The sequence below is a fragment of the Psychrobacter piscatorii genome, from assembly GCF_043641605.1.
Taxonomy (GTDB): Bacteria; Pseudomonadota; Gammaproteobacteria; order Pseudomonadales; family Moraxellaceae; genus Psychrobacter; species Psychrobacter piscatorii_C.
This window is the reverse complement of sequence record NZ_JBHZRK010000004.1, coordinates 172107-284868: the sequence shown is the minus strand read 5'-3', so window position 1 is coordinate 284868 and position 112762 is coordinate 172107. Positions and strand designations below refer to the sequence as shown.

At 43.1% G+C, this 112762-nt stretch carries 94 protein-coding genes, 1 other RNA gene and 1 pseudogene; 51 read left to right on the top strand and 45 right to left on the bottom strand.

Going from position 1 to position 112762, the window contains the following annotated elements:
• Positions 1-102 precede the first annotated feature (102 nt).
• Positions 103-687, top strand: coding sequence for a methylated-DNA--[protein]-cysteine S-methyltransferase (locus tag ACHUET_RS06065; RefSeq protein ID WP_394211475.1), 585 nt, complete (start codon positions 103-105; stop codon positions 685-687).
• 113 nt (positions 688-800) lie between these two features.
• On the opposite strand, the gene ACHUET_RS06060 is transcribed toward ACHUET_RS06065, so the two are convergent.
• From ACHUET_RS06060 to ACHUET_RS06045, 4 genes are all read right to left on the bottom strand, one after another.
• Positions 801-926: a FeoB-associated Cys-rich membrane protein gene (locus ACHUET_RS06060; RefSeq protein WP_394211474.1), complete on the bottom strand. Its 126-nt coding sequence runs from the start codon at positions 924-926 to the stop codon at positions 801-803.
• A 9-nt stretch (positions 927-935) separates the two neighbouring features.
• Positions 936-2855: a ferrous iron transport protein B gene (feoB, locus tag ACHUET_RS06055; protein ID WP_394211472.1), complete on the bottom strand. Its 1920-nt coding sequence runs from the start codon at positions 2853-2855 to the stop codon at positions 936-938.
• Between the two features lie 96 nt (positions 2856-2951).
• Entirely contained in the window at positions 2952-3284 is a 333-nt protein-coding gene (locus tag ACHUET_RS06050; RefSeq protein ID WP_201598674.1) for a FeoA family protein, read from the bottom strand.
• Positions 3285-3478: 194 nt separating this feature from the next.
• Positions 3479-4228: a YebC/PmpR family DNA-binding transcriptional regulator gene (locus tag ACHUET_RS06045; protein WP_201598675.1), complete on the bottom strand. Its 750-nt coding sequence runs from the start codon at positions 4226-4228 to the stop codon at positions 3479-3481.
• A 318-nt stretch (positions 4229-4546) separates the two neighbouring features.
• On the opposite strand from ACHUET_RS06045, the gene ACHUET_RS06040 reads away from it, so the two are divergent.
• On the top strand, positions 4547-5377 hold the full coding sequence (locus ACHUET_RS06040) for an ion transporter (RefSeq protein WP_075107416.1): 831 nt from the start codon (positions 4547-4549) through the stop codon (positions 5375-5377).
• A 46-nt stretch (positions 5378-5423) separates the two neighbouring features.
• Here the strand turns inward: ACHUET_RS06040 and ACHUET_RS06035 are convergent, their stop codons facing one another.
• Together ACHUET_RS06035 and aroQ are read right to left on the bottom strand one after the other, a co-directional pair.
• A complete protein-coding gene (locus tag ACHUET_RS06035) occupies positions 5424-6725 on the bottom strand; it encodes an ABC1 kinase family protein (protein WP_394211469.1) in 1302 nt (433 codons plus the stop codon).
• A 156-nt stretch (positions 6726-6881) separates the two neighbouring features.
• On the bottom strand, positions 6882-7418 hold the full coding sequence (gene aroQ, locus ACHUET_RS06030) for a type II 3-dehydroquinate dehydratase (protein WP_394211468.1): 537 nt from the start codon (positions 7416-7418) through the stop codon (positions 6882-6884).
• Between the two features lie 417 nt (positions 7419-7835).
• Between aroQ and ACHUET_RS06025 the strand changes: the two genes are divergently transcribed.
• On the top strand, positions 7836-8051 hold the full coding sequence (locus ACHUET_RS06025; protein ID WP_192992921.1) for a cold-shock protein: 216 nt from the start codon (positions 7836-7838) through the stop codon (positions 8049-8051).
• 278 nt (positions 8052-8329) lie between these two features.
• Entirely contained in the window at positions 8330-9484 is a 1155-nt protein-coding gene (locus tag ACHUET_RS06020) for a DEAD/DEAH box helicase (RefSeq protein ID WP_394211465.1), read from the top strand.
• Positions 9485-9597: 113 nt separating this feature from the next.
• On the opposite strand, the gene ACHUET_RS06015 is transcribed toward ACHUET_RS06020, so the two are convergent.
• The 8 genes from ACHUET_RS06015 to ilvA all read right to left on the bottom strand — a co-directional run bounded on the left by ACHUET_RS06015 (position 9598) and on the right by ilvA (position 16366).
• Complete coding sequence (locus tag ACHUET_RS06015) at positions 9598-10476, bottom strand: sulfite exporter TauE/SafE family protein (protein WP_394211463.1); 879 nt, start codon at positions 10474-10476, stop codon at positions 9598-9600.
• Positions 10477-10575: 99 nt separating this feature from the next.
• Entirely contained in the window at positions 10576-10851 is a 276-nt protein-coding gene (gene ccoS / locus ACHUET_RS06010) for a cbb3-type cytochrome oxidase assembly protein CcoS (protein WP_227675672.1), read from the bottom strand.
• A gap of 129 nt (positions 10852-10980) precedes the next feature.
• The gene (locus ACHUET_RS06005; RefSeq protein ID WP_075107411.1) at positions 10981-11754 is read right to left on the bottom strand and encodes a YdcF family protein; all 774 of its coding nucleotides are present in this window, start codon (positions 11752-11754) and stop codon (positions 10981-10983) included.
• Complete coding sequence (gene murB, locus ACHUET_RS06000) at positions 11744-12892, bottom strand: UDP-N-acetylmuramate dehydrogenase (protein WP_394211460.1); 1149 nt, start codon at positions 12890-12892, stop codon at positions 11744-11746. The genes ACHUET_RS06005 and murB overlap by 11 nt, the downstream gene beginning before the upstream one ends.
• Before the next feature lie 198 nt (positions 12893-13090).
• Positions 13091-13588, bottom strand: coding sequence for a low molecular weight protein-tyrosine-phosphatase (locus ACHUET_RS05995; protein WP_394211458.1), 498 nt, complete (start codon positions 13586-13588; stop codon positions 13091-13093).
• Positions 13589-13795: 207 nt separating this feature from the next.
• The gene (locus ACHUET_RS05990) at positions 13796-14218 is read right to left on the bottom strand and encodes an RNA-binding S4 domain-containing protein (protein ID WP_394211456.1); all 423 of its coding nucleotides are present in this window, start codon (positions 14216-14218) and stop codon (positions 13796-13798) included.
• Positions 14219-14317: 99 nt separating this feature from the next.
• Positions 14318-14668, bottom strand: a complete 351-nt coding sequence (locus ACHUET_RS05985; protein ID WP_394211485.1) for an excalibur calcium-binding domain-containing protein — start codon at positions 14666-14668, stop codon at positions 14318-14320.
• A 144-nt stretch (positions 14669-14812) separates the two neighbouring features.
• On the bottom strand, positions 14813-16366 hold the full coding sequence (gene ilvA, locus ACHUET_RS05980) for a threonine ammonia-lyase, biosynthetic (RefSeq protein ID WP_201549083.1): 1554 nt from the start codon (positions 16364-16366) through the stop codon (positions 14813-14815).
• A 300-nt stretch (positions 16367-16666) separates the two neighbouring features.
• On the opposite strand from ilvA, the gene rpiA reads away from it, so the two are divergent.
• Positions 16667-17326 (top strand): ribose-5-phosphate isomerase RpiA, encoded by a 660-nt coding sequence (gene rpiA / locus ACHUET_RS05975; protein WP_394211454.1) that lies wholly within the window; start codon positions 16667-16669, stop codon positions 17324-17326.
• A 123-nt stretch (positions 17327-17449) separates the two neighbouring features.
• On the opposite strand, the gene argF is transcribed toward rpiA, so the two are convergent.
• The 3 genes from argF to dnaB form a co-directional block, all read right to left on the bottom strand.
• Complete coding sequence (gene argF / locus ACHUET_RS05970; protein ID WP_165597694.1) at positions 17450-18370, bottom strand: ornithine carbamoyltransferase; 921 nt, start codon at positions 18368-18370, stop codon at positions 17450-17452.
• 201 nt (positions 18371-18571) lie between these two features.
• Complete coding sequence (alr, locus tag ACHUET_RS05965) at positions 18572-19678, bottom strand: alanine racemase (protein WP_394211451.1); 1107 nt, start codon at positions 19676-19678, stop codon at positions 18572-18574.
• Positions 19679-19856: 178 nt separating this feature from the next.
• Positions 19857-21260: a replicative DNA helicase gene (gene dnaB / locus ACHUET_RS05960; protein ID WP_201598694.1), complete on the bottom strand. Its 1404-nt coding sequence runs from the start codon at positions 21258-21260 to the stop codon at positions 19857-19859.
• A 297-nt stretch (positions 21261-21557) separates the two neighbouring features.
• On the opposite strand from dnaB, the gene pdxA reads away from it, so the two are divergent.
• Complete coding sequence (gene pdxA / locus ACHUET_RS05955) at positions 21558-22658, top strand: 4-hydroxythreonine-4-phosphate dehydrogenase PdxA (RefSeq protein WP_394211449.1); 1101 nt, start codon at positions 21558-21560, stop codon at positions 22656-22658.
• Between the two features lie 281 nt (positions 22659-22939).
• Entirely contained in the window at positions 22940-23704 is a 765-nt protein-coding gene (locus tag ACHUET_RS05950; protein WP_394211447.1) for a hypothetical protein, read from the top strand.
• A 375-nt stretch (positions 23705-24079) separates the two neighbouring features.
• Here ACHUET_RS05950 and ACHUET_RS05945 read toward each other — a convergent pair.
• Positions 24080-24394 (bottom strand): annotated as a pseudogene (locus tag ACHUET_RS05945) (DDE-type integrase/transposase/recombinase); the annotation flags it as partial.
• 348 nt (positions 24395-24742) lie between these two features.
• Here ACHUET_RS05945 and ACHUET_RS05940 point away from each other — a divergent pair.
• The 3 genes from ACHUET_RS05940 to ACHUET_RS05930 all read left to right on the top strand — a co-directional run bounded on the left by ACHUET_RS05940 (position 24743) and on the right by ACHUET_RS05930 (position 28314).
• Entirely contained in the window at positions 24743-25375 is a 633-nt protein-coding gene (locus ACHUET_RS05940; protein WP_394211445.1) for a hypothetical protein, read from the top strand.
• A gap of 129 nt (positions 25376-25504) precedes the next feature.
• Positions 25505-27118 carry a Dyp-type peroxidase gene (locus ACHUET_RS05935; RefSeq protein WP_394211443.1) on the top strand — a complete coding sequence of 538 codons (1614 nt, stop codon included), beginning with the start codon at positions 25505-25507 and terminating at the stop codon, positions 27116-27118.
• A 47-nt stretch (positions 27119-27165) separates the two neighbouring features.
• Positions 27166-28314: a catalase family protein gene (locus ACHUET_RS05930; RefSeq protein WP_394211442.1), complete on the top strand. Its 1149-nt coding sequence runs from the start codon at positions 27166-27168 to the stop codon at positions 28312-28314.
• Between the two features lie 205 nt (positions 28315-28519).
• Here ACHUET_RS05930 and ACHUET_RS05925 read toward each other — a convergent pair whose 3' ends face one another.
• Both ACHUET_RS05925 and ACHUET_RS05920 read right to left on the bottom strand, forming a co-directional pair.
• Positions 28520-28693: a transposase gene (locus ACHUET_RS05925; RefSeq protein ID WP_394211440.1), complete on the bottom strand. Its 174-nt coding sequence runs from the start codon at positions 28691-28693 to the stop codon at positions 28520-28522.
• Positions 28694-28863: 170 nt separating this feature from the next.
• Complete coding sequence (locus tag ACHUET_RS05920) at positions 28864-29643, bottom strand: transglutaminase-like domain-containing protein (protein ID WP_394211438.1); 780 nt, start codon at positions 29641-29643, stop codon at positions 28864-28866.
• Between the two features lie 517 nt (positions 29644-30160).
• On the opposite strand from ACHUET_RS05920, the gene rsmA reads away from it, so the two are divergent.
• Together rsmA and ACHUET_RS05910 are read left to right on the top strand one after the other, a co-directional pair.
• Complete coding sequence (gene rsmA / locus ACHUET_RS05915; RefSeq protein ID WP_394211437.1) at positions 30161-31024, top strand: 16S rRNA (adenine(1518)-N(6)/adenine(1519)-N(6))-dimethyltransferase RsmA; 864 nt, start codon at positions 30161-30163, stop codon at positions 31022-31024.
• A gap of 46 nt (positions 31025-31070) precedes the next feature.
• Positions 31071-31907, top strand: coding sequence for a symmetrical bis(5'-nucleosyl)-tetraphosphatase (locus ACHUET_RS05910; protein WP_394211435.1), 837 nt, complete (start codon positions 31071-31073; stop codon positions 31905-31907).
• A gap of 46 nt (positions 31908-31953) precedes the next feature.
• On the opposite strand, the gene ACHUET_RS05905 is transcribed toward ACHUET_RS05910, so the two are convergent.
• Positions 31954-32589, bottom strand: a complete 636-nt coding sequence (locus ACHUET_RS05905) for a BLUF domain-containing protein (RefSeq protein ID WP_394211433.1) — start codon at positions 32587-32589, stop codon at positions 31954-31956.
• A 234-nt stretch (positions 32590-32823) separates the two neighbouring features.
• Complete coding sequence (locus ACHUET_RS05900) at positions 32824-35271, bottom strand: site-specific recombinase (RefSeq protein ID WP_394211431.1); 2448 nt, start codon at positions 35269-35271, stop codon at positions 32824-32826.
• A 369-nt stretch (positions 35272-35640) separates the two neighbouring features.
• Here ACHUET_RS05900 and ACHUET_RS05895 point away from each other — a divergent pair, with 369 nt between their 5' ends.
• From ACHUET_RS05895 to ACHUET_RS05850, 10 genes are all read left to right on the top strand, one after another.
• A complete protein-coding gene (locus ACHUET_RS05895) occupies positions 35641-36969 on the top strand; it encodes a tyrosine-type recombinase/integrase (RefSeq protein WP_394211429.1) in 1329 nt (442 codons plus the stop codon).
• A gap of 117 nt (positions 36970-37086) precedes the next feature.
• The gene (locus ACHUET_RS05890; RefSeq protein ID WP_394211427.1) at positions 37087-38106 is read left to right on the top strand and encodes a coiled-coil domain-containing protein; all 1020 of its coding nucleotides are present in this window, start codon (positions 37087-37089) and stop codon (positions 38104-38106) included.
• A 134-nt stretch (positions 38107-38240) separates the two neighbouring features.
• Positions 38241-38654, top strand: coding sequence for an antiterminator Q family protein (locus tag ACHUET_RS05885; RefSeq protein ID WP_394211425.1), 414 nt, complete (start codon positions 38241-38243; stop codon positions 38652-38654).
• A 216-nt stretch (positions 38655-38870) separates the two neighbouring features.
• Positions 38871-40019 carry a hypothetical protein gene (locus ACHUET_RS05880; RefSeq protein ID WP_394211423.1) on the top strand — a complete coding sequence of 383 codons (1149 nt, stop codon included), beginning with the start codon at positions 38871-38873 and terminating at the stop codon, positions 40017-40019.
• Positions 40020-40063: 44 nt separating this feature from the next.
• Entirely contained in the window at positions 40064-40402 is a 339-nt protein-coding gene (locus ACHUET_RS05875) for an IS630 transposase-related protein (RefSeq protein ID WP_394211421.1), read from the top strand.
• Complete coding sequence (locus tag ACHUET_RS05870; protein ID WP_394211483.1) at positions 40344-40901, top strand: IS630 family transposase; 558 nt, start codon at positions 40344-40346, stop codon at positions 40899-40901. Before ACHUET_RS05875 ends, ACHUET_RS05870 begins: the two co-directional genes overlap by 59 nt.
• Before the next feature lie 41 nt (positions 40902-40942).
• Entirely contained in the window at positions 40943-41185 is a 243-nt protein-coding gene (locus tag ACHUET_RS05865; RefSeq protein ID WP_394211419.1) for a hypothetical protein, read from the top strand.
• Between the two features lie 106 nt (positions 41186-41291).
• Entirely contained in the window at positions 41292-43754 is a 2463-nt protein-coding gene (locus ACHUET_RS05860; protein ID WP_394211417.1) for a DUF927 domain-containing protein, read from the top strand.
• Between the two features lie 194 nt (positions 43755-43948).
• Complete coding sequence (locus tag ACHUET_RS05855) at positions 43949-44275, top strand: type II toxin-antitoxin system RelE/ParE family toxin (protein ID WP_201586097.1); 327 nt, start codon at positions 43949-43951, stop codon at positions 44273-44275.
• Positions 44268-44579 carry an addiction module antidote protein gene (locus ACHUET_RS05850; protein ID WP_394211416.1) on the top strand — a complete coding sequence of 104 codons (312 nt, stop codon included), beginning with the start codon at positions 44268-44270 and terminating at the stop codon, positions 44577-44579. Before ACHUET_RS05855 ends, ACHUET_RS05850 begins: the two co-directional genes overlap by 8 nt.
• Before the next feature lie 1946 nt (positions 44580-46525).
• On the opposite strand, the gene ACHUET_RS05845 is transcribed toward ACHUET_RS05850, so the two are convergent.
• The 7 genes from ACHUET_RS05845 to ACHUET_RS05815 all read right to left on the bottom strand — a co-directional run bounded on the left by ACHUET_RS05845 (position 46526) and on the right by ACHUET_RS05815 (position 58575).
• Complete coding sequence (locus ACHUET_RS05845; RefSeq protein WP_394211414.1) at positions 46526-48310, bottom strand: acyl-CoA dehydrogenase C-terminal domain-containing protein; 1785 nt, start codon at positions 48308-48310, stop codon at positions 46526-46528.
• A gap of 314 nt (positions 48311-48624) precedes the next feature.
• Positions 48625-50418: an acyl-CoA dehydrogenase C-terminal domain-containing protein gene (locus tag ACHUET_RS05840; RefSeq protein WP_394211412.1), complete on the bottom strand. Its 1794-nt coding sequence runs from the start codon at positions 50416-50418 to the stop codon at positions 48625-48627.
• 558 nt (positions 50419-50976) lie between these two features.
• The gene (locus tag ACHUET_RS05835; protein ID WP_394211411.1) at positions 50977-52692 is read right to left on the bottom strand and encodes a sensor domain-containing protein; all 1716 of its coding nucleotides are present in this window, start codon (positions 52690-52692) and stop codon (positions 50977-50979) included.
• 161 nt (positions 52693-52853) lie between these two features.
• A complete protein-coding gene (locus tag ACHUET_RS05830) occupies positions 52854-53714 on the bottom strand; it encodes a 16S rRNA (uracil(1498)-N(3))-methyltransferase (protein WP_394211409.1) in 861 nt (286 codons plus the stop codon).
• A gap of 288 nt (positions 53715-54002) precedes the next feature.
• The gene (gene metF, locus ACHUET_RS05825; RefSeq protein WP_394211407.1) at positions 54003-54851 is read right to left on the bottom strand and encodes a methylenetetrahydrofolate reductase [NAD(P)H]; all 849 of its coding nucleotides are present in this window, start codon (positions 54849-54851) and stop codon (positions 54003-54005) included.
• Positions 54852-54864: 13 nt separating this feature from the next.
• Positions 54865-56289, bottom strand: a complete 1425-nt coding sequence (gene ahcY, locus ACHUET_RS05820) for an adenosylhomocysteinase (RefSeq protein ID WP_371532068.1) — start codon at positions 56287-56289, stop codon at positions 54865-54867.
• Between the two features lie 348 nt (positions 56290-56637).
• Complete coding sequence (locus ACHUET_RS05815; RefSeq protein WP_394211405.1) at positions 56638-58575, bottom strand: TonB-dependent receptor domain-containing protein; 1938 nt, start codon at positions 58573-58575, stop codon at positions 56638-56640.
• 400 nt (positions 58576-58975) lie between these two features.
• Between ACHUET_RS05815 and ACHUET_RS05810 the strand changes: the two genes are divergently transcribed.
• Positions 58976-60943: a mechanosensitive ion channel family protein gene (locus ACHUET_RS05810; protein WP_394211403.1), complete on the top strand. Its 1968-nt coding sequence runs from the start codon at positions 58976-58978 to the stop codon at positions 60941-60943.
• 40 nt (positions 60944-60983) lie between these two features.
• On the opposite strand, the gene ACHUET_RS05805 is transcribed toward ACHUET_RS05810, so the two are convergent.
• From ACHUET_RS05805 to ACHUET_RS05785, 5 genes are all read right to left on the bottom strand, one after another.
• Positions 60984-61616: a DNA-3-methyladenine glycosylase family protein gene (locus ACHUET_RS05805; protein ID WP_394211401.1), complete on the bottom strand. Its 633-nt coding sequence runs from the start codon at positions 61614-61616 to the stop codon at positions 60984-60986.
• A gap of 172 nt (positions 61617-61788) precedes the next feature.
• A complete protein-coding gene (locus ACHUET_RS05800; protein ID WP_201598726.1) occupies positions 61789-62520 on the bottom strand; it encodes a Smr/MutS family protein in 732 nt (243 codons plus the stop codon).
• 107 nt (positions 62521-62627) lie between these two features.
• Positions 62628-63503, bottom strand: a complete 876-nt coding sequence (gene trpC / locus ACHUET_RS05795) for an indole-3-glycerol phosphate synthase TrpC (protein ID WP_394211399.1) — start codon at positions 63501-63503, stop codon at positions 62628-62630.
• Positions 63504-63575: 72 nt separating this feature from the next.
• Positions 63576-64697, bottom strand: coding sequence for an anthranilate phosphoribosyltransferase (gene trpD / locus ACHUET_RS05790; protein ID WP_394211397.1), 1122 nt, complete (start codon positions 64695-64697; stop codon positions 63576-63578).
• 83 nt (positions 64698-64780) lie between these two features.
• A complete protein-coding gene (locus tag ACHUET_RS05785) occupies positions 64781-65404 on the bottom strand; it encodes an anthranilate synthase component II (protein WP_394211395.1) in 624 nt (207 codons plus the stop codon).
• A gap of 809 nt (positions 65405-66213) precedes the next feature.
• On the opposite strand from ACHUET_RS05785, the gene glnA reads away from it, so the two are divergent.
• The gene (gene glnA, locus ACHUET_RS05780; protein ID WP_201598736.1) at positions 66214-67623 is read left to right on the top strand and encodes a type I glutamate--ammonia ligase; all 1410 of its coding nucleotides are present in this window, start codon (positions 66214-66216) and stop codon (positions 67621-67623) included.
• A gap of 222 nt (positions 67624-67845) precedes the next feature.
• Positions 67846-68538: a DUF4124 domain-containing protein gene (locus ACHUET_RS05775; RefSeq protein ID WP_394211392.1), complete on the top strand. Its 693-nt coding sequence runs from the start codon at positions 67846-67848 to the stop codon at positions 68536-68538.
• Positions 68539-68644: 106 nt separating this feature from the next.
• Here ACHUET_RS05775 and ACHUET_RS05770 read toward each other — a convergent pair whose 3' ends face one another.
• The gene (locus ACHUET_RS05770) at positions 68645-69361 is read right to left on the bottom strand and encodes an SIMPL domain-containing protein (RefSeq protein ID WP_394211390.1); all 717 of its coding nucleotides are present in this window, start codon (positions 69359-69361) and stop codon (positions 68645-68647) included.
• Positions 69362-69616: 255 nt separating this feature from the next.
• Here ACHUET_RS05770 and ffs point away from each other — a divergent pair.
• The 5 genes from ffs (at position 69617) to serC (ending at position 75653) form a co-directional block, all read left to right on the top strand.
• Positions 69617-69713, top strand: an RNA gene (ffs, locus tag ACHUET_RS05765) — signal recognition particle sRNA small type.
• A gap of 209 nt (positions 69714-69922) precedes the next feature.
• Positions 69923-70519, top strand: a complete 597-nt coding sequence (locus ACHUET_RS05760) for a LemA family protein (protein ID WP_201598748.1) — start codon at positions 69923-69925, stop codon at positions 70517-70519.
• Between the two features lie 39 nt (positions 70520-70558).
• Entirely contained in the window at positions 70559-73447 is a 2889-nt protein-coding gene (locus ACHUET_RS05755; RefSeq protein ID WP_394211482.1) for a M48 family metalloprotease, read from the top strand.
• 62 nt (positions 73448-73509) lie between these two features.
• Positions 73510-74424, top strand: a complete 915-nt coding sequence (locus ACHUET_RS05750) for a DNA polymerase III subunit psi (RefSeq protein WP_394211388.1) — start codon at positions 73510-73512, stop codon at positions 74422-74424.
• Positions 74425-74516: 92 nt separating this feature from the next.
• Entirely contained in the window at positions 74517-75653 is a 1137-nt protein-coding gene (serC, locus tag ACHUET_RS05745) for a 3-phosphoserine/phosphohydroxythreonine transaminase (RefSeq protein WP_394211386.1), read from the top strand.
• Between the two features lie 258 nt (positions 75654-75911).
• Here the strand turns inward: serC and tnpB are convergent, their stop codons facing one another.
• Positions 75912-77066, bottom strand: coding sequence for an IS200/IS605 family element RNA-guided endonuclease TnpB (gene tnpB, locus ACHUET_RS05740; RefSeq protein WP_394211384.1), 1155 nt, complete (start codon positions 77064-77066; stop codon positions 75912-75914).
• Between the two features lie 231 nt (positions 77067-77297).
• Here tnpB and ACHUET_RS05735 point away from each other — a divergent pair, with 231 nt between their 5' ends.
• The 7 genes from ACHUET_RS05735 to msrB all read left to right on the top strand — a co-directional run bounded on the left by ACHUET_RS05735 (position 77298) and on the right by msrB (position 86970).
• Positions 77298-79130 carry an extracellular solute-binding protein gene (locus tag ACHUET_RS05735; protein WP_394211481.1) on the top strand — a complete coding sequence of 611 codons (1833 nt, stop codon included), beginning with the start codon at positions 77298-77300 and terminating at the stop codon, positions 79128-79130.
• 132 nt (positions 79131-79262) lie between these two features.
• Positions 79263-80042 (top strand): hydroxyacylglutathione hydrolase, encoded by a 780-nt coding sequence (gene gloB, locus ACHUET_RS05730; protein WP_394211382.1) that lies wholly within the window; start codon positions 79263-79265, stop codon positions 80040-80042.
• Positions 80043-80143: 101 nt separating this feature from the next.
• Positions 80144-81214 (top strand): microcin C ABC transporter permease YejB, encoded by a 1071-nt coding sequence (gene yejB / locus ACHUET_RS05725; protein ID WP_075107471.1) that lies wholly within the window; start codon positions 80144-80146, stop codon positions 81212-81214.
• Positions 81214-82287 carry an ABC transporter permease gene (locus tag ACHUET_RS05720; protein WP_371532084.1) on the top strand — a complete coding sequence of 358 codons (1074 nt, stop codon included), beginning with the start codon at positions 81214-81216 and terminating at the stop codon, positions 82285-82287. The genes yejB and ACHUET_RS05720 overlap by 1 nt, the downstream gene beginning before the upstream one ends.
• A gap of 16 nt (positions 82288-82303) precedes the next feature.
• Positions 82304-83971, top strand: coding sequence for an ABC transporter ATP-binding protein (locus tag ACHUET_RS05715; RefSeq protein ID WP_394211479.1), 1668 nt, complete (start codon positions 82304-82306; stop codon positions 83969-83971).
• 183 nt (positions 83972-84154) lie between these two features.
• Positions 84155-85459: an iron-containing alcohol dehydrogenase gene (locus ACHUET_RS05710; protein WP_394211379.1), complete on the top strand. Its 1305-nt coding sequence runs from the start codon at positions 84155-84157 to the stop codon at positions 85457-85459.
• Positions 85460-85755: 296 nt separating this feature from the next.
• Positions 85756-86970 (top strand): peptide-methionine (R)-S-oxide reductase MsrB, encoded by a 1215-nt coding sequence (gene msrB / locus ACHUET_RS05705; protein ID WP_394211377.1) that lies wholly within the window; start codon positions 85756-85758, stop codon positions 86968-86970.
• A gap of 114 nt (positions 86971-87084) precedes the next feature.
• Here msrB and folE read toward each other — a convergent pair whose 3' ends face one another.
• On the bottom strand, positions 87085-87681 hold the full coding sequence (gene folE, locus ACHUET_RS05700) for a GTP cyclohydrolase I FolE (RefSeq protein ID WP_238038243.1): 597 nt from the start codon (positions 87679-87681) through the stop codon (positions 87085-87087).
• A 384-nt stretch (positions 87682-88065) separates the two neighbouring features.
• Here folE and ACHUET_RS05695 point away from each other — a divergent pair, with 384 nt between their 5' ends.
• Both ACHUET_RS05695 and ACHUET_RS05690 read left to right on the top strand, forming a co-directional pair.
• On the top strand, positions 88066-88875 hold the full coding sequence (locus tag ACHUET_RS05695; RefSeq protein WP_165596971.1) for an enoyl-ACP reductase FabI: 810 nt from the start codon (positions 88066-88068) through the stop codon (positions 88873-88875).
• Positions 88876-89004: 129 nt separating this feature from the next.
• The gene (locus ACHUET_RS05690; protein ID WP_394211374.1) at positions 89005-89703 is read left to right on the top strand and encodes a YoaK family protein; all 699 of its coding nucleotides are present in this window, start codon (positions 89005-89007) and stop codon (positions 89701-89703) included.
• A gap of 63 nt (positions 89704-89766) precedes the next feature.
• Here ACHUET_RS05690 and ACHUET_RS05685 read toward each other — a convergent pair whose 3' ends face one another.
• Complete coding sequence (locus ACHUET_RS05685) at positions 89767-89931, bottom strand: hypothetical protein (RefSeq protein WP_394211372.1); 165 nt, start codon at positions 89929-89931, stop codon at positions 89767-89769.
• Between the two features lie 376 nt (positions 89932-90307).
• Here ACHUET_RS05685 and ACHUET_RS05680 point away from each other — a divergent pair, with 376 nt between their 5' ends.
• The 5 genes from ACHUET_RS05680 to hrpA all read left to right on the top strand — a co-directional run bounded on the left by ACHUET_RS05680 (position 90308) and on the right by hrpA (position 98211).
• Positions 90308-91729: an SLC13 family permease gene (locus ACHUET_RS05680; RefSeq protein ID WP_394211370.1), complete on the top strand. Its 1422-nt coding sequence runs from the start codon at positions 90308-90310 to the stop codon at positions 91727-91729.
• A gap of 128 nt (positions 91730-91857) precedes the next feature.
• Positions 91858-92646, top strand: coding sequence for a metallophosphoesterase family protein (locus ACHUET_RS05675; protein ID WP_394211368.1), 789 nt, complete (start codon positions 91858-91860; stop codon positions 92644-92646).
• Between the two features lie 200 nt (positions 92647-92846).
• Positions 92847-93440, top strand: coding sequence for a DUF1543 domain-containing protein (locus ACHUET_RS05670; protein WP_394211367.1), 594 nt, complete (start codon positions 92847-92849; stop codon positions 93438-93440).
• Position 93441: 1 nt separating this feature from the next.
• Positions 93442-93759 carry a hypothetical protein gene (locus ACHUET_RS05665; protein ID WP_394211365.1) on the top strand — a complete coding sequence of 106 codons (318 nt, stop codon included), beginning with the start codon at positions 93442-93444 and terminating at the stop codon, positions 93757-93759.
• A 234-nt stretch (positions 93760-93993) separates the two neighbouring features.
• Entirely contained in the window at positions 93994-98211 is a 4218-nt protein-coding gene (hrpA, locus tag ACHUET_RS05660) for an ATP-dependent RNA helicase HrpA (protein WP_394211363.1), read from the top strand.
• 76 nt (positions 98212-98287) lie between these two features.
• Here hrpA and ACHUET_RS05655 read toward each other — a convergent pair whose 3' ends face one another.
• Positions 98288-98617, bottom strand: coding sequence for a hypothetical protein (locus tag ACHUET_RS05655; protein WP_394211361.1), 330 nt, complete (start codon positions 98615-98617; stop codon positions 98288-98290).
• 560 nt (positions 98618-99177) lie between these two features.
• Positions 99178-100038 (bottom strand): AraC family transcriptional regulator, encoded by an 861-nt coding sequence (locus tag ACHUET_RS05650; RefSeq protein WP_394211360.1) that lies wholly within the window; start codon positions 100036-100038, stop codon positions 99178-99180.
• 165 nt (positions 100039-100203) lie between these two features.
• Between ACHUET_RS05650 and ACHUET_RS05645 the strand changes: the two genes are divergently transcribed.
• Positions 100204-100617, top strand: a complete 414-nt coding sequence (locus ACHUET_RS05645; protein ID WP_394211358.1) for an organic hydroperoxide resistance protein — start codon at positions 100204-100206, stop codon at positions 100615-100617.
• A gap of 170 nt (positions 100618-100787) precedes the next feature.
• On the opposite strand, the gene ACHUET_RS05640 is transcribed toward ACHUET_RS05645, so the two are convergent.
• The gene (locus ACHUET_RS05640; RefSeq protein ID WP_394211356.1) at positions 100788-101705 is read right to left on the bottom strand and encodes a DMT family transporter; all 918 of its coding nucleotides are present in this window, start codon (positions 101703-101705) and stop codon (positions 100788-100790) included.
• Between the two features lie 337 nt (positions 101706-102042).
• Here ACHUET_RS05640 and ACHUET_RS05635 point away from each other — a divergent pair, with 337 nt between their 5' ends.
• Positions 102043-102726: a DUF421 domain-containing protein gene (locus ACHUET_RS05635; RefSeq protein ID WP_394211355.1), complete on the top strand. Its 684-nt coding sequence runs from the start codon at positions 102043-102045 to the stop codon at positions 102724-102726.
• 109 nt (positions 102727-102835) lie between these two features.
• On the opposite strand, the gene creD is transcribed toward ACHUET_RS05635, so the two are convergent.
• The 4 genes from creD to pnuC all read right to left on the bottom strand — a co-directional run bounded on the left by creD (position 102836) and on the right by pnuC (position 106484).
• Positions 102836-104458, bottom strand: a complete 1623-nt coding sequence (gene creD / locus ACHUET_RS05630) for a cell envelope integrity protein CreD (protein WP_394211353.1) — start codon at positions 104456-104458, stop codon at positions 102836-102838.
• Between the two features lie 174 nt (positions 104459-104632).
• Positions 104633-105157 (bottom strand): TIGR00645 family protein, encoded by a 525-nt coding sequence (locus tag ACHUET_RS05625; protein ID WP_394211351.1) that lies wholly within the window; start codon positions 105155-105157, stop codon positions 104633-104635.
• Between the two features lie 63 nt (positions 105158-105220).
• The gene (locus ACHUET_RS05620) at positions 105221-105829 is read right to left on the bottom strand and encodes an AAA family ATPase (RefSeq protein WP_394211350.1); all 609 of its coding nucleotides are present in this window, start codon (positions 105827-105829) and stop codon (positions 105221-105223) included.
• A complete protein-coding gene (gene pnuC, locus ACHUET_RS05615; protein ID WP_394211349.1) occupies positions 105780-106484 on the bottom strand; it encodes a nicotinamide riboside transporter PnuC in 705 nt (234 codons plus the stop codon). The genes ACHUET_RS05620 and pnuC overlap by 50 nt, the downstream gene beginning before the upstream one ends.
• Before the next feature lie 277 nt (positions 106485-106761).
• Here pnuC and ACHUET_RS05610 point away from each other — a divergent pair, with 277 nt between their 5' ends.
• The 5 genes from ACHUET_RS05610 to dnaX all read left to right on the top strand — a co-directional run.
• Positions 106762-107907, top strand: coding sequence for a beta-ketoacyl-ACP synthase III (locus ACHUET_RS05610; RefSeq protein ID WP_238038258.1), 1146 nt, complete (start codon positions 106762-106764; stop codon positions 107905-107907).
• A gap of 241 nt (positions 107908-108148) precedes the next feature.
• Positions 108149-109237: a peptide chain release factor 1 gene (gene prfA, locus ACHUET_RS05605; RefSeq protein ID WP_371532102.1), complete on the top strand. Its 1089-nt coding sequence runs from the start codon at positions 108149-108151 to the stop codon at positions 109235-109237.
• A gap of 48 nt (positions 109238-109285) precedes the next feature.
• The gene (locus tag ACHUET_RS05600) at positions 109286-109675 is read left to right on the top strand and encodes a hypothetical protein (RefSeq protein WP_394211346.1); all 390 of its coding nucleotides are present in this window, start codon (positions 109286-109288) and stop codon (positions 109673-109675) included.
• Between the two features lie 51 nt (positions 109676-109726).
• Complete coding sequence (lysS, locus tag ACHUET_RS05595) at positions 109727-111259, top strand: lysine--tRNA ligase (protein WP_394211344.1); 1533 nt, start codon at positions 109727-109729, stop codon at positions 111257-111259.
• 151 nt (positions 111260-111410) lie between these two features.
• Positions 111411-112762 (top strand): DNA polymerase III subunit gamma/tau (gene dnaX / locus ACHUET_RS05590; protein WP_394211342.1); only part of this gene is annotated, 1352 nt, incomplete at its 3' end.

Here is a 112762-nt window from a genome sequence, read left to right as displayed (position 1 = left end):
TCATAACCTCAAATATATCATCTTGCTTTGGCTGTCACCCTCCTTTATTTCTTCAGCATACTTTCTGACACACCACCTTAAGATAATATGGAAGTAGACGCTATGATAGTTACCACAGCAGCTTTTGGGTCACATCAATTAACGCTGATAGCCCATGCTAATGAGCATGTCAGCAAGCATAGTCAGCCTATGCTTGTTGAAGCCAACTGGCTGCTGCCTGGTAATACTTGGCATAGCTCAAAATCTGTCCCCAAGCTTAAAAAATATTATGGCCTGACAGATGAAGACTTTACTTTTATAGACAGTAATAGCCTAAGCATGAAAGAGCCTACTCAAGCTTTATTGATAGAAACGATTTTCCAACTCAAAGATTACGCTGCTGGTAAACGTAAGACATTGAATTTACCCTTGGATTTTTCTATGGGTACTGAGTTTCAACAAAGCGTATGGCGGGCACTACAAGAGATTGAATATGGCGAAACCATCAGCTATGCTACCCTCGCGCAGCGTGTTAATAGCCCAAAAGGGTTCCGTGCGGTTGCGCAGGCTAATGGCAAAAATCCTTTTAGTATTATTGTGCCTTGTCATCGAGTGATTGCGAGCGACGGTAAGCTTGGTGGCTATACGGGCGGGCTGGACAAAAAGAAATATTTGCTAGCGCTTGAAGGGGTCAAATGTAGATCGTAGTAGCGAATATAGCACTGTATCCATTAAGTTCTTAAATATATAGAAAAGCACCAAGCCTGTAATCGGGTTTGGTGCTTTTTTCTATGTGGTGCTGCCTTTATGTAGTATTCTGGCTATTTGGCGCATTTATTACAGCCAGAGCAGCCTCGAGATTTCTTAAAGATAATCTTTGTCCATACATAATAGACAGAGATAGCAACGATGATAAAGACAATCAAGTATTCTAACCATGTATTCATATCAGCTCCTTAAAATCCAAAAATTTGTCCTGTGATGCGGTAGACTATCCAAGCCATCGTATAAGCCAGCACAAACAGATAGCCAGTAATGGCTAAAGTCTGCTTCAATGACTTAGTCTCACGGCGAATAACCGCGAGGGTTGCCAAACACATTGGGGCGTATACATAAAAGGCCAAAAAGGCAAAGGCAGTGGCCAGACCCCATTGAGCATGAATGATAGGAATAAGCGTTTGGTTGATGGCCCCATCACCCACGCCGCCTACTGCATATACCGTACCCAGCGCTGCCACCACGACCTCGCGCGCGGCCAGTCCTGGGATTAAAGAAATACACATCTGCCAGGTAAAGCCAATGGGCGCAAAAATTGGCTCGATCAAATGTCCAAGCATACCAGCAAAGCTATAATCAATAGCAGGGCCAACGGCATTTGCAGGTGCAGATGGAAAAGTGACTAACACCCATAACACCACAGATAGCGTGAAAATCACTGTACCGGCTTTTCTTAAAAACGCACTCACTTTGTCCCAAAGTTCACCAGCGATATGCTTCACATTGGGCATGCGATAAGTTGGTAGTTCCATTAATAAAGGAAAAGCAGAAGATTCTGATTTTGCACTATGAAAGCGTTTGAATAACCATGAAACTAGCGCTGCTGATAATGTGCCCGCAACATACAGTATAAATAAAGTAATGCCTTGCAAATTAAATATGCCAAGCACTGTTTGGCTGGGTATCACTGCTGCAATGATGAGTGCATAAATCGGTAGACGCGCCGAACAAGTCAACATGGGCAGTACTGCAATGGCCATCAAGCGTTCTTTATGGCTCGGTATCGTACGAGTAGACATGACAGCGGGCACAGCGCAAGCGAAACCGGATAACAATGGAATAAATGAGCGTCCAGATAGTCCTACTTTGGATAATAAATTATCTAACAAAAACGCGGCACGCGGTAAATATCCTGAGTCTTCTAGTATCAATAAGAATAAAAATAGTAATGTGATTTGAGGTACGAACACCACGACGCTACCCACACCAGCCACAATGCCATCGACGATAAGACTCTGTAAGATACCATCTGGTAGCCATTGCATCAGCAGTGTGCCCACACTACCAACCAACCATTCGATACTATCCATCAGCGGCGCGGCCCATGCATAGACGGCCTGAAAAATGACAAATAGGATCATCAGCAAAATAACTACCCCTATGACGGGATGCAATGTCAACTGGTCCAACCGCTCATGCCATTTTGGCAAACGTTGTGCACTTGTCACCGCTCGGCTCAGAATATCATCAGCCTGTTGATACATGGTGTGCGTGTCGCTATCACCATCAAAGAAATGGATGGGCTTGTCGCTGTCACTGATATACTCGATCAGCTCACCAGCTAATCTCATTAACGGCTCGCAACCTTTGCGCTTAATGGCAACGGTCTTGACAAAAGGTACGCCCAGCTCATCAGATAATATCGCTTCATCTACGACCAGACCACGGCTATGTGCCACGTCACTCAGATTGAGTGCGACAATAATCGGTAAGCCTAAGCTTTTTAGCTCAAGTAGCATCCGTAGTGACATACGTAGGTTGGTGGCATCCGCCACAAAAATAATCCCATCAGGGACAGATTCGCCAGGCATTTGACCGAAGAGCACTTTACGAGTGACTTCTTCATCTAGGCTGGCTGTTTTTAAGCTATAAGTGCCGGGCAGGTCCAAAATATTGACATTGCTATGACCAAGCAGAGCAGCACTGCGCTTATCAACGGTGACGCCAGAATAGTTGGCTACTTTGGCTTTGGAGCCTGTTAGCACGTTGAAGGTGGCGGTTTTACCGCAATTGGGTGCGCCTACCAAAGCTAGTGTGATAGGTGCAGTGCTGGCTTTTATTTGTTTGATTGGTACTGAGATGGATACTGAAGAGGACATAAGCTTATGCATCGCTTCTGGAGGAATGTATATGAGGAAGCTGTTTGGATAAAGCAGAGGATGACTGGTTTATCGGTGCAGATTGATCATGTGTTTTTACGCTGATGTGATGGCGCGGCATTTGATTTTCATCAGCTCGTCAGCACGTAAGCTAAACTGAGCGCCCGTACTTAGCTGCACGGCATAAGGCGGCTTACCAAACAGACCTTTGGCAACAATATGAACCAATGTATTGGGCAAAAATCCTAAGTCTTTGAGCCGTTGGCTAATGGCACCATCGATTTCACCGAAGCGATGATTGGCAACAATCTCGTCAATAATGGCAGGCTGGCGTTTGTTTAGCTCTAATAATGAACATACAGGCGATGCGTTTGTCAGAGTAGGAGCGTCAGTAGCGGTAGAATAAGAAGGTGAAAGCGTCACACTCATATAAAAGTCCTTAGTTATTTGCATCTTTGCAAATGATAACTATTACTATTTTTGTGTGATTATATGCCTCGTCTATGAGAAAAACAACCGTTATAAGAGAGTGCTGTGATAACAAAAAAACCAGACAGTATGACACCATCTGGTTTTATAATACTAAAGTTCAGTACTACTAAGAAAATCTGAAGCTGTCTTAGCTATCCCTCAAGCTGCGCCATGACGTCAGCAGAGAAGTTTACGTTAGTATAAACTTCTTGCACATCATCCGCATCTTCTAACATATCGATCATCTTTAGGATCTTTTCAGCATCTTCCACATTGTCGATTTCAGCCGTGGTAGATGGTGACATGGTGACTTCAGCATTGTCAGAGACAAGACCAGCAGCGTTAAGCGCGTCTTGAACTTGACCGAAAGTTTCCCACTCAGTAATGACAAGTAAGCTTTCACCATCGTTTTCGATATCAACGGCGCCCGCATCTAGTGCAGCTAGCATGACTTCATCTTCTAGGCTCACATCATTAAAGGTGATTTCGCCGCGTTTAGTAAACAGATACGCCACAGATCCTGATGTACCGAGGTTGCCATCGCATTTGGTAAAGGCGTGACGGACTTCACTGACAGTACGATTGAGGTTGTCAGTCATGGTTTCGACCAGTACCGCTACACCGCCAACACCGTAGCCTTCGTAACTGACTTCTTCCATGTTTTCATTATCACCGCCGCCTGTACCACGGTCGACAGCACGGTTAATCGTGTCGCGAGTCATATTGACTGATAGCGCTTTTTCGATAACAGCACGTAAGCGCGGGTTTTTGTCAGGATCGGGGTCGCCTTGTTTGGCAGCTGAGACGATTTCACGGATAATTTTGGTAAATATTTTACCTTTTACTGCATCCTGACGGGCTTTACGGTGTTTAATATTTGCCCATTTTGAATGGCCTGCCATATAACATCCTTAAGGTTTACGTATTATTTTTTATGTGCAAAAAGGCGATGAATCACAGCCTTCGATGTCTGATCACCTTGTTTTATACTATCATTACTTTGTCTATATAAGGTAGTAGCGCTACTTGCACGTTAACGATTTGTATGTTGTTGAGAGTGCTTTTTTGCTACACTGTGGCAAATTATAGATTGTATTCACTGTGATAAGTGAGCAATATTATAAACCAGTTTTAACTATTTTGACCAACTTGCCCTTATCCATCACATTTTAAGTCATGGAATGCTATCAAGCCATTGATTTTATAAAGTTACTGATTCTATGAAGCAACCAACCGCCGAAGCCCTAACACACTTGCGTAACCGTACGCATATCATTATCGAAGGTACAGATACCCGTTTGGGTAAGCTCTTTGATATTGTATTATTGATTGCGATTTTGGCCAGTGTTGCTGTCGTCATGCTTGATAGTGTGTTGTACATGCGCTTGCAATATGGCACATTGTTTTTTTATGCAGAGTGGTTTTTTACTATTCTGTTCACCATTGAGTATGCGCTAAGGTTGTTTTCAGCACCCAATCGTTTGCGCTATGCGTTTAGCTTCTTTGGGATAGTGGATTTGCTGTCTGTTTTGCCAAGCTATCTGAGCTTACTGTTTGTAGGGGTGCAGTATCTACTAGTCATACGAGTACTGCGTATCTTACGTGTATTCCGTGTCCTCAAACTAAAAGCCTATATGCAACAGGCAGGTTTTTTGGCTTCTGCACTTAAGACCAGTCAGCAGAAAATTACGGTATTTTTCTTATCGCTTGTGCTATTGGTAACCATCTTTGGTTCAATTATTTATGTAGTAGAGGGGCCTGAAAACGGGTTTACTAGTATTCCGTTGTCTATCTATTGGGCGGTCGTCACGATGACGACGGTTGGTTATGGTGATATGTCGCCCAAGACGCCGTTAGGCCAAGCGATTGCAACCATGGTTATGATCACAGGTTATTCGATTATTGCCGTACCGACCGGTATTTTTACCTCTGAGCTGGCTCGTAATATGCGCCCACAGCTTAATCCTGTCACTTGTCCAAACTGTGGTAAATTCGGTCATGCAGTGGGCGCAGACTTTTGCGATCGCTGCGGACACGCGCTCCACATCTAATGATAGGTAGTGATAGATTTTATATCACTACTGATGGCTCGCTTATCTATACCTCAATGTACTCATCAACCAGCGGTGAGAGGTCAGTCTCAACGCCTAGATTTACCAAGTTCCAGTACTGCCCTGATATAGTGCGATCTAGCATCATCGTTGTGGCAGAGGGCTGAAACTGGCCGAAGTATTTCAATGAGGTACGCATTTGCGCAATGGCATCATGATGTATCTGACTGCTGCCAAAATCAAACGCACCTTCTTGATATGGGCTGATAGATAATGGCTTGAGGCCAATGGATAGCCATTTTTCATAAAACTCGCCAGGGATGTTTTTATCATCGTCACGGCGAATGTCTAAGGCGACGAGATCTTGCTCAAGTGCGGTCACATCGCCTTTGATAGCGTGTTTGGCGAAACGACGGAACAATTGAACTTCGCTATCACTGTAACTACGGATACCACCAAAATCATAAGCCACGACGCTGCCGTCATGACGAAAGGCAAAGTTGCCTGGATGTGGGTCACAGTGCATACGGTAGAGGCCAAATAACTGTCCTGCGGTAAAATGAAACAGGCGCTCTGCTATTTTTTGTTTGATGTCATTGTCCCACGTCGCAGCGACAGTCAATGTCTCTCCCATCTCTTCGGTTAAGGTCAAAATCCGTCTGGAAGAATGGCTGCTGATAACTTTAGGAATGATAAGGCCCTCATCATCTGCATGAAAAGCACCAAACACACGTAAGTTATAAGCTTCTTTGGTATAGTCCAGCTCATCATGTAAGCTTTGGCGAATCTCGTTAAAGAGTTGCTCTTGCAACTGTTTACTCATATTGAGCACGCCTGCAATCTTTAGTGCCATGCGGACTTGCTTGAGATCACTATCACAGTTTTCATCCACATCAGGGTATTGGACTTTGACCACGACTCTTTGTCCAGATAATAAAGTAGCTTTGTGCACTTGTCCGATAGATGCGGCAGCAAACGGCATTTCTTCAAACTCACTGAACAACTCTGCTATAGGGGCTTTTAGCTCACGCTCAACTTGTGCACGTATTTGCGCATAAGGCATCGGCGGGGCATCTTTTTGGAGTTTTTCTAAAGCAGTGGCAACCTCAGGTGGAAAAACGTCTTTGTACTGTGAGGCGATCTGTCCTACCTTCATCACCGCACCTTTCATCTCACCCAATGTCTCGGCAATCTGGATACCCACGTCTTGCATCAAGTCTGAGCGAGCCTGCAGGCGTTTCTCTTCGTCACTCGAGAGATGCTTAAACGAGTTCTTAGCTGCTTTGCCGGCAATACTTGCTGTCATGCCAGCGAGTTTCATAAAGCGCTTTCCGGACGTTTTTGCCATTCATATCACCATATAGTGGATTGTTTGCTCAGCCATAATTCTATTATTTTCATCAGACAATTACTGTTTGACTAATGTGTGAAAAACAAAATGTGTGAAAAATAAGAAGTTTTACTTTATTAACAAAGCCAGTAATCAATACAATCAAACAACACCTTAAGTGATTGTATTGATTGTATAAATATTGCTTAGCCAGTAATTTAATGCCATCTCGTAACCCATATGACCCAAACCACAGATGACACCGACTGCGACATCGCTCAAATAGGAATGATGCCTGAAAGGCTCGCGCGCATGAACATTGGATAAATGTACTTCTATAAAGGGTTTTTGCGTGGCCAATAGGGCATCACGTAGTGCAACTGATGTATGGGTAAATGCAGCAGGATTGATAATAATAGCATCAGCTTGGGCAGATTTGTCTGCTAATAAGCCGTAATGTTGGATCTTATCTACTAGATCGCCTTCATGGTTTGACTGTATACAAATTAATTCAATGCCGTGCTGAGCGGCTCGCTCGACCAAGCGTTTTTCGATATCTACCAGCGTCATATGGCCATAAATTTCAGGCTCACGCTTACCCAATAAGTTTAGGTTGACGCCATTCACTAATAGCATTTTGTGATTGAGTGTCTGATCAATGTGTTGGTCAGCAGGATTTTCTGCTGCTGTAGATGGAGAAGAGGACGTCATAGTAATCTCTGTCGCTATTTAAATATGTGGATGATTTATTATAATGAATAAGGTGTGCATGACAAATAGGTTGCATAAGCTGAACCAGCGTATCCCATTATAATAACAGCTTGCAGGCTGGGTTATAAAAAAATTACAGGAAAAACTCACCCATGCATTAAAAAGCGTGTTAAAAGTCTTTATGTTGCTAAAAACCCGTGCTATGATATTTTTTATGCAATAAATATTGCAAGTTTGTTACTGTCATTGATATGAGAGATAGTTTGCAAAATTGGCTTTCTTTTATATAAGCGTTTTAAAGATGACTGTGGCTAGATTGGTACTTTTAAGTTTTTGATTTCATCATCTTAGATCCCGTTTATATGCAATGTTGCAAAGGAATTTGGGGCTAAGCGAACTTTTTTAGGAAGTAATATTATGTCAGCTCGTGAGCAAGGTATCGTTAAGTGGTTTAATGACTCAAAAGGCTTTGGTTTCATTCAACGTGATAGCGGAGAAGATATTTTTGTCCATTTCCGCGCGATTCAGGGTGATGGCTATCGTTCTTTGAAAGATGGCGAAAAAGTTGAGTTCAGTGTCGTAGAAGGTGAGAAAGGTCTACAAGCTGAAGAAGTCAGAAAGATAGAAGAGTAATCTATCCAGACATTAAAGCGGTTTAATGATAATGTCTGTACGAACTACTGATATACTACTGAGTCAAGCCCATATTGTCTTACCCATGTTGAGTTAACAGCAGCATATTTGGTAGGTCAGGTACTGGGCTTGGCTTTTTTTGTACCCGTATGTCTAGCGGCCATCTATAGATATAATGTTGCGACTGCCATTGGTCACGCTTATGTCAGTATAAAGTTTTATTGTGAGCTGATTTGTGATTGATAAAATGCAAGCAACTAATTTAAAAGGATATTTTTTTGAGTAATTTTACAACGTTTACTGATTTGCCACTTTCAGACGCGACATTACGCGCCGTGAGTGATTTGGGCTTCACTGAATTAACGCCTATTCAGGCAAAAATACTACCGCATACATTAGCAAATCAAGATGCCATCGGACAGGCACAAACGGGAACCGGTAAGACAGCAACGTTTTTGCTGACTATTATGGAGGCGTTACTCAAACGTCCTTTTACTCATGATGAAGAGCGCTATCTCGGTGAGCCACGTGCAGTCGTTATGGCACCAACGCGTGAGCTTGCTCAGCAGATATTTGACGACTGCATTGCATTGACCAAATATACGTCGCTGCATAGTGTCTGTATCATGGGGGGTACCAATTACGAAACCCAGCAGCATGAGCTTGAGCGCCAATACGTTGATATTTTGGTGGCAACGCCTGGCCGTCTGATTGATCTTGCCAATAAAGGCATGGTGTATTTAGATCGAGTAGAGGTGTTGGTATTGGATGAAGCAGACCGCATGCTGGACATGGGCTTTATCCCTGATATCAAGCGCTTAGTAGGTCGTATGCCTGCCAATACAGACCGTCAAAGCTTACTGTTTTCTGCTACTTTTAACCAAGATGTGATGAATTTGGCGTATCGCTGGTTGCATGAGCCGCAGTTTGTGGAAATCGAGCCAGAACACAAAACCAGCGAATTGGTTGATCAGCACTTTTACTTACTGACAGAAGATCAAAAACTCGAAGCCCTGCAGCGTATTATTAGTGATGAGGCTGTTGAAAAGGTCATTGTATTCGCCAATCGCAAAGATCAAGTCAAGCGTCTCTATCATAAACTGCGTCAAGCACATAAGATTGTCATGCTCTCAGGTGATGTGATTCAGCAAAAACGTGAGAAGTACTTGCAGCGTTTTAAAGATGGTCACGCGTCTATCTTAGTGGCGACAGATGTTGCAGGGCGCGGTATCCATGTCGATGATATCAGTCATGTCGTCAACTATACCTTGCCGGATCAACCAGATGATTATGTCCATCGTATTGGTCGTACGGGACGCGCTGGGCAAACAGGCATTAGCATTAGCTTTGTCAGTGAAGATGACGCATTTAATATACCAGCATTAGAGAAGCATTTAGAGACCAAGTTTACGCTTGAGCAGTGGCAGGAATAATTACTATAAATGGATATCATTTAACCAATAAAACCCTTAATACCATTTTGGATATTAAGGGTTTTTTCTATGCTTGGTAAAGTGAACGCAGTACTCAAATTATATGTTAGAAATTATTGAGCATGATTCATGGAGGTGGCGTCATCGCCCATATCATGCATGCTATGATCCATATGATTATCCATGTCTTGCATATCATGATCCATAGCTGGCATCATATTGTGATTCGTCTGATCCATGTCATGAGCATCTGTCTCAGACATCATAGCAGAGTGGCTACTATGATCCATCTGTGCGTGTCCACCACCATGCCCGCTATGCATATTTGTCATGACCATAGGAACGACAACAACTGCCAAACCTGAGAGTACCATCACCGCACCATTTAACTGCCTTAAGCGAAAACGACCAATCTTGTCACGTAACCAGCCAACTGTCTCGTGCGTTGCAACTAGCATCGGTATGGTCCCTAAGCCGAATACAAACATCAATGCAGCACCGCTTAATGGGTTGTGAGCGACGACAGCAATCAGTAGAGCGCCGTATACCAAACCACAAGGCAAAAAGCCCCAAAGCAAACCTGCTGTTAGTGCGCGCGGAAAAGTATTGAGTGGAAATACCTTTTGACGCAGCGGGCTAAGGTATTGCCAAAAGCGCATGCCAAAACGTTCAAGCTTGGTCAAAAACGGCGCGCCAAGCATGGTAACACCGACGAATACTAGTACCAGTCCTAACAAGATGCGCGGCATGCTATTGCCCTGCATCAATGGCGCTAATACCGTGACACCAATAAGGCCTGCGACCAAACCCAATAATGCATAACTGGTTAGACGGCCAAGATGGTAGGTGGCCACCAAAGCGCGGCGTTTAGTAGGACTGACATCTTTCATAGACAGACCAAATGCCGTCACAAGACCGCCACACATACCCAAACAATGCGGCGAGCCAAAAAAACCCATCAGTAATGCCGCAACAAGTAAAGCCATGGTCATGGATGCATCTCCTAAAAGTCATAAAGGCCGTATCTATAGACACGATTATTATCTAACAAAAGCTCATCATTACACGATGAACAGAGAAGAGGATAAAGGTTAGATTTTTGGGTTTTTCTCTACATCAGTGTGAACGACTGTATCTTTATTAACATTATCCTCTGACGGCTCGGTATTCGCAGAAGGCTGAGACTGCACCGCGCGCTCATGAGCTTGCATGGTTTGCCTGCGCTCTTGACGATCATCCAATATGATACGCTGTGATGCATTGTCCAAATCTTCAAACTGGTTTGATTTTACCGCATAACGCACCGCCCAGATGGCAACCACAAATAGCATGAGACTTAATGGGATTAATAAAAATATACTGAGCATGGTAACTCTCTTCGATAGCAGTGTCTTTTATTATTATACACCCATCGCAAATGCAGTGGATGATTTGTATCGATTAGAATGAGGCGTAGCATCATAAGACGATATTAGCTGCGCGTTTAGTATAAAAACCTATTCATCAGATGCTTTTTTGGCACTGCCTCGCGGTGTTAGGAGTTGCTGTGAAGTCACGTCATCGGCGTGACGACAATTCATTTGCGGACGTATCACATCCCGTAGATAGGCGGCGATTTCATAAACAGCCCGCCGTGAATGACTTAGGTTTTGCGCAGGTTTCATCCAGTCACGTCTAACTGGCAATGGCGCGCTAAGCGGTGTGCTATTAATACCATTCAAGGCAAACTGTCTACGCGCACGTGCCATATGATAGCTATCCGTAATAAGGTAAACGTGATGGAGCGGAATACGCTTGGCTGTAAAACGGGCATTTTCGCACGTATTCATACTGGCATTTTCGCTTATCAGCCCATCGATACCATGCTCAATGAGCCACTGACCGAGCCAAGGGGCTTCAGCGCCACTTAGTACAATGGGTAAGGGAAGATCGTGGTAAGCGCCTGCAGCAGTACGGGCACGATTCAGGCTATAGCGATTGAGGATGATTTGATTGTTATTATCATTAGTTAGACCACCGCCTAATACCACGTAAGCAGTCGGCGGAGAGCTCATAGCAGCAGAAGGCATTTTTGGTAAAGGAAGAAGCGCAAATATATAAACAACGGCTTGTGAAAATAGCGGTGTGAACAAACTGATTAGGACTAAAATAACAGACGTCGAGCCTAATACAAAGGTAATATTGATGATACGAAATAGCTTCACCATTCGTTCGGCTGAACGCAAATAGTTTCGCCATAAGCGTTTAGACCATGATTGTTTAGACCACATGCTCAGCATATCCAATTAAGCCATCAGCATTCACCCAAACTGGCTCACGTGATAGCTGAATTGCAAATTTCTCATAGACGATGTTGGCAATATAGCGCTGTGCAGTTGCCACATCTTCTTGAGTGGCTTGATGAGGGGTATGATTGGTCAGTACCAGCGCCTGATGTTTATGAGTCACGATGGGTGCGATGCCGCTCCCTTTTAATCCTGCTTGCTCAATGAGCCAACCTGCCGCAACTTTTACCATTGCGTCAGGCATCGGATAACCAACGATAGCTGGATAGATTGCTTGTAGCGCCGTAAACTGCTCCTGAGCGATAATAGGGTTTTGAAAAAAACTGCCACAGTTAGGTAGCTGTTTTGGGTCTGGCAGCTTTTGTTGTCTAATATCTATAATGGCTTGCATAACGTCATGAGGATTGGCTTGCTCGCGCCCTTGTTGCTCAGCATAGCGCTGTGCTACTGTTTGGACATCCCCATAGCTGGCTAAAATATTGGTAGGATCAGTATGTAACCTGAAACCGACGCGACTAATAAGCCATGTGTTTGGCGTGCGTTTAAAGATACTGTCACGATAGCCAAATTGGCAGTCGGCTACTGATAAATGGTGCCAAGTTTGTGTCGGTAAATGATAAGCGCGTACATATTGTAAGCAGTCTTCTAACTGTACACCGTAAGCACCAATGTTTTGTACTGGTGCTGCACCAGTTAAGCCAGGTATGAGCGCAAGATTTTCTAACCCATACCAGCCTTGATTGACTGTATGTACGACCAAATCATGCCAGTTTTCGCCCGCCATTACTTCGATATCGACATAGCTATCAGTTTGAGCAGTCAGGTGAATACCGCGCATTTTGGGTTGCAATACCACCGCATTTAACGCTGCTGGCAATAAAACATTGCTACCGCCAGATAAGACAAATAATGACAGCTGATGCTCTACGTCCTCTGCATAGGTTGCCATAAAGTCATCAAGCTGTGCCTCATTAGTCAACGTCACTACAGAATCAGCGACACAGGCCAGTGCCATCGTATTGCTATGTGACAAATCGACTAAACTACTGACCAACAGATTTGCTGATGAGTCGTTTACAGTCGTGGTCTGAGCATTGAGATCAAGGCGTGCAACTTGGGTCATAACATAGCCTATGGGGCAAAAGGATAATAAATAATAAGGTAGCTATAGTTGATTCAATGTAAAAGAGATACAATGCAACTGAGTGCAGACGTATATTTGATACTTCAAGCGCGGTTAACGCTGTAGCTCTTTTATAGAGGGTTAACTATATTATAAAGGATACCGGATGCAAGAGTAGCAGAAATATAGAATTTATGGCTAGCAAGCTTTCCAGCTTTCGATCCAAGCTTGTGCGCTTGATTCGATGCGCTCGATCACCTCTTCAAAATCATCGCTACCGCCTTTATAGGGATCCGGTACATCGTTACCGCCGTAGGTAGGGTCTTCTTCACTAAAGAGGGCCAGCTTTGCCAAGTCATCTTCTGTATCTGTAATGCCGTCTTTAATAGCTTGCAGGTCGGCCAAATTCTGTGAATCCATGGCCAAGATTAAATCGAAATCGCGAAAGTCATTAGCGGTTACCTGGCGTGCAACCAATTTATTAATTTTGTAGCCATGTGATTTCGCATGACGCTGCGAGCGTGGGTCAGGTTTGTCGCCGACATGTGAATCACTGGTACCTGCTGAGTCTATCTTTATTGAGAGTCCAGCAATTGCCGCTTGCTGACGAAAAACTTCCTCAGCAGTTGGTGAACGGCAGATATTTCCTAAACAAACCAATAATACAGACGAGGGAGTACAGGCTTTCATCAGCATAATATGACCTTCTATAACAAAAAAAACATGCTATAAGAGACCAGCATTGTTAATGCGGCTTTTATTAGCATGCAATCGATTGAACCAACGACTAGCGTAACGCTTAATCGCTTGAATGGCAAGGATAGAGACTGGACAATAGCGTCACTTAATAATAGGTTTATGACAATGCTATATATAACTGGGTGATGCGGGGGTAATGCTATATCAATCTTGATTGCTTTTGAAGCGCTTTAAGTCCCGGCGCTCTTTTTTATTCGGCTTGTTATCAGGGCGTGCAAGGTTGGCAAGTTTGCGCTGTTCGGCATAATAAGCACGCCGCGTCTCGCTCTCTTTGGTCTCTGAATATAATACCTCAGCGGCGGTCGCATTGCCCCTCTGTGCAGATAGCGCCTCAACAACGACAGTCTTTTCGGTCATGGCAGTAGCTGATCCTTGACGAATGGTTAGCTCGTCGCCGACTGAGATTTCTTTACTGGTCTTGACGCGGCTACCACCATAATGGACACGTCCGCTTTCAATTGCTTGCTTGGCAAGCGTACGTGTGCGATAAAACCTGGCTGCCCACAACCATTTATCAAGACGAATTTTGGCCAGACTTTGAGGGTTATTATTTGTACTTTTATTCATAAGCATCCTTTTGCATTCGTTTTTATATTAAATCATGGTTTTATATAAATAATATTAGGGCAAATTTACTATTTGCAAATGGATTTTTGTGATTGTGGGTCAGTTGCACAATTGTTGTTCACAAGGTATACCGTCGTGGTTACCATCCATTTTGGTATTAGGACAGTAGTTTGTGAAGTAAGTTGCCTCAGCACAGGATGTCATTTGTGAGCAATGTGTTCTGCCGTCACATGAAAATTTTGATGTTGCTGATTGTGTAGATAAAACTGGAGTTACGGTTGACTCTGATGTTGAGATAGGCCCCAAGTCAACGTATGTTGGCGGTATGTCATCAATATTATCAACGTCATTAGAAGTAAGAGTAGGTTGCGTTACGATATCTGCTGCTGCATTGGTTGCAGGTTGATGTACCGTGTTTTTAGGTTGAAGGACTCTATAACCTATAAGCACGAAAAGCAGACATGTCAATATCACTAATACTTTGTTTATCACTGTGCCATACCTGCCAGCTCATAATTATTATTAATATGAAAATGGCAGTTTTTAATCGACTTAAAAACCGCCATTGGATTTGAATTTTTATAGCTATTTTTACTATCTTAAAAACAACTGATAGCCAATATTGTCATTGACCGTCGTACAGTCGTAACCGATATCTAAAAGGGCGTCTTGTAGTTGGCGCGAGTTACTGTCAGAGGCTTGTAAGCCAACCAACACCCGACCTTCAGCGGCACCATGGTTACGGTAATGGAATAAAGTGATATTAAAGTCATCGCCCAATTTTTCTAAGAAAGTCAGCAGTGCGCCCGGACGCTCTGGGAATATCACTTGTAGTAGCTGCTCGTTTTCGACTTTAGCATGGCCACCAATCAAATGACGGATATGTGACTTGGCGATATCATCGTCAGTCAGATCGTGAGCGGTATAGCCATCGTCTGCCAGTTGGCTGCTGATGGTTTGACGTTCTTTTTCGCCTTCTTTTAACGCGATGCCGACAAAGATTGAGGCAGGCTCCATAGAATCTGGCGATTTTTTGCTGTCAGCACGGTAGTTAAACTCAGTGATATTACGACCATGCAGACTGCGACAGAAATTCAAGAAAGCGCCTGTTTGTTCAGGGATGGTAACCCCAAAGATGGCTTCTTTTTTCTCACCAATTTCAGTACGCTCAGCGATATAGCGCAGACGGTCAAAGTTCATATTAGCGCCGCAAATGATGGCCGCGCAGTTTTTACCTTGAATATTGTTCGCTGTGATATATTTTTTCATACCAGCAACTGCCAACGCACCTGCAGGCTCTACGATACTGCGGCTCTCCTCAAACACATCTTTGACCGCGGCGCAGACTTCATCGTTGCTACAGGTGACGACGTTAGGCTCCACGACAGGGCCGGAGTTATCGCTTTTTTGCGTACGCACAACGTCAAAAGGCAATTCACCAATCTGCGCGACTGCTACGCCATCGACAAACAATCCCACTTGCTCAAGTTTGACACGTTCGCCCGCTTCAAGTGCGGCTTTTAGGCAAGCTGATTGTTCCGCTTCTACCGCGATCACTTTGACATGCGGTGCCACTTCTCCCAAAAATGCGGCGACACCTGAGATGAGACCGCCACCCCCAACCGCGACAAAGACGTAATCCATGTTGCGCCATTGTTGTGTCAGCTCAAGCGCGATGGTTCCTTGTCCTGCAATCACCAATTCATCATCATAAGGTGGTATGAAAGTCAGCCCTTCGCGCTCAGCACGATCTATTGCATAGCGGTTTGCTTGATCAAAACTATCACCGTGCAGATCCACATTGCCACCGAGTGCTCTGACGGCATCTACTTTGATATCAGGAGTCGTGGTTGGCATGACGATGATGTTGTTCAGTGACAGTTTGCGTGCAGAGTAAGCCACGCCTTGTGCATGGTTGCCCGCTGAAGCACAAATCACACCGCGCGCTTTTTGCTCATCGCTCAATTGACTGATGCGATTATAGGCACCGCGCAATTTAAAGGATTTGACCGGTTGTAAGTCTTCACGCTTGAATCGAATGTCATTGGCAAAACGTTGGGTCAGCTTGGGCGCCGTTTCAAGTGGTGTTTGAATAGCAACGTCATAGACGGTGGCTTGTAATATGGCTCGTACCCAGTGTGACAGCATAGTAATCCCTAAACAGAATGAATATAAAAAACGAAATAGATTAGCCTATGCTGATTTTGAGTATCTTGCAAGACTCAATTGCAGTTTTCTTGGGATTTCATGCTCGTATGTGAATGAATTGAAGATGTGTGGCGAAGATCGATAACAGACCAGTACTAGAGACGTATCATACGACAAGCAAATTAAGGTCATGATTGCGCTAACATCCATGAATATCATCAGTTATAATAGCCGCGCATTTTATCTCTTTTAGCCTTTTACTTTTTTTAAGACCATACGTTTATTTTCCAAGGATTTATGATGAGTGATCAGCAAGCACAAAAGCAAGCCGCCGCCCGCGCCGCCTTAAATTATATTGAAGACGATATGATACTTGGGGTAGGGACAGGTAGTACGGTCAACTGTTTGATTGAGTTGTTGCCGCAATTGAAGCTTGCTGGCGCGGTTGCCAGCTCACAAGTGACTGAAGACAAGCTTCGTGCGCTTGGTATCGAAATCGTTGATTTGAATTTTGCTGGTACGCTCGATGTTTACATTGATGGTGCTGATGAGGTCAATGAGCACTTGCAACTTATTAAAGGCGGCGGCGGTGCGCTGACGCGTGAAAAGATCGTCGCGGCAGCGTCTAGAAAGTTCGTTTGTATGGTCGATGAGAGCAAAAGCGTTGAGATCTTAGGTCGTGCGTTTCCAGTACCAATTGAAGTACTGCCACAAGCTCGCTCGTATGTGGCTCGTCAATTGGCCAAATTGGGCGGTGAACCAGTATATCGTGAAGACTTTGTCACTGATTATGGTAACGTTATCTTAGATACTTATGACTTGGATGTGAGCAATCCAATTGCGCTAGAAAAAGAGCTGAATAATATCGTCGGTGTGGTCTGTAATGGTATTTTTGCGGCGAACCAAGCTGATGTTCTATTAAAAGCAGGTGCAAATGGCGTGACGACGCTCACGCGTTAATTCATATCCATACGCTTGCTAAAAATTGAATAATAAAAAAGGCAGACTAATATATAGTCTGCCTTTTTTGTGTCTTACTTTACAAGTAACTTACTTTGCTTAGCTATGAGTGTGTGTAAGTGATTAAGACAACTTGATTTTGTCTTTTAGCAAAAACTCCATCAATGCTTTTTGGGCATGTAAGCGGTTTTCAGCTTCATCCCAGACGACAGAGCGCGGATCGTTGAGCATATCGTGGGAGATTTCTTCGCCGCGATGGGCTGGCAAGCAGTGCATAAACACCACTTCAGGATCGGCTTTGTCTAATAGAGACGGCGTCACTTGATACGGGGCAAAACGACGTGCGCGCGTATTTTGCTCGGATTCTTGACCCATACTTGCCCATACATCGGTGACAATTAAGTTAGAGTCTTTGGCCGCGTCTTGTACGTTTTCTACCAAGCTCACACAGTGTGAGAAACGCTCCATAAGCTTTGGATCAGGCTCGAATCCATAAGGCGCTGCCACGCGCAGCTCAAAACCAAACTGGTTAGCCGCTTGCATGAATGATGAGCACATGTTGTTGCCATCACCAACCCACGTGACGATTTTGTTTTCGATACTGCCGCGATGTTCGTAATACGTCTGCATATCAGCGAGCAATTGACAAGGATGGTAGTCATCGGTCAATGCATTGATAATAGGTACGCTTGAATATTCAGCAAAGGTTTCTACTTTTTCGTGACCAAAGGTACGAATCATAATGATATCAACCATGCTAGAAATCACGCGAGCGGAGTCTTCTAGTGGCTCGCCGCGACCGAGCTGAGTATCGTTAGGTGATAAAAAGATAGCATTACCACCAAATTGACCCATACCTGTCTCAAATGAGATACGGGTACGCGTTGAAGATTTTTCAAATATCATGCCAAGCGTTCGACCAACAAAAGGCTGGTATATCTCGCCTGCGTGTTGCATCTTACGCAATTCGCTTGCGCGTTTGATTAAGTTTTCTAGTTCTTGTTTGGTTAAATCAGATAAGGTTAAAAAATGGCGCAAACTCATAGTAATCCTAGCAGTCGATCGCAGTCAGTGAAACGTCATCAGTGTTCAATAGTATCGCGTCAGTGCGTATACTGGGTTGACAACAAACTTTTAGTATAGCGTATTTACTTTCAATGTAAACGTTCAATTTTATCGAGATTTAATGGCTTGCTAAATAGACAGAAATCACATTAGCAAGCCACAATACTTGTATGCTAATGACTACGCCTGTGTACGGTTTGGACGTATGCTGAGGCGACATAATAGCTCATAGCTGATCGTTCCAGCATGACCTGCAACTTCATCGACGCGCGGCGCATCGCCCCAGAGCATGACCTTGCTATCTATAGCAAGACTTTCAGGCGTTTTGCTGACATCAATGACGATCATATCCATTGCCACACGCCCAATCACAGGACAACGGTAGCTTTGATTGTCGTTAGCATCGATGACGGTGACATAAGCGTCGTCACTTATTACACGCGGATAGCCGTCTCCGTAACCCACACTCACGAGAGCGGTTCTGGTGTCTTGCTGCGCACGCCAGCGGCTACCATAGCCGATAGCATCATTGGCACTGACCGTTTGTAATGCCATGATTTGAGCACTAAACTCCATCGCGGGCTGCAAGTCTAATTCTTGTGCGCTTTTGTCAACGACAGGCGAGCTACCATATAAAATAATGCCTGGACGTACCCAATCATAATGGTACTCTGGAAAGTTGACGACACCAGCAGAGTTGCATAGTGAGCCTTGGATATCTGGGTTAATGGTATCTTTCAAAGTCGCTAGTACGCTTGAGAAACGCTCAATCTGCATCGCATTTAATGGATGGTCATGATCATCAGCATTCGCAAAATGTGTGGCCAGTATCAGCTGATAGCCTGCCTCATGTAGACGCTTTGCTGCTGATAAAACACCCTCAGCATTGAAGCCTAAGCGATTCATACCCGTGTTGTATTTGAGCCAAACCACATTAGTTGCACTATTGGCGGGTGGAATATTTTGTAGTGCCCAATCTAGCTGTGGTCCGTGGTGAATCACGCAGCTAATCTCATGCTCGATCGCTTGCTGCCACTCATCAGCGCTAAATGCCCCTTCTACTAGACCGATGGTTTTATCCCAGCCTAACTGTCTGGCTTCTAGCGCTTCAGTCAACGTTGCGACACCGATACCATCTGCTTGCTGCAGGGCTGGCAAGACTGCCGCTACGCCATGTCCGTAAGCATTGGATTTGACCATGGCCAATACTTTCGATTGGGGTGCTCGTTGTTTTACTTGATTTAGGTTATGGGTAAGGGCTTTTGGTTTTATGGTAATAGTGCGCATAATCGCCTTCTATATGAGTAGAATTATGAAGTGATAAAGCCAGCACTACATCGGTTGGGCGGATGCGGTACTGGCTATGGTATTAAAAACTGATTATATAAAATTACTTATTAACCTACGACTAAACCTAATTTTATGCAAGGCTCAGTCTTGATCAAGGTTAAATTTATAAGGTTGGTTACTCATCATTCTCAAAACTGACGCCCTGATAGTATTCTGGCGTTAGATTAATAAAGCGGGTAAATTGACCTTCAAAACCCAGACGTACGGTACCAATAGGGCCGTTACGTTGTTTACCAATGATGATTTCCGCCACGCCTTTGTGGTCTGAGTTTTCATTATAAACCTCATCACGATAGATGAACATAATCAAATCGGCATCCTGCTCAATTGCACCAGATTCACGCAAATCCGACATGATAGGGCGTTTATTTGGACGGTTTTCTAGACTACGGTTAAGCTGTGATAAGGCAATCACGGGACATTCAAGCTCACGTGCGAGCGCCTTTAGACTACGAGAAATCTCAGAAATCTCGCCAACACGGTTACCATCTAAACTTGGCACTTTCATCAGCTGAAGATAATCGACCACGATAGCACCCAAGCGCCCATCATGGTTTTTTGCGATACGGCGACAGCGAGAGCGCATCTCAGAGGGCGGTAGGGCAGTACTGTCATCAATATACAAATGCTTTGATTGCAGATGTTGAATGGCGTTCATCATTTTTGCCCATTCATCTTCGTTCATTTGACCAGAGCGCAGGTGTGTCTGGTTAATCGCACCCCATGATGACAGTAAACGCATGACAATAGATTCCGCAGGCATCTCCATCGAAAACACCACAACGGGCAAATCTTCATTAAACAAAATCCCTTCTGCCAAGTTCATCGCAAAAGTGGTTTTACCCATCGAAGGACGCGCGGCGACGATAATCAGATCACCCGCTTGCAGACCTTGCGTTTTATTATTCAGCTCGACAAATGGTGTTTGTAAACCAATCATGCCGTCAGGGTTGGATTTTAACTCTTGAATCTTATCGATAACATTGGTTAAGACCGAAGTAATACCGACAGGGCCACGCTGTTCCGCGCGTTTGTTATGCTGCTCATTGATACTAAATATCTTGCCTTCGACATTGTCTAGAATATCACTAACGCTTTGGTCTTTTGGATTATAGGCCAGTGTCAGCATGTCATTACCCGTGGTAATCAGTTGACGCAGCGTTGAGAGCTCACGCACACGCTGAGCATAAGCGGTCAGGTTAAACAAGGTCGCCGGACTTTGGCTCAAAATATCAGCCAAATAACTGTCACCACCTGCACCTTTGAGTAGCTTTTGCGCCTCTAACCAGTCGTGTACCATGACCGTATCATAAGGCTCATTCACGGCTGCCAAATGGGCAATGGCATCAAAAATATATTGATGCCGCCCCGCATAAAAGTCATCTTTGGTAACGATATCGGCAATCTTGTCGTACGCCTCTTCGATACTCATCAAAGACGCGAGCAATGCCTTTTCAATATCGATATTGTGTGGCGGTGTCTGATTGAGTAAGTCGTCGGTTTTGTCGTTTTCTGCCATGAGTGCCTAATGAGTCAAAATGGGTATAAAAAAGGATGTCGATGATAGCGCAAAACAGATATGGTACATCTCTACGGTAGACGTACCAAAACGTGGTTTTAGATTTGCCTGCAAATGCTACAATCAGAAGCGAAAGTTTAACACATAATGTGATTTTTTAGGCTGGGTAAGCAACTAAATCTACAGTGGTTGTTATGCATAAAATAAGAGACCGCATCCAGTGTTTAAACGTAAAAACTGAAAATATTGACGATAAATAAAATAAAATCAATAATTTGAATAAAAAAGGCTATTATTATGACAGAAGAAAAACGACCATTATTAATCACGACTGGTGAGCCTGCAGGCATTGGCATGGATGTCGTACTGAGTTTGGCGGCAGAGGGCAAGCTGCAAGATTTTGACCGTCCCATTTGGGTGACCGCTGATGCGAGCGCGATGCAAGTGCGTGCAGATGAGTTGGTTACAGCTGGCGTTTTTGATAGTACACCTAGTTGGCATACTATCAATACAGATATAAATGCCGATAATTTCGATGCTAATTTGGTAGCGCAGATATCACAGCAAAAGATCAACGCTGATAGTGCTTTTATTTTGCTTAATGTCCCTTGCGCAGAACCAGTTACTGGCGGACAAATCAATATTGCCAACTCAGCGATGGTGGCTCAGCAATTAGACATTGCTCATCAGTTAGCAGTAAATGGAACTGTTGCCGCTATCGTCACAGGGCCATTACAAAAATCAGCGCTGATAGATGCTGGTATCAAGCTGTTAGATGGCACTATGTTTAGCGGTCATACCGAGTTCTTTATGCAGCAAAGTGGCTGTGACAAAGTGGTCATGATGCTTGCCAATCAAGCCATGAAGGTCGCGCTTGTCACTACCCATTTGCCATTAAAAGACATACCTGCTGCGATTACTGCGGATAACGTACGTCAAACGGTACAAATTGTCATCGATGATATGAGAGAGAAGTTTGGTCTCATGCAGCCTCGTATCTTAGTTTGCGGCCTCAATCCACATGCAGGTGAGGGCGGGCATTTGGGTATGGAGGAGATTGAAATCATCAACCCAGTCTTACGAGAATTCATCGATGCAGGCGTCAATATTTCAGAGGCAATGCCAGCGGATACGTTATTTACCACCAGACATTTAGCGAACTGTGATGCGGTCATTGCGATGTATCACGACCAAGGATTACCTGTACTCAAATCACACGGCTTTGGCGATACTGTTAATTTAACCTTGGGATTGCCTTATATTCGTACTTCTGTTGATCATGGTACGGCGCTAGACTTGGCGGGACACGGCGGGGCGAGTGCGACCAGTCTATATCAAGCACTAAATATGGCCAATGAGATGGCTGATAGATCGCTTGTCGATAGACCTCTTGCATAAGTCGGTGCCTTGGGGATATTTGTCACGCAGTATTTGGCAACGTTAGCATCAGTAATGCCTACTTATGAACCATCAAGTACGACCTAATATAACTGGTTCCATAATGGCAGTCTATTTTAGGTAGTCTATTAATAGGTTTGAGGGGTGCAATAGACTGGCTACTGTGGGGTATACCTTAATAAAAATAAATAGCAGATCAGATTTTTTTAAAATGGTAATTTTCCAAGTCAATGTCTACAGAGTTGACAGCAAAGATTAATATTCATTTATTGAGGTAGTCAGTGTTTATTAAAGAATTCAGCCAAATCATAACCATAATATTATCCCTACCTATTATTACTTTTTATGGTGAAGGGCTTCGCAAGAATTATGTTGGCGACTTGGGCGGTGTTCCTGTTGATATGCCTAAAAACCTTGTGCAGTTCGTTTCGTATAACGGTGACCCTACGTTTGGTAACAAACGTGAGCATCCAAGACCCATGCGCGATTATGACTCAAAAATCAATGGCTTCGCCTTCGATCTACGTTATACCGACAACACTACGCTAGATACGAATGATAAAGGTCTTAAAAACGCTTATCGTAGAGACAATAAAAGAAACTTGGGAGATAATCCTTGGGTATCAGTCATCGTCCACTCAGGCGACAGCATGACTGTTCCCAACCCTGTTCATCGTATCGGCTATGGAACCATTAGTGCAACTGATGTACACCCCGTTTATCAGTATGAACCGCTTAATGAGACTCAATTTGGACTGGAGGTTTATGCGCAACCAGGTATCGACCCAGTTACTAATAAACCGTGGCGTGAAGACAGAGACGCAAAGGATGTCTTTCTTAGGCGAGATAAAACGGGACAAATCATAACTCATATAGAATGCTACAATAGAGACGTACCAAGACCACCTTGCTCTCAATTTTTTGATCTAGGGCCGCAGAGGAATCTATCTATTAAGGCGAATTATTCTCGCTACAATCTTGCTGATTGGCAAAAAATTGAAAACCTAGTCAGGCAACAACTTTTAAGCTTTCAAAAAACGTCATAAGTATTGTTATCAACATTATATTAAAATATTTTATAGTTACTCTCACATGATCAGTTTGATGCCTGTATAGCACACCGATCATGAATAGAATATGTATGATAGGTACACCATGAAGTACACCGTGACTATTGACCTATGCTGTCAAATCTGTAGACATTAACTTGGGAGATTTTAGTTACGCAGCTTGACAATAATAATCAAGCCACACATGCCTTGGCGATCTATAGCCTAAATTCTTTTGAATCCTAGTCCCACTGAGAGCATAGCTCTTGTCTTATCTTACGTCGCTGCAAAGCAGTGCTTTGCTCATCGCTCCGCATTATAATTCAGCTCAATATATTTAATGATATCGCTGATGGCTCCAAGCCTTGTTTAATAACCTTGGTGATACACTAACTCATTCTCCCTTGCGGAGTATTGTCAAAACAATTGCCACTCTTGAACGTTGAGCCTTTCAACTTATGCTGCTTAATGATTTTATGATACTCATAGCTACAGTACTAACTTCCTCTGTCGGAAAGTAAAATCAGCCCTTGGCTTGGCCCTTTATTCTTAATTGCCATATTGAGTGCACGGCATACTAAATCAGCGGTCATGCGTTTACTTATGGCATATACAACGAGCTCTTTAGTGTAGAGGTCTTTAACATCTGCTATAGTAAAGCCAACCCTTAGCAGTCCAAATATAAGTGGGTACAGGCTAAGTTTCTGCACCAAGGATGGAGAATAATCTGCCTAAAATTTTTCATGATATGAACTGTATCGATTTTATAAAAACTTAACTATAAAATAATAAATATAAATTTGAAATTTTGTTCAAAATTAAATAATAGTGACGTTTACTCTCTGTTTAATTTTGTGTGAATAACTTGCTCCGCTTCAAGATTTTTATAATGTTTGTTATAGTAAAACCAATAGGTTGATAGCGAATCGGCAACTTATTTTTGTAAAGTATCTTTTGTACACGGTATCTTTTTGGAAGATACCTTTCTATAAAGTATTTCTAAATAATAACAATATAATTGTAAGGGCAAATATTATGAGTACTGATGTTAAGAATAATGATTCTAAAAATAATAAAAAACTTGTTATCGATAATTCTGAAGATCTAAAAGACAAAATCACTGAATCTATCGATGCTTTTAAGCTGCGCGCCAATCTTCTGATGGCCAATATAAAAGAAGGTGGGGATGATGGCTACGATCATTCAACGACCACTGCCGGTGAGAAAGGGCTTAAATCGGGTAAGGTTTCAGAGTTAACGGTTATCGCACCTTTAAAACAAGGCGGTGCAGAGCGTCTAAAGGAGATTTTAAAAATCGCTGGCGGCAATCTAAAAGGTGCCACGCGGGTTGGTACGTTGCATGATTTACGCTTTGTGTTTTTAGATGACGATACTAGAGTGCTATTTTGTACCGCTTATGATGGCGATTGGGACCCTTATATCGACGATTTTGCGACCAAAATTCCTGAGCTGATGGATATCTTATTTGGCAGCGTTAAAGGTTGGCCTGGCATTAAAGACCCGAGTGTCAAACAGTTCATTTTAGATCATCAAATCACTGCCGCTGCTTGGTATGTGGGTATTCCGCATCTTACAATCCAAGATATTCGCCGCCAGGATCGGATTGTCAAAGGTATTAATAAAGCGCTGGATGAAGCACAGTCTTAATGCTGGTAGTGAAGCGGTAAGATATTACTAATTTATGCCATTCTATTATATCAACATTTTTAAATGGGCTGGGTGATATAAAGGGTAAGGGCAAAGTAAACTCATACAATGATAAAAATAGGTTTAATAATGAGTAAAAATAATCGGAATAATGACAGCAAAGATGACAATTTTTTAAAAGATAACAGTGTTCTAAAAGATAATAATATTTTAAAAAATAACAATCCTTTAACCACCAAATTACACGAATTGAAAGATGAGTTCGGCAATCGTATCGAAGACAGCAATTTTGAATCTTGGTTAGCAGATATCAAAAAAGAAGTCGGCGATGGTATCGAGACACTAGCCCATAAAGCGCGTGGCGTGTTTAATCCAAATAAAGTCACTATGCAATTAGAGGATATTCAATCCATTATTTTACGCGACCGACCGACGCCTTATTTCGGTACGGTCGTCGCCCTAAAGATTAACAATGCACAAGTTGGGCGGCAACTACTCAAAACCGTTTTGCCAGACGTGACTGGAAGTAAAGAGTGGCATAAAGATATGCAGGCGACGCTATCTATTGTCATGACTTATCAGGGCTTGGAGGCGCTAGGCGTACCGCAGTCCTCATTAGATAGTTTTCCAGAGTCCTTTAAAGCAGGTATGGCAGGACGCGCTGATAAATTACGTGATGCTGACGTCAATGCACCAGAAAATTGGGCTGCTCCTTTTGGTGAACAGGGCGATATCCATGTTTGCGTCGCCATTATTGCTGATAGTAAAGAAAAGTGGCAGATAAAGCTTAGCCAGTTGCAAAACAACATCAAGTCATATATCGATGAAGATAATCCAGCAAAAGGCGATATTGAAATTCTCATGGAGCATGCTTTCGGCTCAGACAATAATGTTAAAAACGTCTTTGGTTATCGAGATGGCATCAGTAACCCAGAGATTAAAGGCAGCGGCATTCAGACATCGCCCAGTAATACCGATGATGCTATTGCAGCAGGAGAGTTTGTACTTGGTTATGAAGGAGAAGCGGGCACGATAGCACCGATACCGCAGCCTGAAGTCTTAGGCAAAAATGGCTCATTCATGGTATTGAGGGCTTATAACAGTCATGTTGGCGCCTTTAATAAATTCCTAAAAGACAATAGCGCAAACGCTGAAGAAGCTGAGTTGCTGGGTGCCAAGATGTGGGGACGTTGGCGTTCAGGTGCGCCTTTAGTCTTATCTCCTGAGCATGATGACCAAACGCTTGGTGATGATCCAAGCCGTAATAATGATTTTGGTTATAAAGATGACCCTTATGGTAAAAAATGTCCGTTTGGCGCGCATGCTAGGCGTATGAATCCAAGAGATAGCAAAGACTTTATTTTATCAGACGTACGTATTCACCGTATTGTTAGGCGCAGCGTTGGTTTTGGCGAAGTATTGCCGCCCGATGTGACTGAGGACGATGGCAAAGAGCGCGGGCTATTTTTTATCGGTATCAATGCTCATGCTATGGAGACTGTTGAATTTTTACAATCGCAATGGATTAATGATGGTAATTTTATGAGCTTAGGAGAAGAAAAAGATCCGATGCTTGGTGTCCATCATGGCGATAAAGACGCCGCTACTGATACCTTTACCGTACCTGCTGACCCTATTCGTCAGCGTTATCACGGTATCGAGACTTTCAATACCTTGTACGGCGGTGAGTATTTATTTATCCCGAGCTTATCGGCATTAGAATGGATTAGTGAATTGTCTTAAAAGTTTAAATATTAAAAAAACTACTTATAAAAAAGGACTACAAAACCATGTTAAAAAGACTATTCAAACCTAAATATGTGCCTTATGACGCAAAATATATTGAGCTGAGCGCAGAAGACGAGCGTAATATCCGCACCATTACAGACGATATCAAAAACTATATCGCTCGAAGTGACAAAGCCAGTAACGTCGATTATCACACGCGCGATGCCCACGCCAAAGGCTACTGCGCTCTTAAAGCCAAATTTGAGATATTAGACAATCTGCCTGCTGAATACGCGCAAGGTCTTTATGCCAAATCAGGCATTCATGATGCCGTCATCCGTTTTTCTAATGGCGCCTCAATTGTATCGTCTGATCGTAAGCTTGGCTTAGCGCAAGGTTTGGCGATTAAGATTTTTGACGTAGCGGGTGAAAAACTAGCGCCCGGAGAAGAAGGGAGCCCTAATTTTGATTTTAATTTAATCAATCATCCGGTGTTTTTCTGTAATCGAATCGAAGATTACGCTTATATCTCTAAGCTGTTTTTAGAGCTACCAAAATACACTGAAAAAGGTGCAAGAGGTAAAGCGCAATTGGCTTTTAATTGGTTAACCAACTATGGCTCAAGGTTACCGACTAAAGAATCTTTTAAAACCTTCAAAGCAGTTGGTGGATTTACAACGATTGAGCCAAAAAACACCTTACTCTATGATTTTCATTCGCAAGGCGTGGTGCGTCATGGCGACTATATGGCGAAGATAAGAGTCACGCCAACCAAAGCAGCGGCTAAAAAAATCACCCGTCGTGAGCTTGATGTAAATGCACGCGAGGAAGCTGTTCGCCCGCTGATTATCGATGAAATACGCGAGCATGACTATCAGTTTGATGTCCAGATTCAGCTTTGTCGTCATCTAAAAAAGCAGCCGATTGAAGAGATAACCACTGAATGGAAAGAGTCTGATGCGCCATTTATGACGGTAGCAACGCTGACGATTCCTTGCCAAGACGTGCCTGATGACGGTCATTTTAATATTATGGAAAACTTGTCTTTTACGCCATTTCGTTGCTTAGAGGAAAACCGTCCGATTGGCAATTTGCAACAGTCACGTCTAAAAGCATATCAAATAGCCTCGCAGACTCGTCATAAACTGAATGACATTAAACACCACGAGCCTAAGAGCTTAAAAGAAACTTTTGATAAGTCATTCTTTTAACTATATATAAATACTTGGATTGGTTTTAATAGGCTTTATTAACACTAATCTAATAATATTTTTGGTGGTGTACCAAAAAGTATACTGAGGTAATAATGACCACTGCCGCCAATCTCGTAGAAATTAACTTGGAAGATTTTAATCATAAAGCTCAATGTCTGTATAGCGCACCGAACATATACTGATAACTCATTGAGTGAATATATCACTTTGAAAATGGGTTTAGAGACTGAATAGGGAACAGTCCTAAAAAGGCAGCAGCCTGAGACACTTTCATAAATTTTTTATCGTGCATGAGGGACAGCATCTGTCTTGAGACAATAACACCGATGCCGTTACTCGTTTGCAGCAGACCTTGGTCTTGCTTATTCTTGGACACGCAACATAGCATGCCTACCGTGTTCTTGATCTGTTGGACGAAGACCTTGATCCGCAGGGTGAAGAACGTGAAGAGCGCGAAACCGAGTGAGCAAGACCACTGCCGCCTCCCTCCTGTTATGGCGGCGGTCATTGTCTTAAGCGCAGGCCTGTATGCCTAGGGTAAGGACCCTAAGCTTGTCTAGTCACGGATACCGATTGATTGACCAATTCCATGGATCCGAACGAGGTTAAGAATGCGACGCTGGATGCATCGGACCCAACACCGATGCGGGCCATCGTGTCTGCACCTGCCATGCCAGTCGGATCAATGAGGTGCCAGCTCCCTCCGAGATAGACCTCAGCCACGGCATGAAAGTCTTGTGGCGTCACATCAGGCGCATAAACGCTCGCGAACCTAGCTGGTATCGACGACGCGCGCGCTAATGTCACAAGAACATGCGCGAAGTCGCGGCATACGCCCTGACGTTGAACAAAACTATCGAGCGCGGTGGTTTGGGCGTGGCTTGATCCGGGCACATAGCTAAACGCCGACTCGATCCAATCGCGCATCGCAGCAATCCGTGCGCCGCCAGCAAGATCGCCAAACTCGGCTTCCACGAAAGCTTGGAACTGGTCTGACGGGCAATAATGAGACGGCATCAAATGTCTGATCGTCTCTCCGGGCAAAAGATGCAGGGGCGTTTGGGACAATGCCGATATGTCCAAGGCAGGACGGTCAACGTCGATTTCTGCGAGGTAAGTGCAGCTAAAATCCCCTTCGGCGTGAATCCAAATCCGTTCTCCTATGCCATCATCAGCGGCGACCCGTGAAAAATGCGCAACGTCTGATGTCCAAATCTCGGTCGATCGCACCCGCTGATCCGCAAGATCGGCGGCTTCAATCTGAAGCAAAAGATCCATCGGCTCTGAGAGTCGATAATGGAGAGTGACGTTAAGTTTTAGGATCATATTTGAATTCCCTAAGGGCATGGGTCTGGTGGGCTGACGATCGCGTGGGGCTGAACCGCTTCGACTATATCAGAGACTGGTTTACTGGAGTCAGGTAGCAATGCCTGACAGGATTAAATTATCATAATACCGCTTTTTAAACTTAAAAGGTGAGACATGATCACTTACATTATGTAGTCGGGCTTTATCCGATCTGAGAAACGTTAAAAATCGATTCATTATCGATTTAGCTTTACGCTGCAACCATTATGGTAACTCACATCTTTGGACTTGTTCCTGTCTGCTAGCGCTCGTTTTAATGCTGCCATTGTTGTCATGGCAGCGTTTATATTAAATGGGTTTCGAGGTAAAAACTCACTGGGTCAGTTACCCAAAAGCATGGCTCGTCTGCCGATAATAATTGTTCAAAAACACAGCCCAATTATGAGCTGTGGTATAATTTACCATTATAAAGCTGAAACATTGCTACTATTACATTATCATCGCCCATTTATCTTTTATACATTAAGACTCTTTTATGTCCAAAATTTCATTTGATGCCCAAACCATTTCTAACAGTTTACGTACTGCCAAGCACCAGCCGCGTAAGCGCTTTGGTCAAAACTTCTTACATGATACCAGCGTCATTCGCGAAATCGTTGAAAGTATTCGTCTAGAGCGCGATGACAATTTGATTGAGATTGGGCCTGGTATGGGCGCATTGACCGAGCCGTTGTTAGCAGAAGTAGATGCAATGACAGTCGTAGAGTTGGATCGCGATTTGGCTGATAGCTTACGTATTCGTATTGGTGCCAATAGTCATCCAAACTTTGAGATTATCAAAGACAACGCCATGCATGTTGATTATCGTGATCTGTATAGCGAAGCGCGCGGCAAACTGCGCGTGGTGGGTAACTTACCATATAATATTTCAACGCCTATCTTATTTCATCTGCTTAGTTATGCGGATGTGATCCAAGACATGCACTTTATGCTACAAAAAGAAGTGGTTGAGCGTATCACGGCTGATGTTGGTAGCAAAACTTATGGTCGTCTGTCTGTCATTATGCAGTATTACTGTGATACAGATTATTTGCTGACTGTGCCTCGCGGGGCTTTTAATCCTCCGCCAAAAGTCACCAGTGCTGTTTTTCGACTGACACCGCATATCGATAAACCGATAGTAGCAGAAGATGAAGAGTATTTTGCCATTGTCGTACGTGAGACCTTTAACCATCGTCGCAAGACGCTACGTGCTATCTTCAAAAAATCAACCTTGCTGCCGACGCTGAGTGAGGATGATTTCGCTGCTTGCGGTATCGATCCGCAAGCACGTCCTGAAACCTTAAGCGTTACAGATTTTGTCAACCTAAGCAATCAGGCTCGTCATATAGACGTTTAATGTAAATAATTACCAATTACTATTATATAAAAATCATAGAGGTATTATGAGTTTTCGCCATCAGTATGTCATTGGTGACCTACAAGGTTGCCACGCAGCTTATCTACAGTTACTAGAGACATTGGATTTTGATCCTAATCAAGACAAGTTATGGTTTGCTGGTGATTTGGTAGCGCGTGGTGAGGACTCATTAAGTACCTTACGCGACATCAAAGCATTGTGTGAGCAGGGCGCTGCAGCAACCGTATTAGGCAATCATGACATCAATTTAATTGCAGTCTGGCGCGGCGTTGCAAAACTCAAGAGCAAAGATAAAACAGCGCCAATTTTTGCAGCCGATGACTGTGATGAATTGCTTGAGTGGTTACGCAGGCAGCCGATATTAGCGTATCCGGATGAGCATACGGTGCTGGTACATGCAGGGATTCCACCACATTGGAGTATTGAGGCAGCAGCAGCATATGCCAAAGAGCTAGAATCACAGCTGCAAGGCAGTTTGGAGCAGCTTGATGAACTACTGCCAAATCTCTATAGCAAAAAAGCCGATAAATGGCACGCAGGCATTGAAGGCTTTACCAAAATGCGAGCGATTGCCAATTACTTTACTCGTATGCGCCTATGTCAGCAGGATGGCTTGCTTGAGTTTGACTTTACAGCAGGGCTAGATGAGCCTATGCCAACTGATTTTTTACCATGGTTTGAGTGGCAAGTACCGCGCACGCGTAAGATACTATTTGGTCATTGGGCCGCGCTACAAGGCGAGATTGATTTACCATATGCGCGTGCACTCGATGGTGGGTGTGTATGGGGCAACTGTCTGTTGGCATATCGTCTTAGTGACAGCAAGGTAATAGCTTCAAGTGCAGAGTGCCCGAGTTCATAACGTTGGCTATAAATACCTTTTATTAGTAAGGTATCTAACTGAGTCATTAAGGAATAACATCGTATCTGAATAATAAGACAGCTGCGGTTGACGCGACCAGTAGCCCAAGAAATATAAATAATAAGATATTATCTTGAGTTAATTTTTCTTCAAGCTCAGAGTAACCTAAATCATCAAAGGTAATGTAGTTCGTGTCATGACTGATGTTAGAGTAGTCGAACTTCCTCACACATTCGATAAAGTATTCAACAAACCAGTATGGCCAGTGTTCTGGTTTGAATGGTGAGATCTCTCCTAACTGAGCATGATCAGACAATCTATGCCAGTTACTGGCGCTTAAGTTAAGACTGTGCATACGCCAATCTTCAAAGCGGCACTGACTGACCTGTTCAACAGCAACGACATCTACTTTTCTGTGATTCCTATCTTTAAATATTCTTTGCATAAGAGAAAATACAACATCTTTTGCGCCTTCTAAGCATTGAAGAAAGCTTTTTTCATCATTGCATAGAAAACCTGCAATTTTATTATTTTGATTGTAGACATGCGAGTGTCTTTGGATATGCTCAAATACAGATCTATCGGTGGTATTAACTCTACTAACATAGATGAGTCTTACAAGGGAGGTTGATGCAACATCCTTCATAGATTCTTCCAGTTTGCTATGACTGGCTATATTCATTCTTGTCCTCTTTTAGTGATCTATCCCAATTTCTTATTGAGCCCGCTCCTCATTATTCTAGATGATTTTTGAATCCTAAGTTTGTTGAGCTGTGCGAGAGTTTTGCTTCTACGTCCATATTTTCAAGATTAAGGGGTAAAAGCTTTAGCTAAGTTATGTGGGTGCTTCAGGTCTGACATCAAATGATTTTAATCTCAATAATTCACCAAGCATAAAGCCGCTTAAGCGAGCCTTTTAGTCAGGCAGCTTTGGCGGTTTTTTAGGTTTTGGCAAAGGTGTTTTGGCATCGCCAGTAGACTTATCATCAGCATCCGTATGATCTGACTCGTGACCAACAGTGTCATTCATATCGATGGTATTGAGCGTTTTGGTGACTTTGTCATATTGGATATCGTCGGTATAAGGCGTGCTATTTAGTTCTTCATCTGCCAGACCATCATCAAGATTGACAACCTTCTTAAGCGAGTTGTGAGGTTGGGTGTGATCGCCCTGTGGTTGACTGTCATAGTATATGTCTGTACTCGCTTCCGCGTTTTGCGCTACTGCTTGCTTAGACTCGGGTAATATTCTGACATCAGACAATCGGCGTACCACATAATTGCTTGGTATGGCTTTTCCATTTTTTTGTGCTGAAGTGTCATCAAATATCATACGACCTTGACTATCGATGCGTGCATATTTCATTGGCTTGTCGCGTGGCCAGAAAAAGTCAGAAGGATGGCTAATGATGTGTCCAAACACTAGCTTTGTGAGGCGACTCCATTCAAAGAAACGTACTTCTTTTGAGCGTAAAGCAACAAATAATGCCAGCGAAAAACTGACTATCAAGTTGACCATACCAATAAGTGCGACACCCAATATAGAAATCAGAATGAGGCTCCAGCTGATGTCATCAGCAGATATATTGAACAATCCGTGTGCCAAGTTCGCTGAAGCAAAAGCAATATGACGAATATCAATCGGTAAGCCGAATATGTAGCCGATGGTTGCTGTACTACCTAAGAAAACCCCAAATAAAAAGTTACCCATGATAGCGCCCAAGTTCGCTTCTATGAAGCCGCCTAAACGCTTAAGCCATGATGCAGGCAGTATATGTTGTAGTAGTTTATGGCGTTGAATACGCGCACCTACTTTGTTATAGACCGCTAAGTTGTCGTAATAACCCGCGATCAAACCCGCTAAGAACAAATACACGCCAGCAATAGCAGCATGAGGAAGCGCTAATGAGTGAAACGGATCCAAGTCATGGAGTAGATGACCTGCTTTTTCGGTACCAATCATCGGTGCGCCTGTGTACTGTAACCAAGCAAAAGAGATGATAAGTGCAACGGGTATCGCTAACATAACGTTACCCATGATAGCGATGAACTGAGTACGTAAAATATCAACGACCAACTCTGATAGCTTATTTAACTGATGAGACTTCTTGCCAGAGCCTTCAGATATAGTAGAAGCAATAGCAGCAGCGGTCATCGCTGGCTGCTTGGTAGCGACAGTTCCGCGAATAACATGGATGAACACAAAGCCCAAGCCATAAATCATACTGTTAATAAATGCACGTCCCATCGGTGCGAGCGCCAATTGGTAAGCCAATATCTTTATGGTGGCCATAAAGGCAATGACAAAACCGCCAATGGAGGCTTTTTTGAGCATCTTTTGATAGCCAGACTTATCGGTGCTGATATAGTGCTCACCCACGCGACTGGCATTTTCAGTGACTTTACGTGACAGCAATTTTGTGTTGTTATCAATCAAGTGGCCAATGCTATAGCGACGATTGGCAGTCGTAATCAGTGTTTGTATCAGCTCAATGACGGCGCGATCTCTTTTTTGATGGTCATCTGTGACCAGCTCTGTCAAGATACGCACTCGCTGTAAACTCTGATCTAAGCGCAGCATCATATTGGTCAAGCGAATAGAAATACCTGTTTTGTAGATACGTTTGCGGATAGTAGCAACGATATCTTCACACTGCTCAATCATGACCAGCAATGGTGCGGGATCAACGGCTTGTTCAGGGGTAATGTCGGTTAAGGTATCAAGCTCATGCGCTTGTCTGTATTGATTTACAAAGAGCACCGCTTCTTGGTTTTGAGCAACAAAAGAAGCAGAGTAGTTGAGCATCTGCGGATAAGCGTCCATCAAATCAGGATGCAAGCCAAGACCGCTGATGCGATAAGATAAAATAATAATCGCGTTCAAGATGCTGTTTTTTGCCGTGGCAACCAAGTTTAGGTGTTTTTCTTCCACCCTTAGAAGCTGCACGAGTTCGTCCCATTTTTTTGTCTCAATATTGGCAAGCCAGCGCTCATCAGTGCGCTTATCAAACAAGTAACCAACCAGCTCAACCACTGAGTCATCTTGAGGGAGTATCGGCAAAAACCGATGCCCGACCAATCGTCTTAAGCTATTAAAGAATCCTTGATCCGACATAATACCTGTATCGGTATATAGCGCGATTTGACGATATTGGATAATTAATTTTAGGACGAAGCTAGAGAGCCCATCGCCGTATTCTGGGTGTTGATGCAGGATATCAATAAGGGATTGGATGTTTTCGTTAGCTAAAGCGGGTTCCTTGTCACTGACGCGTAACTCATCGATCAAGCGTTTGAGCATCGCCGGATCGGGCACATCACTTAGGGCTGTAATTTGTTGTAAAATGCGTTTTAATTCTGACACGTCGCACCCTTTATTGTGGTTGTTTCAATCGTTTTTATTATTTGCTACTGTGCATTGCATAGTAAGTCGTAATGATTTTTTAAAAACTTGGTAAATTTATCATTTCATTTGAGCGACACTTTGTCTTGCATCATTTTAATCGTAACCACGCATGGATAGTGAATTATTTTGTTAGCAGTTATTTTGACAAAAAAAGGACAGCAACCAGACGGCGTTTTTTGATAACGCCTGATAAAACCTGATAACCCCAAACCCTTTATTTACATTGACTTTAGTGCTAATATGTCATCTGTGATAACGTTAGAAATAATGTGAAAACGGCTACCAATTGGCTACCAAAGTGGCTACCAAAACACAGGTGATGAGACGATGACTAAAGCAGACCTATCAACCGATACCCAAGTCAAAAAAGCAATCAAAGACACTGCCAAGACTGAAAAAACGGTTAGTTATCCTATCGCTGGTTATAAAGGCTTAGAATTACGTGTCAGACCACGAAAAGACAGCCAAGACGCTACCGCAGACTTTAGACACCGTTACACCCACCCAATTACTGGCAAACGCCCTTACATGACGCTAGGACAATATCCAGCGTTAAGCCTTGCCGATGCCCGTCAATGTCACAATGACAATATGCAACTGTTAGCCAAAGATATAGACCCAATAGAGCATAGGGATAACCTAAAACAAAAAGACATAGCAGACCGCCAAAACACTTTAAATTACTTTATTAATGAATGGCTAGAAATTCAAAGCAGCAAGAGCTTATCCCAATCAACTATTAAGAGTAATAAAATTATTATCAAAGTCATTCAGCAAAAATTAGGGCATATGAAAGTAACAGATATTAGCCCTAGCATTGTTATCAAGTTTGTTAAGGACATACAAAAAAAACACTCATACAAAGGCTTAACGGTAAAAACCATATTAAAGAGCATTCTACAAATTGCTAAAGCTCATATGGTCATCGAATACAATCCAGCCAGCGACTTAGGCGGAACGCTCATTAAGCACAAAGTAAAGCACCGCCCATCATTAACACAGCCCAAAGAGTTTGCCGAACTGTTAAATGATATTGACCAACTAGACGATACAAGCCAGCTCTATAACAAAAGCATATTACAGCTACTATCCCTCACGTTTGCTCGTATTGGTGATGTTTGCGCTATGAGATGGGCAGATATTGACCTAAATGCTAAGCAATGGGTATTAGAGCCACAGAAAGGGCAGGGACGGGACGATATGGTGGACAGTGTGCTGATACCACTAGCACCGCAAGCAATAGCTGTATTAGAGAAAATGCAGCCATTAACAGGCGACTATGACTATGTGTTCTATAACTCTAGACGCAAAAAAGCGCAGTATCATCATGCCCAAGAAATTAATAAGCTATTGAACAGCCCAGATATGAATAATGGCAAAGGCTACAAGGACATTCACAGCCCCCACGGTTTTAGAGCCAGTGCAAAAACCATGCTGATGGAACGACTGGGCTATGATGAACTGATAACCGAAATACAATTAGGTCATGCAATGCTTAATAAGTATGGCAAAGCACATAGCCGTTTTGATTTTTCAGATGGTAGAACGCACATGATGAATGACTGGGCGACCTACCTAGACAATATAAAGGCTGGCAAGTTTGATAATGTTATTCATGCCAACTTCAAACAATCAGAAGAACAAAAGCTAGGCTGATGCTTAGCTGTAATGACTATGCAAGGCTAGGACTAATTACCCGAACGGCAGCAATTGCACCCTTATGCTGTCACTGCCTTGCACCTATTTTATTTAAGGGTGTGCGAGGGTGCAAAAATGAGTTACTTTTTTTCTGAAAAACCTAAAGGTTACGACACACATTTACGTTTCTCGACATTCTTAGAGATTTTACTTAATATTTCTGATGATTCTATTCACTCTTCTATAGGGTTCTTACAGTACAACCACTTTCAAGATAAGGTGAGCGCCTACTTCTTAGAAGAAATAAGTTATGAAGCCGTCGGTTTCAGCAACGGTAGCAAGGTTATATCAGACCTACTTCATGAAATAAAAGACAAACATCCTGGTGCCGAAAGGGTATCGAGGGACTTGCCGAAAAGTATTGTAGATAGACTAAGAAGCATTTACTTTGATCCTATCGAGCTTAATCAATTAGATTTCATTGCAAAAACTGGCTTTGATTTTACTGATAAAGTGGATGTTTCCATGGTTGCCCAGCATGACTTCATTATGGAGCAGCGACTTATTGAAGACAGGCTGTCTGATTTTGTCATCAAAGAAATGCTAGCTGATAAGATTAAACGGCCAATCAAAGTACCTATAGAAAATATCATAAACTTGGTTGAACACTTCAATCATAAATTCATAATCAAGAACAATCAGTTAGAGCTAGTCAATCACGATATGTTCAGGCCTGACTATTCTATCTTCAAGCCAGTTAAGCTAGATTCGGAAATAAACTTAGTCAGAAAAGATGAGTCAGAGCAAACAGACGAACAAGATCCGATTGCTATCAACAGCGATGCTCAAGCACAGATAGACAGCCTTACCCGTCAACTAAAACAAACTGAAAAAAGACTGGCTAATGCTACTGATCAGTTGGATGAAAATACCGCCACAAGCTATCAAACTACCATAGGCATGCTACTCGAGTTGATGACCGCCCCGAAAGGGATGGATAACAAAGCACCTTTTTCTAGTGAAGCTGTCATTATTGGAATGGCTACAGAAGAATCTATATTTAAACAAGGTAAGACATCATTACAAAAGCGCTTTAAGGCTGCAAAAGATGCGCTAGCCGATGAAAGAAAAAAGCCGCATAACCTTAAGAAATAGCCCGTGGTCTAACTAGGGTACAACTTTATCCATTTAGGATGAGTTTGTTCTAACTATTAAACATACTGGACCGGCTCAATAGTTATGAGGTAATGACCTAATTAATTTTACATTAGTTTTTTTTGGGGTTTTGTATGATTGACTTAAATATAGAAGTACAGGAATTGCTTACGGCTTGGGGCAATTGGGCGCTATCAGAAGGCAACGGTTTAGGGTATTCAAGTCCAATGGCGAGAATGATACGTGAGCAAGTTGTAGAAAGAAGTAAAGCGCGTACCGCTATGTTTCTCACTGATGATGAAGCTCTAAAAGTAGAAAGACTAGTAACCATTCTATGCGAATGTAAACCCTTAGAAGGCAAGATTTTAAAGCTAAAATATATTGACCGTATGAGTGCCAATGGCATAGCAGAGCATTACTTAACGCCGCTCAAGTATGGTAAGGACGGCGTTAGCAAAGTAAGCTCGCATACCGCTGTACAGCATATAGCACGTGCTGAAGGATTTATCGCAGGTTTGATAGTTGGCCAAACACGGTTAAACCACTGACACTACACTGCCAATAATAAAGCGGCCATACTTTAATAAGTGTGGCTTTTTTAATGCCAAATGAATAACTAGGCATAAATTTGCATCCCAATTAGGGCATAGCTTCACCCTAGTTAGGATGCCCATAATACAGGCTTGAGCCATACTGATAACCTCAATCAACGTTAGTTTCAATCTGAAAACTTGAGCTAACAATATTAAGAGAGGTAGATTTCAATGCAACTCGCACAAAGTTATTTACAAGGCATGAGCAGTCGGTTTGATGGTGTGCTTGAGGCATACGGTCAAGGGCAGCAACTACGCCAAAATAGAGACACGCTGCAAGCCCAACAAGCCGAACAAGCGCGTAAAATTCAAGCACAGCAAGAGCTTGGACAGTTAGACTGGAACGACCAAAGCGCGATCAGTCGTGTTGTCGCTCAATATCCTGAATACACGAAGGGTGCAAAGGAATATTACGATGCGCTTGAGCAAAAAGAGCAGCAGTCCATGTTGTTTGATATGAGTACAAGTATATCAGCACTTGGTAGTGATAGGCCTGATTTAGCGGTTCAGAAAATGCGTGATAAGGCAGCCGCCTACAATGATATGGGGTTGCCTGATAAGGCAGAAGAATACTCAATGATGGCTGAATGGATGGCAACAGACCCACAAGCGGCTAGAAAAGCACTATTGATGAATTACTCGTTGTTAGCAGGTAAAGATGCAGGTGCAGCCTACGATTCTTACTCAGGCGCTGGTATTGCAGAAGAGGCAGCGCCAATCGATAGAGCTAAAACGCAAGCCGAGATAGATGAGTTAACAACATTAACGCCAGTCAAAAAAGACGAGATTGAGTCTAAAACAGCAGGTAATTATGCGACAGCCAAAAAAGACTTGGCGACAGCAGGTGAAACCACAGCCTTAATCCCTTATAAGCAAGCTGTGTTGACCTCCGAGGCATCAAACAACACGGCTGGTGCAACGCTAAAAACCACGCAAGCAACCGATATACCTATTGCTCGTGCAGACGCTCAAGCACAACAGGCGGTCACTAATCAGTTAGCGCAGCTTAAATTACAGTTGCAAAGCGAGGCAAATCAAGTGACTAGAGATAGGCTTGGTGTTCAGATTAAAAACCTTGAGTTTAAACAAGCTCAGTATGCGGCTGGATTGACCACTAAGCAGATTGAGAAAAACATCAAGAACCAAGAGCGTTTGGCGCAATATGAAAGTCAAAAAGAGGGTTTGGCGCAATCTCGAGCAACTATCACTCGTCTGCTGAACAATAAAGGCGCCATGTATGGGCTATTTGGTGGTGGCGCGGTTGGCCCAATAGCGGGCAAGGTACCGTCAGTTAGAGCTGCTATAGTAGAGTTCAGATAAAACCGATACAATACATAAAAACCAATCAACTATTCAGATAAACCATGACTTACTCAATAGACTATCGTAAACAAGTACTGTCTAGCATCGATAATGGTCTGACTGTTAGAGAAGCTGCTGCTTTTTACGAGCTTAGCACCAGTACCATACATAGCTGGAGACAGACTTTAGAGCCTAAGAAAGGTCGAGATAAAGCGCCGACTAGAATACCTGATGACGTTTTGCTGAACGATGTCAAAGCGTATCCTGATGACTATCAGTATGAACGTGCCCGACGATTAAACTGTAGCAAAACAGGCATTCATCATGCCTTAAAACGATTAAATATCAGTCAAAAAAAAGACACTAGAACATCCAAAAGCCTGTCCGATAAAAAGAGCTAATTACCTCAATCATTTGGATGATTATATGACTCAAGGCTATCCTATTGTTTATATGGATGAAAGTGGCTTTGAGGCTGAGACTATAAGACCTTATGGCTATGCACCGATAGGTAAACCTTGTATCGATCGCTATAATTGGCAAGGTAAAAAACGTACCAACGTCATTGGTGCCCTGTACGGAAAAGCATTATTTGCACTTGATTACTTCGAGAAAAATATCAATGGAGATATATTCTATAACTGGTGCAAGCACTCGCTAATACCTAGTCTTGAGACCAAATGCGTGATTGTGATGGATAATGCAAGCTTTCATAAACGAGTACGACGACTGCTTAATAGGCATGGCCATCGCCTTTTATTTCTACCGCCCTATAGTCCTGATCTAAATCCCATCGAGAAAAAATGGGCACAAGCAAAGTTTCTACGCCAAGGATGGATGGAGAATAATTTACCTAAACTTTTTCATGATATGGGCTGTATCGATTTTATATTAAACTGACTATAGACATAACCGAAGCAGACGACAACGAAGTGATCTTAATGTCTGCCTTTGAGTTATCAGATATTGCTTGTGATCTTGAAAGCGCAGCGGTTGTTATAAGTGACATTGGCAAACTATTAGCACTCATTCACTATGAGAAAATAAAACCTGATGTTGCTATATCAATGGCACGCTTAACGCATGACACCACTGTAGCGTGGGACGACTTATTACAAAGACAGGTAAAATCAATCAAAGAAACCCTAGCAATGACTCGTTACGGCAAGGAGGGCAGCCAATGAAAACATACCCACCAAAGCAAAGCCGTAAGCACGCCAAGCGCAAAAGCTACTACAAAAAGTACAGAGCCACGCGTAAGCCGAACCAGTCACAAGCAAGGGGGAACAGATGACCACCACACCAACAAACACCCATGAAAAAGCCCATGCGGACAACATGGGCGCTCATACTCTCTTACAAGATTGCAAGCCAGCTACAGAGGAACAACTGGCAAACGATCCATTCTTAATGAAAACTTACAGCATGGTAGAACCTGAACGGCTGCTATTTTCTACAGACAACACCACTATATATTATGGTGAACAAATTGGCAAAACCGAAGCGACAGCCAACACGATAGCACTAGCATTGACCGATAAACAAGGCGATATAGTGGGCGCAGTATTCTACACGCCAAACAGCAAAGCAAAACCTATTGTCATTGATCCTACAGGGTATGGCGCTATCGTCATTGGTGAGCCAAACAAAGCCAGTGAGGTGATAGCCTTTAATGATGCTGATAGCGCTATTGATGTTTACAGCTACCTGATGGGCAGCGATAAAACAATCATTGTTAGCCCTCACAAGACAAAGCAATGCCTTAAAAAGATGGTGCAGCACTGGAGCAGCGGATCACAAGTAACTGTACCTATGACGCTTGATGATAAAGGCTTAATCAACCTATTGGCAGGTGTAAAGGCGCAAGCATTGGTTACTGTGGCTCATATCGTCACTATGCTACAAAATGACAGCTACGAAGCGATACTAGCAGACAGTGACACCCAGCTTATCAATTTACAAGATACTGCCTACTATCCTGAATGGCGCGATGATCCCCAGCTGAATGAACCAATGATCTATAGTGATGGGCGTTTTGAGCTCTACCACGATGGGTTATTTTTCGTGAAGTATAACGATGACGACCCAGCAAACATTACTTTCAAGTTTAAGGCGTTTGTTTGTTCACCGATTGAGGTTATCGCTAAGACACGGGACACAAGTAGCGGTACATGGGGGCGGTTATTACAGTGGCGCGATGATGACAGCGTATTGCATACGTGGTCAATGCCGTTATCACTACTGCAAGGTGATGCAAGGGAATACCGCAAAGAGCTTGCCAGTCAAGGATTGAACATTACCACCAACCCCAAACAGCGCAGCTACTTAGACACCTATATTCAAAACTACCCTATTCACAAACGGGCGTTATGCGTGGATAAGCTGGGCTGGCACGATAAGCAATATATATTACCTGACAGGGCAATAGGCAGCGATGGTAAGCAGCTTATTGTCTATCAGTCTGCAAACAGTATTAACAGCACCCTAACCCAGCAAGGCACATTAGATCAATGGCGCGATAAGCTGTGCAAACCACTAGCAGAACAAAGCCGTTTTGTTTTCTCTATTGCTTGCGCGTTCGCAGGTCAATTACTCGAGCTATTAGAATATGACGGGGGCGGTTTTCACCTGTTAGGATCATCGAGCATGGGCAAGTCCCTATCGCTTAAAGTAGCGTCTAGTGTATGGGGCAACCCTGACAGGTACGTTAAGACATGGCGCAGCACTGACAATGCCCTAGAAGGCACAGCAAGCGAGCACAATGACAGTTTTCTGCCACTTGATGAGATCAGCGAATGTGATCCCAAAATAGTAGGTAAAACCGTTTATATGCTGGCTAATGGTCAAGGTAAAGGACGAAGCACCACTACTGGACACAATCGCATAGCCAAAACATGGCGCATTATCTTTTTGTCCAATGGTGAGGAGTCGCTACAAAACTTCATGGCGCAAGCAGGACAAAAAACCAATGCAGGTATTGAGGTTCGAGTCGCACATATAGACGCTGACGCTGGTAAAGGCTTAAAAACCTTTGATAGTTTGGTACTGGCAGACACAAGCGAAGCACAAGCCGATAGGATCAAAGAGCTATCACACGCTTACTATGGATCAGCTGGCATTGCATGGCTAGAACATATCACCAGTGACAAAGCAGCGACCACCGCCAACGCTGGGCAGCTTGTAAGTAGCTTCATGAGTCAGTACAGCGACCTGACAGCACAAGCGCATAGAGTGGCTAAACGGTTCGCTATCGTAAGCGCAGCTGGAGAGATGGCAACACAGGCAGGTATAACAGGCTGGCAAGCAGGACAAGCAACGACAGCCGTTATGACATGCTTAGATAATTGGCTTGATAACTATGGGCGTGATGGTGAGCATGAGCAGCGCCAAATCATAGAGCATATCAAGGCATTTATTGAACAGCATGGATCAAGTCGTTTTCAGCCGTGCCACATTCACACATACCAAGACTTTGAACCCAAGATAACCAACCGCGCTGGCTATCACAATTACGACACAGGGGAATATTATTTCTCTACCAGTACCTTTGATGAAGTCTGTTCACCATTTAACAAAAGCAAAGTCTTACAAGTGTTAGATGAAGCAGGATTATTGAATGTGACTGAAAGTGACCGTAAAACGTGTAGAGTGCCTTTACCATTCAAAAAGAACCGCCAGCGTGTTTATGCGGTCAAAGGTGAGATATTAAGTTGTGAAACTACAAAAAGCACTGGGACAGCTGAAAGCCAGTAAGTACGCGCGCTGTCCCTTTGTCCCAAGTGTCCCAAGCAAAAAAGTAGATGCAGACAAAATAATCTAAGGTGGGCGTTTATCGTCTGCCTTTTTTTATGGATCAACAATAAACAACACAGCAAGCACAGTCATAGCTTGTTATATATTATCCAAAAGTTTACAATAAATTATAAGTTTACTAATAATCTAACCCTATGATTAATATTGACCAAACAGAACAGTTTGAACGTTGGTTGCATAAGCTCAAAGACCCGTTAGGCAAAGTTGGCATATTGGCACGTATCAAGCGAGCGCAAGGCGGTAACTTTGGTGACCATAAACCATTAGCCAATACAAACGGTATCTATGAGATGCGAATATTCAAAGGTAATGGTTACCGTGTCTATTATGCCCAGCAAGGCGATACACTCTATCTATTGTTGATAGGTGGCAGTAAAGACAGCCAAACAAACGATATTTCTAAGGCTTGCACCTTATGGCAGCAAGTTAAGGATCAAGAAAAGGAACACCCCAATGACTAATATTAAAACTAGCCGATTTGATGTAGCGGAATACCTAACAGATGAAACCCTTATCAATGCTTACTTGAACGAAGTATTGAGTGATGGCGCACCTAGTGAGTTTATAGAAGCATTAAATGATGTAGCAAAAGCAAAGGGCATGAACGAGCTGGCAGCAAAGACAGGCATAAGACGCGAAAGCCTTTACAAGACATTGCGATCAGAGAAGCCACGTTTTGACACTATGCTAAAGATTATTGATGGTATGGGCTTGCAAGTGACATTGACCCCTAAAGCCAACCATGAGCCACTGGCAGAAGCGTAAACGGCAATAAAACGGCAAGGGCGCGATTAAGACAAGGGGGCAGGCGTTTATCGTCTGCCTTTTTTTATGGGTCATAATTATAGACAGGGCATAGACAAATCAGTAAGGCGCAGTAGCGTGCAGGCAGGTGCAAGCCCTTACGATTAATGATTGCAGCCACTTGCAACCAGTGGCAGCTACTCGATGCCGTCAAGAATAATGTTTATCGTGAGATCAGTTTGAGCACTGGCAGCATGTTAATAAATGTTAAGGTTTAAAACCTTTATGGAGAAGATCACCACACAGCCAAACAGCGCAATTACTTTTACCACGTTTTACCGATCACCAGCCCCCAATGGGATAAGCGTTAGCCCAAAGCATTACAATCATTAGCCTACAGCTTATAGATGCCACCAAAACAGGATAGAGCCGTCAAAAATTAGATAGGTGCAGTTTTGCGCGTATTGAGCGTGGTTTAAGTTAACTATTTAGTTACGAACTGCCAAAAAGTGAATGGAGCGCAAACTCTTACCAATCATGGGCTATAAGGCAATTTTAGGGCTAAATTATCAAGGGGCTGTAACGGGTTATAGATGCGCTCAATTTTGAGCTTATTTTATGGTAGCGTGTGAGTTTTCGGACACGTTGGGCGATCACTGCCAAGCCCTTTTTATAGTGTAAAGAACCCTAAGGTTTCCCCTAGGTTTTTGGACATCGTAAAACCTGACAAAACCCAACATTCAAAATAAAAATACGAAGTAGTGAACCTGTCAAAACCTTACATTCAAAATCAATTTGCACCGCCTTGCATGTTGTCATTTGTTAACATTGGCAGACAGTACCGACTTAATAAAACTTAACATTGATAACCTGAGAAAACCTGAACCCTCACACAGTAGAACCTCATAAAACCTCACATTGAGACGTTAGAAAACCACATATCGCAAACCTTATAAAACCTTACATTCAAAACCAAATCACACACCGCTATAAGCTGGAATAGATGCCCCTTGTGTTGGGGTTATCTAGTTTTCGGAGTCCATAAAAGGGGCAATTTTCGGACATCGTAAGCAGGGTTAAAAATGAGTTGTTGGACACGTTAGGGGGAGTTTATGGAACAGTACGCGCACGCGCGAGGCGATCACTAATGACGGGGTTTTCATACATGATAAAAAGGAGTTTTTGGAGTCCATAAAAAGAGCGACTTTTGCGAACAGTACGCACACGGGTGCAGCTTATGCCAACGCTGGCTAGTTTTCGGACATCTTAGAGGGCAGCTAAGATAATACTTGGAGTCCATAAAAGCGATAGTTTTTCGGACTACTATAAAAAGACTGGGGACTTTTGCGAGTCCATAAAAGGGGAATTTCTGCACAGGTATCGAGGGGGGCGCTATTTTGGTTATTAAGCACATCGACAGAGGACACCGCCACCATTCACACGCACAAAATAAAAACCATTTCAAAAAGAGGTTAAAGCGACTTTTGCGACAAGTATTGTAGGCGCATGACTTACAGCGATTGATAGTAGGTTAAAGGTAATTTGCGGACAAGTGAACGCCTTTTTTATAATGCTCAAAAACCTAGTGAGCAGATGCACCAATAAATAACCCCCATTGGTGGTAATTAGCAAACGCACACAAAACGCACGCATTTAAGTGCCATTAGCGAGCGCGTGCAGTCATCAGCAATTCAACCCCATGCAAACAAAAAGCAACCCCTAAACTTTTAATTACGCGGACACATAAAAATGACTTAGGCAGCGGTCACCGCTTGCGAATTCCTGAACAATTACACCGCCCTATGGCTACCAATAGCCAAAAAATAAAGCTAGTGGCTACCAAAACGGCTACCAAATATATAAGAGTCTATATAATTCCTTTTAAAAACAATATCTTAGGTATAAAAAAAGACAGCAACCAGACTGTCCTTTTTATTAGCATTTTATAAGATTATTACAATGAGCATTTAGCTAGCAGGCACATCAAAATAGTCAAGATCAAAGTTCATCATCGGGTCACTACCAGCTTTGACCATCTGTGCATGAGCATCGATACGTGGCAAGATACGGCCAACGAAGTAATCTGCAAGCTTGGCTTTATTGGTATAAAAATCGCCTTCTTTACCATCAGCGGCTTCTACCATCAGCGCAAACATGTAGGAGTAGGCGAGGTAGCCAAAGGCATGCATATAATCAACTGCACAGCCATTCACTTCGTTCTTGCGTTCGCCAATATTGTTCAGCACCGTTGTGGTGAGCTCTTCAATCGTATCGGCTGCATCTAAAGTAGCTTGTTTGATACCATGATCCGCTTGCATGTTGTTGACGAAATCACGAATCTCACCCAAGAAATGCGTAACATATTTGCCGTTATTTTTTGCCACTTTACGGCCTAACAGATCAAGTGCCTGAATACCGTTGGTACCTTCATAAATCTGAGCAATACGCGTATCACGAACGATTTGCTCCATACCCCATTCGCGGATATAGCCATGACCACCGAAGACTTGCTGGCAATCAACCGTTGCTTCTAGCGCTTTGTCAGTCAAGAATGCTTTAGCCACTGGCGTCAGTAGGGCAACACGAGCAGCGGCGGCTTTTGCTGAATCAGGATCGGTACTAAATTTTTCTTCGTCTAGGTTTTTGGCGACATACATTGCAAAGCAACGTGAGGCTTCGGTATTGGCTTTGGCGTTCAATAGCATGCGACGGACATCTGCATGGTGGATGATGGCATCCGCAGGTTTTTCTGGGCTTTGTAATTGCGTATCGCTGCGGCCTTGACCACGGTCGTTGGCGTATAAAGCCGCGTTCTGATAAGCAAGCTCAGAACCACCAAGGCCTTGTAAGCCCATGGTGACACGCTCATAGTTCATCATGATGAACATTGATGATAGGCCAGTGTTTTCCTCGCCAACCATCCAGCCTTTAGCATTGTCAAAGTTCATTACGCAAGTGGCAGACGCTTTGATGCCCATTTTGTGCTCGATAGAGCCAACGGCTAATGTATTGCGCTCGCCCAAGCTACCATCTGCATTGACCAAGAATTTTGGTACAACAAACAGTGAGATGCCTTTTGAGCCTTCTGGTGCATTGGGTGTTTTTGCCAATACTAAATGAATGATATTGTCTGTGAGATCGTGCTCACCACCAGTAATAAAGATTTTGGTACCAGAGATATCATAGCTGCCATCATCGTTAGGCACGGCTTTGGTTTTGATGATACCCAAATCAGTACCCGCATGTGGCTCTGTCAAGCACATAGTACCAGACCATTCACCGCTGTACATTTTTTCCAAATAAGTCTGCTTTTGTTCTTCAGAGGCAGCGGCATTCAGACACAGCGTTGCACCGACGGTTAGGTTAGGGTATAGGGCAAACGATTGGTTGGCCGTAAAAACCATCTCTTCGGTGAGCATGGTAACCATTTTTGGGAAGCCTTGACCGCCGTATTCAGCGTTACCGCTTAAGCCAACCCAGCCTGATTCAGCATACTGTTTGTACGCGTCTTTAAAGCCTGTTGGTGTGGTGACAACACCGTCACCCTGAAAGGTTGCGCCTTCTTCGTCGCCGCTGCGGTTGATAGGTAGTAAGATATTTTTTGAAAGTTTTGCCATTTCTTCCAAAATCATATCAACGGTTTCCATGTCGACATGAGCTAAGTTTTCGTTATTTTGCCAAAATTGTGGCGCTTTAAATACATCATTTAACATAAAACGCATGTCATTAAGAGGGGCGTTATAAACAGCCATAAACATTCCTTTGGTTTAAATAGATAAAATTGGAGTTGTTAAGATTATCAACTGTTCTCTTGATGTAACCTTAGCGATTCATATTCAAAGTTTAACAAATAAGCTTGTGCGCGGGTGTATTTCTTCGTGAATTGTGCGTGCACCAAAAGTTAGCAGCTGCTATTGCAGTGATTAAAGGAATTTTAAAACTTGTAGCTATCTATAAAGAGATACTAATATATAAATGGATATAAATATACCCATAAAGCAAATCGGCAACACACCGAAGTATGTTGCCGATAAAAATACAGTATAAAGAGGTGTTTAACGTTTAATTAAAAAGCAAACTGATCAACATCCATGCTCATGTATGGCTCAACGCCTGTGCTGATACGCTGTACGTGCGTAGTAGTACGTGGCAATAGCTTAGCAAAGTAGAACTGAGCTGTTTTTACCTTGGCGTCATAGAATGCTTTTTCGCCAGTACCGTTTGCAATAGCAGTCTGAGCAACCAGTGCCATACGTGCCCATAAGTAAGCTAGGGTTACATAACCACTAAAGTACATATAATCGACCGCCGCGCCGCCTACTGCATCTGGATTTTCAGTAGCTTGCATACCAATACGTGCAGTCAAATCGCCCCATTCTTTAAGATGCTTGGCAAGTGGGCGAATGAACTGACCCATCTCGTCATTTTCTTTATTGTCTTCACAGAATTCTTGGATGACCTTTACAAAGTTAGCAAGTAGCTTACCTTCTGAGCCTAAAACTTTACGCCCTAGTAAGTCAAGTGCTTGAATCTCTGTGGTGCCTTCGTATAAGCATGAAATGCGCGTATCACGTACGTTTTGCTCCATACCCCATTCGCTAACAAAACCATGACCACCGTAAACCTGAACACCGTGATTAGCGGCTTCTAGACCTGTTTCAGTCAAGAACGCTTTAGCAATTGGTGTCAATAATGACAGCATTTGGTCAGCAAACTTTAACTCTTCGCCTTCGCCTTTTGCGACGGTATCTGCAAAGTGTGAGAGGTAATAAACCAATGCGCGACCGCCTTCAGCAAAGGCTTTTTCGGTTAATAGCATGTTGCGAACGGCTGGATGAACAATGATAGGATCAGCAGCTTTCTCTGGCGCTTTAGTACCTGATAGCGCGCGCATCGCTAAGCGATCTTTTGCGTAAGTCAATGAACCTTGGAACGCGTACTCTGCTGCAGTCAAACCTTGAACAGCAGTACCGATACGTGCCACATTCATAAAGGTGAACATGCACTGTAGGCCGCGATTTTCAGGTCCGATCAAATAACCAGTTGCGCCATCGAAGTTCATCACACAAGTTGCAGAGGCTTTGATACCCATTTTATGCTCGATAGAGCCGCAAGCGACATTGTTGCTTTCGCCTAGGCTGCCATCTTCATTGACTGTTATCTTAGGTACGATAAACAGTGAGATACCTTTTGTGCCAGCAGGTGCACCTGGTAGACGAGCCAATACAATATGAATAATATTGCTGGTTAAGTCATGCTCACCGGCAGAGATGAAAATCTTCTGACCAGTAATGCTATAGCTGCCATCTTCTTTAGGCTCAGCTTTGGTACGGATAATACCCAAGTCAGAACCAGCATGGGCTTCAGTAAGACACATAGTGCCCGACCATTCGCCAGTAACCATTTTTTCTAGGTAGGTTTGTTTTTGCTCGTCAGTACCATGATGCTCGATGGTCTGAATAGCACCATGTGATAGACCAGGGTACATAGAGAATGACCAGTTGGCGGTACCAACCATTTCATTAATGACAGTAGACAATGAAAACGGCATGTTTTGACCACCAAACGCTTCTTCAGCAGATAAAGCAGGGAAGCCAAGCTCACAATACGCGTCATAAGCTTCTTTAAAGCCTTTTGGCGTGGTGACCTTACCATTGTCAAACTTACAGCCTTCAGCATCACCACTTTGGTTCAGTGGTGACAGTTCGTTTTCAGCAAAGCTTGCAGCCATTTCAAATAGGCTGTCCATTAGCTCGCGGTCAGCTTCTTGGAACGCTGGTAATGTTTTGTAATGGCTTTCACTATCGAGTAGTTCATGCATAACGAATTGGATATCACGTAAGGGCGCTTTGTATTGCATAACTTCCTGTCCTTTTTGGAATGTAACCGATCATCGCCAATAATGAGCATATGGTCGCACTATCCTCTAGTGCGTTATTCTTACCTAGCCAGTCTGGAAATCTAAATAAATGATAAACAGTGAAGCAGGTCAACCATGCTATCGATTACATAAAATAGTGTTAAAAAGAATGGTGATTGTCAGAGTCGAAGAAAGATTAAATGTGCTCTAACAAATTCACTATAAAAGATAGGCTTTCATAGGCGATTATACAAGTTTGGTGACAGGACTGATAAGTCATGAACCTATCTTGCATCGGTTATACAATCAACGTTAGGCGCAGTTTTGATCGTTAATAACTCTATGAAAAAGCTAGTGATACAAGGCAGAATCTATCCCTTGAATTACTGGATATAAAATAAAAGGCAATATCAATCAATCAGACAAAGAAAAACCGCTTTTAGAGTAAATGTACCAATAAGCGGTCTTGTGATATTTAGCAAACGTGAGTATTTGATAGCCACCCAATGCATGAGTGTGTCAAGCCCAGCCATGATGGAAGGGCAAATATCAAGACATCTATGATTGGACAGTATACTGTTTGACCAGCATTTCAGTGGCAACATCAGCGGGCACAGGTTTACCAAACCAATAGCCTTGTCCATTTTTGCAACCCATGTCCAGCAACACATCGCGCTGCTGTTCAGTTTCTATACCTTCTGCCACTACATGCATGTCTAGAGCGTCTGCCAAGTCTAGAATGGCTTTTACAATGGCATGCTGAGTACGGTCTGTATCAATTTTTGAGATAAAGCTCTTATCAATTTTAATAAAATCAAAGGGGTATTCTTGTAGGTAACTCAAGGATGCATAGCCCGTACCAAAATCATCTAAGGCAAGACAGACGCCCAATTCTTTGAGGGCGTTGAGTTGTTTTCTGACATCATCATGACGCTGAATCAAAGAGGATTCGGTCACTTCGATATGCAACTGACACGCCGCAATATTGTGCTGTACCAATAGGCCGCTCACCATATCAAAAAATTCAGGATGACTAAATTCAGCAGCATCAGCATTGATACAGATATGCTGACAAAAACCTTGCTGTTGCCATTCAGATAACTGGTTAGCAATCTTGTTAGCCATCTGTGAAAACAGCTCAAACGAGAGCTTATGGGTCAAAATAGCATCGATAAAATGTTTTGGTTTTAGTAGACCGCGAGTAGGATGTTGCCAGCGAACTAGCGCTTCAAATCCCGTAATTATTCCAGTATCCAATAAGAATTTTGGTTGATAATACGGTATGAACTGTCCTTCAGCTGACGCTGCTCTAAGATCAGCTTCTAACTGTAGGCTACCTGAAGTGGCTTCCTCAATCGTTTTGTCATACCAACGGATATCATCGCCGCCGTGTTTTTTGACATACTGTAAGGATTTTTCTGCTTTGGTCAGTAAGCCTGTTACCTGAGCATCGTTTTTAGGAAAGTAACTGACGCCAACAGAGACATGGCAATAGATATGAGCATCCGTTGCCGCGTTCTCATTCATAGTGAAGGGTATCTCGCACATTTGCATGAGCGTATCTAGCTGATGACGCACCATATTGCCATCTTTGCATTCAAACAGTAATGCAAAATCATCACCACCAAAGTGAGAAAAGCAGCGTAAATTTTCTAGCTCGAGGGTTTTGACTCGCTCTACAAAGCTCTGTATCAATGAGTTAACGCCATCAGAACCCAACAAGCTTGCAAGATTACGATAGCGGTCAATATTTAAACGTACAAGGACAACTTCTTGATAGGTATCTAATAAAATATCACTGGCCTGACTCAAAAATACTTTGCGATTAGGCAATCCAGTGAGCTGATCGTAGTTGAGTAAATGTGCGACCTGCTTTTGATCTTTAACAACCGACGACATGTCACGTACCATGCCAACATGATAAACAGCTTGCTCGACACAAATCTTACGATAAGTCATATGGCAATCGATAGTCTCTCCATAGCGATTGACCATTGAAATATCAAATTCGTAAAAACCATGCTCGATCAAGTTTTTCTTAATGGCCTTTAAGATAAGCTGCTCTTCTTCTGACAAAAATTCAGCCGCGTAAATACCGAGTGGACGACCGACCAAAAATGACTCTTTATAGCCAATCATAAGCTCATAGCTGGCATTGACAGATAGATAGCGTAAATTACTGTCTAATACAAAAACAGCATCTTCGATCTGCTCACACAGTTGGGCCATGAGTTGCTGTTTAATCGATATTGGAATGGGGTCAAAGTTGCTCATAATAATGTCTCACAAAAAATAAAGGCTTATAAAAAAATAAGTGCTGTGATTCAATTTACTAAATTAGAACTAAGATCACTTTTGATTCTACACAATATAAAACAAAAGTTCTATTTTAAAATGTCTATAAATGATAGTAAATCTCATTACTAATACTAATTTTAACCATACAAAGCGAGTAAAGTAGTCAATGCAACCACCGGTGCTGTCTCTGTACGTAATACCCTACTGCCAATTTGCCAAGGCATAAAACCTACAGATTCTGCTTTTTGACACTCATCGTCACTGAGACCGCCTTCAGGACCAATCAATAATTCAATATAAGGAGATTCTTGCTTGAGAACCGAGGCCAGTTTCTCGGGTTTTGCAGGTTGTCCTGCCGCAGGCACACTCATCTGCATACGTAGATCTGCAGCGCTGTGTAGCACTTGATAATAAGTATCTTGGCTGAGTGTGGAGACGACAGGACTGACTATTGTTGCTGTATTCAAAGAATCAGAATGGTTCAGCCATTCATTGATAGACAGTGGGGCAAGTATCAGAGGTGGGCGATTAAGGCCGCATTGCTCGCAGGCTGCTATAGCGATTTGTTGCCAGTGAGCCAGTTTTTTGTCCACTTGAGCGGGTTTTAGATTGACCTCACCATGATGACTACTGAGTAACTGTATGGCAGTCACACCAAGCTCTGTTGCTTTTTGAATCGCGTAATCCATACGCTCGCCGCGACTCATTACTAAGCCAATTTTGCTAATAACAGACGCCGTACGATCATCATTTAGATGAGTGAGGAGGGTAGCCGTCGCGTTTTTTTTACTGATTGTTTGTAGCTCTACCTTATATTCACCACCAAATCCATCGAACAAGATACCTTGATCACCGATATTGGCACGCAGCACTCGGCACCAATGATGGACGATGCTGTCTGGCAACTCAACGTGGCTCCCTAGAGGTATGTCACCCAGCTTAGGTAAAGGCATAGCATCAGCATTGTTATTATTAATGGCATAAAAAAAACGTCGCACGTGGTCTTATTCCTATTATTTGATTGGGAGCGTTTATTATCGGGTCCATAGAATATCACTTGAGCTATCTAAAGGCATGGCTTTTATGATAATTATTGTTCAGCGGAGTCACTTTATCTATAGATAATACTATCGCACAGTGAAGCAAAAATAAAAAAGTAATTAAGATGAAATGTATCTTATAAAATATAAAAGGTAATAGCCCAAAATTTTTCCAATAAAAAACTGGCACTCCTAAGAGCGCCAGTTGAAAATCAATCAATTAGATTTGTACTTAAATATCAATAACTAGGCGGTTAAGCCCAGTGCTTCAACCAAGCGTCTGTTTGGCTCGACTTTGTTCATGCTATAAAAATGCATGGCTGGCACACCCTCGCTAATCAAGCGCTCACATAAGCGATAAACCACATCAAACCCAAACTCACGGATGGCTTTGTTATCGTCGCCGAAGTCAGCCAAGCGTTTACGTACATAGCGTGGAATATCAGCACCGCAGCTATCAGCAAAGCGTATCAGATTGCTAGAGTTGGTGATTGGCATAATACCAGCCACCAACGGCTGTGCGTTGATATCGATACCGCGTTTCTCTAGTGTATCACGCAGATATAGATAGCTGTCTGCGTTATAAAAGAACTGCGTAATCGACGCATTGGCACCAGCGCGGTACTTATTCACCAAGTTGTCAACATCAAACTCAAAGCTACGTGCTTGTGGATGCATCTCAGGGTAGGCCGCCACCTCGATATGGAAGTGATCGCCTGAGTGCTCACGAATGAACTTGACCAAATCTACTGCAAATGGCAGCTCACCCATGCCAACCTGACCTGACGGTAAGTCGCCACGCAATGCGACAAGACGTTGGATGCCTAAGCTCTTATAAAACTCAAGCAACTCAGCGATTTCTGCTTTGTCATCACCGATACAAGACATATGCGGCGCAATTTCAGTATCACCGCGTACGCTTAGTGCTTGCACGATGTCTAAGGTACGGCTACGAGTTGAGCCACCCGCACCGTAGGTCACCGAAAAATACGCCGGTGACAACTTATTTAGCTCATCATAAGTACTGAGAAGCTTTTCGTGACCTTGCTCGGTTTTTGCAGGAAAGAACTCAAAGGAGAAAGCGGGCTTACTCACAGTCAGGCTCCTTTTAGTATTTATAAGCGTCAGGTTTGAATGGACCTTCGACAGGCACACCCAAATATTCAGCTTGCTTTTCAGTCAGCTTGGTTAGTGTACCGTTGAAGCCTGCAACCATCGCAGCGGCCACTTCTTCGTCCAACTTCTTAGGCAATACTTTTACGTACAAGTTATCAAAGCGCTCGTCAGTCGGTAGATCAGCGAATTTTTCTTCGAACAGATACATCTGTGCCAGTACTTGGTTGGCAAATGAGCCGTCCATGACGCGTGATGGGTGACCAGTAGCATTACCTAGGTTTACTAGACGACCTTCAGCAAGCAAGATCAAATAATCGTTTTCATCGTCTGAACGGAAAATTTGATGAACTTGTGGCTTGATCTCAACCCAGCGCCAGTTATCACGCATAAACTGTGTGTCAATTTCAGTATCAAAGTGACCAATGTTACATACAACAGCACCAGGCTTAAGGGCAGCTAGCATATGTCTATCACAAACGTGATAGTTACCAGTCGTGGTGACGATCATGTCAGTGTCTTCAAGCAAGCGCTTGTTAATGCTGTCTGCGCCGCCAGTGTTGTCGCCATCGATGTATGGTGATAGTACTTCAAAACCGTCCATACATGCCTGCATCGCACAGATAGGGTCAACTTCTGAGACACGTACGATCATGCCTTCTTGACGTAGGCTTTGTGTAGAGCCTTTACCTACATCGCCATAACCGATAACTAAGGCGCGGCGACCAGCAAGGAACATGTCTGTTGCGCGTTTGATGGCATCATTTAAGCTATGACGGCAGCCGTATTTGTTGTCATTTTTCGATTTGGTAACCGCATCGTTGACGTTAATAGCAGGCACCTTTAGCGTGCCCTTGTTCAACATCTCAACCAAACGGTGTACACCAGTGGTGGTCTCTTCTGAGATACCATGGATATTGTCAAGAAGCTCTGCATATTCATCATGAATCAAAGCGGTCAAATCACCACCATCATCTAAGATTAAGTTGGCATCCCACAGCTGGCCTGATGCTTCGCCGCCAACGTGTACTTGCTGACGCAGACACCATTCGTACTCTTCTTCTGTTTCGCCTTTCCAAGCATAAACAGAGATACCAGCAGCAGCGATAGCCGCAGCAGCATGATCCTGAGTTGAGAAGATATTACATGAGGTCCAGCGTACTTCAGCACCTAATGCGACTAGTGTCTCAATAAGTACGGCCGTTTGAATGGTCATGTGGATACAGCCAGCGATTTTGGCGCCTTTAAGCGGTTGATCCGCTTCGTAGCGACGACGCAAGCCCATCAGAGCAGGCATTTCGGCTTCGGCAAGAGTGATTTCACGGCGGCCGTAATCAGCAAGGCTAATATCAGCGACTTTATAGTCAGTGAAAGAGGGATCGATCGTATGGGCAGATGGTGTAGTAGACACTGCGTCCATAATATGCTCCTATCAGTGGTTAACGAATGATAAAAAGAATAAAAACGCAGGTGCCGTTGTTTGCGCTGCGAGCGGCCAAAATGATGGACACTGAGCAGTTAACCGAGCCTAACATAAGCAATGAATAGCAAGCGTTTGAATACAAACACGGCTACCAATATTTATGGCGCAACACCTCTCGGAGGTCGTTATTGTAATAGATGAGTGGTTAATTGTCACCTATTGACTGAGATAAATAGCTGACGGCTTAGACAGATAAAACTTTAAACAGGAATCTATAGCCATAAAAAAGGCCACCTTTAGATGACCTTTTTTGTTTTAATGTTTTTTGATATTACTTAGCCAAAATTAGTACCAGTTATACGTTAGAGAGGTGAAATAACTGGTACCTTCTGTGGCGTACTCATTACCGAATTGGCTGGCAAGTGTATAATCTTCATCAGTAATATTATCTACACGCAAGTTAGCACGTAGATTAGGTGTGATATAGGCGCTTCCACTTACGTTAAATAGCGTATAGCTATCAAGTTCATTATTTTCAGTTGTAAGTCTATCATCGCTATATTTTGCCTCGAGGCGCATATCGAACGTAGGTTGCTGATATCCGATATAAACTAAACCACTATTTTTAGGGCGGTAAGGAAGTTGTTGATCAAAGTTGGCATTAGTTCTGGTTTTGTTCTTCGCGTCTAAGTAGTCATATCCTAGACCAAATATAAAGTCATTCATATTCCAATCTGAGGTCAAACTCAAGCCTTTTATTTTTGCTTCACTAATGTTCGTACCGCTTGCAATAAGGTCTTCTGCGTCCGTGTGATAGCCTGTCAATCGTGAAGTTTGCATATCATTAGCGTATTCAACGAATACTTCAGTATTTTCACTTCTTTCAGGCTTTAGGTTTGGATTGTTATCACCTGGATAGTATAGGTCGTTAAAGGTTGGTGCGCGAAAGCCCGTGGCATAATTTGCACCGATGCGCATACCCGCTAGCGGGCGTATGGCTGCTCCTAAGTTGTATGTACTTTCGTTACCATATTGTGAGTTGTCATCTACACGATAGTTGGCTTGCAAATCATAATAAGTGTCTGCTAATTGATAACCTACAAAAGCGCTCTTAACATCTCTGTCGTCAGGGTCATAAGCCGTTTGAACAGCAGGATCAGGATAGTTTGAGAAGTCTAAAACATCTGAAGCATCTAGTTTTTGTGATAACCATTCTGCACCGACAGTAACTGTACCAGGTTGCGCGTTTATACTAGTCTCTAAGCGTGCCTGCTCTTGAGTGGTATCAAACTGGCTACCATTGTCATAACTGATAGAGTTGTTATCGTGAGAGGTTGATTTATCAATACTTTGACCGTAGCTCAGTTTAGTAAGAGTTAATGGGGTTTTATATTGCAAATAGGCGTTAGCGCTACCGTTTTTTTGATCAGAGTAGGCGTAAGGAATGACTTTTCCGGCTGAGTCAAACTCAGTCGTAGAGTCTGAATATAAGCCGCTAATCCCTGCACTCAATGCATTTGTGAACTTGTGCTGCAGTGCCAAACTGACATTGGTAGATTCAAAACCATCATCATCAGCGTTATAATCAAAAGAATTACGATTAGCAATAGCGTTAAAACCATCAGTTTCGTTGCGACTGACACCTAAGCTCAGCGTCGAAGTGTCATTTTTAAGTTGACCTGTCACGCCGACTTGGTAGTGATTGTTACTACCGTAACCAATGGTAGTGGAAACATTAGATTGTTCTACGCTATTGCCCTTAGTGAAAATTTGAATGACACCGCCCATCGCATCTGAGCCATAAAGACTAGATCCTGAAGCGCCGTATAAAATTTCAATGCGATCAATTTGATCTGCTGACAATAAATTCAGCGATGGGCTACCTAAAGATACCGAGCTGTAGCGAATACCATCGATAAGCACCAATACCTGCTTACTGTCGTAACCACGCATATAAAAATTACTGGTGGTTCCCATGCCACCACTTTGCGTAATGTTGATACCAGGTTGATTTTTCAATACATCAGTGACTGTTTGACCTTGATAACGCTGTAATTCTTCCTTATCAATTATACGAGTTTGCGCAATCACATTATTGGTCTTGGTAGGCGTACGTGTCGCTGTTACAACAATTTTATCAAGCTCAACTTGTGGTATCTCGCTATCGTTAGTATTGGTTGCCTCAAGGGGCGCCGCCGTCGCTGTGTTGACTGCGAATAAACCAAGTGCGCTTAAAATACTTAAGCGAAGATAGGTGCGTGAAGATGAGCATGATAAAGACATGGTTGATTCCAAAGTAATCAGATTGAAAAATGCAGACATAAGAAATAACTATTAAGACGTAAAAGGTGTCAAAAGTTACAAAAAACAGTATATAAGCAAAACTGCGCTCATTATCTACAAAAGTTCCGCCTTTATAAACCACTTTAACCTAATGTTTCTTCACGGTAGGATGAATATAATTCATCATGAGATGCTAATTGTTCATTAGAGAGCTACTTTTTTATTAACGCCTACCATTTTCAGTAAGCGGAAGAGATTGCACAGAGCGATAAAATAGCTAACTCACACAGTTAACGACAAAAACCTATAATCAAAAGCACTGCTGTTATAAATAATTGTTATCATAGTGCGGATATTATGTGTTCTTCATTGTGCCACTCATAAAGTTAAGAGGTTTGTTTTGTCTACTCAGCATAATCTGACTCCCAGTACCGCATCCCCTTCATCGAACTCTACTCTTAAGATACCATTTGCGGTCGTAATGCTTTTGCTGGCGATGATATTAAGTATTGTGTTACCAAAAACCGCTTTTGCTGTTGACGCTGGTGCGCTTGGCGTTGGTGGTGATAGTAGTGAAGAGACGGTAGCTACACCTTTACCTGATTCATTTGGGCGAGATACGCCGCGTCATACCGTACAGGGTTTTATCAGTGCGCTGGGCGAAAACGACTACTTGCTGGCAAGTAACTATCTCAATTTATCCAAGTCTGATAACCCAACGACAGTCGTACGTCAGTTTAAGCAAGCGCTCGATGCGGGTGGGCGATTCCAACCTGATTTGCAAATCAGTAATACCCCTGAGGGCAATCTCACCGATCAACTACCACCCAGTCAAGAAAATGTCGGTGTGATTAACATCGGTGAAAAAAGTGTGTCGTTGTTACTAGAAAGAGTGGTCTCTAAAGAGAACGAGCAGTATTGGCAGTTCTCAAGTGAGACGCTGAGTTCTATACCGGAAGTGATAGAAAACTCAGAGCCGACTTTGGTATCGCGCTACACGGTGGATTCATTAGATGGTAAAAAACTCTTTGGTTATCAACTGGCTGATTTGGTCGCTGCGCTATCCATGATTGTGAGTAGCTTTGTCCTCACTTATATCGCAGTATGGCTGTTATACCATCTATTGAGAATTGTTTATCCTCGTGTGCGCGGTGTGCCTTTGCCATTACCTGACAAAGTGATACTGCCGCTTTCTGTGGTCATTATGGCACTGATCTTATCTGAAGTGATGGTCTATGCAGGCGTTTCCGTCACGCTGCGCGAACCAGTTAATCGCTTTACTGATATTGCTTCTTGGCTTGCACTAACTTGGCTGCTATTACGAGTTATTGATGCGATATTTACTCGAGCGGTCAACCTAAGCTATAAGAAAAACTATACTGAGCGTGTCTCAATCTTGGGACTGATGCGAAAAGTCGTCAAAGCACTACTCTTAATATTTGCGGTCATTGTCATTTTTGGTAATTTGGGTTTTGACTTAACCACGGGTATTGCTGCACTGGGTGTGGGTGGTTTGGCATTGGCACTTGGTGCACAAAAAACCATTGAAAACCTTGTTGGTAGTGTCGTCGTCGTCGCGGATTCACCAGTACGTATCGGTGATTATTGCAAATTTGGCACTTATGAAGGCACTGTTATTGACATCGGTATTCGCTCATCACGTGTGCGCACATTGACACGGACCGTTGTCACGGTGCCAAACGGTGATTTTTCATCGATGCAAATTGAAAACTTTACCTCGCGTGATATGTTCCGCTTCTTTCATCAGTTATATCTGAAGCGTACCGCGGATATTGATGTGGTCTTCAAGATGGTCAAAGACTTAGATGAGTTTTTAAATGAGCATTACTTGACCAATCAAGAATGGAATCAGGTTAATATTTTAGAGCTACGCCAGGACTGTTATGTCATTCAGCTACAGGCATATATCAATGCCAATGATGTGATGGAGTTTTATGATAAGCAAAACGTGGTATTCGTTGATGTATTAAACCAAGTCGCAAAATATGATGTTGAACATGCATTACCAACCCAGCAGCTAATCGTCAATCAAGCTGAGCTTGAACATCATATGGAAAACAATACTGTTGAAACAGAAGATGATGTTTCAGAAGACCATAGCAATACGAATACCAATGAAACAAATGTCAGTCTAGAAAGTAATGATAATAATTCTGACGGTGTGATTATCAACAAAGATACCGACAATGCTAACGATGATATGGCAAATAATCAAAAGTCATCTATGGCAACTGTCAGTAGAAAGGGCGCGCTCAAAGCGCTCAAACACAAAAGTCGTATGCTAAGAAAAAGCAAATTTAAGCATACTAAAAACAAATTTAGCTTGTCTATATGGAATCAGCCTTAGAAACGGTTTTTCCATATAGGCAATCACTCTACACGGTCAGCTATAAAGGTACTGCGGTTTTATTGCGTAATAAGCCGTAGTATGACCAAAGCAGTAAGCTGGCAGTGCTGCGATAAGGTGACCAGTGCTGAGTGAGGTTTTTGAGCTGCTTGGGTGTTGGTCGTTCTGCTAAGCCTAGCAACTCCATCGCTGCAACCTTAATGGCTAAGTCATCGACAGCAAGCACGTCTGCGCGTTTTAAAGAAAAGAGCAAGTACATTTCAGCGGTCCAGCGTCCGATGCCCGTAACCGCGGTAAGTGTGTTTACGACCTCTTCATCAGGCATGTTTTCTAAAGCCATAAAATCTATATCATGATTGACTAAAGAGCGGATATAGCGAGTTTTTTGCTTAGACAATCCATGAGCTTTTAAAGCCTCGTCAGTTGCTTCATCGATTTTATGCGGCGTTGTCAACGCTGCATCAACCAACCGCTTCCAGATACTTGCCGCAGCGGCGACAGACAGCTGCTGACCAACCATCGCTCTCATTAATTGCTCAAACCCACCTGCATTGTGCCTAAGATCAGGTAGACCAACCTGCTCGTAGATAGCAGCAAATTTCGGTTCGATAGCAACTAATGCGGTGATGTTTTCCTGTAGTGCTTGTTTATTTTCAATGGTTTTGATACTCATAAGGACTTCGCTTGACTAATTAAACAGTGCTCGAGTGAATCCAATAGTAAAGGGTAGGAGGCACATATTAAAGGGAAAATCGTTAAAGATTGATATACGAGTTATAGATAAAAAAAGGACTGCAAATAAGCAGTCCTTTTTTATTTAATAGAGTTATCATAAGCGATGACTTCTATTCGCCATCTGCTTTAGGTTTTTTGAGCAGTACCAATACCGCACCATTGCCACCATCCTTTGGCGGCGCAGAGCAAAACGCCAATACTTCTGGCAATTGGCGTAACCAGCCATTGATACAGGTTTTTAGAATCGCTTCGCTACCTTTACCATGGACGATTTTTACCATGGTTTCATTTTTTTGCTTCGCTTGGCTTAGCAGTTGCGTCATGGCGTCACGTGCTTCTTCTATCGTACAGCCATGAATGTCTACCGCATCGTACCAACGCAACTTACCTTTTTTGAGCTGATCAAAGATTTTATTTTGCAAGGTTGGCTGCTTATATGACAAATAGGCTTCAGCAGCGACAGGGTTTAGTAGGGCTTGCATATCTGACAAGCCAGCGCCTAAATCACTAGCTTCACTGCCTTGAGCGGCCGCACGTTTTGATAGTGTTGCTGCATCAGGTTTACCCGCTCTTGCCGTGCTAGTAGGTGAGCGTACGTTTTTGTCTTCTAGCTGACTGACACCATGCATAGCTTGCATGAACAGTACTTTGTCATCATCGACATGTTCACTATCTAGCTGCTTGACGGTCTTTTTCACTTGTTTTTGAGTCAGTAAAGAAACAGGCTCAGTGGGCTTTTGGTTTTCACCTTCAGGTGAATTAGTATCACGGCCTTTACTTAATTGGCCTTTTAGTTCTTTGAGCTGGTCTTGCATTTCTTTTGAAAACAGAGAGTTTGACATAAAAGTTAACGTATCGTTGATTGATGAATGAAAGGTTGAGTAATTTATAGGGTAAATATTTTATTCAAGCTATCTGATTCTATTGAAGCCTGAATTATTGAGTTACTTTACTCGTCTACTGCGACGCCCGCAAGTAAGGATTGTAACGCTTGTCCCGGATGATCGGTTTTCATAAATTGCTCACCGATTAAAAAGTGCTGAATATCATGACTTAGCATAAGACGAATATCATCACTGCTATGAATGCCGCTCTCGGTCACAATCAATGGTTTTTGATCGGCATCATCAGTATCAGTAGAGAGTGCTTCGATTAAGATGTTTTTTAAATCGAGTGTAGTTTGTAGGTCAACGTCAAACGTGTTTAAATCACGATTATTAATACCATAAATATTGTGTGCTGAGCGTGGTAGCTGTAGTGCCCGTTCAAGCTCAGACTGTGTATGCACCTCTATCAACACATCCATGCCAAGCTCAATACTTAGTGCGTGCAACTCTTTTACTTGCGTGTCATCTAAGCAGGCCATAATGAGTAAGATACAGTCAGCACCCATTAAGTAAGATTGATATATTTGATAGACATCAATCATAAAATCTTTGCGAAGTATCGGTAAGCTTGAGACATTTGCCGCTTGAATAAGATACGTATCATCGCCCTGAAAATAATCGCGATCAGTCAGCACTGATAGACAGCTGGCGCCTGCTTGCTCGTACTGCTGCGCAAATAGAGCAGGGGTAAAATCGTGATTGATAATACCTTTAGATGGTGAGGCTTTTTTGATTTCAGCAATGATGCCAATACCATTATTTTCAGTGCTAGCAGCACGTAAGGCAGCAGAAAAACCTCGGCGCGGTTTGTTATCAGCTGCGACTTTTGCTTGCAAATTTTCAAGCGATAGCGCCGCGCGAGCTGCTTTTACTTCTTCTACTTTGGTTGCGACAATGCGCTGTAGTACCGAAGGTATGTCTGAATGAGTTTTGGTCATGCTGTTATCCGAATGTTGTTAAAGGTAAATAGGCAGTGATATATAGTTTTGCACTGTATTGGTGCGTATAAATCAACCTTCAGTCACTAGCTGCTGCGTGTATTTGGCCAAAGACTCAAGCTTGAGTAAAGCATCACCATTTTGGATAATTTTTTGAGCTCGGCTAACGCCATTAGGATAGTTGCTGGCAAGTCCGGCGGTGTATATTGCCGCACCTGCGTTCAAAGCAATCATGTCACGGGCTTTAAGTACAGCACGGTCATGGGTATCAGCACCAGACAGAGCAGCACGAATCAGTGCAAGACTTTGCTCAGGAGAGTCGACATCGAGACCAATCAGGGTTTGAGATTCGATACCTGCATCTTCTGGCATCATCTCATAAACGGATATTTCACCATCTTTTAGTTCAGCAACTGTGGTCGAGGTTGCTAGACTGATTTCATCCAGCCCATCTTTTGCGCCCACAACCATGACATGACGTGCGCCTAGGTTTTTCATTACCTTTGCCATAGGCTCACAGAGCTGCGCAGTGAATACCCCGATAACTAAATTGGGCGTACCAGCAGGGTTGGTTAGTGGGCCTAAAATATTAAAAATGGTACGCGCTTTTAGCTCACGGCGTACAGGATTGGCATAACGCATGGCGCTGTGATGGTTGGGCGCAAACAAAAACCCAACCCCTTCGTTCTCGATACAATCTTTTGCTTGTTCTGGAGTCAGCGCAAGACTGATGCCTGCTTGCTCAAGCAAATCTGAGCTACCAGATCTGGTTGAGACACCGCGATTACCATGTTTGGCAACTTGTGCGCCAGCCGCCGCGACAACGAATGCCGATGCAGTCGATACGTTAAATAAATTGGCACCATCACCGCCAGTACCAACGATGTCGACCAAATAGTCACAGTTTTTTGGCTCAATATTGGCGGCTAGCGCACGCATCGCACTGGCTGATGCGGTGATCTCATCGATAGATTCACCTTTCATACGTAAACCTGTCAAGATAGCGCCCATCATCGCGTCGCTACATCTACCTTGCATGATGATCAGCATCACTTGATACATCTCATCAAAGGTCAAATCGATGTGCTGAAAGATTCTACTCAAAGCTGTCGTCAATAATTGATGTATTTGGGCATCAGACAGTTTTGCAATACCCTCTGGCGTGTGAGCTTCTTCTGTTTTTGTCGTACTCATGATGATCTCGCTTATGATTATTTTTTATGTGAATCTGTCTATGATTTGAGATAGAGTAATGAAAGCAGGTTCTTAAGTCAAAACTAGCCTACCTGTGGTAGCTCATCTGATGCTAGTTTTGCCAAGCCATAAGTATGTAAAAAGTTATTAAGTAATTGATAACCTGCTTCGCTCAAAATGGACTCAGGATGAAATTGGACGCCTTCTATGGCAAGTGTCTTGTGTCGGATACCCATGATCTCTTCGATACTACCATCAACATTCTGCGTCCATGCGGTCAGCTCAAAGCAATCTGGCAGGGTACGCTTATCGATGACAAGTGAATGATAGCGTGTGACTTGCGATGGGTTTGGTAGTCCGGCAAATACGCCTTGGTCATTATGATAGACGGCTGATAACCGTCCGTGCATAACTTCACCTGCTTTGACGACTTGTCCACCAAACGCCTGCCCAATCGCTTGATGACCCAAACAAATACCAAGTATCGGAATAATGCCTCTGAATGTCTCGATAACTTCGAGCGAAACACCCGCACGATCAGGGTCGCATGGACCTGGGCCAATAACAATCACGTCCGGTGCTAACGTTCGAATCTGCTCGATAGTGACCTGATCATTACGCCAAACGGTGATGTCCTGCTGCAATTCACCGAAATACTGTACGATATTGTACGTAAAGCTGTCGTAATTATCGATCATCAAAATCATGAAGGTGTCAACTTATCAGTTTTATTCTGTTTGTAATATGGGATATACGTCTACTGTTGATCAGGGCTTTGGTTGCCAAACAAAAGCAGCTATGACTGTGACAGAGGGCGTTATGGCGCGCGGTTATCTTACCACTATTTTGTTCTCTATCAAATGCAGAGCATAGGCTAGCTAAATAAGCACTACATAAAAATATTTTTCTTTGATCATAATGATTTCACAACCAGAGCCAAATCAGCAAATCGATATTCTATTATTGCACCGTAATAGAGCGATATAATAATTACAAGGTTTTTTAAGCACTAATACAGTGCAAAAATATCATAATTAGTGCATCTAATAACTGCTTAATACGAAGGTTATTAGAAAAAATATATTTTCATATGAAAATAATTTGGTATAAGGCGCTGTAATTATTGGAAATGTGTTATTTTAAGTGGGGTAGATAGTAGTTTTTTAGATATTGGCATAGTCTTTGCATTGATGCTGGTATGATTATTAGTGACCACAAAAACGGGTCTAAAAATAATTATTCATAAGTGCCAGAAGAGTTCAGCATGACGAGTTATATATTGCTAGAATGATATGAGAATTGACTTAGGATGTTTGTAGACCATTGAGATGACTATTGGTCTAATTAAGAAAGCGTCTTAGATGAGTGTCTTGACTAATACGACAAATAGTGCTGATAATAAGCATAATATCGAATGCGCTGTTTGGTATTGGAAGGACATCTGGAATTCTTGCACAAGAAATGGCACCAACAATTTTAAATTGCAATAACGTGACCAACACAACGGAGATTATGTATGTCGAACAAATTATTAGATCTTATTCAATCCTCTAATGCTAAATGGGTTGACTTTCGCTTCACTGATACGCGCGGTAAAGAGCAACACATCAGCTTCCCAGCATCTACTGTCGATGAAGATGTCATGGAAGATGGCAAAATGTTTGATGGCTCATCTATCGCTGGTTGGAAGGGTATCGAAGCGTCTGATATGATCTTGCGTCCTGACCCAGAAACAGCGTTCGTTGATCCGTTCTTTGATGCGGTTACTGTCGTCGTGACTTGTGACATTATTGAGCCATCAACGCTACAAGGCTATGATCGCGATCCACGCTCTATCGCACGTCGCGCTGAAGAGTACTTAAAGTCAACTGGTATCGGTGATACTGCTTACTTCGGTCCTGAGCCTGAATTCTTTGTATTTGACGATGTAAAATGGTCAGTTGATATGTCTGGCGTCAGTCATAAAATCACTGCTGAAGAAGCAGCATGGTCAACTAACGAGACTTATGAGTGGGGCAACATGGCGCATCGTCCACGCGTCAAAGGCGGCTATTTCCCAGTACCACCAATCGACAGCTCACACGATATGCGTGCTGTCATGTGTGAACGTATCGAAGAAATCGTTGGCGAAGGCCGCGTTGAAGTTCATCACCACGAAGTGGCGTCTTGCCAGTCTGAAATCGGTGTAGCGTTCAACACAATGGTACGTAAAGCAGATGAAGTTCAGCAGTTGAAATACGTTGTCCATAACGTGGCGCACCAGTTTGGTAAAACAGCGACCTTTATGCCGAAGCCAATCGTTGGTGACAATGGTTCAGGTATGCACGTGCATATGTCAATCTCAAAAGATGGCGTAAACACATTCTCTGGTGATGAGTATGCTGGCCTGTCTGAGACTGCATTGTACTTCATTGGTGGTATCATCAAGCACGCTCGTGCATTGAACGCGATTACCAACCCATCAACGAACAGCTACAAGCGTTTGGTACCGCATTATGAAGCACCTATTAAGCTTGCGTATTCAGCGTCTAACCGTTCAGCATCTATTCGTGTGCCACATGTGAGCAGCCCGAAAGCCGTACGTATTGAAGCACGCTTCCCTGATCCAACGGCAAACCCATACTTGGCATTTGCTGCGCTATTGATGGCAGGCCTTGACGGTATCCAGAACAAGATGCATCCAGGCGAAGCAGCTGACAAAAACTTGTATGACTTGCCACCAGAAGAAGAAGCGCAAATCCCAACGGTTGCAGAGAGTCTAGACGTCGCACTACAAGCGCTGCGTGATGACCACGAGTTCTTATTAAAAGGCGATGTGTTTACCAAAGATATGCTAGAAGCATTCATCGCACTTAAAGAAGATGAAGTACAACGTCTAAACGTGACTGTACACCCTGTCGAGTTTGATATGTACTACAGCTGCTAATAATGAATTAGTCTGTTAAGTTAATTCAATAAAAAAGAACCAGTCAAGTGAATCTTGGCTGGTTTTTTTGTGCCTGTTTAAAAAGATAGTGGTATAAATGGATGATATTTTTTTAAATACCATTGATTGCATAACAAATCCTACTGATTTTGCATCAAAAGTATCGCATAATAGTTTTTATAAAAGTATATTAATAGTAAATACTAATTAGGTTGACTGACTATGAGTTTGTTATCAAAGCGGAATTTGTTACGAGGCAATATACAGTTAGGAACATTGGCTATCATGGCTAGCCTTTGTGCGCCTCTCAGCAACGCAGCACCTATCTACAAAGTGATTGATGAGCAGACAGGTCAAGTAACTTTTACCGATCGTCCGCAGTCTTATGAGGATCAAGCAGGAAAACAAGTTAGCCAGACTAGCGTCAATACCGGCGAAAGTAGCGCCTCAAAAGGAATGCCAAGTGAGGTCAGAGGCAATACTGACCTTCCAGCCGCCGCTGCCACCAAACCTGCGGTGAATATCAACTATCAGTTGAGTATGATTGAGCCGAGCACTGAGCGTGCCTATCAGCGCCCTGCACAGAGTATCGTCATCGCGCTTGATGTAAAGCCCGCGCTACAGAATGGCGATCAAGTGAGTATCTATTTGGATGGTAAAGAAATCGCCCAAGGATTAAGTGCTTCTGTCGCGACAGTCGATCTGCAGCCAGGCCCGCATAGCATCCGCGCTGTAGTCAAGAAGGTATCAGGACAAACAGGGCAGCAAGTCAATCGTACGGTACATGTCATTCAAAACACTCTAATTCTACAGAATAAGAAGAAGCTTGCCGAGCAGCTTTTGGCTTATGAGCGCTTGCCATGGCACCAAAAGGTCTTGTTAAAAATGCGCGGTAATGCCGCTGTATCTCAGTAACAAAGTCATTAATAATATATAAATAAGAAGGGCAGACGTGATCATCGCGTCTGCCTTTTTTATTTATATATTGATTCTATTTAACGTCATATGAGCTTATTACTATTTATTTGGTCAGCTCGATTGTACCATTGGCAGTGACTGAGATAGTGCTGTTACCAGACTCAAAGCTTTGGCTTGGTACTGACTCGTCTGCCATTCCTGATTTCATGCTCATAGCGCTATACATCGGGCGTGGATAGTTGCTACCGGTATTCAAATTAACATTCACGACGCGATAGCCGCGCGCATCCCAAGCGCGAGTCAGGCTCTTCGCTTGCTGCTGAAAAGCGCGAGATGCTTCAGTCATTAGTTTTTGCTCTAGCGCATCTTTTTTGGTATCTGAGACGCCAAAGTTAAGATTGTCCATGACTAAGGTTTCTTGTAGATCAGCAATCAGCTGACTGGTTGCTGCAAAGTCTGTACTTTTCAAGTCTATGTTTGCTTGACCTGTCCAACCAACGATTTTGTCGTTTTTGTCATAGCGTGGATAGGTACGCTGCTGCCCTGTGCTGACGGTCACGCTTGGATAGCGTTTAGCAATTTTCATAGCATTATTGATTGACGTGTTGAGCATTGTCGCTAATGTTTTAGCGTCAGTTGCTTGTGCTTTTTTGTATAAGCTGGCACGTACTTCATCGTTTTGTATTTCTTCTTTTATTTCTGTCTGAAACGTCAGTTGGTCGTAGCCTGTTGGCTCTGCGTGGGCGCTGCCCATCATTGCAGTCATTAAACAAACCGTACCAGAAGCGAGTGCCGCTTTATTCAGTAGAGCATTTTTCATTATTATCTCCTAAATTATTTTTAATAGTCTTCATATGAATGTTTTTAAAATCCATTTTCATATGGGAAGTTGTGCGTCTCAATTTCTAAATGCGGACATGTGTGCAACTTCATTCACTAAAATAGCAAAATCTGTATAAGTTGCTGTGAGAATTTTGTGAGCTAGGTTACTGGGTTATTTTTCGATTAAAACAAACAGTTTTGAGATAGGGGTTGTAAAATTAAAAAATCCTTGTATAATCTCATCCGGTGGCTCCATTGGTAGCCTCGCAACATTGTTCTATGAATCCCGCCAGGACCGGAAGGTAGCAATGGTAATAGATTTGATGTGTGCCGAGGATGTGCTGATGGAGTCGCTTTTTTTTGCCTAAAATTTGATAGATATTCTAATAAAGTACCTAATACATTGGTATTCTGTACTAAGCCCTTCATTGCAAAGGGCTTTTTTTTGTCCAAAATTTCATTCGATTTCTTATTTAAATTAAAAGCTTCATTGATTAATATGAGTTAAAATACAATGCATTAACGTTTATTAACATTCTAGACACTTTGAGGTTTGGTTATGAAGATGTTTGTTTGGCTGTTCATTGTATTTGTGGTGCTAATTATTGTATTTGGGGTGTCCATATTTAATAAATTGGTACGTGCACGTAACCAAGCAAAGAACGGCTTTGCGCAGATAGATGTGCAGCTCAAACGTCGTCATGATTTGATTCCAAATCTCGTCGAAACAGCCAAGCGTTATCTGACTCATGAGGAAGAGACACTGACACGAGTTATTAGCGCACGCAATCATGCTCAAAATCTACAAGACTCGCATAAGCATCAGCCAGATTCACAAGAGCACATGGCACTATTTGCCAAAGCAGAAGGCATGTTGTCCAAAGCGTTGAGTCAGTTTTCGGCAGTGGTAGAAGCCTATCCTGAACTTAAAGCCGATAGTATGCTCAGAGAGTTGATGGATGAGCTGACCAACACAGAAAATCGCATTGGTTTTGCCCGTCAGCATTATAATGATAGCGTGATGTTCTACAACAATGATCGTGAAGTGTTTCCTAACAATCTTGTCAGTACGACTTTTGGCTTTCGTCCGCTTAGTCCCTTGGTATTCGCAGACAGAGATGCCATTGCTAAAGCACCGAATGTTAATCTGGGCTAGGATTTAGATAAATTTGGCCAATGTTAGGCAGCCCAGGTGATGGATTTTTTTGGTGAACAGCGGATACGTACACGGCGCAGTCTATTGCTCTATGGACTGTTTTTTCTGATTGTGCTTGCTCATATGGCGGTAGCACTGGCTATCATGGGACTGCTGTTAACGATATTCACGGGTGGTATATATCATTGGGCATTGATACTCGTCATTCTCTTTATATTAGGCAGTTTCGTTGGTGGGAGTTTTTTAGAATACCGGCGCTTAAGAGCGGGTGGTCGCGCTATTGCTCAGCGAGTAGGGGCGGTCAGACTGTTTATTGATAACAGTCAGGCACCATGGGAGCACAGTCATGGGGTGGCGCATCAACATCAAACCAAAGAGAAAGTTCACTATAGCCCACGTCATATAGCCGTACGCGATGAGCGCGACTTTCCACCCGTCTATCGTCGTTATTATGAAATTGCCCATCAGTTAGCGATTGCGGCAGGTTTGAGTACACCGATTTTATATGTATTGCCTAATGAGCAAGGTATTAATGGCTTCGTCGCGGGTCGTCATAGCCAAGATATGGTACTTGTCATCACCCAAGGTGCGCTAGATAAGTTGTCTGATGAGGCGCTATACGGGCTAATTGGTCATGAGTATGGTCATATATTACATGGTGATGCCACGTTCAATCTACAGCTGATGGTGGTATTAGCTGGGCTACAGATATTATATGATTGGAGTGATCCAATTCCTAACAGTCGCTATCTTGATAATACAATTGCCACCGATATTCCTTTTTCACAGAGACAAGTTGATAGTCGTGCACGCAGTATAGAGGCGCAGACCGCCCGTTTTACCACGCAAAGTGAGTGGGTTGCGTACTGGCAGACACAATCACAGCAACAGCAGGCATCAGCCAAACGTGAGTCTCGGTGGGTGCAAAGTAGACCTGCGATCGATCGTCAAGCACCCCGTAGTGTCTGGACATTACTGCTCCATGGTCTAAGTTTCTCGAGTATGGCAAGTGCTCAGTTGATTAAGCACAGCTTTAATCGTGAGCGTGAGCTGCTTGCTGATGCAACCAGCGTGCAGTTAACGCGCTCGCCTGCGATCATAGAAACTTTAAAAGCCATTCACCAAGATTCACTTGGCTCACGATTATCGAGCGTTGCTGATATCAACGGACTCAGTCATTTTTTCTTTGCCAGTAGTGGCGCGGACTTGGGTGATGTGTCTTGGTTTGCCACTCATCCAAGCTTGATAGAGCGTATGAGTGCCATTAATGCTGATGCCTATCGTAAGTTTGCCGTACAAGTCGCTAAAGAGAAGCGGATCAATCAGCAGAAAATAAAAGAAATATATCGGCAGCGTCGCTCAGGAAACTGGGGAGATATTACAGAAAATAGCCTAAGCAAAAATTCACAGAAAAAGTCTCAATTGCCGCATCAATCATTATTCAGTATTGATGTAGAAAAAAACCATAAGCAGAACGCTATTTTTGATAACGCTGCAAGTAACAGTAAGAACCAGACAAATGAAGGTCTGGAGTTCACTAAAGAGGTAGATACAATTATCGATGGTCGCTTGCAGGTAGAAATAGCACCTATAAATACCGATAATTTGCTGAAGCCTTGGCAGGCCAAACCTGACGCTGACCTACCAGAAGATACACTGATTGAAGCGAGCGATATTCAAAAGGTGTCACTCCCGCAATATATACTCGATCATATTTATCATCCACTTGGTGCGCAAGCGCTCATAGAAGTGGTCATGCTTTGTCATCAGCTTCAACCATTATTAACGACTGCCACTTATAGTTTGAATGATATTTGGGGTGAGGGCTTTTCTATTGAAAGTGACACTACTAGTCATAAGCAAGTATTACCGCATAGGATAGATGCTAAGCTACTGACCATAGTGGCCAATTTGGATAGACGCTTGGACAGTGCTTTGATTGTATTTGCATTAGCCCAGTTACGTCGACATGACTTATCTGAAATACATATCAAAAAATTAAAGCTTAGAAGTGACAGCGAACACAGTCACGAAAGCGATCAGTACTATAAAAAACAAGCAAAATGCCGTACGATGTTGTTGCGTTATCAACAAGGCATAGTTGAGTTATTTAACCAACAGCTGACATCTGACTTAACTAAAAGCTTAGCTTGTGATTCTGCAGATAAAAAAATATCGAGTGAAGACTGTCACTCAGCAGCGAATTCATTAAATCATTCATTAGCTGTAGAGAGGCAAAAATCACCCATACTGTCACTATGGCAAGCGCTACAATTACAGCAGTTACTACCGATGTTATCTGAGGTTTTACACGATACGGATGCGCAAACTCTATCATCACAGACACTCAAAACTGGTATAGAAGGCGTAAAGGTACAACTAGATCCTTCAGGGCAGGTATTTAGGGCACTGAGCGATGCTCAGATGTCGATGGTGGTTTTGCTGGCTTATCGCCTATCAAAAGATGCTAAAGGCCAGATGATCTCAATGTATGAGCGCTCATTATTGAGTGAAGGTGATGAGAGTGTGGCGCATTACATTGTAGATTTAAGACGTCATGCGCGTTTGGTTGATATTGATTTGACGACAGTGAGCGATGTCAACTTGCAATGGTTGTTATTAACGGCACAACAATTAAATAGCATTCAATTATTAGCGATTATTGCTGCGGTTCCTATATCTATTAGTCATTCTATCAAACGCCCCACAAATACTTTGGGTAGTACTAATTATCCAGAGAGACAACAGGATGGTAGTCAAATAGATTATAATGACGATAGCACGATCAGACCTGCTCATCATGAGTATCGACAATGGCTAAGTACATTGCATACCGTGATGTTACACGATACGATAATCAGCCAAGATGAATATGATTGCCTGCTCGCAATGTCAGAGCGCTGGCTAGGCGTACGGCAGCTTTTTTGATAAGAACTACCAAAATCATCTAAAAAACTATATAGACAACATAATTAGGATAGTAGAGTCGTATGAGTGATATCCAAGATCCGCTAAGTGTATTGCAGCGCCGTGTGCAGCAACGCCAAATCCTAGCGATGATGGGTATCAATCAATGGGTGCGGCCTGAGTCAAGTACCGTAAATATAGCGGATATCACGATAGATTCGGTTGAGCACTCAAATACTGGCTCCATTGATACTGAATCCGCAAATAATGAACCCGCGAGTGCTGGAGCCATCGCTGAAACCATAGAGACAGTCGTTCAGCCGACCAGTGGTTATGATACGAATGACGCTTATAGCAATGACCATGATAATGTGAATAACGATGCTCATGGTTTAGGTATTGATGAACAGGCAGCCACCGAGCAAAGCCCAGTCACCTATAGTTTTGATAGTGTGAGCAATGAGGCGTCTGCTACTTCAAATGCACCTAGTCTTTATAATAGTCCAGATATCGAATCAAACCAAACCGCCGCATTTTTTATAGATGACGTAGTGCAGTCAACAACTGCACCTATTGCGCCACATCAATTGTCTCAAAGCAGTCATAATAGTGATAGTGTAAATGACGACAGCTTGAAAAAGGTAGCATCATTTAGCTTACAAGGTGGACGCTATGGTGATTGGGTGATATTGGTTGATATTCAAGCACTTAATAGTGATAGCCAAAAGCTATGGAACAATATCACTCAAGCACTCTCAATGACTCATGAGACGACCTCATTCCCGATCTGCGCTGGTATGGACACAGTAGAGCTTGCCAATGCCAGCCTTGCTGGATATGTCTTTAGAATTGGCCTGCGCGAAGAGATAAAAGTTGCTGCCTTAACAGTACTGCCTGAAGGTCTTCAGCACCCCAACCTTATGACTGTGCCTACATTAGATGACATGATTGCGGATAGTGATGCTAAACGTCAGCTGTGGGAGCGTATATCTCATTGAGTCATATCAAAACTGATATCGATATAAATTTTTTTATCAACAAACTGAAATAAAGGTCGCTTCTTTATTTCATCATACCTAGGACTGTGATTATGTCTACAACCCAAACGTCTACACCCACTGCTAATAATAGTACCCCGCATCGTCTGCCAAACTTCTGTGCTGGCCCTGCCACGATGCCAACATCTGTATTGGAGCGTGCTCAGAGCGAATTGCTCGACTGGCAAGGTCGCGGCCTATCGGTCATGGAAGTCAGTCACCGTAGTAAAGAATACATGGCGATCACTGACAAAGCAGAAGCTAAGCTACGCACGCTCATGGAGATACCAGATAACTATAAAGTACTATTTTTACAAGGCGGCGCTAGCTTACAGTTTTCTGCCATTCCATTGAACTTGCTCAATGGTGGACGCGGCGATTATTTGACGACTGGTGCATGGTCAGGTAAGGCGATTAAAGAAGCCCAGCGCTATGAAGCACTTGGTCTGGGTAAGATAAACTTGGTCGCGACTGGTAAAGAGGACAACTTTACGACTGTACCCGCCCAAAGTGATTGGAATGTGAGTGACGATGCCGACTATTTTCACTACTGTGCCAATGAGACTATCCATGGTCTACAGATATTCGAGCCACCACAAGTAGATGCACCAATCATCGCTGATATGTCATCTTCTATCTTGTCACAGCCGATAGATGTATCTAAATTTGGTATGATCTACGCGGGCGCTCAAAAAAACATTGGTCCTGCAGGTTTGGTCATCGTTATTATTCGTGATGATCTATTGGGGCAGGCAAGTGAGTGGTGCCCCATGCTACTGAATTATGAGCATCAAGCAGACAAAGAATCCATGTCTAACACGCCAGCGACGTACTCTTGGTACTTAGCAGGACTGGTGTTTGATTGGTTGGAAGAGCAGGGCGGTGTGGCTGCTATCGGTGAAATCAACCAGCAAAAAGCAGATCTGCTCTACAATACAATTGATGACAGCCGTTTTTATAACAACCCAGTCGATCCTCAGTATCGCTCTATCATGAACGTGCCATTTACTTTAGCAGACAGTAGCCTTGATAAAGTGTTCTTAGAAGAGTCAGAAAAAGCTGGTTTGCTCAATCTAAAAGGCCATCGCGATGTGGGCGGTATGCGAGCCAGTATTTACAACGCCGTACCACTTGAGTGGGTACAGCAATTAGTCGACTTTATGATAGCGTTCGAAAAAAAGCATGCATAAGTCATAATAGCCTTTAAAATAAAAGACGCCGCTTTTACAAGTTGCGTCTTTTTTTATGAGTATATTTATCGATGCGTAGTTTTAGGAAGAAGCGTTCAATATCTGCTGCCATTACATCTAATACTGATGGATGTCGCACTGATGCCGCGTAACATAGCAAACCATTAGGATGAACTACCTACTACCTTAGAGTTAGAGGTTTCTTAGGTAACGCTCATACTTGATACGATATTCTGTATCAGCGGTTAAGCGAATTGACTAAGCTAACCCTGTCGCACCGACAGTTTTTGAGTGTTTAGCCAGTAGCAACCCTTGATTTAAGATGTTGATACTGGCGTTGAGGTCTCGGTCATTTTCTTGCAGACAACTTGGACAATTCCAAGATCTTGACGACAGCGGTAGTTCAGCTTTCGTTAGCAAGTGACTGCATCCTGAGCACGTTTTAGAGGATGGATACCACCGGTCTATTTTAACAAGCGTTTTACCGTACCATTCCGCTTTATAGGCCAGCATGATGGTAAAGACCGACCAAGCGCTGTCCGATATGGCTTTGGCAAGTTTTCTGTTCTTAACCATACCTTTTACATTCAAGTTCTCAATAGCAATAACATCGTGGTTTTTGGTGATATTGAATGAGAGCTTATGTAGAAAGTCTTTGCGGCTATTAGTTATTTTCTCGTAGACTTTAGCGACTTTAAGTTTTTGCTTTTGGTAGTTGCGGCTCTCTGATAATTTGCGTTGATCCGCTTTGGCCACCGCTTTACGTTTGGCTAAAATCTTTTGTTCTCGCACCAGTTTGTCTTGCAACTTTGCTAGAAACTTAGGATTGGCAACTCTGCATCCGTTTGATAAGACGATGAAGTGGGTCAATCCTAAATCAATGCCGATATTAGAGTGAGTCTTTGGTAGTGGCTCAACGACCGTTTCAACCAATAGGCTGACGTAATACTTGCCCGATGGGGTTTTGCTGATGGTGGCACTTTTTATTAAGCCGTTTATTTTATTAGGGAATTTGGCGTTGATGTGGCCTATTTTAGGCAGTTTAACGGTGTTTTGTGTGACAGCTACCGTTCCCTTTTGATTGTTGGTGGTATAGCTGTCTTTGATACCTTTTTTCTTGAATTTAGGAAAACCTGAGCCTTTTTTGAAAAACTTGTTATAGGCAGCTCTTAGCTGTTGCTGCACGTTAGCCAATGCCAGGCTATCCACTTCTTTGAGCCATTCAAACTCTTTTTTATACTGAGCTGGGGTATTGTTTAGGGTGGTTTTAGTGTCTTTGTAATGATTAATCTTATCACCAAGCATTTTATTCCAAATAAAACGCGTACAGCCGAATGATTTAGCAAAGAATACTTGCTGATCGGCATTAGGATATAGCCTAACTTTATGGGCTTTTAGAATTTGAGTGGGCATACAGACGGTGCTTATATTTCTACATATGGTATTATTAATAATACCATATGTAGAAATAGTTACTACCAACAACGCATTCATCCCACTACTTTAGAAGTAAGGGGCTTCTGCGCTAAGGTGTTAAAAAACCTAAGTTTGTTATGATAAAATTTTGCTATAGCGCGATTTTGCTGTCAGCCTTTATTATTCACCCCTGAATTGGTTAGCATAGAGGTTTGTTATAACGTTATGATAAGAAAAAATGCCCTGCTAAAAGCTGTTTTGCTAGCCATCACCGTCAGCTGGATACCGAGCAGTATTGCGGCACCTATTACAACGACAGCGCTTGGGCACAATAGCCCGACTGATTATATTAATGCACCTTATATGCCCTATGCCAATCCAAAAGCGCCGTCAGGCGGTACGCTGTCGCTAGATACACGCGGTACGTTCAACAGTGCTAATAAATGGATGACTACGGGTGTGGCGATGATCGGTACGGATTATCTGTATGATACTTTGATGACGGGCTCATTAAATGAAGCGTTTACCATGTATCCACAGCTGGCAAGCAAGGTAACCTATGATCCAGACGATACGAGCTGGATTGTCTATCACATCAATCCTGCTGCCCGTTTTTGGGATGGGACGCCTGTGACCAGTCATGATGTTAAAGCGACTTTTGATGCAATATTAAATAAAGGTCCGATGTATATTCGCAGCTATTTGGGTGATATTAAGGACATTCAAGTCATTAACGAGCAGCAAGTCAAATTTGTCTTTGTCTCTGCTGAGAATAAAGAAATCCTACTGACGGTTGGTCAGTTTCCTGTTTTCTCAAAATCCTCAATCGATGCAGATTTTGAAAAGATCAGTCTGACACCCTTGATGGGTAGTGGGCCCTATAAGCTGGGACGCGTCGATGCGGGGCGTTCGGTGAGCTACATACGTGATCCCAATTACTGGGGTCGTGATTTGATGGTCAATCGTGGTCGCTACAATTTTGACATGATTAAGTTTGTTTATTATCAAAGTGATGAGATTGCCTTTGAAGGATTTAAATCTGGTCAATATCGTTTTCGCCCTGAAAACAAAGCATCAAATTGGGTGAGTGGTTATAATTTCCCTGCAGTGAAAGCAGGTCTTATCAAAAAAGAGGCCATAACCAGTCAAAATCCAGTGCCGATGCAGGCGTTGGTGATGAATTTGCGCCGCCCAATCTTCCAGGACATAAGGGTGCGCCAAGCACTGACGGCTGCTTATGATTTTGAGTGGATGAATAAAACTTTGTTTCATGGTCAATATGAGCGATTGCAAAGTTTCTTTCACGGGTCGGAGCTTGCGGCAACTGGTACACCGTCTATTGAAGAGATGCAGGTGTTAACGCCTTTATTGTCTGAGCTTGAACCGATTCAGCGTAAAGCCGTCTTAGCAGAATGGCAGCTACCCACCAGTGATGGCAATGGCTTTAATCGACAAGGATTACTAAAAGCGCGGCAATTATTGCTAGATGCTGGGTTTTATTATGATGATATGAAGCTATATCAGCCAAATGGTCAGTCCGCCCAAATTGAGATTTTGATGACAGGCGAGACCATGGGTCGTGTCTTGTTGCCTTATATTCGTAATTTAAAGCGCTTAGGATTTGAGGCAACCTTGCGCCAAGTGGATGGGCCGCAATATTATGAGCGAACGCGCCGTTTTGATTATGATATGGTCGTCGATGTGTTTGCCCAAAGTTTGTCCCCTGGTGCTGAGCAGGCTGCATTTTGGGGTAGTGCGGCGGCTGACGAGCCTGGCAATCACAATAGTGCTGGTATCAAAAACGCAGCCGTCGATGAGGTGGCCGCGGCTCTTGGTAATGCCAAGAATCGTGACGAAATTGTGTTATATACGCAGGTGCTTGATCGGTTGTTGCGAGCGGGTCATTATGTCGTACCATTATATGGCAAGTCTGGCACCAACGTTGCTTACTGGGATCAATACCGTCATACAGACACATTACCGACCAACGCCGTCGGCATCGATTACTGGTGGGTGGATAAAGAGGCAGAAGGACGCATCAACAAATATTTGAAGCAGTAAGCAGTACCTTTTGACAGGATTTGGTCTAATGATAGCTGACTGCCAAACGCATAGGCTGTCACCACGCAGTAAAAGCGCCGCGAAATAATTCAAAATAACGAGCAAAGAAATAACTACTAGTAAGGATTTGACATGAGTATCCGCATTCACCCCATTAAAGCGTTTAATGATAATTATATTTGGACCTTAATTAACGAAAATAATAAGCAGGCGATCGTCATTGATCCAGGTCAAGCCCAGCCAGTTATCGATTATCTAGAGACACATGAGCTAGAGCTAACCTCGATTTGGACCACGCATCATCATCATGATCATATTGGTGGTGTCGCAGAATTGCAGGAGTCGTATCCGATGACTCATCTGGTTGCGCATAGTGAGCATGGGGTTGATGAGGATCAAACCATCAAAGATGGTAGCACGGTGAGCGCATGGGGCTGCTCTGCACAAGTCTGGGATGTATCAGGACACACCGCCAGCCATATGGCTTATATCTTAGATATCGATGGGCAAAAACATTGCTTCTGCGGTGATACTCTATTTAGTGCAGGTTGTGGACGTGTTTTTACTGGTACGATCGAGCAGTTACATGATAGCTTTAAGCGTCTAAATGAATTGTCTGATGAGACACTACTGTATCCTGCGCACGAGTATACGGCTAGTAACCTACGCTTTGGATTGTCTATCGAGCCTGACAACGAGGCAATGCAGCAAGCACTAGCGCAAGCTGAGGCACAAACTGCGCAAGGTGCTCCGACACTGCCAGTGACGCTAGAGCATGAGCGTGCGATAAACGTGTTTTTGCGTACCCAAGAGCCAAGTGTGATTGCAGGGGTTAAATCAAAAGTAACTATCGACGATGATAAATCTTTGACGGTATTTGCAGCGTTACGCGAGCTGAAAAATAATTTTTAATGCAAGTTTTTAATACATAGATGTGTTTATGTATACCTTTAGCACTAAAGAATATACTGCTGTAGTCATTGCCCTCTCTCTTTATTTAGGAAGTCGCCATTATGGGTCGTTATATCTTAAAAAGACTACTACTGATATTACCGACACTATTTTTGATATTGCTTGCCAACTTTGTAATCGTACAAGCGGCACCAGGCGGACCTGTTGAGCAGCAGCTTGCCCTTATTGAGCAGGGGTCAAAAGATAATGCGCTTGGTGGTAATATTGGCGCGGGCAGTGCAGGTGGCAATGACAGCACTTATCAAGGAACGCGCGGTCTCTCTGAGGAAATGGTCGCTGCTATTAATGCCCAGTACGGCTTTGATAAATCGGCACCAGAACGATTTTGGCTAATGTTAAAAAATTACGCTCAGCTAGATTTTGGTGAGTCGTTTTTTAAAGGGCAGTCGGTGACCGATCTCATTATAGAGAAGCTACCAGTCTCAATATCGCTTGGTCTTTGGAGTACGCTGCTCATTTATCTGATCGCCATTCCGTTAGGGGTGTATAAAGCGATGCATCATGGCTCAGGCATTGATAAATTCACTGCTATGCTGCTGGCTATCGGACATGCGATACCTGTGTTTGTGTTTGCAGTGATTTTATTGGTATTTTTTGCGGGTGGCACCTATTGGAATATTTTCCCGCTACAGGGGCTCACGTCCGAAAATTTTGACCAGCTCAGCGCGCTTGGTAAGGTTAAAGATTATTTTTGGCACTTGGCACTACCGCTGCTAGCCAGTACTGTAGGTGGTTTTGCGGGCTTGACGTACTTGACCAAATTTAGCTTTTTAGAAGAGCTGGGTAAGCAGTACGTATTGACCGCTCGTGCCAAAGGACTGGGTGAGCGTCAGGTGCTATACGGACATGTATTTCGCAATGCCATGTTAATTATCATCGCAGGTATCCCAGCCGCTATCGTTGGTATTTTCTTTGCCGGTAACTTTTTGATTGAGATTATCTTTAAACTAGATGGTTTGGGGTTGTTAGGTTTTGAGGCCATTCAACAACGCGACTATCCAGTGATATTTGGTACGTTATTTATCTTCACCTTGGTGGGATTGCTACTGCAATTAATCAGCGACTTAAGCTATCACTTGATTGATCCCCGTATTGATTTTGAGGGGCGCTAATGTCAGATCATTCACCGTCTTCAACGGCATCAGTGGTACCGACACAAAAAAAGCAGCGCTTAAATCCTATTTGGCAAGCGCGTTTAAATCGCTTTCGCCAAAATCGTCTTGGGGTGATATCGCTGTTTGTTTTCGCAGTGATATTTGTCATCTGCATGGCGGCTAATTTCATCGCCAATGACAAACCCTTATTAGTACAGTATCAAGGCGATTATTACTTTCCAGTATTAAAGGCCTATCCTGAAACGACATTTGGCGGCGTGTTCGAAACCGAAACCAATTATAAAGACCCTGCAGTGCAGTCGCTGATTGATGAGCAAGGTTATTATGTGATGCCGCCTATTCCATTTGCTGATCAGACGCCAAATGTCGAGCTTGGTCTACCTTATCCAGCGGCTCCAAACGCTCAGAACTGGCTTGGTACTGATGATATGGGTCGCGATGTGCTCGCAAGGATACTTTATGGTATGCGCGTCTCATTGTTGTTTGGTCTGGCGCTGACGCTCGCTGGTGCTCTCATCGGGATTATTGTCGGTGCAATACAAGGTTATTACGGCGGCTGGGTAGATCTGGCAGGGCAGCGCTTTATGGAAGTATGGGGCGGTATGCCTCAGCTATTTATGATTATTATTTTGGTCAGTCTGTTTAGTCCCAGTATTACTATGCTATTTGCCATGATGCTGTTATTTGGCTGGATGGGTCTGGTCGGTTTGGTAAGAGCAGAGTTCTTACGTGCCCGTAATTTTGACTATGTGCGGGCCGCGCGCAATCTCGGTGTGTCTGATAGCCAGATTATGCTCAGGCATATTTTACCCAACGCGTTAGCCTCAAGCTTGTCGCAGCTACCGTTTATCTTAACGGCCAATATCATTGCGTTGACTGCGCTGGATTTCTTGGGATATGGATTGCCACCTGGCTCGCCGTCTTTAGGTGAGCTAATGGTACAGGGGAAGAACAATCTCGATGCCCCTTGGCTCGCCTTGTCAGGATTTTTTAGTTTGACCTTTATTTTGTCATTGCTCATCTTCGTCGGCGAAGCACTGCGTGATGCGTTTGATCCGAGGCGCTCTTGATATGACCGAAAATATTATGGCTACCGAGCAATACAACGCGCCAAATGAAAGTCTTAATCGCGCGCAAAACAAACTCATGCTGGCAGTAGATAGCCTAAGCATCACAACTGCTACAGGAATCCAGCTGGTTGATGCGCTGTCTTATGAGCTAAGACAAGGGCAAACTTTGGCTATCGTTGGTGAGTCAGGATCTGGCAAATCGATTGCCAGTCTTGCGTTACTAGGTCTGCTACCAGAGAGTTTGACAATTAGGGGTGAGGTTCAGTTGGCAAGTACAGCAGGCATGTCTCAACTACCGATAGCGAATGACAAATCGCGTAATTCCGCATTACGTGCTATTCGTGGACAGCATATTGGTATAGTGTTTCAAGAGCCGATGACAGCGCTGAATCCACTGCATACCGTTGCAAAACAAATCGCTGAATCACTACGTTTAAGCGGCGTACCCAAAAAGCAATGGCGAGACACCAGCATTACCTTGCTAAATGATGTCAATATCACCGATCCTGCTGACAAGTTGAGTCGCTATCCACATGAGTTATCAGGTGGTCAGCGTCAGCGAGTAATGATTGCGATGGCATTGGCTCAGCAGCCTGATATCTTGATCGCTGATGAACCGACGACTGCGCTTGATGTTACTTTGCAGCATGAAATTTTGGCGCTACTGAATGATCTCAAACACCAGCATAATATGGCGATGATATTAATCAGCCACGATCTCAATCTGGTTAGGCGTTATAGTGATGAGGTCATCGTGATGCGCCAAGGCCAGACGATTGAGCAGGGTCAAACGTCGGCGGTATTTGACCAGCCTAAAGCCGACTATACGCGTACCCTTATCAAGCAAGACTTTGGCCAAGCGTTAGTTATAGCAGACGATAACGTAGATAAACAATCAAGCGTACTAGAAGTGAGTAATCTTAAAGTAAAATTCCCAGTTGAAAAAAGCCTATTTGGGGGCACCAAGCGCTGGTTCGATGGGGTCAAAGATGTCGATATGACACTGCAAAAAGGACAGGCATTGGGTATCGTTGGAGAGTCTGGCTCTGGAAAAACCACCATTGCACTAGCGCTTAGTCAACTACTGAGCAATCAAGCACGTGTGAGTGGACAGATAATGGTCAACGGGCAAGACATCTCGGCATTGTCCAAAAAAGCGCTACGTAACTTTCGCTCGCAGATCCAAATGGTGTTTCAAGATCCATTTGCCAGTATTAATCCGCGTATGACGGTCATGCAAATCGTGGAAGAAGGACTGTTGGTACAAGGCGTGGATAAAGACGCGCGTCAGCAGGCGGTGATGGAGAGTTTGGCTACCGTCCATTTGCCTTTAGCATTCGCGCAGCGTTATCCGCATGAGCTGTCCGGTGGGCAGCGTCAACGCGTGGCACTGGCGCGTGCACTCATTATGAAGCCGAGCTTACTCATATTGGATGAGCCTACCTCTGCGCTCGATAGCACCACGCAGGTGACGGTGGTGAGTTTATTACGTGAAATTCAACAAAAACTGCAAATAAGTTATGTCTTTATCAGTCATGATCTCAAAGTAGTACGCGCACTATGTCAGCATATTATGGTACTAAAACAAGGGGCTTGCGTGGAGTCTGGGCTCACAGAAGATGTCTTTAGCCAGCCACAGCATCCGTATGCCAAGCAGTTATTAAAGGCGAGCAGTACACAATAATAGCGACAAACCAAAAAAGGCAGTGGTACAATCATGCTAGACAGTGGTTTGCTTTATTCAAACATCCTTACTGTACATATACTTATCTACTCTGCTATTGGCAAACGTTCATTAGCCTCTATCAACTAGCTAGAATTATTGTTATCGCGGTTAAAATCATCATTGAAAAGGATTTTTGTACCCATGAAAAAACAAAACAGTATTACTAAATTAGTAAAGAACAACAGCTTGCAGCATGCTGGTTATTTGGCAGTGGCTAAGACACGCGCTAAAGTACTCAAAGCAGTCTCTTACGTGATACCTATCAGAAGACCGATGTTGTTTGTCGGTGAGACTGCCTGTGATGAGCTATGCGACATGCTCATCAACGAAGGCAATACCAATGTCTTTATCGTCACTGATGCGGTACTAAACAAACTCGGTATCCCTGCAAAAGTCACTGATTATCTAGATGCAAAAAACATCAACTACCACATATACGATGGCATTACACCAGATCCTACTTTTAACGTAGTCGAAGAAGGACTTCGCCAATCTATAGCAGCAAATTGCGACTCTATTATCGCCATCGGCGGCGGCTCAGTGATCGATGCTGCAAAAATGATCGCCATGTCTCAAGGCAATAAATGCAAGCCTCAGCAACTGATCGGTATCCTTAAAGCAAGAAAACCCTCCGCGCCATTATATTGCGTGCCTACAACAGCAGGTACTGGCTCAGAGGCAACCCTTGGTGCAGTCATATCTGATGATAAAACACACCAAAAAGCATTGTCTATTGATCCAAGAATGGTGCCGCTCGCCGCAGCGATTGACCCCATTATTATGAAAGGTATGCCAGCGCACATCACCGCTGATACGGGTATTGACGTATTGACCCATGCATTAGAAGCATGGATGAGTGCCAATGCCAGTGTTGAGACGGATTACTATGCGGCTTCTGCCGTCAAATCGGTCATGCATTACCTACCACTGGCTTATAAAGATGGCGGCAATCTAAAAGCAAGAGAAGAGATGGGAATTGCCGCCCATTATGGTGGTATCGCCTTTAACAAAGCGGGCTTGGGTTATGTGCATGCTATTGCTCACCAATTAGGTGCCTACTATAGCATTCCTCATGGTCGTGCTAATGCGATCGTGTTGCCTTATGTGCTTGATGTTAATCGTAAAGCAAGCAAGCAGAGACTGGCCGCACTGGCAAAAAGAACAGGTATGGTAGCAGACGGCCAAGCTGGTCATGGCGATAAGGAAATAGCAAACCATCTCATTGAACAAGTCAGAGCGCTTATTGCAGATCTAAATATTGATCCGACCGTTAGCGGTATGCAGGCCAGTGACTTTGACGATATTGCAAAAGCAGCAGCAAAAGAAGTCAGCGATACTTATGCTGTACCAACTTACCTCTCAGCAGCTGAAATTAAGGAAATCTTAACGAAAATTAAGCAAGTAAGTGATGAGCGTGCTGATAAAGACACTCAGAAAGCGTCATAACTTTTTGCTTGTACTGACAGACTTACGATAGACAAAAAAAGCCTATGACTCTTTTGAGTATAGGCTTTTTTAATGCGTTTAAAATAATCTAAGATCTTGAAATAAAATAGTTTATCTCTATATATTAAATATACTAAAGCCTGTGTCATAATCAAACCATCGTTTAATTTATCTTGTGCTACGACTTAATTAATAAAAAATAACTTAATAAATTGTAAATATATAACAATACAGGAATGTTGTAGTGATACATAAGCGTTACGATGATTAAATGATATTACGTTTGGGAGATTTTTATGAATCGCACATTATCGTCTAAAGTTATGGGGTTGGTTATCGTAGCGAGTAGCGCTCTATACGTAGGCTGCGCGTCTACTGAAAATAGCACTACTGTAAAAAATGCAGATGCTGCTAATCCTTATGCACCGACAACTCCAGGACTGGCAGTTGCTACAGTAGCTGGCGGGTGTTTTTGGTGTGTCGAAGCAGGTTATGAGAAAATCCCAGGCGTGGTAGAAGTGGTGTCTGGTTATACGGGCGGCAATACCGAAAACCCAACCTACAAAGAAGTATCAGCGGGTGGTACGGGTCATACAGAAGCGGCGCAAGTGTATTATGATCCTACGAAAATTACTTACAATGGTATCGTACAAGCATTATGGAGAATCGCTGACCCCACTGACGATCAAGGGCAATATGTTGATCGTGGCACACAGTATCGTCCAGCGATTTTTTATAACAATGCGCAAGAAAAGAAAATAGCAGAAGCTGCCAAACAATCATTACAAGACTCTGGCGTATATGACAAACCAGTCGTAATTGAGATTGTTCCTGCTGGCAAGTTCTATCCTGCCGAAGAGTATCATCAGGATTATTACAAAAAGAATCCGATACGTTATAAGGCTTACACATTTAATTCTGGCCGCTATCAGTTTATAGAAAGTGTATACGGCAAAGACTATGAGCTTGATTTTAGTCAATTCAAGCCGACTGCAGATAGTGCACAGCCAGTTGCAGCCAGTCAAACGCCAAACAATAAATCAAGTGTAGGGTTTAACCCAAATACCTTTGTCAAACCGTCGCAGGATGAGCTAAAAAAATCGCTCACTGATATTCAATATAAAGTCACTCAAAAAGATGGTACTGAGCGCGCTTTTAATAATGAGTATTGGGATAATAAAGCGCCTGGATTGTATGTAGACGTCGTATCTGGTGAGCCATTATTTTCTTCTCGTGATAAATACAAGTCTGGCACGGGTTGGCCGAGCTTCACTCGTCCATTGAACACGAACATGGTGGTAGAAAAAGCAGATCGCGGTATCTTTGGGACGCGTACCGAGATTCGTAGTCGCTACGCTGACTCGCACGTGGGTCATGTATTCGATGATGGTCCAGCACCGACAGGTAAGCGTTACTGTATGAACTCAGCAGCACTGCGCTTTATCCCACTTGTAGATATGGAAGCTGAAGGTTATGGCAATTGGGTAGATGAAGTCAGACCAGTTAGTTAGTATTGATTTGCTAAAACTTGAAATCTTACTTAGTATAGTTAAACCAAAAAAAAGGACGCATTAGCGTCCTTTTTTTGTCTTACTTTCAAGCGTTTAGCTCAGATTTACAAGTGTTTAAAACGCTGGTTGGCGCTTAGGAACGGCACCCAAAAATTCATTCCGAGCTTGATTGTTATGCTGATACTCACCAAGCATCGCGGTACTACGCGTGGTTGAATGCTGTTTGCTGACACCGCGCATCATCATACACATGTGTGAGGCATCCATGACTACCGCTACGCCACGACAGCCGGTAACATCCATGATGGTTTGTGCGATCTGTTCACTCAGGTTTTCTTGTATTTGCAGACGACGGGCAAACATATCGACAATGCGGGCAAACTTCGACAGCCCTAGTACCTGACCATCAGGCAGGTATCCAATATGAGCGACACCATGGAACGGTAGCATATGATGCTCGCACAGTGAATAAAACTCAATGTTCTGTACCAGTACTAGCTCACGATTGGCTGATGGAAAGACAGCATCATTGACCACTTCTTCAATGCTTTGATGATAGCCTTTGGTCAGGTGAGCGAAAGCCTTTGCCGCACGTACAGGCGTGTCTAATAAACCAGGACGATCTAAGTCTTCGCCAGTCGAACCAATCAATTGGCGATAGGATTCGGTACTTTCTTTATAATCTGGGGTTATTATTGGGGTGTTACTCATAAGTTTGGCAGCCATCCAAAATGTGGGTGTAGCTTAACGTTGAATCCTATCATGTCAGGATTCTTATAAAATTGTGCAAGCTGGGAAGGGCTGTGATTATACTCGAAATCTGCTGAACTTCATACTGCTGTGGTGAGTAGTTCAGAGTTTAGTCATTATAGGGCTGTTAGAGATACAATTAGAACGGTGACAATGATGATATTTCATTAGTATTATTGCGATACTAACGATACTAACCAAGTACAGTTTACGACTGTTTACTTAAACTAATTCGTGTATAATAAGTCATCTTTTGATTTGCATCATTTCATGACGCGTCACTTTCTAATTACTCTAAATAAACCTATATTCTAAATCATCTCGATTGATTCAAAAGGAAATCTTATGCTATTGCAAGGACAACGATTTGTCGTAACTGGCATCGCAAGTAAACTCTCTATCGCTTGGGCTATCGCAGAAGCGCTACATCGTGAAGGTGCCTCACTGATCTTGACTTATCCGAACGATAAAATCAAAAAGCGTGTGGACATGGCTGCCGAACAGTTCGAAGCGGATTTGGTATTAGAATGTGATGTCGCCTCTGATGAGTCTATTGCTGCTTGTTTTGAGCAAGTAACTGCGCATTGGGGTGATGGTATTGATGGTGTGGTACACGCCATTGGTTTTGCACCGATGGATCAGCTAGATGGTGACTTTGTCAACGCCACTACGCGTGAAGGCAGCCACATCGCGCATGATATCTCTAGCTACAGCTTCGTTGCATTGGCAAAAGCAGCTCGTGAGTTGCTGGCAATGCGTCATGGTTCTATGCTGACATTGACCTATGAAGGCAGTATCTCAGTATTGCCAAACTATAATGTCATGGGTATGGCAAAAGCCAGTCTTGAAGCCAGCGTACGCTACTTAGCGACTTCTATGGGCGGCGAAGGTATCCGTGTCAATGCGATCTCAGCTGGCCCAATTCGCACACTAGCTGCTAGTGGCATTAAATCATTCCGCAAAATGCTCGATATCAGCGAAAAAATTGCACCACTACAACGTAATGTCAATCAGATGGAAGTAGGCAACGCAGCATTATTCCTATTATCGCCTTGGGCATCTGGTATCACAGGTGAGATCATGTTTGTTGATGCAGGTTTTAATACCGTCGCTATCAGTGAGCAGTTGATGATGCTTGATGAGCCAGCGCAATAATCATTTAAGTATTTTTTGTGTTGATGGTCATTACGAATGATTTACTCAACTATTGAAAAGGCAGCCAATTGGCTGCCTTTTCTCGTTATACTATGAGTCTTTTTGGCAGTAGGCCTTTAGGTGACGAATATGATAACCAAGTTACCAAAGTGGATTTTGTGGGGTGGGGCGGTATTGGCATTTAGCGCCGGCTGCGTGAACACAACCGCATTAATGGGATTTGCTAACTTATCGGTCTCGCATGTCACCGGCAATGTCAGCTTGTTTGCAGCAGCTATCGCTTACTCAGATTCTCGCAGTATTTTGTATATCGGTGCGCTACTATTGTCTTTTTTGTCAGGGGCAATACTAAGCGGTTTTGTCATTGGACAGACATCTTTAACACTAGGCCGTCGTTACGGGCGTGCGCTATATTTTGAAGCAGCTTTGCTAATAGCTGCCTATTGGTTATATCAGCAGCATGATTATCTCGGACAATTGGCGGCAGCGATGGCCTGCGGATTACAAAACGCGATGGTAGCCACTTATAGCGGAGCAGTTATTCGCACGACTCATTTGACAGGACTGACATCCGATATGGGTGCAGCAATCGGTAACTGGCTTGCGGGTCGCTCCATTAGTAAGCCGACATTGGGCTTTCAGGCCGTTATTTGGTATTGCTTCTGCGGTGGTAGTACGGTGGGGGCTTTTTTGTTTGCAAAAGTTGGCTATGATGCGTTGTTTGTACCCATCATAATCGTTCTAACAGCAGCATTTATATATAACTATGTCTCCAATCACCTGCCAGAACAAAGAGAAACAAAACTAAAAAAGCGCTCATCATCATGACGAGCGCTTCTTATTTCACTGTTGATGCTAGATAACAGACTTTCTCTGCCGTTTTGCCATCTCTTATTTTACACCTTCTTCTTGATGATCTTCATGTTCATGCATACCTTGCATCATATCTAGCGCTGAATCGTCAGTACGCTGTTGATCTTCTTTGGCTAGAGCATCTTGATTGATGTCTTTTGGCGCCATTTTTGTGGTTGCATCGGTTTTATTTGCATCTGTCATAGTGTCATTCCTCTTTTTTTTATTGATGATTATCTATCTAACCTCACGATTATGTGGTATCAGTTTTTACTTGTATAGCCCCAAATGATGAATGTTTGGAGGCTTTATGTAATTTTTATCAGCGAAAGCGACCATACAAAGCGGTGAGAGGGCCATTGTTGAGAAATAAAACAAAGTCGAGAGGTGATTATTGTTAACGAATCAAACAGGGATCTCAAAAAAACATAACTAATCAAAATGTATTCATATATAAGTTATTCTGATATGATATTTTCGCGCGTAATGTTCGCTATACAAATATCATGATGTCTTACAATAAGTGTATGTTGCAATAATTTTGACTTCATACTCACTCTGGATGCGATAAGGATAATTTATGTCAGAGAAAAAGCTGGATAGCCATATTCCTGATGATGGTAACGAGTATTTATTTACGGATACATTCCCAAAGGGAACGGGAAAAGGATTGATCGTGGTCGCCATTGCGGCAATCATTAGTTTTATTATCTACAGTGTATTGCCATTTGAGGTCAGTGCCAATAAAGGGCTAGCGATGCTGTTTTTTATCGGCGTGCTATGGCTCACTGAGGCGATACATGTCACTATCACTGCAATCTTGGTGGTTGTGGTTGGGACATTAATTGGTATTCCTGATTTTAATGCTGAAGTCGGTCTGCAAAGCTTTGCCAGTCCCATTATTTACCTCTTCTTTGGTGGTTTTGCTTTGGCGGCCGCGTTACATGTGCAAAAGCTTGATAGAAAGATTGCGCTAAAAATTCTCTCGTTATCAGGTGGTAAGCTAAGTACCGCTGTATTATTGATTTTTGGCGTGACTGCGTTTCTATCCATGTGGATTTCAAATACAGCAACAACGGCAATGATGCTACCGCTTGCACTTGGTATTTTGACGCAAGTAGATAGTAAAGAAGATCGCGGTACGTTTGTGTTTGTACTACTCGGTATTGCTTATTCAGCAAGTCTCGGTGGTTTGGGTACGATTGTTGGCTCACCACCAAATGCGATTGCCGCAAAAGCGTTGGATATCGCATTTGTCGATTGGATGAAGTTTGGTATTCCAATGATGCTGATATTATTACCAGTACTGTTGGGTGCGATGTATTTATATCTAAAGCCGAACCTAAACCGCACGATGACCTTGCAACAGGATGAGAACATCCATTGGACTAAGCCGCGCGTATTGACAATTGCTGTTTTTATTATAACGGCAGTTAGCTGGATATTGTCTAAGCAAATTGGTGCTGCAGTTGGCATCGAAGATACGGATGCCATTGTTGCATTGCTTGCAGCAGTGGCGGTTGTGAGCTTGGGTCTGGTATCTTGGAAACAAGTATCAGACAACACGGATTGGGGTGTATTGATGTTATTCGGTGGCGGTATTGCGCTATCGAATGTCCTGAAAGTATCAGGTGCGTCATTAATACTGGGCGAGACGGTTGCTAATGGCTTACAAACCGCCCCACTATTGGTCGTAATGCTTGCAATCGCAGCCTTTATTATTTTCTTGACAGAGTTCGCATCAAACACGGCGTCTGCTGCGCTCTTAGTACCTGTGTTTGTGGCAATTGCCGAGCATATGGGTATACCGAGCGAAGTCTTGGTACTTATTATTGGTATCGGTGCGTCTTGTGCCTTTATGCTTCCCGTTGCCACGCCGCCAAACGCTATCGTGTTCGGTACAGGTTTGATCAAGCAAACAGAGATGATACGTACAGGTGTCATCCTCAATATCATTTCTACTGTTATCGTTGGGTGTTGGGCGTATTTCTTTCTACTATAAGTCTAACGAACCATTAGCATTACCATGATAAATAGAACCTGATGTCCCAATACTAATGAGGCATCAGGTTTTTATTTTTTATACTCTATTAATTTATCACATCGCAATTTATGGGGATAATAGACCGTATGATACCCTCTAGCTGTAAGACTCTCATTACAATCGCTGCTATTTCAGATATTCATAGTAATATCTTTGCGCTTGACGCTGTGCTTGCCGATATCAAAAAGCGCGGTGTCGATCAAATCGTCAATTTGGGTGATATCTTATATGGGCCGATAGCGCCGAGGGCGACCTATGAGTTATTAATGGCACATCGAGATGATATTCTCACCATTAGGGGCAATCAAGATAGGCAAATTTATGAGGCGACTGAAACAGAAATCGCTAACAATCCAACGATGGATTTTATTGTCAGAGAGTTACCTAAAGACGCGATTGAATGGATGCGCGCTTTACCGTTCGATTGTCATTTAAGTGAGGATGTTTATCTTTGTCATGGGACGCCAACCGATGACATAATATACTTGCTTGAAGATATCGTAACAGGCGCACCGACAGTACGTAGCGACTCGAACATCTTGTCATTATTAAATGGTATAGCTAGCCCTGTCATTGTCTGTGGACATACGCATATTCCGCGCACGGTGACACTATCGTCAGGGCAAATGGTTATTAATAGTGGTAGCGTCGGTTACCCCGCTTACGAAGATGACTTACCTATCATCCATCAGATGCAGACTTATTCACCTCATGCGAGCTACGCGCTTATAAGTTGTATAGAGACAGAGCAAGGCAAACGCTGGCAGACTGAGCATATTAAAGTCGCTTATGATCATGACGCTGCTGCAAATCTGGCGCTAAAAAACGGCCGTGAAGATTGGGCATATGCGCTAAGAACAGGGCGGGTATTGTAATATCAAACAGTCATTACTATACTATCGTCGAATAAAAAGGCAAAAGTCATCAAACTACTACCAGCTATAGTCAGTTCAATATCATTTCGATACAAGGAAACCGAGTGCAAGCGATACATTAGTATGCTTAGCGAGGATGACAATGTAGCGGATTTATATAGACTTGGCTATATGATTAAATTTTATAAGGACTGCGTGATATGCTCACTTTATATATGGTTCAACTTGGCGCTCGTCCTAAAGGTCGCCTGATTGAGCAGCACGATATCTTTTTTGGTGTGGCAGATCAGGTTAGTGAGCTAGTAGAAGATATCAATCAGCATTGGCCAGAAGTCAAAAACAAATGGCACATTGATTCGTATCGAGCAATTACTAAGGTTGATGGTTACATAATCAAACTGGTTGAATCAGGTGAGCAGGTAAGCAAAGATGCTGACTTAAAGCTGTTTTTTATAAATTTAGGTGGCTATCAGCAGGGCAGTTTTGAAGAGTTTCATTATAAGATTCTGATCGTTGCCGCTAGTCAGGCACAAGCCATTAAGCAAGCAAAGCAAAGCGAGTTTTATAAACAGTTCACCTTTAAAGATAAAGACTCACCTTTCGACGCCGCTTCACATATTGATGATAAATTTGAGGTGGATATAGATGATATCTATAACGTGAATGATCTGCTCTCAAATGTTCAGCTGTTGATTGAGCCTATCGCTGAGATAGGGGAGAACAATATTGAGATTGGAGAAGATAAAGAGTATGTGGGATACTTAAGTATTAAGAACCTAAAGAAGTTATCATAATATGGCTTTAAATATGTATTACAAAAGCGGTCTAATTCGCAAAATGCGCTGCCAAATTTCTGATGATATGTTGCCCACGCTTTATCAGATTCATGAAAACGCAAAATTTCCACAATTAACGTGGTTAATTGACAATATTTATGAAAACCCGCAGATTCGTCCTGACGTAGCGAAAGAGTTAGCTAATGAGATGTTAGGGTTTGAAAAATTAATACTGTCACTACACCTTCCTTTTCCTAGGCTGGCACTGCAAGAAATGCACACTTTTTTTGTGGGCGCTGCGACTAATCAACAGATTATTTATACTGTTAGTAATTAGTTTTCTCATTTAGACCATTTCTATGCCTTTAATGATATGAAATTTAATATTTATGGTCTAAGTGTGTCTTCATTTAATACTGCTTATGGGATAGAGGCGTTATCGTCCTCACAGTCATAGAAAAAACTTCAGCTTTGCAACTAAGCATCATACAAGCATCATAACTACCTTGAATCACCCTGCATTTGTCTCCATAATCTAACCACTTATACATAATAAATAGCCTAAGCAAATATGTCTGATACTTTTGAGAATACCAGTCTAAAAACATCTACTGTAGATGAAACTAACAGTGCAAAGCAACCAGCGGAATTACTGAGTAATTTACCAGTACTTGCTAAAGACAGCTATTACTTAAGCCGTCTCGAACGAGAGCTGGCACGCGCTGCTGTGTCCAAAAATAAAAAATCCAATCACGGTTCTGAACAAAAAAACAATCACGAAAATGTCCTTGCCAAGAAACGTGCTCAATACGACAAGATAAAAACGCGCTCGCAAGCAGCAGTGCAAGCGCGCATCGACAGTATTCCAAGCGACTTGCCTGCCAAGTTGAATCTTGATCTACCTGTTAGTCAACGTGCAGAAGATCTGGTACAAGCCATCATCGACAATCAAGTCATTATCGTGGCAGGTGAGACAGGTTCGGGTAAAACCACGCAGTTGCCTAAGCTTGCCATGCTGGCAGGACGCGGTATTACTGGACAGATAGGGCACACGCAGCCAAGACGACTGGCAGCGCGCAGCGTCGCGAACCGTATTGCAGAAGAATTGGGTGAACAATTAGGTAATACCGTTAGTTTTAAGATTCGCTTTAATGAGCAAGGCTCAGCGCAATCTGTCGTTAAGCTAATGACCGATGGTATTTTGCTGGCTGAGCTGGGCCATGATCGTTTTTTGAGTAAGTACGATACGATTATTATCGATGAGGCTCATGAGCGTAGTTTGAACATCGATTTCATCATGGGTTATCTCAAAAAGATGCTGCCCAAGCGTCCAGATTTAAAAGTCATTATTACCTCAGCGACTCTCGATACCAAGCGCTTTAGTGAATATTTCAGTCGTTATGATGCCAAGCTTAAACGGCAAGTCCCTGCACCAATCTTTAATGTTGAAGGGCGTAGCTTTCCGGTAGAAGTCCGTTATCGTCCGCTGACCGATGAGCCAGTAAATAGCTCAGAAGATGACAGCTATGATGATTTCGAAGAAAATCTACCGCGTGCTGTTGTTGCCGCTGTCGAGGAGTGTTTTAGCGACGCGCAGAATAAAGGCCATGCTGATCAGGCTGATATCTTGATATTTGCCGCGACTGAAGCAGAAATTCGTGAAATGCAAGAAGTGCTTGAGCGCCATGGTCCACGTCATACCGAAGTGTTGCCACTATTTGCACGGCAAACGTATGAAGAGCAGCAGCGTATCTTTCAGCCATCAGGTCGCGGTCGACGTATCGTTATCGCGACCAACGTTGCTGAGACTGCGTTGACTGTACCGGGTATTCGCTATGTGATTGACTTGGGATTTGCGCGTATTTCGCGCTACTCGTATCGCTCACGTGTGCAGCGTCTACCGATCGAAGCAATTTCGCAAGCGGCTGCCAACCAGCGTAAAGGTCGTTGTGGCCGTGTCGCTCCGGGTGTGTGTATTCGCCTATATTCTGAAGAGGATTTCAACGGTCGTCCTGAATTTACTGAGCCTGAAATTCTGCGTACCAACTTGGCATCTGTGATATTGCAGATGGCAAATCTACGCTTGGGCAGTGTCGATGACTTTGAATTTATTGAGCCGCCTGATAGCCGATTGGTTACGGATGGTCACAAGCTACTTGATGAGCTGGGGGCAATCACTTCCAAAAAGGACATCGCTGCTCAGGATAAAACTAATAAGCCAAAACGTCAAAAAGGACTCGATCACCTGCGCTTGACAGCGACTGGTCAGAAAATGGCACGTATGCCAATCGACCCACGACTGGCACGTATGCTGGTGGCTGGTTCTGACTTTGATTGTATTCGTGAAATGCTGATTGTCGTGGCCGCGCTTGCGGTACAAGATCCACGTGAGCGCCCTGCCAATAAACGTACGCAAGCGGATCAAAAGCATGCAGTTTTCCGTCAAGATGACTCAGATTTTTTGTTCTATTTAAGTCTGTGGAAAGCATTGTTTGAAAAAGACGAAGACGGCAATAAACTGTCTGGTAATCAGCGTAAACAGTTTGCGAAAAAGAACTATCTGAGCTTCCCGCGTGTCCGTGAATGGCACCAGACACATCGTCAATTGGTACAAATGGTGACTGAGCTTAAATTAACAGACGTCAATGATTCACAAGCGTCTGATAAAAATGTAGCTAAGAATGACCCAACTGCGATTGAAGATGAAGAACTAAAAGCCGTCAAATATGCCAATTTGCATAGAGCATTATTGACGGGTCTGCTGTCTATCATTGCGCATAAAACCGAAAGTCGTGGTGAGTATTTGGCGGCGCGTCAGCAAAAAGCTAAGATATTCCCAGCGAGTACAGTGTTCAAACAAATCCCGCCTTGGGTGATGGCGTTTGAGATGGTTGAAACCTCGCAAGTCTTTATGCGTACCGTTGCCAAAATTGAACCCGAGTGGATTATTTCAGCTGCAGGCGACTTGCTCAAATATCATTACTTTGAACCGCATTGGTCCAAGAAAACCGGACGGGTCAAAGCTTACGCGCAGATTAGCTTGTTTGGCTTAATCATTATCAGCAAACAGCTGACCAATTATGAGCAAGTAAACTTGGCTGAATCACGAGAGATTTTCATTCGTGATGGTCTGGTAACTGGTAACTTCGGTCGTAATGCGCCATTTTTGCAGCACAATATGGACAAGATTGCTCATGTTGAGCGCATCGAAGACAAGCTACGTCGCCGGGATCTATTGGTTGATGAAGAAACGCTATATCAGTTCTATGATAAAAAGATTCCCGAGCACGTCGCCAGTCGCAAAACGTTCGAAGATTGGCGGGCAGAGGTAGAAAAGAATGATGCTAAGTATCTGTTTTTTACCGATGAAGATGTACTTACTAGTCAAGCGCCGACCACGGGCGACTTTCCAGAAGTATGGAAGCTGGGCGATCTAAAACTGCCATTGCGTTATGTCTTTGATCCAGCAAGCGATGATGATGGCGTGACCATACGCGTACCGCTTGCCGCATTACCGCAGCTCGACGCGATTGAGCTGTTGTGGGGTGTGCCTGGTTGGCGCTATGAGTTGGTGTTGCAATTGCTCAAATCATTGCCAAAAGATATTCGTCGTCAGATCGTCCCGATACCTGATACCGCAGATAGTTTGTTTGATGAGTTGCAGCAGCAAGGTGGACAAGGGCTGTTAAAACAGCTGTGCCAAGCGCTCAATCGCCGCGGTATTATGTCGGTGACGCCGGAGAGCTTTAGCCCTTCTGCGATTGACCGTTATTTGCAGCCACAAATTTGTGTGGTCGATGACAAAAACCGCATTATCGAAAAAGGTCGTGATCTGCAAACGCTACAGATTCGTCATGCCTCACAAACCAGTCAAGCGGTGAATGAGCAACAAGGCGCGCATACTGAGTTCCCTGAGCATTTTGCCTTTAGCAAAAATCATCATAGTGCAGGCGTGGTCATGAAGCAGTTTGCGGCGCTCGTTGCCGATGAAGCAGGCGAAGCGGTATCGATCCATCAGTACACCGATGTCAATGCAGCACTACAAGCGCATCGTATTGGCGTATTGACCTTGATAAAGAGTAAGCTTGGCGCGAAGAAAAAACAGCTCACCAGTCAAGTGGATAAAATATTCAAACTGGCATTTGCACCACTTGGTGATATGGAAAAGCTAAAGACAATTGTCATTGATGCTACATTAGATGCTACGCTTGAAGAGCATTATGTGTTATTTGACCATACCGAGAGCCTGCCTGAGAGCGCTGATGACATCGCAGTTGGATTGAGTGAGGAGTTACCGTTTACGCCTGAGGAATATGCGCAGACGCTAGAAGTTGTGTTAAATAACTTCTTACTGACTGGTCAAAGTGTCATAAAAACGCTGAAAAATGTTTATACGCGATGGCAGCGTATTCGCCAAAGTCTATTAATGTTAGACCGCGAGATATTTGGGGAATCTATCGATGATATCGAAGATCAATTAGAAGACCTGTATTTGGCTGATTTTGTCTATCGGATGGATTATAGCCATTGGCAGCAGTATCCACGTTATCTTGAGGCACTAGAAATTCGCCTTGAGCGTCTTGAGCATAATTTGGATGCCGACCTTGATGGTGTCTACGCGCTTGACTTGCATATGGAGCGGTTAGCAGGGCGTGCGGACAAAGAAGCCATTAGCGAATATCGCTGGATGGTGGAGGAGTATCGTATCCAGCTGTTTGCTCAGCCGATGAAAACTCGTGTGGCAGTTTCGGCCAAGCGCCTTAGTAAAATGTGGGACAAGGTAGGTTAGTACAAGGTATATTTAGGTATCACAAATAAAAAGGCCAGATTAACCATTGTTAATCTGGCCTTTTGTCTAAGTGATTTTAATGACTGATTTTTTCTGTCAGCACGCCCATGCTATAAAGCATGAACGCAATCACTGTCAGTGCTACGATAAATGGTGTGAGTATCCAAATCACCCCGTTAATCAGAATTGACGGCAGCAATCCATTAAATAGCTCGAGATCTGGGGTAAAAAAATCTGTCATCACATCCACTGCACGCTTGGCAATGGGGAAGAGTAGAGTGCTGAGGGCCAACATATAGATATATTTGCTAAAGCCTGGGTCACTCATGACGACCATAAAATAGAACACGGAAAAAAAAGTGATACCTAGCGCCCAGCATTTGAGAGTGTAGCTTAAACGAATCATGTCATTTCCTCCCCAAGCTTTTGGATAAACATGCGTAGAAAGAACTACGCTATATATTCAAAATTTTAAATATATATTATATGTTATAATACGAATATATCGGTGAGTCAACTGTTTTTTATTCGAATAACAAATCTCTTTTAGCTAAAAAATAAGAAAGTATAGAGACATTTTGAGTAGATATTTGCCTTAAAATCTATTTATAGTCAATCCTCTATAAGAGAGTGACAGCGTTAACCTCACTTGAAGTATTACATATACATCTGCGCTCGGTTGCCTTGTATCTCTTGTAAACTGAATCCACTATATCAGTGGATATCTTGATACTCAGATGAGCTCTTGTAGCCACAAGAGGATAGCGCTAGAAGGCACTCGAAGGATAGTTAATCAATAATCTGTAGTGGTAAATAAATGATAAATTCATTGAATCGTTCTACAAGTAAGCTGTAGAGATGGTTTTGCTATAAAGGCGTCACATACCTCACGTTGATAAGTTCCAGAGTTACCATCACAACGATAATAAAATATTGCCGCTATAGGTATACATGATGAGACAGTTATCACATTAGCTCACTGCTCGGACTGACTCCAAACAGCCGCTTGTATTCTCGGCTAAATTGACTGGGGCTTTCATAGCCAACTTGCATGGCTATTTGCGATATCTGTGCTCCTTGTCCGTGTATCCTAATCAATCGCTTTGCTTCCATCAATCTTAAGCTTTTTTGATACTGTAGTGGACTCAATTGGGTGATTTCTTTGAAGTGCTGGTGAAACCCTGAGACACTCATGCCGCATCTACTGGCTAGACTCTCTACCATAATAGGCTCATTTAAATGCGACTTGATCCAGTCAGTGACTTGGGCAATACGGTGTGTATGACTACCATCAACGACCAACTGTCTAAGCTTGTTACCTTGCTCCGCTGAGAGTAGTCGATAGTATATTTCTTGTTGAATCAGTGACGCCAAAAATTCAATATCGTTTGGATAATCAAGCAAGCGTATCAATCGATCAAATGCCGCCATTATTGCATCATCTAACGGCCACTTTATGCCTAAATGACCATTTGCTGTGGGTTTTTTAGAGGGTATTTGTGCCAATATCTCCCTAATCATGGCGAGATTTAATTTCATAGATAAGACGATAACAGGACTCTCTACTGAGGCATGTTTTATATGCATGCTCAGCGGAATATTGACAGGACAAAACATCAAGTGGCTATTACTGAATCTTTGGCAGTCCGCTCCTAAATAAATCTCACGCTCACCTTGCAGTACAATACAAATGCTTGGCTCTTGGATATAGCTAACAGCTTTGCTTGGTTTATCGGCACAGTAAAAAAATAGCCCTGCGACATTAGATTCGAGGGTTTGATTCCTAGGCAGTATATTAAGAAGTCGGTCAATGGTTTCTTGATTCATGAGGATAGCTTGTTTTGTAAGAATGACTGATAGTATAAAAATCTATAGGATTAGGCAAGAGTTATAGAGGTCTGTTCTAACGGATAACTGCCAGCGATTCTATAATAGTCTTATCGCAACAGCGTAAGTACGACCTCTAATAATATAGATAAGGAATTATAAATCATGAAAATATTTTATAAAACTCGCGCGATAGCCACTGGTGGACGTTCTGGTCATACTGGATTAGATGATGGTTCATTAGGATTTGATTTGGTGTCTTTTCAAGAACAAGATAAGGAAGGTGTGAATCCAGAGCAGCTTTTTGCTATGGGTTATGCCGCTTGTTTTGATAGCGCTTTGAGCATGGTTGCGCAGCAAATGAAACTGCCTGTCACCGCTTCTAAAACCTCTGCCCAAGTCGGTATCGGTATGAAAGCAGATGGTAGCTACAACTTGGATATAGAGTTGCACGTTGAAGTATCGGGTGTTGACGAAGCGCAGGCACAACAGTTGATCGAAGCCACACATCAGGTGTGCCCATATTCTAATGCCACTCGTGGCAATGTCGATACTCGTCTAAAAGTGACAGTCGTTTAAGACTGTTGTTCAACGACGATTGACCATAGAATAGCAATATTAAAACAATAACTCGAATACAAAAACGCCCCGATTGATTAAAGTCGGGGCGTTTTATATTGTTCAGTAATGTAATTAGCTTGAACCTTTTTGAGCAACTTAGCTGATGATAGGTTGTCAATAGCCTTATTTTATACCGGTACTTTCTTATTTAAGGTAAATACCAAGACCGCGCCCAAAATGACTGTGCTTGCAACTATAAATGGCATAGTCAGCTGTTCAGACAAAAATATCGCACCTAGCAACGCAGCAATCACAGGGACGCATAGCTGAACAATAGCGGCTTGTGTGTTTTTTAATAGTGGCATCGCTGTATACCAGATACTGTAACCCATACCTGAGGCGATCGCTCCTGATGCACAAGCGAGTAGCACACCTTCAGTGGTAAGGCCATCCAAACTGATATTTTTGAAACCCAAATCATCTAGATATGTCATACCTACCAGTAATAGTATAGGCACAGCGACTAAACTACGCACAAAGTTGAACCCTGTCGCTCGTAGTGGTGAGATGCATGATTTACCGCGTATGCTGTATACTCCCCAAGCTATGCCGCTCATAGCCATTAACGCTGCCGCCAATGTCGACGGCATGGCAGCTGATGGCAACATCAGATATACAAACCCCGCCACTGCAACGACAAACGCTAACCACTGTAATGTGCTGAGCTGTTCTTTTTTATAAATACCCCAGCCAATCATCGTCAGCTGAACTGCTGAAAACAAAATCAATGCCCCAGTGCCAGTATCAAGCTCTACATACGCAATTGAAAAGCACAGCGCATAAATCACCAAGCTGCCGCTACTCAACCAACTGCCTTTGTCGTTTAATATAGCGTGAACAGTAGGGTTATTATGATTGGACGTTTGGCGTCGCAGTCTGTAGGCATGTATAGCCATGATAATGCCTAGACAAGCTGTCGCACTAACTAGCCTGATGATGGTAAAGCTCCAAGCATCGATATAGCCTTCCGCCAATGCCATTCGGCAAAACAGAGAGTTTGCGGCAAAGGCGATTAACGCAATAATGGTATAAATAGTGGCTTTCAAAAGTAATTCCTACAATGAATAAATGGCACAAAACAGGCAAACATAGGATTTTAGTTTTAGGTCTTGAGATACGCTGTTATAACGAACGCTTATTTCTTAGCAAAGATAATAGATTCATAACTGATTAATTCAATTTATGGTTCGTAGGGCAACCCTCACAGGACAGGATATTCTGTCGTACTTATGGCAAAAAGTCTCTTTTAAATCAGAATAACGATAGTTGTATTGACGATAAGGTCTAAAAATAGGGATGATGTGCGTCCGTCGTATCAAATGAACTATTAGAACAACATTCATTAAACACAATAAATCAGATAAATAAATAGGAAAAGATAGTATGAATTGGGCAAGTATTTTTATTTATGACACAACTTGGTTGTTTGCCGTAGAAATTTTAATACGTGTCACTGTAATGTTTGTATTAATTATCACATTTTTGCGATTCACGGGTAAGCGAGGTGTCCGTCAGCTCTCTATTTTCGAGCTCACCATTATTTTGTCGCTAGGTTCCATTGCAGGTGACCCTATGTTCACCGAAGACCTGCCCATTATCCAAGCGGTACTCATCATGGGTACGGTCATTTCACTCTATAGGCTGTGTACTTGGGCGATGATGAAGTTCCAGCCTTTTGAGGACCTGCTAGAGGGGCGCTCAATGTATATTGTAGAAAATGGCATGCTGGTGCTCGATAAGATTAAACAGGGAGAAATGTCACACGATGAGTTTTTTGCTGAAATGCGCCAACAAGGCGTTGAGCATTTAGGACAAGTTCGTGTCGGTTTGCTCGAAGCTGATGGCAATTTTAGTATTTTATTGCACACCTCCGAAAAGACAGACTACGGGATGCCGCTTTTCCCTAAGCAATATCGACCGGTCGAGCAAGTAGAAGCAGGGGTTTACTATGCTTGTATGTATTGCGGTTACGTTGATGAAATCTCTGACCCTAATCAATGCTGCCCGCGCTGTGAGGATAATTGCAATAATTGGGCTAAAGCGTTAAACAATAAGATAGTCAAGTAGTGTAACGACCAGGCTAGTATAACGATAATGCTGCCTTAGCTTAGTTGATAAGGCAGCATTACTTCAAACTATTATCAGTTTATGTGACTTTCTTCATACAGCGCGTGGTTTATGTGACCTTGTACCAGTCAAGTTTGCGAGTCATCACCATGACACAGGCAAGTACCATAAAGCAGAATATCGCGCCCAGTAATAGATTAAGATCTTCTGTACTTAAAATACCAAAAAACGCAGTATATAATCCGGCGAGTGTTGTGGTAAAAATTAAAGCCCGTTTCAAACCGCCAAATACATAGTAGCTATACCAACCAATAAGTCCCACGCACGCGCTAGCGGCTATAGTATATGCTTGCCAAAAGACGATTTGCTCAGCAAGTGGTAGTAATAGGACATAAAAAACAAATAATGCGCAGCCAACGAGCAGATACTGAATAGGGTGAATGCGACTGGATTTAAGCACTTCAAATAAAAAGAAAGTGCCAAACGATACCAAAATTAATAGCAGAGCATACTTCATGGTTCGTTCAGTTTGTAGGTAAACATCATTAGGACTCGCAAAACTAACCCCAAAGCTGTTTAGCAGAACACTCTGATTACTACCAGCTACTACTGCACTGTCTGTCGTCAGCCCCCTTGATGAGTCAAACGAATCAGGGTTGTACGACTGGTTATCGGGATTGAGCGTGGGTTCATTGATGATGGTGCAGTGATGGTTAGGCGTGCTGATACATTGGGAGAGAGATTGATTGTTGGCGACGGTCAGATACTGATTTTGCCAGCTGGCATCAAACCCTTCATCGGTAATACTTTTAGTGTTTGGTAGCGCCTTACCGATGAAGTTTGGTGTTTGCCAATCACTATGCATAGACAGCGTAAAGTTCTGCCCAGTAGGCACCGTCGTTAAATTACTAATACCAGATAAGGGCAAATCGATCGTAATCTTGAGCGCTTGATTGTCTTTGGGGTTAGATGGTTGGCGATCTACGTCTGATTTATTTGGATTTTTATCCATTGCGCTTGTAGTAACAAGGTTCTCTTTATTCTGCTGGCTAGTAGGATCCATTAATTGAGCCAATACGTCTTCAGGAATATTGACTTCAACATAGTTTAGGTTCTCTATCATTGGTATCTGAGGATAGCTCGCTCCAATCGATTTTTGATTGATTGTGACGGCAGGCAGGGTAGCGACACCGCGTAAATCAGACACAGGAATGATCAGTTTTGCCTTATTCCAGTGAGTGATGGTTTGGGTTAATTGCGTTTTGTCTGCATTAGGAGATGTTGTATTACTCAGTGCAGTTACGGTACTGTCTACATTTTTTAAAGTGTCTACAAACGTATAACTTTGATCGAATGTCAGCTGACCATCATAGCTGGCGGCACTATAGATACCGCGCTTATAAGTGTCTGTGCTTACTTTTAGGTTTTGTGCAGCCTGCGTCTGAGTGGCAAATACCGTTTCAATTTTCGAGTATGGTGACTCGCATTTGCTCTTTATATTTGGTGTGTCTGATGCATCTGACTGACAGGCAGGGGTGACTGTCGTAGGAACGGCGATAAATGGAGTGATGACTTCTTGTGAATTGACATGCTGCTGGGTGATCTCTTTTATTACTGATTTTGCGTAGTATTGCCTCTCATAGATGATATTACTAATCATGCTAAGTCCGATCAAAAAAACAATACAAAGCCCTACAATGATGGTTAACTTAGTCAATAATGTTTTTTGCATGTTGTCGCCTCCTACGTGTCTTTAATTCACAGCTGCCGAGATAGCAGGCTGTGGCTTTAAAGAACATCATAGGGCGGGCATAAAGAGAAAATGTGCAGGAACTATGAAAAGAGTGTGAAAGGGTAGGTATCAGGATTTTTGAGTCAATGTTTTTTAATCAACGTTTTTTGAGTATTAATGCTTTTTAGTGTCGCCAACGACTTTATCCATAATAGCGAATAATAAGCCAGATAATACAAAGGTCATGTGAATAACAACTTTCCACATAAGCTTGTCAGCATCAAGCTCACTCATGCCACTGGAGATATCCATAAAGGATTTCAGAAGATCAATCGCCGAGATAGCAACGATCGCTCCGATGACTTTTAATTTTAAGCCTGAGAAATCCACTTTTCCCATCCAGCTGGGACGATCATCATGAGTGCCAGAGTCGATTTTTGAGACAAAAATCTCATAGCCACTGAATATAATGATGAGCAATAAGCTGGCAACCAGCGAGATATCAACCAATACCAGTATGTCTACAATCACACTGGCTTCAGAGTCCGTCAGAATGTCAGCAAACATATACCATAGCTTTTGGACAAACTTAATAAATAATAAAATAATACCTAACACCAACCCGAGATAAAAAGGCGCCAGTATCCAGCGGCTATTAAATATGGTTTTTTCTAAGTAAAGCTCAAACTTCTTTAGCATGGGTATCTCTTCAGTTTCAAATACAAAAAAGTTTTGAAAATATAAATATTAATAAGTTTAACTTTATTCGTTCGATATGTTGTCTATATCAGCAAGATGCGCTACTACTTGCAGCACGCGCGCTTTTCTATCGCCACTAATGCGTTGAAAAGGTTTTTGGTGCTTGCTCAATTGATTGGCGAAATAAGCACTTATCTCATCGCGTTGGTGTGGACTGTCTCGCAGGTCATCGGCGACCCAAGGGATATCAACCTCAGTCAATAAGATCAAATCATAGTGATGCGCCAACGCTGCTTGCTCAAGAGCGGCAGGGCAGTCGCCATAATACCAACGAGAGTAGACCATCAGCTCAAATAGACTGGTGTCACAAAACAAATAGCGGTTTTTATCAGACGTTTGGGCGAGCTGGTTAGCCAGTTTGTTCTCTAACGCTATCTGACCTTGTGCGATAGGTAGCAGGTCATCCCATGTACAAGTCAGCTGCTCATCATCCCACTTGGCTTGCAAGTAAGTGCGCATATATTCTGACACCCACAGACTATCGAAATGCGCTGCCAAATCACGGCATAGGGTTGTTTTTCCCGTACTTTCTGCGCCCAAAACTGCGACAGTAATGACAGATTCAGGCGTATGCTGCTCGAGGTTGTATACGGTAGCGTCGTTGCCATTCATAATATGCCCAGATTGCAATGAGAGTGAAGACTACATATTGTAGCGCGGTAAAAGTAAAGCCTTTATAAAAGTACAGTGGTACCGATATCGCATCAGCAATGATCCATAGTATCCAATGCTCAATTTTGCGCCTTGCCATAAGCCACATTGCCATTAGGAACAAAGCAGTGGTAAGCATGTCGGTATAGTCCACCCAAGTGAATAAGTGCAAACCAAGGACGGCACCATCAAAGCTAAAGCCGTTGTTAATCACTGGACGGAAATAATATATCAGCGCCACAAACGACATGGTTCCTACTGCCAAAGCAGACAAGATAGGTACATCGCCTGCATGTAAGTGCTCAATACGGACGTTGTTTGACTCATGAGGCTCTATAGACTGATTCTTTTTGTTTTTTGACCAGTTAATCCAACCATATAAACTCATCACCGTATAGTAAGCATTGATGAACATATCGCCAAACAGCTGCCACTTCCATAGTAAATACACAAATATCGCCGTGCTAACTAAGCCAATTGGAAAGACTAAGATGTTGGTTTTGCTGGCAAGCAAGACACTTGCCACTCCAAAGACCACGGCAATCAACTCTAGGACGATAAATGTCGTGGAGTAGTCCGCATATTGACCAAATAACCAGTTAAGAAGTTCTACCATTAGTATTCCTAAAGATGAGCGTGTATGGAGTGCTTGGTTGGTTACACAGAGAAAAATGGCGCTAATTATAACGTAGCTATCAAAGAATGACGTGAGTCTTTGCTTATTTATCGCCAGAAACAGATTATTTGTAACAAAGCATTAGAAAAAATTTAATATTCAGGCATAATAAAGGCACTGATTTTAAGTTTACAGTTATTCACTGAAACTGAATGGCTATTATTTTCCACTTTTATGCTTATTCCAAGCACCACAGTAGTAGACAAGGAAGCGTATCATGACGACTTGTATCACGGGCACAGGCCTGTATATCCCACCTTACAGCATCAGTAACGAAGAGCTAGTTGAGTCATTTAACCAGTATGTTGAAAATTATAATGCAAAGCATGCTGATGAGATAGCAGCAGAGACTGTTACAGCACTTCAGCCTTCTTCGGCCGCTTTTATCGAAAAAGTATCTGGTATCAAATCACGTTATGTGATGGAAAAAGACGGTATTTTAGACCCTGAAATCATGGCACCAGTCATTGCCTATCGTAACTTAGGCGAAGAGTTGTCTGTGATGGCAGAAATGGGCGCGGCTGCGTTAAAAGACGCATTGGCTGATGCTGGACTTGAAGCCAACGATCTAGATGGTATCATCCTTGCTTGCTCAAACTTTCAGCGTACGTATCCTGCGGTTGCCATCGAAATTCAGAACGAGATTGGAATGGTTGGCGGCTTTGCTTATGATATGAATGTTGCTTGTAGTGCCGCAACGTTTGGTTTATCGCAAGCGCATGGCTCTATCGTTTCTGGTCTGGCTAAGCGTATCGCTGTGGTTAATGTTGAAATCACTTCAGCGCATCTAAACTGGCGCAACCGTGACAGCCATTTTATCTTTGGTGATGTGGCGACAGCTTCTATTGTTGAAGAATTAGACACACCGAAGGGTTATGAGATTCTAAATGCTAAACTGTTTACTCAGTTTTCGACCAATATAAAAAACGAATATGGCTTTATGGATCGCTCAGAGTATCTAGCCGCGCAAACGGAGATGTATCCAGACATCAAAGCGCCGGTCACTGATAAACTGTTTTTGCAAAATGGTCGCAAAGTGTTCCGCGAAGTTTGTCCAAAGGTGTCTGAGGTTATCACTGAACATCTACAAGAAAATGATATACCGACCTCTGATGTTAAGATGATGTGGCTACACCAAGCCAATGCCAATATGCTAGATTTGATTTTACGCACTGTCATCGGTAAAGAAGCAGATAAAGCGATTGTCCCAAGCGTCATTGCTGAATTTGCTAATACTAGCTCAGCAAGCCCTATGATTGTATTCCATCGCTATAAAGATGAGCTAGCATCAGGTGATTTGGGTGTTATTTGCTCATTTGGTGCGGGTTACTCTATTGGCTCAGTATTGGTTCGTAAAGTCTAACGTCTCAATACAACACCTTTATATAGATAAAAATAGCTAAGAGTCTTCTTAGCTATTTTTTTTGTCTACTAATCTTGATATCAGAACCAAGTATCTTTATTTAAGAATAAGTAGAGATATTTGAGAATATAGTGACAAGATTACTCAGAATATCGAGAAGAATGCTTAGAGGTTTTAATTTACCCCAAAAAATTTGCTATAATCACGGGCTTATTCCTATTATCCAATTAAAAGTCCCTTTATGAAAGAATCCTTACGCCTGCGTTTAGACCAGATGGTAGACCGTTATGAAGAGGTCACCGCTTTGCTATCCGATCCTAGTGTCATCAGTGATAATAATAAATTTCGCGAATTGTCTGTCGAGCACAGCGACTTGATGGACATCACGACCTTATGGCAGAACTATTTGGGCGCAGAAACGGATCAAGCCGACGCTGAGGCGATGCTAGCTGACGCGACAGATCCTGACATGAAAGAGATGATGCTCGATGAGATTGAGACGGCGCGTGATACTATCGTAGAGATGGAAGAAGCGCTTAATGTCATGATGCTACCAAAAGATCCTAACGATAAGGTGCCAGCATTCTTGGAGATTCGCGCAGGTACGGGCGGTGATGAAGCAGCGATTTTCTCTGGTGACTTGTTCCGTATGTATCAAAAATACGCACAGAGCCAAGGTTGGACACTAGAAGTGCTTTCTGCAAATGAAGGGGAACATGGCGGTTATAAAGAAATCATCACTCGCGTATCGGGTAATAGCGTATATGGACGTTTAAAGTTTGAGTCGGGTGCTCACCGCGTACAGCGTGTACCTGAAACCGAAAGCCAAGGTCGCGTGCATACATCAGCTTGCACGGTTGCGGTCATGCCAGAAGTTGAAATCGATGATACCGTTGATATCAATCCTGCCGATATTAAAATGGATACTTTTCGCTCAAGCGGCGCGGGTGGTCAGCACGTTAACACCACCGATTCTGCCGTACGTTTGACGCATATTCCGACGGGTACTGTGGTAGAGTGTCAGCAAGAGCGTAGTCAGCACAAAAACCGTGCGCATGCGATGAAGATGCTGGTCTCTAAAATCCAGCAAGCCAAAGTGCAAGCGCAGGTCGATGTAGCGGACTCTATACGTCGTGACTTGGTCGGTAGTGGTGACCGCTCAGAGCGTATCCGTACTTATAATTTTCCACAAGGCCGTATGACTGATCACCGTATCAACCTAACGTTATATAAGCTTGATTCCATTATGGAAGGTGACTTAGATGAGATTCTTGATGCACTGTTACGTGAGCATCAGGCTGACTTGATGGCCAGCATCGGCGGTGACTAATCGCTTTTCAATGGTCAGTAAATCCATATTTTAAAGGTGAGAAAAATTATGAATAATCGCTTAGCTTTATTTTTTATGGGTTTGTTTTCCTTATTATTTATATCTGCCTGTCAGACACTAGCAATGACAGAAGAACAAAATAATGCCAATTCTGCATCCAAAAGCGTAGAGATGCTGGCAAAAGAATGCCTTGCAAAAGGCGGTAAGTACACCAAAGAAGGTCGACTACAAGCATATCGCTGTGTACAGCAGTTTTCAGATGCAGGAAAATCCTGTAGCGATAGTTCTGAGTGCCAAGGCAAATGTACCAATTCGGATACTGCTATTGAAGCTGGTACGGCAAACGTAACAGGAGCCTGTGCCGCCACTGATACTCCTTTTGGTTGCCGTCAAACTATTGAGGGCGGCGTCGCTAAAGGATTTTTGTGCGTAGATTAATCTTATAAATTTTTAAATATAAAAACTAACTTATCAACATTTGAGAGTGTTATGTCAAAAGCCAATAATCAAAATCAAGACCAAACTCCAGTACAAGATACCAATGAGCTGATTGCACAGCTGCAAGCCAAGCTAGACGATATCAGCGCATCAGGCAAACAGCCGTATCCGAATACCTTTAAACGTACGGATTATGCGCAAGATTTGCAAACGGCTTTTGATGGTGTGTCAAAACAAGAAATTGAAGAAAAAGCCGCGAATGGCGAAAAAACACAGGTAAATGTAGCAGGTCGTGTCATGCTCAACCGTGGCTCATTTATCGTAATTCAGGATATGACAGGCCGTATTCAACTCTATGTGGCCCGTAAAGAGCTTGATGACGAGACGCGTGCAAGTATTAAGTCACTAGATCTGGGAGACATTGTCGGTGTTTCAGGATATATTGGACGCTCAGGAAAAGGCGACTTGTACGTGCATATCGAAGAGATTACCCTGCTGACCAAAACACTACGTCCAATGCCAAATAAATTCCATGGTTTGGCGGATGTAGAAGCGCGCTATCGCAATCGTCACCTTGATTTGATGACCAATGAGACGACTCGCGATGCCTTTATGGTTCGCAGTCAGATTATCAGCGGCATTCGTCAGTTTATGCTTAATGAGCGTTTTATGGAAGTTGAAACGCCAATGATGCATCCAATTCCAGGTGGCGCGGTAGCACGTCCATTTGAGACGCATCATAATGCTTTAGATATGCCACTATACCTACGTATTGCACCTGAACTTTATCTCAAGCGCTTGGTCGTTGGTGGGTTTGAGCGCGTATTTGAGATCAACCGTAGTTTCCGTAATGAAGGGGTCTCAACCCGCCACAACCCTGAATTTACGATGATTGAGTTTTACCAAGCCTATGCTGATTATCATGATTTGATGGATTTGACTGAGCGTATGTTTAACCAGCTGGCAACCGATGTATTGGGCACGACAGAGCTGACCTATCAAGAAGAAGCCATTAGCCTAAAAGCACCGTTTGCTCGTCTATCTATGTCTGATGCGATTGCCCAATATGCTGAAGGCTTTGATATGAGCCGCATTGATGATCGAGAGTATTTGGCTGATTATGTCGCTAACACTCTCAAACAGCAAGTGAAAGATGTGTTTGGTGTGGGTAAGCTCAAAACCATCATCTTTGAAGAAACCGCTGAGCATCAACTGCGCCAACCAACGTTCATCACTGAGTATCCAGCTGAGACATCACCACTTGCACGCCGTAGTGATGACAATCCTGAAATTACCGATCGTTTTGAATTGTTCATTGGTGGTCGCGAATTGGCGAATGGTTTTAGCGAGCTTAATGATCCAGCGGATCAGGCGGAGCGCTTCCGTGGTCAAGTCGCTGAAAAAGACGCGGGCGATGATGAAGCGATGCACTTTGATGAAGAATATATCGAAGCATTGTCTTACGGGCTGCCGCCAACAGCAGGCGAAGGTATTGGTATTGATCGTCTAGTGATGCTATTTACTGACTCAGCCAGTATCCGTGATGTGATTTTATTCCCGCACATGCGCCGCAAAAATGATTAATGAGTCGTTAAACAAAGTCGTTTATTAAGCGCGGCTGAGTCATAATCAAATCAGCAAGAAGCCAGACGAATGCGCTGGCTTTTTGCTATAATGAATACCGAAAAATCGTATTAAGAATAAGAATATTAACCACTTGGCACAATGGATAGCTATGTCGCAGCAATATCAAGTTTTAGCTCGCAAATACCGACCCAAAAACTTTCATGAGTTGATTGGACAGACGCATGTCTCGCAAGCGCTGATTAACGCGATTGATTATAATCGTCTGCATCATGCGTATCTGTTTACTGGTACGCGTGGTGTGGGTAAAACGACGATTGCGCGTATTTTATCTAAATGCTTGAACTGTGATACCGGTATTACTAGCACACCGTGCGGTATTTGTGATAATTGTGTGGCGATTGATCAAGGGCGTTTTATTGATCTTATTGAGATTGATGCTGCCTCTCGTACTAAGGTTGAAGACACGCGCGAGTTGTTAGACAACGTTCCTTATGCGCCAAGCCAAGGGCGCTATAAAGTTTATTTGATTGATGAAGTGCATATGCTGTCGACCCACAGCTTTAATGCGCTTCTCAAAACGTTAGAAGAGCCACCTGAGCATGTAAAGTTTTTACTAGCGACCACTGATCCACAAAAACTACCGATCACGATTATTTCGCGCTGCTTGCAATTCGTGCTGCGTCCGCTACCACAAACATTACTTAGTGAGCATCTAGCAAATATTTTAACCAAAGAGCAGGTTGGATATACTCAGCCTGCTATTTGGCAATTGGCAAGTGCCGCCAAAGGTTCGGTACGTGATGCCTTATCATTGACAGATCAGGCGATTGCTTTTGGACAGGGGGCGCTTGATGATGCGACTGTCAATGCAATGCTTGGCCTGATCGATGCTGCTGACTTGGTACGTCTAATTACAGATATTTATAACCATGATAAGTCCGCTGTTGCGGTACATATTGAGCAGATGCGTGCGCAAATGGTCGATGCAACCAGTATGTTTGATGGACTGGCTGAGCTATTACATCAATTGGCATTGACCCAGCTATTGCCCGAAGTTGCCCTCAACGTCAATGAGGCACAAGCAAAAGACATTCATATACTCGCCCAGCATATCAGTCCTGATGTATTGCAGCTGTACTATGAAATCGTTGTACAAGCGCGTGAAGGCGTCAAGCTTGCCAGTACCCCTATGCAAGCGCTTGAGATGTGTATTTTGCGACTATTGGCATTTCGTCCATTGCCAGTCGATGAAGTATTGAGCGTTACTAATAACACTAATTTTTCTTCTATAGAAGTGCCAGTCATAGAGCCAACTTCTTCAATGCCATCTTCAAACGCTATTACGCATGAAGCGTCAGCGCCATTACAGCCTTATGATATTGACTATCAAGCGCAAAGTCATGATGAATTACAAAGCCCTATTTATAATGATGATAGTTTCAGCATAGATGACTCTATCGGACAAAATGATAGCGTAGTACACTCAGCTACTAGTCCTGA

Excerpts from the sequence above, each read along its gene's own strand:
- ACHUET_RS06065 (WP_394211475.1), top strand. The coding sequence starts at position 103 with ATGATAGTTACCACAGCAGCTTTTGGGTCACATCAATTAACGCTGATA.
- ACHUET_RS06060 (WP_394211474.1), bottom strand. The coding sequence starts at position 926 with ATGAATACATGGTTAGAATACTTGATTGTCTTTATCATCGTTGCTATC.
- feoB (WP_394211472.1), bottom strand. The coding sequence starts at position 2,855 with ATGTCCTCTTCAGTATCCATCTCAGTACCAATCAAACAAATAAAAGCC.
- ACHUET_RS06050 (WP_201598674.1), bottom strand. The coding sequence starts at position 3,284 with ATGAGTGTGACGCTTTCACCTTCTTATTCTACCGCTACTGACGCTCCT.
- ACHUET_RS06045 (WP_201598675.1), bottom strand. The coding sequence starts at position 4,228 with ATGGCAGGCCATTCAAAATGGGCAAATATTAAACACCGTAAAGCCCGT.
- ACHUET_RS06040 (WP_075107416.1), top strand. The coding sequence starts at position 4,547 with ATGAAGCAACCAACCGCCGAAGCCCTAACACACTTGCGTAACCGTACG.
- ACHUET_RS06035 (WP_394211469.1), bottom strand. The coding sequence starts at position 6,725 with ATGGCAAAAACGTCCGGAAAGCGCTTTATGAAACTCGCTGGCATGACA.
- aroQ (WP_394211468.1), bottom strand. The coding sequence starts at position 7,418 with ATGACGTCCTCTTCTCCATCTACAGCAGCAGAAAATCCTGCTGACCAA.
- ACHUET_RS06025 (WP_192992921.1), top strand. The coding sequence starts at position 7,836 with ATGTCAGCTCGTGAGCAAGGTATCGTTAAGTGGTTTAATGACTCAAAA.
- ACHUET_RS06015 (WP_394211463.1), bottom strand. The coding sequence starts at position 10,476 with ATGACCATGGCTTTACTTGTTGCGGCATTACTGATGGGTTTTTTTGGC.
- ccoS (WP_227675672.1), bottom strand. The coding sequence starts at position 10,851 with ATGCTCAGTATATTTTTATTAATCCCATTAAGTCTCATGCTATTTGTG.
- ACHUET_RS06005 (WP_075107411.1), bottom strand. The coding sequence starts at position 11,754 with ATGTGGTCTAAACAATCATGGTCTAAACGCTTATGGCGAAACTATTTG.
- murB (WP_394211460.1), bottom strand. The coding sequence starts at position 12,892 with ATGACCCAAGTTGCACGCCTTGATCTCAATGCTCAGACCACGACTGTA.
- ACHUET_RS05995 (WP_394211458.1), bottom strand. The coding sequence starts at position 13,588 with ATGCTGATGAAAGCCTGTACTCCCTCGTCTGTATTATTGGTTTGTTTA.
- ACHUET_RS05990 (WP_394211456.1), bottom strand. The coding sequence starts at position 14,218 with ATGAATAAAAGTACAAATAATAACCCTCAAAGTCTGGCCAAAATTCGT.
- ilvA (WP_201549083.1), bottom strand. The coding sequence starts at position 16,366 with ATGCTGTCACACTGGGTACGAGCCATATTACAAGCCACCGTCTATGAC.
- rpiA (WP_394211454.1), top strand. The coding sequence starts at position 16,667 with ATGAGTGATCAGCAAGCACAAAAGCAAGCCGCCGCCCGCGCCGCCTTA.
- argF (WP_165597694.1), bottom strand. The coding sequence starts at position 18,370 with ATGAGTTTGCGCCATTTTTTAACCTTATCTGATTTAACCAAACAAGAA.
- alr (WP_394211451.1), bottom strand. The coding sequence starts at position 19,678 with ATGCGCACTATTACCATAAAACCAAAAGCCCTTACCCATAACCTAAAT.
- dnaB (WP_201598694.1), bottom strand. The coding sequence starts at position 21,260 with ATGGCAGAAAACGACAAAACCGACGACTTACTCAATCAGACACCGCCA.
- pdxA (WP_394211449.1), top strand. The coding sequence starts at position 21,558 with ATGACAGAAGAAAAACGACCATTATTAATCACGACTGGTGAGCCTGCA.
- ACHUET_RS05940 (WP_394211445.1), top strand. The coding sequence starts at position 24,743 with ATGAGTACTGATGTTAAGAATAATGATTCTAAAAATAATAAAAAACTT.
- ACHUET_RS05935 (WP_394211443.1), top strand. The coding sequence starts at position 25,505 with ATGAGTAAAAATAATCGGAATAATGACAGCAAAGATGACAATTTTTTA.
- ACHUET_RS05930 (WP_394211442.1), top strand. The coding sequence starts at position 27,166 with ATGTTAAAAAGACTATTCAAACCTAAATATGTGCCTTATGACGCAAAA.
- ACHUET_RS05920 (WP_394211438.1), bottom strand. The coding sequence starts at position 29,643 with ATGATCCTAAAACTTAACGTCACTCTCCATTATCGACTCTCAGAGCCG.
- rsmA (WP_394211437.1), top strand. The coding sequence starts at position 30,161 with ATGTCCAAAATTTCATTTGATGCCCAAACCATTTCTAACAGTTTACGT.
- ACHUET_RS05910 (WP_394211435.1), top strand. The coding sequence starts at position 31,071 with ATGAGTTTTCGCCATCAGTATGTCATTGGTGACCTACAAGGTTGCCAC.
- ACHUET_RS05905 (WP_394211433.1), bottom strand. The coding sequence starts at position 32,589 with ATGAATATAGCCAGTCATAGCAAACTGGAAGAATCTATGAAGGATGTT.
- ACHUET_RS05895 (WP_394211429.1), top strand. The coding sequence starts at position 35,641 with ATGACTAAAGCAGACCTATCAACCGATACCCAAGTCAAAAAAGCAATC.
- ACHUET_RS05890 (WP_394211427.1), top strand. The coding sequence starts at position 37,087 with ATGAGTTACTTTTTTTCTGAAAAACCTAAAGGTTACGACACACATTTA.
- ACHUET_RS05885 (WP_394211425.1), top strand. The coding sequence starts at position 38,241 with ATGATTGACTTAAATATAGAAGTACAGGAATTGCTTACGGCTTGGGGC.
- ACHUET_RS05880 (WP_394211423.1), top strand. The coding sequence starts at position 38,871 with ATGCAACTCGCACAAAGTTATTTACAAGGCATGAGCAGTCGGTTTGAT.
- ACHUET_RS05875 (WP_394211421.1), top strand. The coding sequence starts at position 40,064 with ATGACTTACTCAATAGACTATCGTAAACAAGTACTGTCTAGCATCGAT.
- ACHUET_RS05865 (WP_394211419.1), top strand. The coding sequence starts at position 40,943 with ATGTCTGCCTTTGAGTTATCAGATATTGCTTGTGATCTTGAAAGCGCA.
- ACHUET_RS05860 (WP_394211417.1), top strand. The coding sequence starts at position 41,292 with ATGACCACCACACCAACAAACACCCATGAAAAAGCCCATGCGGACAAC.
- ACHUET_RS05855 (WP_201586097.1), top strand. The coding sequence starts at position 43,949 with ATGATTAATATTGACCAAACAGAACAGTTTGAACGTTGGTTGCATAAG.
- ACHUET_RS05850 (WP_394211416.1), top strand. The coding sequence starts at position 44,268 with ATGACTAATATTAAAACTAGCCGATTTGATGTAGCGGAATACCTAACA.
- ACHUET_RS05845 (WP_394211414.1), bottom strand. The coding sequence starts at position 48,310 with ATGGCTGTTTATAACGCCCCTCTTAATGACATGCGTTTTATGTTAAAT.
- ACHUET_RS05840 (WP_394211412.1), bottom strand. The coding sequence starts at position 50,418 with ATGCAATACAAAGCGCCCTTACGTGATATCCAATTCGTTATGCATGAA.
- ACHUET_RS05835 (WP_394211411.1), bottom strand. The coding sequence starts at position 52,692 with ATGAGCAACTTTGACCCCATTCCAATATCGATTAAACAGCAACTCATG.
- ahcY (WP_371532068.1), bottom strand. The coding sequence starts at position 56,289 with ATGGACGCAGTGTCTACTACACCATCTGCCCATACGATCGATCCCTCT.
- ACHUET_RS05815 (WP_394211405.1), bottom strand. The coding sequence starts at position 58,575 with ATGTCTTTATCATGCTCATCTTCACGCACCTATCTTCGCTTAAGTATT.
- ACHUET_RS05805 (WP_394211401.1), bottom strand. The coding sequence starts at position 61,616 with ATGAGTATCAAAACCATTGAAAATAAACAAGCACTACAGGAAAACATC.
- ACHUET_RS05800 (WP_201598726.1), bottom strand. The coding sequence starts at position 62,520 with ATGTCAAACTCTCTGTTTTCAAAAGAAATGCAAGACCAGCTCAAAGAA.
- trpC (WP_394211399.1), bottom strand. The coding sequence starts at position 63,503 with ATGACCAAAACTCATTCAGACATACCTTCGGTACTACAGCGCATTGTC.
- trpD (WP_394211397.1), bottom strand. The coding sequence starts at position 64,697 with ATGAGTACGACAAAAACAGAAGAAGCTCACACGCCAGAGGGTATTGCA.
- ACHUET_RS05785 (WP_394211395.1), bottom strand. The coding sequence starts at position 65,404 with ATGATTTTGATGATCGATAATTACGACAGCTTTACGTACAATATCGTA.
- glnA (WP_201598736.1), top strand. The coding sequence starts at position 66,214 with ATGTCGAACAAATTATTAGATCTTATTCAATCCTCTAATGCTAAATGG.
- ACHUET_RS05775 (WP_394211392.1), top strand. The coding sequence starts at position 67,846 with ATGAGTTTGTTATCAAAGCGGAATTTGTTACGAGGCAATATACAGTTA.
- ACHUET_RS05770 (WP_394211390.1), bottom strand. The coding sequence starts at position 69,361 with ATGAAAAATGCTCTACTGAATAAAGCGGCACTCGCTTCTGGTACGGTT.
- ACHUET_RS05760 (WP_201598748.1), top strand. The coding sequence starts at position 69,923 with ATGAAGATGTTTGTTTGGCTGTTCATTGTATTTGTGGTGCTAATTATT.
- ACHUET_RS05755 (WP_394211482.1), top strand. The coding sequence starts at position 70,559 with ATGGATTTTTTTGGTGAACAGCGGATACGTACACGGCGCAGTCTATTG.
- ACHUET_RS05750 (WP_394211388.1), top strand. The coding sequence starts at position 73,510 with ATGAGTGATATCCAAGATCCGCTAAGTGTATTGCAGCGCCGTGTGCAG.
- serC (WP_394211386.1), top strand. The coding sequence starts at position 74,517 with ATGTCTACAACCCAAACGTCTACACCCACTGCTAATAATAGTACCCCG.
- tnpB (WP_394211384.1), bottom strand. The coding sequence starts at position 77,066 with ATGCCCACTCAAATTCTAAAAGCCCATAAAGTTAGGCTATATCCTAAT.
- gloB (WP_394211382.1), top strand. The coding sequence starts at position 79,263 with ATGAGTATCCGCATTCACCCCATTAAAGCGTTTAATGATAATTATATT.
- yejB (WP_075107471.1), top strand. The coding sequence starts at position 80,144 with ATGGGTCGTTATATCTTAAAAAGACTACTACTGATATTACCGACACTA.
- ACHUET_RS05720 (WP_371532084.1), top strand. The coding sequence starts at position 81,214 with ATGTCAGATCATTCACCGTCTTCAACGGCATCAGTGGTACCGACACAA.
- ACHUET_RS05715 (WP_394211479.1), top strand. The coding sequence starts at position 82,304 with ATGGCTACCGAGCAATACAACGCGCCAAATGAAAGTCTTAATCGCGCG.
- ACHUET_RS05710 (WP_394211379.1), top strand. The coding sequence starts at position 84,155 with ATGAAAAAACAAAACAGTATTACTAAATTAGTAAAGAACAACAGCTTG.
- msrB (WP_394211377.1), top strand. The coding sequence starts at position 85,756 with ATGAATCGCACATTATCGTCTAAAGTTATGGGGTTGGTTATCGTAGCG.
- folE (WP_238038243.1), bottom strand. The coding sequence starts at position 87,681 with ATGAGTAACACCCCAATAATAACCCCAGATTATAAAGAAAGTACCGAA.
- ACHUET_RS05695 (WP_165596971.1), top strand. The coding sequence starts at position 88,066 with ATGCTATTGCAAGGACAACGATTTGTCGTAACTGGCATCGCAAGTAAA.
- ACHUET_RS05690 (WP_394211374.1), top strand. The coding sequence starts at position 89,005 with ATGATAACCAAGTTACCAAAGTGGATTTTGTGGGGTGGGGCGGTATTG.
- ACHUET_RS05685 (WP_394211372.1), bottom strand. The coding sequence starts at position 89,931 with ATGACAGATGCAAATAAAACCGATGCAACCACAAAAATGGCGCCAAAA.
- ACHUET_RS05680 (WP_394211370.1), top strand. The coding sequence starts at position 90,308 with ATGTCAGAGAAAAAGCTGGATAGCCATATTCCTGATGATGGTAACGAG.
- ACHUET_RS05675 (WP_394211368.1), top strand. The coding sequence starts at position 91,858 with ATGATACCCTCTAGCTGTAAGACTCTCATTACAATCGCTGCTATTTCA.
- ACHUET_RS05670 (WP_394211367.1), top strand. The coding sequence starts at position 92,847 with ATGCTCACTTTATATATGGTTCAACTTGGCGCTCGTCCTAAAGGTCGC.
- ACHUET_RS05665 (WP_394211365.1), top strand. The coding sequence starts at position 93,442 with ATGGCTTTAAATATGTATTACAAAAGCGGTCTAATTCGCAAAATGCGC.
- hrpA (WP_394211363.1), top strand. The coding sequence starts at position 93,994 with ATGTCTGATACTTTTGAGAATACCAGTCTAAAAACATCTACTGTAGAT.
- ACHUET_RS05655 (WP_394211361.1), bottom strand. The coding sequence starts at position 98,617 with ATGATTCGTTTAAGCTACACTCTCAAATGCTGGGCGCTAGGTATCACT.
- ACHUET_RS05650 (WP_394211360.1), bottom strand. The coding sequence starts at position 100,038 with ATGAATCAAGAAACCATTGACCGACTTCTTAATATACTGCCTAGGAAT.
- ACHUET_RS05645 (WP_394211358.1), top strand. The coding sequence starts at position 100,204 with ATGAAAATATTTTATAAAACTCGCGCGATAGCCACTGGTGGACGTTCT.
- ACHUET_RS05635 (WP_394211355.1), top strand. The coding sequence starts at position 102,043 with ATGAATTGGGCAAGTATTTTTATTTATGACACAACTTGGTTGTTTGCC.
- creD (WP_394211353.1), bottom strand. The coding sequence starts at position 104,458 with ATGCAAAAAACATTATTGACTAAGTTAACCATCATTGTAGGGCTTTGT.
- ACHUET_RS05625 (WP_394211351.1), bottom strand. The coding sequence starts at position 105,157 with ATGCTAAAGAAGTTTGAGCTTTACTTAGAAAAAACCATATTTAATAGC.
- ACHUET_RS05620 (WP_394211350.1), bottom strand. The coding sequence starts at position 105,829 with ATGAATGGCAACGACGCTACCGTATACAACCTCGAGCAGCATACGCCT.
- pnuC (WP_394211349.1), bottom strand. The coding sequence starts at position 106,484 with ATGGTAGAACTTCTTAACTGGTTATTTGGTCAATATGCGGACTACTCC.
- ACHUET_RS05610 (WP_238038258.1), top strand. The coding sequence starts at position 106,762 with ATGACGACTTGTATCACGGGCACAGGCCTGTATATCCCACCTTACAGC.
- prfA (WP_371532102.1), top strand. The coding sequence starts at position 108,149 with ATGAAAGAATCCTTACGCCTGCGTTTAGACCAGATGGTAGACCGTTAT.
- ACHUET_RS05600 (WP_394211346.1), top strand. The coding sequence starts at position 109,286 with ATGAATAATCGCTTAGCTTTATTTTTTATGGGTTTGTTTTCCTTATTA.
- lysS (WP_394211344.1), top strand. The coding sequence starts at position 109,727 with ATGTCAAAAGCCAATAATCAAAATCAAGACCAAACTCCAGTACAAGAT.